Source organism: Arthrobacter sp. zg-Y750 (genome assembly GCF_020907365.1).
Classification (GTDB): domain Bacteria; phylum Actinomycetota; class Actinomycetes; order Actinomycetales; family Micrococcaceae; genus Arthrobacter_B.
This window is the reverse complement of record NZ_JAJJOC010000006.1, coordinates 112,203-221,382: the sequence shown is the minus strand read 5'-3', so window position 1 is coordinate 221,382 and position 109,180 is coordinate 112,203. Positions and strand designations below refer to the sequence as shown.

115 protein-coding genes, 1 tRNA gene, 1 pseudogene and 1 riboswitch (2 of these 118 only partly in view) are annotated in these 109,180 nt (G+C 67.0%); of the genes and pseudogenes, 59 read left to right on the top strand and 58 right to left on the bottom strand.

Going from position 1 to position 109,180, the window contains the following annotated elements; all coding sequences use genetic code 11:
- Positions 1-519 carry the 5' portion of an SDR family oxidoreductase gene (locus tag LOC57_RS04050; protein WP_229958282.1) on the bottom strand. Its footprint begins 219 nt before the window's first position, so the window shows 519 of its 738 coding nt (coding positions 1-519); it begins with the start codon at positions 517-519; its stop codon lies off the left edge, out of view.
- A gap of 114 nt (positions 520-633) precedes the next feature.
- Between LOC57_RS04050 and LOC57_RS04045 the strand changes: the two genes are divergently transcribed.
- Together LOC57_RS04045 and LOC57_RS04040 are read left to right on the top strand one after the other, a co-directional pair.
- Positions 634-1,590: an AraC family transcriptional regulator gene (locus LOC57_RS04045; RefSeq protein WP_229958280.1), complete on the top strand. Its 957-nt coding sequence runs from the start codon at positions 634-636 to the stop codon at positions 1,588-1,590.
- Positions 1,591-1,670: 80 nt separating this feature from the next.
- Positions 1,671-2,627, top strand: coding sequence for a hypothetical protein (locus LOC57_RS04040; RefSeq protein WP_229958278.1), 957 nt, complete (start codon positions 1,671-1,673; stop codon positions 2,625-2,627).
- A gap of 22 nt (positions 2,628-2,649) precedes the next feature.
- Here the strand turns inward: LOC57_RS04040 and LOC57_RS04035 are convergent, their stop codons facing one another.
- Together LOC57_RS04035 and LOC57_RS04030 are read right to left on the bottom strand one after the other, a co-directional pair.
- The gene (locus LOC57_RS04035; RefSeq protein ID WP_229958270.1) at positions 2,650-4,047 is read right to left on the bottom strand and encodes an LssY C-terminal domain-containing protein; all 1,398 of its coding nucleotides are present in this window, start codon (positions 4,045-4,047) and stop codon (positions 2,650-2,652) included.
- 74 nt (positions 4,048-4,121) lie between these two features.
- Positions 4,122-4,670: a GNAT family N-acetyltransferase gene (locus LOC57_RS04030; protein WP_227911990.1), complete on the bottom strand. Its 549-nt coding sequence runs from the start codon at positions 4,668-4,670 to the stop codon at positions 4,122-4,124.
- 187 nt (positions 4,671-4,857) lie between these two features.
- A riboswitch (guanidine-III (ykkC-III) riboswitch) is annotated at positions 4,858-4,924 on the top strand.
- 10 nt (positions 4,925-4,934) lie between these two features.
- Between LOC57_RS04030 and LOC57_RS04025 the strand changes: the two genes are divergently transcribed.
- From LOC57_RS04025 to LOC57_RS04015, 3 genes are read left to right on the top strand one after another with little or no spacing between them, the layout of a single operon-like run.
- A complete protein-coding gene (locus tag LOC57_RS04025) occupies positions 4,935-5,249 on the top strand; it encodes a DMT family transporter (protein ID WP_227911989.1) in 315 nt (104 codons plus the stop codon).
- Between the two features lie 48 nt (positions 5,250-5,297).
- Positions 5,298-5,984: an ABC transporter ATP-binding protein gene (locus tag LOC57_RS04020; RefSeq protein ID WP_227911988.1), complete on the top strand. Its 687-nt coding sequence runs from the start codon at positions 5,298-5,300 to the stop codon at positions 5,982-5,984.
- 3 nt (positions 5,985-5,987) lie between these two features.
- A complete protein-coding gene (locus LOC57_RS04015; RefSeq protein WP_229958268.1) occupies positions 5,988-7,595 on the top strand; it encodes a DUF6297 family protein in 1,608 nt (535 codons plus the stop codon).
- Positions 7,596-7,627: 32 nt separating this feature from the next.
- Here LOC57_RS04015 and LOC57_RS04010 read toward each other — a convergent pair whose 3' ends face one another.
- Positions 7,628-7,879: a hypothetical protein gene (locus LOC57_RS04010; protein WP_227911986.1), complete on the bottom strand. Its 252-nt coding sequence runs from the start codon at positions 7,877-7,879 to the stop codon at positions 7,628-7,630.
- A gap of 133 nt (positions 7,880-8,012) precedes the next feature.
- Between LOC57_RS04010 and LOC57_RS04005 the strand changes: the two genes are divergently transcribed.
- Positions 8,013-8,564, top strand: a complete 552-nt coding sequence (locus tag LOC57_RS04005; protein WP_229958266.1) for a dihydrofolate reductase family protein — start codon at positions 8,013-8,015, stop codon at positions 8,562-8,564.
- On the opposite strand, the gene LOC57_RS04000 is transcribed toward LOC57_RS04005, so the two are convergent.
- The 8 genes from LOC57_RS04000 to LOC57_RS03965 all read right to left on the bottom strand — a co-directional run bounded on the left by LOC57_RS04000 (position 8,549) and on the right by LOC57_RS03965 (position 18,439).
- The gene (locus tag LOC57_RS04000; RefSeq protein WP_229958264.1) at positions 8,549-9,415 is read right to left on the bottom strand and encodes an HpcH/HpaI aldolase/citrate lyase family protein; all 867 of its coding nucleotides are present in this window, start codon (positions 9,413-9,415) and stop codon (positions 8,549-8,551) included. The genes LOC57_RS04005 and LOC57_RS04000 overlap by 16 nt on opposite strands.
- Positions 9,412-10,605 carry a CaiB/BaiF CoA transferase family protein gene (locus LOC57_RS03995; protein ID WP_229958261.1) on the bottom strand — a complete coding sequence of 398 codons (1,194 nt, stop codon included), beginning with the start codon at positions 10,603-10,605 and terminating at the stop codon, positions 9,412-9,414. Before LOC57_RS03995 ends, LOC57_RS04000 begins: the two co-directional genes overlap by 4 nt.
- Positions 10,602-12,563, bottom strand: a complete 1,962-nt coding sequence (locus LOC57_RS03990) for an SUMF1/EgtB/PvdO family nonheme iron enzyme (protein WP_229958259.1) — start codon at positions 12,561-12,563, stop codon at positions 10,602-10,604. The genes LOC57_RS03995 and LOC57_RS03990 overlap by 4 nt, the downstream gene beginning before the upstream one ends.
- Positions 12,560-14,035: an ADP-ribosylglycohydrolase family protein gene (locus LOC57_RS03985; protein WP_229958249.1), complete on the bottom strand. Its 1,476-nt coding sequence runs from the start codon at positions 14,033-14,035 to the stop codon at positions 12,560-12,562. Before LOC57_RS03985 ends, LOC57_RS03990 begins: the two co-directional genes overlap by 4 nt.
- Positions 14,032-15,195 (bottom strand): ADP-ribosylglycohydrolase family protein, encoded by a 1,164-nt coding sequence (locus LOC57_RS03980; protein ID WP_229958247.1) that lies wholly within the window; start codon positions 15,193-15,195, stop codon positions 14,032-14,034. Before LOC57_RS03980 ends, LOC57_RS03985 begins: the two co-directional genes overlap by 4 nt.
- 111 nt (positions 15,196-15,306) lie before the next feature.
- Positions 15,307-16,602: an ABC transporter substrate-binding protein gene (locus LOC57_RS03975; protein WP_229958245.1), complete on the bottom strand. Its 1,296-nt coding sequence runs from the start codon at positions 16,600-16,602 to the stop codon at positions 15,307-15,309.
- A 47-nt stretch (positions 16,603-16,649) separates the two neighbouring features.
- Positions 16,650-17,489, bottom strand: coding sequence for a carbohydrate ABC transporter permease (locus LOC57_RS03970; RefSeq protein WP_227911978.1), 840 nt, complete (start codon positions 17,487-17,489; stop codon positions 16,650-16,652).
- A complete protein-coding gene (locus LOC57_RS03965; RefSeq protein ID WP_229958243.1) occupies positions 17,486-18,439 on the bottom strand; it encodes a carbohydrate ABC transporter permease in 954 nt (317 codons plus the stop codon). The genes LOC57_RS03970 and LOC57_RS03965 overlap by 4 nt, the downstream gene beginning before the upstream one ends.
- 237 nt (positions 18,440-18,676) lie before the next feature.
- Between LOC57_RS03965 and LOC57_RS03960 the strand changes: the two genes are divergently transcribed.
- Complete coding sequence (locus LOC57_RS03960; RefSeq protein WP_227911976.1) at positions 18,677-19,018, top strand: YciI family protein; 342 nt, start codon at positions 18,677-18,679, stop codon at positions 19,016-19,018.
- A gap of 41 nt (positions 19,019-19,059) precedes the next feature.
- Here the strand turns inward: LOC57_RS03960 and LOC57_RS03955 are convergent, their stop codons facing one another.
- Positions 19,060-19,359, bottom strand: a complete 300-nt coding sequence (locus LOC57_RS03955; protein ID WP_229958240.1) for a hypothetical protein — start codon at positions 19,357-19,359, stop codon at positions 19,060-19,062.
- Positions 19,360-19,551: 192 nt separating this feature from the next.
- Here LOC57_RS03955 and LOC57_RS03950 point away from each other — a divergent pair, with 192 nt between their 5' ends.
- Positions 19,552-20,700 (top strand): baeRF2 domain-containing protein, encoded by a 1,149-nt coding sequence (locus LOC57_RS03950; protein WP_229958238.1) that lies wholly within the window; start codon positions 19,552-19,554, stop codon positions 20,698-20,700.
- Between the two features lie 89 nt (positions 20,701-20,789).
- Here LOC57_RS03950 and LOC57_RS03945 read toward each other — a convergent pair whose 3' ends face one another.
- The gene (locus tag LOC57_RS03945) at positions 20,790-21,596 is read right to left on the bottom strand and encodes an Ltp family lipoprotein (RefSeq protein ID WP_227911973.1); all 807 of its coding nucleotides are present in this window, start codon (positions 21,594-21,596) and stop codon (positions 20,790-20,792) included.
- A gap of 402 nt (positions 21,597-21,998) precedes the next feature.
- Entirely contained in the window at positions 21,999-22,877 is an 879-nt protein-coding gene (locus LOC57_RS03940) for an SIS domain-containing protein (protein ID WP_229958236.1), read from the bottom strand.
- Between the two features lie 133 nt (positions 22,878-23,010).
- On the opposite strand from LOC57_RS03940, the gene LOC57_RS03935 reads away from it, so the two are divergent.
- The 7 genes from LOC57_RS03935 (at position 23,011) to LOC57_RS03905 (ending at position 31,307) form a co-directional block, all read left to right on the top strand.
- Complete coding sequence (locus tag LOC57_RS03935; RefSeq protein WP_229958234.1) at positions 23,011-23,808, top strand: DeoR/GlpR family DNA-binding transcription regulator; 798 nt, start codon at positions 23,011-23,013, stop codon at positions 23,806-23,808.
- Positions 23,809-23,945: 137 nt separating this feature from the next.
- Positions 23,946-25,229 carry a Gfo/Idh/MocA family protein gene (locus LOC57_RS03930; protein ID WP_229958232.1) on the top strand — a complete coding sequence of 428 codons (1,284 nt, stop codon included), beginning with the start codon at positions 23,946-23,948 and terminating at the stop codon, positions 25,227-25,229.
- Positions 25,226-26,572, top strand: a complete 1,347-nt coding sequence (locus LOC57_RS03925; RefSeq protein WP_229958230.1) for an ABC transporter substrate-binding protein — start codon at positions 25,226-25,228, stop codon at positions 26,570-26,572. Before LOC57_RS03930 ends, LOC57_RS03925 begins: the two co-directional genes overlap by 4 nt.
- A 4-nt stretch (positions 26,573-26,576) precedes the next feature.
- Positions 26,577-27,512 (top strand): carbohydrate ABC transporter permease, encoded by a 936-nt coding sequence (locus LOC57_RS03920; protein WP_229958228.1) that lies wholly within the window; start codon positions 26,577-26,579, stop codon positions 27,510-27,512.
- A complete protein-coding gene (locus LOC57_RS03915; RefSeq protein ID WP_229958226.1) occupies positions 27,505-28,452 on the top strand; it encodes a carbohydrate ABC transporter permease in 948 nt (315 codons plus the stop codon). Before LOC57_RS03920 ends, LOC57_RS03915 begins: the two co-directional genes overlap by 8 nt.
- Before the next feature lie 78 nt (positions 28,453-28,530).
- The gene (locus LOC57_RS03910) at positions 28,531-30,075 is read left to right on the top strand and encodes a DUF4832 domain-containing protein (protein ID WP_229958224.1); all 1,545 of its coding nucleotides are present in this window, start codon (positions 28,531-28,533) and stop codon (positions 30,073-30,075) included.
- A 221-nt stretch (positions 30,076-30,296) separates the two neighbouring features.
- Positions 30,297-31,307 carry a lantibiotic dehydratase C-terminal domain-containing protein gene (locus tag LOC57_RS03905; RefSeq protein ID WP_229958222.1) on the top strand — a complete coding sequence of 337 codons (1,011 nt, stop codon included), beginning with the start codon at positions 30,297-30,299 and terminating at the stop codon, positions 31,305-31,307.
- 41 nt (positions 31,308-31,348) lie between these two features.
- On the opposite strand, the gene LOC57_RS03900 is transcribed toward LOC57_RS03905, so the two are convergent.
- Together LOC57_RS03900 and LOC57_RS03895 are read right to left on the bottom strand one after the other, a co-directional pair.
- Positions 31,349-32,035, bottom strand: a complete 687-nt coding sequence (locus tag LOC57_RS03900; protein WP_227911964.1) for an MBL fold metallo-hydrolase — start codon at positions 32,033-32,035, stop codon at positions 31,349-31,351.
- 95 nt (positions 32,036-32,130) lie between these two features.
- Complete coding sequence (locus tag LOC57_RS03895) at positions 32,131-32,439, bottom strand: ArsR/SmtB family transcription factor (protein WP_227911963.1); 309 nt, start codon at positions 32,437-32,439, stop codon at positions 32,131-32,133.
- Between the two features lie 71 nt (positions 32,440-32,510).
- Between LOC57_RS03895 and LOC57_RS03890 the strand changes: the two genes are divergently transcribed.
- Complete coding sequence (locus LOC57_RS03890; protein ID WP_227911962.1) at positions 32,511-32,885, top strand: VOC family protein; 375 nt, start codon at positions 32,511-32,513, stop codon at positions 32,883-32,885.
- Here the strand turns inward: LOC57_RS03890 and LOC57_RS03885 are convergent.
- On the bottom strand, positions 32,853-34,490 hold the full coding sequence (locus LOC57_RS03885; protein ID WP_229958220.1) for an alpha-amylase family glycosyl hydrolase: 1,638 nt from the start codon (positions 34,488-34,490) through the stop codon (positions 32,853-32,855). The genes LOC57_RS03890 and LOC57_RS03885 overlap by 33 nt on opposite strands.
- The gene (locus LOC57_RS03880) at positions 34,487-35,068 is read right to left on the bottom strand and encodes a TetR/AcrR family transcriptional regulator (RefSeq protein ID WP_229958218.1); all 582 of its coding nucleotides are present in this window, start codon (positions 35,066-35,068) and stop codon (positions 34,487-34,489) included. Before LOC57_RS03880 ends, LOC57_RS03885 begins: the two co-directional genes overlap by 4 nt.
- Positions 35,069-35,152: 84 nt before the next feature.
- Here LOC57_RS03880 and LOC57_RS03875 point away from each other — a divergent pair, with 84 nt between their 5' ends.
- Positions 35,153-35,899, top strand: a complete 747-nt coding sequence (locus LOC57_RS03875; protein ID WP_229958216.1) for an SDR family NAD(P)-dependent oxidoreductase — start codon at positions 35,153-35,155, stop codon at positions 35,897-35,899.
- A 332-nt stretch (positions 35,900-36,231) separates the two neighbouring features.
- On the opposite strand, the gene LOC57_RS03870 is transcribed toward LOC57_RS03875, so the two are convergent.
- A complete protein-coding gene (locus LOC57_RS03870) occupies positions 36,232-36,795 on the bottom strand; it encodes a TetR/AcrR family transcriptional regulator (RefSeq protein ID WP_229958214.1) in 564 nt (187 codons plus the stop codon).
- An 87-nt stretch (positions 36,796-36,882) separates the two neighbouring features.
- On the opposite strand from LOC57_RS03870, the gene LOC57_RS03865 reads away from it, so the two are divergent.
- Positions 36,883-37,962, top strand: a complete 1,080-nt coding sequence (locus tag LOC57_RS03865; RefSeq protein ID WP_229958211.1) for a hypothetical protein — start codon at positions 36,883-36,885, stop codon at positions 37,960-37,962.
- Between the two features lie 96 nt (positions 37,963-38,058).
- Here the strand turns inward: LOC57_RS03865 and LOC57_RS03860 are convergent, their stop codons facing one another.
- The gene (locus tag LOC57_RS03860) at positions 38,059-38,928 is read right to left on the bottom strand and encodes a helix-turn-helix transcriptional regulator (protein ID WP_229958209.1); all 870 of its coding nucleotides are present in this window, start codon (positions 38,926-38,928) and stop codon (positions 38,059-38,061) included.
- A 101-nt stretch (positions 38,929-39,029) separates the two neighbouring features.
- On the opposite strand from LOC57_RS03860, the gene LOC57_RS03855 reads away from it, so the two are divergent.
- Entirely contained in the window at positions 39,030-39,737 is a 708-nt protein-coding gene (locus tag LOC57_RS03855; protein ID WP_229958207.1) for an SDR family NAD(P)-dependent oxidoreductase, read from the top strand.
- A 10-nt stretch (positions 39,738-39,747) separates the two neighbouring features.
- On the opposite strand, the gene LOC57_RS03850 is transcribed toward LOC57_RS03855, so the two are convergent.
- The 5 genes from LOC57_RS03850 to LOC57_RS03830 form a co-directional block, all read right to left on the bottom strand.
- Positions 39,748-40,464: an NADPH-dependent F420 reductase gene (locus LOC57_RS03850; protein WP_229958205.1), complete on the bottom strand. Its 717-nt coding sequence runs from the start codon at positions 40,462-40,464 to the stop codon at positions 39,748-39,750.
- 138 nt (positions 40,465-40,602) lie between these two features.
- A complete protein-coding gene (locus LOC57_RS03845) occupies positions 40,603-41,643 on the bottom strand; it encodes an FAD-dependent monooxygenase (RefSeq protein WP_229958203.1) in 1,041 nt (346 codons plus the stop codon).
- A gap of 26 nt (positions 41,644-41,669) precedes the next feature.
- Entirely contained in the window at positions 41,670-42,290 is a 621-nt protein-coding gene (locus LOC57_RS03840; RefSeq protein ID WP_229958201.1) for an MOSC domain-containing protein, read from the bottom strand.
- Positions 42,291-42,347: 57 nt separating this feature from the next.
- The gene (locus LOC57_RS03835) at positions 42,348-42,794 is read right to left on the bottom strand and encodes an SRPBCC family protein (RefSeq protein WP_229958199.1); all 447 of its coding nucleotides are present in this window, start codon (positions 42,792-42,794) and stop codon (positions 42,348-42,350) included.
- 22 nt (positions 42,795-42,816) lie between these two features.
- On the bottom strand, positions 42,817-43,344 hold the full coding sequence (locus tag LOC57_RS03830) for a MarR family winged helix-turn-helix transcriptional regulator (protein ID WP_229958197.1): 528 nt from the start codon (positions 43,342-43,344) through the stop codon (positions 42,817-42,819).
- A gap of 135 nt (positions 43,345-43,479) precedes the next feature.
- On the opposite strand from LOC57_RS03830, the gene LOC57_RS03825 reads away from it, so the two are divergent.
- Positions 43,480-44,625, top strand: a complete 1,146-nt coding sequence (locus LOC57_RS03825) for an FAD-dependent oxidoreductase (protein ID WP_229958195.1) — start codon at positions 43,480-43,482, stop codon at positions 44,623-44,625.
- A gap of 38 nt (positions 44,626-44,663) precedes the next feature.
- Here the strand turns inward: LOC57_RS03825 and LOC57_RS03820 are convergent, their stop codons facing one another.
- Positions 44,664-45,518 (bottom strand): aldo/keto reductase, encoded by an 855-nt coding sequence (locus tag LOC57_RS03820; RefSeq protein ID WP_229958193.1) that lies wholly within the window; start codon positions 45,516-45,518, stop codon positions 44,664-44,666.
- Between the two features lie 246 nt (positions 45,519-45,764).
- Positions 45,765-46,433: a GntR family transcriptional regulator gene (locus tag LOC57_RS03815; protein WP_229958185.1), complete on the bottom strand. Its 669-nt coding sequence runs from the start codon at positions 46,431-46,433 to the stop codon at positions 45,765-45,767.
- Positions 46,434-46,518: 85 nt separating this feature from the next.
- Here LOC57_RS03815 and LOC57_RS03810 point away from each other — a divergent pair, with 85 nt between their 5' ends.
- Both LOC57_RS03810 and LOC57_RS03805 read left to right on the top strand, forming a co-directional pair.
- A complete protein-coding gene (locus LOC57_RS03810; RefSeq protein ID WP_229958184.1) occupies positions 46,519-47,061 on the top strand; it encodes a YbhB/YbcL family Raf kinase inhibitor-like protein in 543 nt (180 codons plus the stop codon).
- Between the two features lie 2 nt (positions 47,062-47,063).
- Positions 47,064-47,906, top strand: coding sequence for an SDR family NAD(P)-dependent oxidoreductase (locus LOC57_RS03805; RefSeq protein ID WP_331460630.1), 843 nt, complete (start codon positions 47,064-47,066; stop codon positions 47,904-47,906).
- A 54-nt stretch (positions 47,907-47,960) separates the two neighbouring features.
- Here the strand turns inward: LOC57_RS03805 and LOC57_RS03800 are convergent, their stop codons facing one another.
- From LOC57_RS03800 to LOC57_RS03790, 4 genes are all read right to left on the bottom strand, one after another.
- Positions 47,961-49,043, bottom strand: coding sequence for an alkene reductase (locus tag LOC57_RS03800; RefSeq protein WP_269440249.1), 1,083 nt, complete (start codon positions 49,041-49,043; stop codon positions 47,961-47,963).
- Between the two features lie 485 nt (positions 49,044-49,528).
- Positions 49,529-50,662 carry a hypothetical protein gene (locus LOC57_RS03795; RefSeq protein WP_229958182.1) on the bottom strand — a complete coding sequence of 378 codons (1,134 nt, stop codon included), beginning with the start codon at positions 50,660-50,662 and terminating at the stop codon, positions 49,529-49,531.
- Positions 50,655-51,206: a DUF4365 domain-containing protein gene (locus LOC57_RS16580; protein ID WP_442860703.1), complete on the bottom strand. Its 552-nt coding sequence runs from the start codon at positions 51,204-51,206 to the stop codon at positions 50,655-50,657. The genes LOC57_RS03795 and LOC57_RS16580 overlap by 8 nt, the downstream gene beginning before the upstream one ends.
- Before the next feature lie 97 nt (positions 51,207-51,303).
- Positions 51,304-52,329: a hypothetical protein gene (locus tag LOC57_RS03790; RefSeq protein WP_229958180.1), complete on the bottom strand. Its 1,026-nt coding sequence runs from the start codon at positions 52,327-52,329 to the stop codon at positions 51,304-51,306.
- A 417-nt stretch (positions 52,330-52,746) separates the two neighbouring features.
- On the opposite strand from LOC57_RS03790, the gene LOC57_RS03785 reads away from it, so the two are divergent.
- The 9 genes from LOC57_RS03785 to LOC57_RS03745 all read left to right on the top strand — a co-directional run bounded on the left by LOC57_RS03785 (position 52,747) and on the right by LOC57_RS03745 (position 61,916).
- A complete protein-coding gene (locus LOC57_RS03785) occupies positions 52,747-54,216 on the top strand; it encodes a fumarylacetoacetate hydrolase family protein (RefSeq protein WP_229958178.1) in 1,470 nt (489 codons plus the stop codon).
- Positions 54,217-54,227: 11 nt separating this feature from the next.
- The gene (locus LOC57_RS03780) at positions 54,228-54,911 is read left to right on the top strand and encodes a GntR family transcriptional regulator (protein WP_229958176.1); all 684 of its coding nucleotides are present in this window, start codon (positions 54,228-54,230) and stop codon (positions 54,909-54,911) included.
- Positions 54,912-54,957: 46 nt separating this feature from the next.
- Entirely contained in the window at positions 54,958-56,472 is a 1,515-nt protein-coding gene (gene hpaE, locus LOC57_RS03775; protein WP_229958173.1) for a 5-carboxymethyl-2-hydroxymuconate semialdehyde dehydrogenase, read from the top strand.
- Between the two features lie 45 nt (positions 56,473-56,517).
- Positions 56,518-57,603: a 3,4-dihydroxyphenylacetate 2,3-dioxygenase gene (hpaD, locus tag LOC57_RS03770; RefSeq protein ID WP_229958171.1), complete on the top strand. Its 1,086-nt coding sequence runs from the start codon at positions 56,518-56,520 to the stop codon at positions 57,601-57,603.
- A gap of 75 nt (positions 57,604-57,678) precedes the next feature.
- On the top strand, positions 57,679-58,464 hold the full coding sequence (hpaH, locus tag LOC57_RS03765; protein WP_229958169.1) for a 2-oxo-hept-4-ene-1,7-dioate hydratase: 786 nt from the start codon (positions 57,679-57,681) through the stop codon (positions 58,462-58,464).
- Positions 58,449-59,252 (top strand): HpcH/HpaI aldolase family protein, encoded by an 804-nt coding sequence (locus LOC57_RS03760; RefSeq protein WP_229958167.1) that lies wholly within the window; start codon positions 58,449-58,451, stop codon positions 59,250-59,252. Before hpaH ends, LOC57_RS03760 begins: the two co-directional genes overlap by 16 nt.
- Positions 59,253-59,864: 612 nt before the next feature.
- Positions 59,865-60,761: an alpha/beta hydrolase family protein gene (locus LOC57_RS03755; RefSeq protein ID WP_229958165.1), complete on the top strand. Its 897-nt coding sequence runs from the start codon at positions 59,865-59,867 to the stop codon at positions 60,759-60,761.
- Positions 60,725-61,267, top strand: a complete 543-nt coding sequence (locus tag LOC57_RS16335; RefSeq protein WP_229958163.1) for a MarR family winged helix-turn-helix transcriptional regulator — start codon at positions 60,725-60,727, stop codon at positions 61,265-61,267. Before LOC57_RS03755 ends, LOC57_RS16335 begins: the two co-directional genes overlap by 37 nt.
- A 67-nt stretch (positions 61,268-61,334) precedes the next feature.
- Positions 61,335-61,916, top strand: a complete 582-nt coding sequence (locus tag LOC57_RS03745; protein ID WP_229958161.1) for a GNAT family N-acetyltransferase — start codon at positions 61,335-61,337, stop codon at positions 61,914-61,916.
- Here LOC57_RS03745 and LOC57_RS03740 read toward each other — a convergent pair.
- The gene (locus tag LOC57_RS03740) at positions 61,893-62,489 is read right to left on the bottom strand and encodes a TetR/AcrR family transcriptional regulator (protein WP_229958158.1); all 597 of its coding nucleotides are present in this window, start codon (positions 62,487-62,489) and stop codon (positions 61,893-61,895) included. The two genes, LOC57_RS03745 and LOC57_RS03740, sit on opposite strands and share 24 nt — an antisense overlap.
- A gap of 94 nt (positions 62,490-62,583) precedes the next feature.
- On the opposite strand from LOC57_RS03740, the gene LOC57_RS03735 reads away from it, so the two are divergent.
- Positions 62,584-63,363, top strand: coding sequence for an SDR family NAD(P)-dependent oxidoreductase (locus tag LOC57_RS03735; RefSeq protein WP_229958156.1), 780 nt, complete (start codon positions 62,584-62,586; stop codon positions 63,361-63,363).
- Here LOC57_RS03735 and LOC57_RS03730 read toward each other — a convergent pair.
- The 4 genes from LOC57_RS03730 to LOC57_RS03715 form a co-directional block, all read right to left on the bottom strand.
- Positions 63,360-64,622, bottom strand: a complete 1,263-nt coding sequence (locus LOC57_RS03730) for a glycosyltransferase 87 family protein (protein WP_229958154.1) — start codon at positions 64,620-64,622, stop codon at positions 63,360-63,362. The two genes, LOC57_RS03735 and LOC57_RS03730, sit on opposite strands and share 4 nt — an antisense overlap.
- 45 nt (positions 64,623-64,667) lie before the next feature.
- Entirely contained in the window at positions 64,668-65,144 is a 477-nt protein-coding gene (locus tag LOC57_RS03725) for a GNAT family N-acetyltransferase (RefSeq protein WP_229958152.1), read from the bottom strand.
- Positions 65,145-65,164: 20 nt separating this feature from the next.
- A complete protein-coding gene (locus LOC57_RS16430) occupies positions 65,165-66,697 on the bottom strand; it encodes a GNAT family N-acetyltransferase (RefSeq protein ID WP_269440248.1) in 1,533 nt (510 codons plus the stop codon).
- Positions 66,698-66,786: 89 nt separating this feature from the next.
- Entirely contained in the window at positions 66,787-67,263 is a 477-nt protein-coding gene (locus LOC57_RS03715; RefSeq protein ID WP_227925664.1) for a MarR family winged helix-turn-helix transcriptional regulator, read from the bottom strand.
- Positions 67,264-67,308: 45 nt separating this feature from the next.
- Between LOC57_RS03715 and LOC57_RS03710 the strand changes: the two genes are divergently transcribed.
- From LOC57_RS03710 to LOC57_RS03700, 3 genes are read left to right on the top strand one after another with little or no spacing between them, the layout of a single operon-like run.
- The gene (locus tag LOC57_RS03710; protein ID WP_229958150.1) at positions 67,309-68,199 is read left to right on the top strand and encodes an EamA family transporter; all 891 of its coding nucleotides are present in this window, start codon (positions 67,309-67,311) and stop codon (positions 68,197-68,199) included.
- 18 nt (positions 68,200-68,217) lie between these two features.
- Complete coding sequence (locus LOC57_RS03705) at positions 68,218-68,556, top strand: PadR family transcriptional regulator (protein ID WP_227911924.1); 339 nt, start codon at positions 68,218-68,220, stop codon at positions 68,554-68,556.
- On the top strand, positions 68,553-69,530 hold the full coding sequence (locus tag LOC57_RS03700) for a hypothetical protein (RefSeq protein WP_229958148.1): 978 nt from the start codon (positions 68,553-68,555) through the stop codon (positions 69,528-69,530). The genes LOC57_RS03705 and LOC57_RS03700 overlap by 4 nt, the downstream gene beginning before the upstream one ends.
- 231 nt (positions 69,531-69,761) lie before the next feature.
- Here LOC57_RS03700 and LOC57_RS03695 read toward each other — a convergent pair whose 3' ends face one another.
- The 3 genes from LOC57_RS03695 to LOC57_RS03685 all read right to left on the bottom strand — a co-directional run bounded on the left by LOC57_RS03695 (position 69,762) and on the right by LOC57_RS03685 (position 72,397).
- On the bottom strand, positions 69,762-70,601 hold the full coding sequence (locus LOC57_RS03695) for an FAD binding domain-containing protein (protein WP_229958146.1): 840 nt from the start codon (positions 70,599-70,601) through the stop codon (positions 69,762-69,764).
- Positions 70,602-70,608: 7 nt separating this feature from the next.
- Positions 70,609-71,778 carry an XdhC family protein gene (locus LOC57_RS03690; RefSeq protein ID WP_229958347.1) on the bottom strand — a complete coding sequence of 390 codons (1,170 nt, stop codon included), beginning with the start codon at positions 71,776-71,778 and terminating at the stop codon, positions 70,609-70,611.
- Positions 71,779-71,854: 76 nt separating this feature from the next.
- On the bottom strand, positions 71,855-72,397 hold the full coding sequence (locus LOC57_RS03685) for a DUF3995 domain-containing protein (protein ID WP_229958144.1): 543 nt from the start codon (positions 72,395-72,397) through the stop codon (positions 71,855-71,857).
- A gap of 141 nt (positions 72,398-72,538) precedes the next feature.
- Between LOC57_RS03685 and LOC57_RS03680 the strand changes: the two genes are divergently transcribed.
- From LOC57_RS03680 to LOC57_RS03645, 8 genes and pseudogenes are all read left to right on the top strand, one after another.
- Positions 72,539-73,078 (top strand): hypothetical protein, encoded by a 540-nt coding sequence (locus LOC57_RS03680; RefSeq protein ID WP_229958142.1) that lies wholly within the window; start codon positions 72,539-72,541, stop codon positions 73,076-73,078.
- A 137-nt stretch (positions 73,079-73,215) separates the two neighbouring features.
- The gene (gene uraD / locus LOC57_RS03675; RefSeq protein WP_283996173.1) at positions 73,216-73,761 is read left to right on the top strand and encodes a 2-oxo-4-hydroxy-4-carboxy-5-ureidoimidazoline decarboxylase; all 546 of its coding nucleotides are present in this window, start codon (positions 73,216-73,218) and stop codon (positions 73,759-73,761) included.
- On the top strand, positions 73,758-73,904 hold the full coding sequence (locus tag LOC57_RS03670; protein WP_227911918.1) for a hypothetical protein: 147 nt from the start codon (positions 73,758-73,760) through the stop codon (positions 73,902-73,904). Before uraD ends, LOC57_RS03670 begins: the two co-directional genes overlap by 4 nt.
- Positions 73,901-74,794 (top strand): bifunctional allantoicase/(S)-ureidoglycine aminohydrolase, encoded by an 894-nt coding sequence (locus LOC57_RS03665; protein ID WP_229958141.1) that lies wholly within the window; start codon positions 73,901-73,903, stop codon positions 74,792-74,794. Before LOC57_RS03670 ends, LOC57_RS03665 begins: the two co-directional genes overlap by 4 nt.
- Positions 74,791-75,648: a hydroxypyruvate isomerase family protein gene (locus tag LOC57_RS03660; protein ID WP_229958139.1), complete on the top strand. Its 858-nt coding sequence runs from the start codon at positions 74,791-74,793 to the stop codon at positions 75,646-75,648. Before LOC57_RS03665 ends, LOC57_RS03660 begins: the two co-directional genes overlap by 4 nt.
- Positions 75,649-75,680: 32 nt before the next feature.
- Positions 75,681-76,074, top strand: a pseudogene (locus LOC57_RS03655) (allantoinase AllB); the annotation flags it as partial.
- A 109-nt stretch (positions 76,075-76,183) separates the two neighbouring features.
- Entirely contained in the window at positions 76,184-76,723 is a 540-nt protein-coding gene (locus tag LOC57_RS03650; RefSeq protein WP_229958137.1) for a hypothetical protein, read from the top strand.
- Between the two features lie 146 nt (positions 76,724-76,869).
- Positions 76,870-77,715 carry an HpcH/HpaI aldolase/citrate lyase family protein gene (locus tag LOC57_RS03645; protein WP_229958128.1) on the top strand — a complete coding sequence of 282 codons (846 nt, stop codon included), beginning with the start codon at positions 76,870-76,872 and terminating at the stop codon, positions 77,713-77,715.
- A gap of 44 nt (positions 77,716-77,759) precedes the next feature.
- Here LOC57_RS03645 and LOC57_RS03640 read toward each other — a convergent pair whose 3' ends face one another.
- From LOC57_RS03640 to LOC57_RS03630, 3 genes are all read right to left on the bottom strand, one after another.
- On the bottom strand, positions 77,760-78,347 hold the full coding sequence (locus tag LOC57_RS03640; protein WP_229958126.1) for a dienelactone hydrolase family protein: 588 nt from the start codon (positions 78,345-78,347) through the stop codon (positions 77,760-77,762).
- An 8-nt stretch (positions 78,348-78,355) separates the two neighbouring features.
- On the bottom strand, positions 78,356-78,829 hold the full coding sequence (gene rraA / locus LOC57_RS03635) for a ribonuclease E activity regulator RraA (protein WP_229958124.1): 474 nt from the start codon (positions 78,827-78,829) through the stop codon (positions 78,356-78,358).
- 67 nt (positions 78,830-78,896) lie between these two features.
- Complete coding sequence (locus tag LOC57_RS03630; RefSeq protein ID WP_229958122.1) at positions 78,897-79,463, bottom strand: TetR/AcrR family transcriptional regulator; 567 nt, start codon at positions 79,461-79,463, stop codon at positions 78,897-78,899.
- Between the two features lie 122 nt (positions 79,464-79,585).
- On the opposite strand from LOC57_RS03630, the gene LOC57_RS03625 reads away from it, so the two are divergent.
- The gene (locus LOC57_RS03625) at positions 79,586-81,109 is read left to right on the top strand and encodes an MFS transporter (protein WP_229958120.1); all 1,524 of its coding nucleotides are present in this window, start codon (positions 79,586-79,588) and stop codon (positions 81,107-81,109) included.
- A 22-nt stretch (positions 81,110-81,131) separates the two neighbouring features.
- On the opposite strand, the gene LOC57_RS03620 is transcribed toward LOC57_RS03625, so the two are convergent.
- Positions 81,132-81,572: a universal stress protein gene (locus tag LOC57_RS03620; protein WP_229958118.1), complete on the bottom strand. Its 441-nt coding sequence runs from the start codon at positions 81,570-81,572 to the stop codon at positions 81,132-81,134.
- Positions 81,573-81,674: 102 nt separating this feature from the next.
- Here LOC57_RS03620 and LOC57_RS03615 point away from each other — a divergent pair, with 102 nt between their 5' ends.
- Positions 81,675-82,907, top strand: coding sequence for a multidrug effflux MFS transporter (locus LOC57_RS03615; protein WP_229958116.1), 1,233 nt, complete (start codon positions 81,675-81,677; stop codon positions 82,905-82,907).
- 99 nt (positions 82,908-83,006) lie between these two features.
- Complete coding sequence (locus LOC57_RS03610; protein ID WP_229958113.1) at positions 83,007-83,915, top strand: SDR family oxidoreductase; 909 nt, start codon at positions 83,007-83,009, stop codon at positions 83,913-83,915.
- Between the two features lie 73 nt (positions 83,916-83,988).
- On the opposite strand, the gene LOC57_RS03605 is transcribed toward LOC57_RS03610, so the two are convergent.
- Positions 83,989-85,125 carry a TIGR04086 family membrane protein gene (locus tag LOC57_RS03605; protein ID WP_229958111.1) on the bottom strand — a complete coding sequence of 379 codons (1,137 nt, stop codon included), beginning with the start codon at positions 85,123-85,125 and terminating at the stop codon, positions 83,989-83,991.
- Positions 85,126-85,789: 664 nt separating this feature from the next.
- Between LOC57_RS03605 and LOC57_RS03600 the strand changes: the two genes are divergently transcribed.
- Together LOC57_RS03600 and LOC57_RS03595 are read left to right on the top strand one after the other, a co-directional pair.
- Complete coding sequence (locus LOC57_RS03600) at positions 85,790-86,290, top strand: DUF456 domain-containing protein (RefSeq protein ID WP_227925646.1); 501 nt, start codon at positions 85,790-85,792, stop codon at positions 86,288-86,290.
- 117 nt (positions 86,291-86,407) lie between these two features.
- Positions 86,408-87,160 (top strand): class I SAM-dependent methyltransferase, encoded by a 753-nt coding sequence (locus LOC57_RS03595; protein WP_229958109.1) that lies wholly within the window; start codon positions 86,408-86,410, stop codon positions 87,158-87,160.
- Between the two features lie 22 nt (positions 87,161-87,182).
- On the opposite strand, the gene LOC57_RS03590 is transcribed toward LOC57_RS03595, so the two are convergent.
- Entirely contained in the window at positions 87,183-88,712 is a 1,530-nt protein-coding gene (locus tag LOC57_RS03590; protein ID WP_229958107.1) for a S10 family peptidase, read from the bottom strand.
- 194 nt (positions 88,713-88,906) lie between these two features.
- Here LOC57_RS03590 and LOC57_RS03585 point away from each other — a divergent pair, with 194 nt between their 5' ends.
- Together LOC57_RS03585 and LOC57_RS03580 are read left to right on the top strand one after the other, a co-directional pair.
- The gene (locus LOC57_RS03585; protein WP_227911904.1) at positions 88,907-89,788 is read left to right on the top strand and encodes a manganese catalase family protein; all 882 of its coding nucleotides are present in this window, start codon (positions 88,907-88,909) and stop codon (positions 89,786-89,788) included.
- A 173-nt stretch (positions 89,789-89,961) separates the two neighbouring features.
- Positions 89,962-91,221, top strand: coding sequence for a cytochrome P450 (locus tag LOC57_RS03580; RefSeq protein WP_227911903.1), 1,260 nt, complete (start codon positions 89,962-89,964; stop codon positions 91,219-91,221).
- Here LOC57_RS03580 and LOC57_RS03575 read toward each other — a convergent pair.
- The 3 genes from LOC57_RS03575 to LOC57_RS03565 form a co-directional block, all read right to left on the bottom strand.
- Positions 91,218-91,580 (bottom strand): hypothetical protein, encoded by a 363-nt coding sequence (locus LOC57_RS03575; protein WP_229958106.1) that lies wholly within the window; start codon positions 91,578-91,580, stop codon positions 91,218-91,220. The two genes, LOC57_RS03580 and LOC57_RS03575, sit on opposite strands and share 4 nt — an antisense overlap.
- A gap of 97 nt (positions 91,581-91,677) precedes the next feature.
- Complete coding sequence (locus LOC57_RS03570; protein WP_227925634.1) at positions 91,678-93,240, bottom strand: DHA2 family efflux MFS transporter permease subunit; 1,563 nt, start codon at positions 93,238-93,240, stop codon at positions 91,678-91,680.
- Between the two features lie 72 nt (positions 93,241-93,312).
- Positions 93,313-93,990, bottom strand: a complete 678-nt coding sequence (locus tag LOC57_RS03565) for a M23 family metallopeptidase (protein WP_229958104.1) — start codon at positions 93,988-93,990, stop codon at positions 93,313-93,315.
- 151 nt (positions 93,991-94,141) lie between these two features.
- Here LOC57_RS03565 and LOC57_RS03560 point away from each other — a divergent pair, with 151 nt between their 5' ends.
- Entirely contained in the window at positions 94,142-95,509 is a 1,368-nt protein-coding gene (locus LOC57_RS03560) for an MFS transporter (RefSeq protein WP_227911899.1), read from the top strand.
- Here LOC57_RS03560 and LOC57_RS03555 read toward each other — a convergent pair.
- The 5 genes from LOC57_RS03555 to LOC57_RS03535 form a co-directional block, all read right to left on the bottom strand.
- Positions 95,506-95,934, bottom strand: coding sequence for an META domain-containing protein (locus LOC57_RS03555; protein WP_227911898.1), 429 nt, complete (start codon positions 95,932-95,934; stop codon positions 95,506-95,508). The two genes, LOC57_RS03560 and LOC57_RS03555, sit on opposite strands and share 4 nt — an antisense overlap.
- Entirely contained in the window at positions 95,925-96,920 is a 996-nt protein-coding gene (gene corA, locus LOC57_RS03550) for a magnesium/cobalt transporter CorA (protein ID WP_229958328.1), read from the bottom strand. Before corA ends, LOC57_RS03555 begins: the two co-directional genes overlap by 10 nt.
- 97 nt (positions 96,921-97,017) lie before the next feature.
- Positions 97,018-98,601, bottom strand: a complete 1,584-nt coding sequence (locus LOC57_RS03545) for an SLC13 family permease (protein ID WP_229958102.1) — start codon at positions 98,599-98,601, stop codon at positions 97,018-97,020.
- A gap of 157 nt (positions 98,602-98,758) precedes the next feature.
- Complete coding sequence (locus LOC57_RS03540) at positions 98,759-100,696, bottom strand: heavy metal translocating P-type ATPase (protein WP_229958100.1); 1,938 nt, start codon at positions 100,694-100,696, stop codon at positions 98,759-98,761.
- Positions 100,697-100,879: 183 nt separating this feature from the next.
- Positions 100,880-101,104 carry a hypothetical protein gene (locus LOC57_RS03535; protein ID WP_227911895.1) on the bottom strand — a complete coding sequence of 75 codons (225 nt, stop codon included), beginning with the start codon at positions 101,102-101,104 and terminating at the stop codon, positions 100,880-100,882.
- A 146-nt stretch (positions 101,105-101,250) separates the two neighbouring features.
- On the opposite strand from LOC57_RS03535, the gene LOC57_RS03530 reads away from it, so the two are divergent.
- The gene (locus tag LOC57_RS03530; RefSeq protein ID WP_229958098.1) at positions 101,251-101,766 is read left to right on the top strand and encodes a mycothiol transferase; all 516 of its coding nucleotides are present in this window, start codon (positions 101,251-101,253) and stop codon (positions 101,764-101,766) included.
- Between the two features lie 20 nt (positions 101,767-101,786).
- On the opposite strand, the gene LOC57_RS03525 is transcribed toward LOC57_RS03530, so the two are convergent.
- Positions 101,787-102,191 (bottom strand): four-helix bundle copper-binding protein, encoded by a 405-nt coding sequence (locus LOC57_RS03525; protein WP_227911893.1) that lies wholly within the window; start codon positions 102,189-102,191, stop codon positions 101,787-101,789.
- Between the two features lie 222 nt (positions 102,192-102,413).
- On the opposite strand from LOC57_RS03525, the gene LOC57_RS03520 reads away from it, so the two are divergent.
- Together LOC57_RS03520 and LOC57_RS03515 are read left to right on the top strand one after the other, a co-directional pair.
- Positions 102,414-102,486: transfer RNA gene (locus LOC57_RS03520), tRNA-Ala, on the top strand.
- 666 nt (positions 102,487-103,152) lie between these two features.
- Complete coding sequence (locus tag LOC57_RS03515) at positions 103,153-103,881, top strand: SDR family NAD(P)-dependent oxidoreductase (protein WP_229958096.1); 729 nt, start codon at positions 103,153-103,155, stop codon at positions 103,879-103,881.
- An 18-nt stretch (positions 103,882-103,899) separates the two neighbouring features.
- On the opposite strand, the gene LOC57_RS03510 is transcribed toward LOC57_RS03515, so the two are convergent.
- Positions 103,900-104,127, bottom strand: a complete 228-nt coding sequence (locus LOC57_RS03510) for a hypothetical protein (RefSeq protein WP_229958093.1) — start codon at positions 104,125-104,127, stop codon at positions 103,900-103,902.
- Positions 104,128-104,177: 50 nt separating this feature from the next.
- On the opposite strand from LOC57_RS03510, the gene LOC57_RS03505 reads away from it, so the two are divergent.
- The 5 genes from LOC57_RS03505 (at position 104,178) to LOC57_RS03485 (ending at position 107,091) form a co-directional block, all read left to right on the top strand.
- On the top strand, positions 104,178-104,318 hold the full coding sequence (locus LOC57_RS03505; protein WP_227911891.1) for a hypothetical protein: 141 nt from the start codon (positions 104,178-104,180) through the stop codon (positions 104,316-104,318).
- A 198-nt stretch (positions 104,319-104,516) separates the two neighbouring features.
- Positions 104,517-104,693 (top strand): hypothetical protein, encoded by a 177-nt coding sequence (locus tag LOC57_RS03500; protein ID WP_227911890.1) that lies wholly within the window; start codon positions 104,517-104,519, stop codon positions 104,691-104,693.
- A 31-nt stretch (positions 104,694-104,724) separates the two neighbouring features.
- A complete protein-coding gene (locus LOC57_RS03495; RefSeq protein ID WP_227925618.1) occupies positions 104,725-105,276 on the top strand; it encodes a GNAT family N-acetyltransferase in 552 nt (183 codons plus the stop codon).
- Between the two features lie 70 nt (positions 105,277-105,346).
- Complete coding sequence (locus LOC57_RS03490; RefSeq protein WP_227911888.1) at positions 105,347-106,219, top strand: ABC transporter ATP-binding protein; 873 nt, start codon at positions 105,347-105,349, stop codon at positions 106,217-106,219.
- On the top strand, positions 106,216-107,091 hold the full coding sequence (locus LOC57_RS03485) for an ABC transporter permease (RefSeq protein WP_229958091.1): 876 nt from the start codon (positions 106,216-106,218) through the stop codon (positions 107,089-107,091). Before LOC57_RS03490 ends, LOC57_RS03485 begins: the two co-directional genes overlap by 4 nt.
- Before the next feature lie 103 nt (positions 107,092-107,194).
- Here LOC57_RS03485 and LOC57_RS03480 read toward each other — a convergent pair whose 3' ends face one another.
- Both LOC57_RS03480 and LOC57_RS03475 read right to left on the bottom strand, forming a co-directional pair.
- A complete protein-coding gene (locus LOC57_RS03480) occupies positions 107,195-107,638 on the bottom strand; it encodes a hypothetical protein (RefSeq protein ID WP_229958089.1) in 444 nt (147 codons plus the stop codon).
- A gap of 39 nt (positions 107,639-107,677) precedes the next feature.
- Positions 107,678-109,180 carry the 3' portion of an HNH endonuclease signature motif containing protein gene (locus tag LOC57_RS03475; protein ID WP_229958088.1) on the bottom strand. Its footprint extends 78 nt past the window's final position, so 1,503 of the gene's 1,581 nt are visible here — the last part of the coding sequence; the start codon falls outside the window, past its right edge; its stop codon occupies positions 107,678-107,680.

The following is a 109,180-nucleotide window of genomic DNA, read 5'->3' as shown; positions in this document are numbered from 1 at the left end:
CGTCTTGGAGGGGGCGTAGCCGGCCGCGATCGGGTCGGTATTGGCCGGATCGGAGACCGCCGTGAGCGATCCCGCCACGCTGGAGACGTTGACGATCCGCGGGGTCCGGGACAGGCGCAGCAGTGGCAGGAACGCCGAGGTTACGTTGATGACGCCGAAGAAGTTGGTGTCGAAAACGGAACGGATCTCATTGACGTCCACCGAGCCGGGCTGCTGGGCGGCAAAGCTGACGCCCGGGGAGGCAACAATGCCGGCGTTGTTAACCAGAGCATCCAGCCGGCCGAAGCGGGTTTTTACCGTGTCCGCGGCGGCTTCCACCGAGTCGCGGTCAGTGACGTCCAGGACCACGGCGAAGGCGTCGCCGCCCTCGGCCCGCAGCTCCGCCGCTGCCCGTTCGCCGGAGTCGGCACTCCGTGCGGCCACCACCACAGTGTGGCCAAGCGCGGACAGCTGCCCGGCGATCTGCCGGCCAATGCCCTTGTTGGCGCCGGTGACGAGGGTAATCATGCTGTCATTCATGGGAACTCCTAAAGAAAACCGTTCCTCCGAACTGGAGGACGCCTCCCAGTCTGCCCGCGAAAATCTGTACGCGGAATAACTTAAAGTCCGCATTTATTGCTCTAGAGTACAAACATGGCGAATGACCGGTTGTCGGAAGTGCTGGACTTCATTGAGGTGCGCGGGATCATCTCGGGCAGTACTGCGGTCCACGGGCGCTGGGAGTCGGAAAGCCTGCTGGAGGAGGACCTGAAGTTCTTCGCCGTGGTGCAGGGGTCCATGCGGGTGTCTACCAACGGCGCAGAAACCCCGCTGCTTTTGGAAGCCGGCGATGTAGCCGTGCTCAACGGCCGCACCTGGCTCCGGTTGGAGGGCTGCACGGGGGACGGCACCGGGGACGGCGCCGGGGACAGCGCTCCGGTCCGGCTGGATCCGCCGGCCAGCGGCACCTTTGTCCGCGTGGGGGAGGGGGAACCCGGCGAGGAGGACATCATCATCGGCGGCCGGATTGCCGTCAATGATGCCGGGCGGGAACTGCTGCTGCAGGCCCTGCCGCCCGTGGCGCACATCCGCTCCGGCTCCGCAGCCGCCCCGCACATGCACGGGCTGATCGAGCGGCTCTTCGCGGAGGTGTCCAACGCGCGGATGGGATCGGAGTTCGCGGTCCGGCAGTACGGGCAGCTGCTGCTGGTGGACGTGCTCCGGGCCTTTCTGGAAGAGGCGGAGCTGCCCAGCGGCTGGCTGAAACTGCTGACCGATGACCGCCTGCGGCCCGCCGTCGCACTGATCCACTCCCGGCCGGACAAACCCTGGTCCCTGGAAGAGCTGGCGCGTGCGGCAGCGATGTCCCGCACCGCCTTCGCTGAACGGTTCCGTGAGGTGGCCGGCACTCCGCCGCGCACCTACCTGAACAACTGGCGGATGCTGGTGGCGCAGCGGGAGCTGCGCTCCGGGGACGTCCGGATCCGGTCCCTGGCCCTGGACCTGGGCTTTTCCTCGGAGAGCTCCTTCAGTACGGCGTTCAAGCGCAGCATCGGGGAGTCCCCGCTGCGTTACCGGACCCGGATGCGCGGGCTCGCGGCGTCGAACTAGGCGCCTGGCGCCGTTAGGCTGTCCGCAGCACTTCCGGGCGCGGTCCGGTGCGGTGCCCAACAGCTTCCGGGGGGAATTCCATGAGTCACAGCGCAGCGCAGCCGGGCCGGCCCAGTCACGACGACGGCGATGCCCGCCCAGGCACGTATGCCGGCCGGCAGCACCCGGTCGCCGCGCTGGTGCTGATCGCACTGGGAATCGGCGTGTTTGCCGGACTGGTGGGATCGGCGCCCTGGGTCGCTACCGGCATGGTGCTGCCGGTGCAGAATCTGTGGGCCTTCCAGACCATGCCCGAGGATATGCCCGTGGCATTGCTGCCGTTGAGCCAGTACATGGCCATCCGGATCGTAGGCCTGATGGTTACTGGCGGACTGGTGGCTGCCTTAGGCCTGCGCTGGTGGGCTCCGGCCCGCCATTGGACAGCGGTCGGCTGGGCGGCCGCGGGACTGCTGCTGGTGCAGGTCGCCGCCGCGGTGCAGTCCTTTTCGGTCCTGGGTGACGGGCTGCTTATGGGCAGCATGGGCGACCTTTACTTCTACGGGCTGCTGGCCGGGGTGGTCGCGGCAATAGCGGCTGCGGTGGTGGTGCTCCTGGCCGTTCGGTCGCGGAGCAAGGCCGTGGCGGCGCTGGGGATCGGCTTGGCGGCGGTGCCGGCGGGGGAGTGGCTGTTTGCCTGGGGCGAGGTGTTCTGGGAGTCCTTCGCCCTGCCTCCGGTGGTCTCGATGCTGGGCCACTGGTTCCCGGCGGTGCTGGCGGGCCTGGCCCTGGCCTGGTGTCCGCCTGACCGGATGGGCCGCGCGGCAGTATGGGTGGTGGATCTGGCACTGCTGTGGACGGTCCCGGTCCTGTTCGACGCCGTCGCCGGGGCACTGGGCACACGCGTTTTCCGGGGTGACCTGGCGCTGATGCAGGAATACGCCGCAGGCTCCTTTACGGCAGCGCTGGATTCGCCCGGAGCCGTGGGGACGGTGGTGCTGGCCGCAGCGCTGGGTGTGGCCGGGGTGCTTGTGCGCATGGTTACCCGCCGCACTGCCTAACCGGTCCGCCCAGCCAATCCGCCTACCCAGTCTGCTGCACACGCCGGTGCAGGTGGCGGCGGCCGTGCATACGGGCGTAGATCCTGGCCCGGCTGCTGGACAGGGCCAGGATCAGCAGGATGTCGAAGGAATACCCGAACAGGTTCGAGCCCAGCGGCACCCCGGGCTGGCTGAACACCGTAACCACCTGCAGGATGATGGCCGCGGAGCTCAGGGACATGGCCGTGACCCGGGCAATGTTGCTGCCGCGCAGGATCAGCACGGCCAGCACCGCTTCCACGCCGGCGAACACAGTCAGCGAGACGCTGGCCGGAGCGTAGGCGCTGCCCATATCCGCGAGCCCCTGGCTGTCTTCGCCCAGCAGTTGGGTCACCCAGGGCCCATTGGCAAACCGGGCCAGGAACGGCGAGGCCACCGTGAAAGCCGCGACTCCGCGCAGGAACACCAGGACGGCGCCGAAGACCACCGGAGCAGGCCGGTGAAGTGGCAGCCGGGAGAGGGCGCCGGAACCGGTCCGGTTGATCGCCGCCAGCTCCTTCTGTTCTCCGGCCTCCTCCGGTATGCGGGCCAGGTCTACCACCGGCAGGTCGCCGTCGGTGGCGATCGAATCACCGCCGCCGTTGCGCGAGTGGTAGCCCGAGGAGAAGTTCTTGATGACCTGCACCGAGATCTCCGGGGAGTTCTCTTCCATGGTGGAGACGAGGTAGTCCCGTTCGGCGTCGATGTTTTCGCCGACCCGGTGGGTGACTTGCAGCGTGAACAGGGACAGGCCGACGGCGCGGTCGAAGGACGCTGCCGCCAGCCAGTCGGAGGCAATGCCTCCTGGCAGCATCCAGCCCTCCGGGCAGCGCCAGAACCGCACGTGGTGGCGTTGCCGCGGGTTGCCGTCCACTTCCTGCTCGTAGGCGAAATCCTGTTCCCGGCCGAACAGCAGCAGCGGACTCACCGGCGCATACGGGTAGCTGCGGTGCAGCAGGGTCGAGGAGACAATCCGCCAACTGCTGGACAGCGTCACCGGGTCCGCCAGATGCCAGCCGGCCCGGCCCAGCGCTCCGCGGAGCTGTTCCTCGGTGCCCAGGAACGCAAGGTTGACGGCGTCCCCGAACAAACCGGCATTGGTGCGGGTCCGTCCCATGAAGTAGTCCGGGATGAAGATCTTTGTCAGGATCCGGTCCACCCGCGGCAGCACCAGGTAGGCCAGCGCCGCCCAGAACACGATAAGGAACCCGATGTGCCCCAGCCCCAGCTCCAGCGATCTTTGGAACAGCAGGACGGCGAACCAAATCGCGGCGAGGCCGCTGAAGGCGAAAAAGGCTGAGTCCAGTGCGGTAGCCGCAGGCCCCGGCCCCGGCCCCGGGTCAGTGTCCGGGCCTGGGGCGGCGGCATTTCTGCCTGCGCCTGCAGCGTCCGGTTCTGTCATGAATCCACGCTGACCGCCGCCCCGGCTCACGTCAATGCGCGGTGCTTCCTGCAGGGGCCGGACGTGTCAGAGCTTCAGTCCGCGGTGCCTGCACCCGTGGAGATGACATACTTCCGCATCCTCGCGCCGCTGCCACCGCGGCCGCTGCCGCGGCCAGTCGCGCCGCTGCCGGGACCGACGGCGGGACCGGCCGGGATGCCGCCGGCCCATTCGATGGTGCGGGCGGAGGCGGTGTTCTCCTTCCCGCAGATCAGCAGCACTTCGGGCAGGCCCAGCTCCCGCGCCTCGTCGAGCATGGCCCGCAGCGCGGCCACCGCATGGCCCTGCCGCCGGGCGGAGGGGCGGATGCCGTAGCCGATGTTCCCGGCCCGGCGCACCGCGTCGGCGTCGCCGTGACGCAGGGCGATCCCGCCCAGCACCTGCCCGCCGGAGACGATCCACCGGTAGGTGCAGCCGGTGTCCGCCGCCAGCCGCCGGAGCCAGGCCGAGAACCCGGCGGAGGTTTCGACGTCGTCCTCCGGCCGCAGCCCGAACCCGTCCTCGTGGACGCCCGGGCCCCACTCCGCGCGGGCCTGACGCCAGGCGCCCTCCAGTGCGGCAGTGGGGGCGATCAGCTGCGGCATGCGGCCACTCTAGTTGCTGCGGGTGTCGCCCGGTCGAAACGAGAAGGCACAAATTACCGTTTTTCGCCCCGGAAACCGGTAATTTGTGCCTTTTCGATCCCCGTGACGGTAATTTTTGCCTTTTCGTCCGCACCGGCAGCACGCCTCGCCCCGAGTTGCCCCCGGCACCCGTGCGTGCGACCGTGGAAGGGAGGCCGCGACACGGTCTCCCGGACGAGGGGTGCCGTACCCGGTGTGCGACAAGACGGCCCGTGGGAGATTGCCATGTCATGGATTGTTCTAGTTCTGTCCGGTGTCCTGGAGGCAGTGTGGGCCACCGCCCTGGACAAGTCGCAGGGGTTCAGCCGCTTCTGGCCGTCCGCCATCTTCGTCACCGCGCTTGTCGCGAGCATGGCCGGGCTCGCGTACGCCATGCGCGAACTGCCGCTGGGCACGTCGTACGCCGTGTGGGTGGGGATCGGCGCCACTCTGACCGTCATTTACGGCATGGCCACCGGCGCCGAATCCGTGTCCCTGCTGAAGATCCTGTTCCTGGCCATGATTGTGGGCGGCGTGATCGGGTTGAAGTCGCTGCACTAGACATGTCCTTGGCCTGAACGGCCCGCCCGCCCCGCTACATTGGTGGGCATGACTGCTGCCGGGCTCGTGCTCGAGATTTCCCAACTGCTGGTGGGCTACGCCGGCGCTCCCGTCTGCGGGGCGATCACCGCCTCCGCGTCGCCCGGGGAGATCCTCGGCGTCGTCGGTTTCAACGGGGCCGGCAAGTCCACTGCCGCCCGCACGATTGCCGGCAAACAGTTGATGCTCGACGGCGAGGTGCGGGTGCACGGCCTGCCCGCCAATGAGGACGCCATCCCCTTCCGCCGCCAGGTCGCCGCCCTCTTTGACGAGGACGCCTTCTTCCCGTCGCTGTCGCTCCGCGAACACCTGCAGCTGGTGGCCCGCGGCCATTCCGTGCCGGACCCGGACGCCGCCGTCGACGCGGAACTGGACTTCTTCGGGCTGCAGGACCGCGCCGACGCCGTGCCGGATTCCGTCTCCTCCGGCCAGCGCCGCCGGCTGCTGCTCGCCTCGGCCCTGATCCGCCCGTCCTCGCTGCTGATCCTCGATGAACCCGAACAGCGCCTGGACCCGGTGATGCGCGAACGCGTGGGAGTCCGCATCCGGGATTACGCCGACGACGGCGGCACGGTCCTGCTGGTGACCCACGATCCGGCGCTGCTCCTGGCGACGGCGGAGCGCTGCCTGCTCATAGATGACGAGGTGCGCGAGATCGAACCCGCCCGCGCCGCCGCCGAGATCGCCGGTAAATAGCGCATGGCCCGCACCACCGCGCCCGCTTCGCCGCAGTTCAATCCGGCCCGCTACACCCGTACCGTGTCGCGGAGCCACCGCCGCGGCAGCACCCGCCTCCGGGACGTGCTGCTGGAGGCTTACACCACGCTCCTGGGGGTGGGCACCATCCTGGCGCTGGCCGGGGGACTGGTCCTCGCGCTGCGGAACGAGGTGGCGCGTGCCCTGGGGTCCGGTGCCGGCGGCCGCCGCACCATCGTTGCCGCTGAATGGACCGGCCTGCCCGACGGCGCGGCCGTCACCGTCCTGCTGTTCGCTGCCCTGGCGGCGGTGCTCACCGGGGCCCGGAAGCTGGGGCCGGTGGCGGTGACTTCCGCCGAGGGGTACTGGTGGCTGGGCCTGCCCGTGGACCGCCGGCCGTTCCTCACCGGGAGGCTGCTGCGCCGTGGCGGCATGGTGTGGGCGGCCGGTGCGGTGCTGTATCTGCCGGTCGGGGTGATTACCGACCTGCAGGCGGCATTCGCCGGCCAGCTCGCCGGGGCAGCCGTCTTCGGCTTGGCCGCGGTATGCGCGTTGCTGCTGGCGGCCGTGGGGCAGTCGGCCGTGGGGCAGTCGGCCGGGAACGGCCAGGTAGGAGGGCCGGCTGGCGGAAATCGCCCGACGGCAGGAAACGGCATCCCGGCCGGACCGTTCGGTACGGCCGGTGCATTGGTGCTGCTGGCATTGCTGAGTTTCCTTCCCCGGCTGGCTGCCGCCGGCGAGTGGTGGCCCGCCCCCGCGGCGCTGGTCGCCGTCGTCGGACTGGGGCTGTGGGTCCAGACGCGGTTGGAGCGGATCCCGGGACGTGAACTGATCCGCGGCGGGGGAGTGTCCGGCCACGCCGGGGCGGCGCTGTATTTGATGGACACCAATGAGCTGGGGCGGGCGTTCGCCGCCGCCCCCGGCGCCCGGACCTCCCGCCGCGCCCGACGCTGGTACGCCAAGGGCGCCCGCACACCGTTCGGCGCCCTGCTGCGTGCCGATGCCACCGCGTTCCTGCGCACCCCAGGACTATGGGGCCGTCCGGTGCTGCTGCTCCTGCTGTGCGTCGCTGTCCTGCTGGCAGCCGGACAGCAACCGGCTCTGATGCAGCTGGCCGTCATCCTGCTCACCATCGGCGCGGCCGTCCCGGCCATGGGTGCCCTGGCCCGGCAAACCGCCATCACCCCCGGCCTGGACGCCCTGCTGCCGCTGTCCCCGGCACTGGTGCGGTTGAGCCGGATGACGCTGCCCGCCGCTGCCATGGCCCTGTGGTCCGCCGGGTTCTGTACCGTCCTGGTGTTGCTGGGGGCGGGCAGCCCGGCGCTGATCGGGCTCGGCGCACTCGCCGGAACCGGGCTCGGCGCCGCCGCGGTGCGGGGTGCCTACCGGCCGCTGCCGGACTGGACGGTTCCGCCGTCGGACACCGTGTTCGGCCCGGTCCCGACGGCGCAAACCGGGTCCCTCGCCCGCGGCCTGGACACCATTTTGCTGGCAGCGGTGCCGTTGCTGCTGGGCCTGTTCCTGGGCTACGTTCCGGGTGCCCTGCTGCTGGGCCAGGCTGTGTTTTCCGCCGGCTGCGTCCTGCTGGTGATGTTCTCGAACCCTCGTTAGGACCCCGAACAGGACCCAGCACGTAAAGCGGCTTACGGTGCGCCCGGGAACTCGTCATTGCCGGCGTCCTCGATCCAGTCGATGCCGGCGTCGGAGAAGTAGAAGCCGTCGTCGTCGCTGGTGCCCACCCACCAGTCCTCCCCAACCACAGTGCCGCCCGCACCGATAATCTCCTCCTGGATTTCCAGCGGCACCGCTTCACCGTTGTGGTTCACCAGCCACCGCTGGGCCGCGGCCGGCAGCTGCGGCCACCAATGCTCCATATCAGGGTTCGAATCAGCCATGCCAGCACTGTGCCACCGCAGCAGTTGACCGGTCCAGACCCGGCGGGCCGCGGCCGGTAAACAGGCCTGTAATTCGCCGGCCGGGACCTGCGGCACCCTTGTATCCGCCGAGCCGGGCGGGTTTGCTGGGCCGATGGGATCCCTGATGTATTCGATCAACTGCTCTCTGGACGGTTACAGCGCCGACGCCAATGGTGACTTCTCCTGGATGGCGCCCTCCGAGGAAATGGTCCTCTCCCACACCGAAGACATGGAAGACGCAGCCGCCGTCCTGTACGGACGGCGGATGTACGAAAGCATGGCCGTGTGGGAAACGGATCCGGCCGCCGTGGCGGGCTCACCCGGGGCCGAACGGTTCACTGCAGCATGGCAGGCGACGCCGAAAATCGTGTTTTCCTCCGCCCTCACCGAGCCTTGGACGGACCGGACTGAACTGGAACCGGCGCTGACCCCGGAGGCGGTGGAGCGGGCGAAGGCGGCCGGGAATGCCACCATCGGCGGGCCGTCGCTGGCCAAGAGCGCCCTGCAGATGGGACTGGTCGACGCCGTCTCGCTGGTGGTTTATCCGGTGATTGTTGGCGGCGGCACCCGGGTGCTGCCGGACGGCCTGCGCCTGAACCTGCGCCTGCTGGGGGAGCAACGCTTCGCGAACGGAGCGGTGCGGCTCAACTACGCGGTGGAATGACCGCCCAGGGCAAGCACCCGCTCGGCAGCGCGCAGCATGGCGACATCGATAAAGGTCCCGTCCGCCAGCACAAAGGCGCCGGTGCCGTCCCGGGCTGCTGCCTGCACACGCTCCACAATGCCCTGCGCCCGGGCCAGCTCCGCTGCATCCGGGGTGAAGACCCGGCGGATCACCTCAATCTGGCGCGGATGCACCGCGGTCCGCCCGGCGAAACCGAGCGCCCGGCCCGCACGGCAGCTGGCGGCCAGCCCGTCCACGTCCCGGACATGGGCGTAAACCGCCATCAACGGAGCGGGCAGGCCCGCCGCGGCAGCAGCGTTAATGATGCGGCTGCGCGCCCAGGCCAGGCCCGCCTCGCCGGCCGGCCCGGCAGGAATCCCCAGCTCGGCCCGCAGATCCGCTTCACCGGCGGCGATCGAGGCAGCACCGGAACCGGCAATTTCAAACGCCCGCTCAATGGACAGCGCCGATTCGAGCAGGGCATGCACCTGCCGCCCCGGCAGGACGGTGCGGAGGGCGGCAACGTCCGCGCCCGACTGCGTTTTCGGCAGCCGCACCCCGAACTCCGGGGGCAGTGCTGCAACGGCGGCGAGGTCGGCGTCGTGGGCCCGGGACCCGCGCGCGTTCACCCGGACCTGGACCGCCGGAGCATCCCCGCCGCCCGCTTCCCGGCACTCTTCCCAGCACGCCGCGAAGTCGGTCAGCGCCGCGCGGGCAGCGTCCTTGCGGGAGGCGGCGACGGCGTCTTCCAGGTCCACGATGACCGCATCCGCCCCGGCCTGCAACGCTTTGGCGAACCGCTCCGGCCGGTCCGCCGGCGCATATAAGGCCACCATGACCGGCCGGCTCATCCGATGCTCCCGTCCGCCCGCAGCGCGGCGAGTTCCGCGGCCGTGTACCCCAGCCCGGTCAGCACGTTGTCCGTGTCCGCGCCGTGCGCCCGCCCGGTGAACGCAATGGTTGCCGCATCCCGCGACATCCGGAACAGCGGCCCCTGCATGGCCAGGTCGCCGAGCTCGGGGTCCTTGATCCGGTGGATGGTGCCCAGTGCGTTGAACTGCGGATCGGCAACAATGTCTGCGGCATCGTAGACCGGCGCCACGGCGGCTTCGGCGGCGTCGAACGCGGCGATGACCTCCGCACGGGAGTGCCGGGCAATCCAGGCGCCGACGACGTCGTCCAGCAGGTCCGCGTGCCCGGCCCGTCCCGCGCCGCTGGCGAACCACGGCTCGTCGGCGAGTTCGGGCCGGCCGACCAGGGCGACGACCCGCTCCGCAATGGACTGCGCACTCGTGGACACCGCCACCCAGGACCCGTCCTTGGTGCGGTACGTGTTGCGCGGTGCGTTGTTGACGGACCGGTTTCCGATGCGCGGCTGCACGGTGCCCAGCTGGTCCCAGCGGGTGATCTGCGGGCCGAGCATCGCCAGGATCGGTTCGATGATCGCGACGTCGAGCTCCTGGCCCCGGCCGTCCGGGTCCCGGTCCCGGGCGTGCAGGGCCACCATGACCGCGTACGCGGTGGCCAGGGACGCGACGCCGTCCGCCAGGCCGAAGGGCGGCAGCGTGGGCGGCCCGTCCGGCTCCCCGGTGGAGGACGCGAACCCGCTCATCGCCTCGGCGAGCGTACCGAATCCGGGGCGGTTCCGGTACGGCCCGATCTGCCCGAATCCGGTGACCCGCGCCAGGACCAGCCCGGGGTTCTGTGCGGACAGCGCGGCATAGTCCAGCCCCCAGCGTTCCAGCGTCCCGGGGCGGAAGTTTTCAATCACGACGTCGGCGGTGCGGGCCAGGCGCAGGAACGCGCCGCGTCCACCCGCCGTGTGCAGGTCGATGGCCACTGTGTGTTTGTTCCGGCCCAGCGTTTTCCACCAGAGGTTCTGCCCGTCCTTGGCTGGTCCGTGGCCGCGTGCCGGGTCCGGGCGGCGGGGATGCTCCACCTTCACGACGTCGGCGCCCATGTCGCCCAGATGCATGGCGGCCATCGGGCCGGCAAAAAGGGTGGAAACGTCCACGACCCGCAGGCCCTCCAGCGGACTCATTGGGGGCCTCCACCGTCGTCGGACTGGTCCCGGCAGATCCGGAACCCGATGGATGCGGAGGCGTCCAGCCCCAGTCCGGGCAGGAGCAGCTTGGCCGTGAACTCCGGCGGCTGCACCCCGCCGTCGAAATACCAGTTCGAGCCCCTGCTGCGGTGGGCGCTGCCGCCCTTGAGCATCACGAAGCGGGTGCGGCCGTCGGAGTGCTCGGACTCGGTCCAGTTCCACACTTCCGGGGTCCTGCGCCGGAAACCCGGATCGGCGGCCGCGAGCTGCCACTCATCCTCACTGGGCAGCCGGCCTCCGGCCCAGGCCGCGTACTCCCGGGCCCGGGCCAGCGTCACCTTGGTGGCGGGACGCTCCGGATCACGGGCTTCGGCGTGCTCGCCGACGGCGTCGAGGAAGCGGGCGTATTCCGCTTCGCTCACCTCCTCGGCGGCAACATGCACCGGCCGTGGGAGCGTCACGAACCGGTCCAGCGTGCGCTGGTCATGGAGCCGCGGGGACAGCGGCTTCCACTCGTCTACGTAGGGCGCTCCGCCGTACATCCCGGTTTCCCGCATCCGGTAACGCACGGTCAGCGTGTACTCACCGGCCGGCACAGTGACGGCCGAAACGGCGGCGGCCGAAAAGGCAGCCGGTGCCGCCGGTCCCGGCCAGGGCGGGGCGCTGAGCCGCCGGGCGCGGCGGTGCCGGAAGGAGGAATTCCGGACGGCAGGCTCACCGGCGAGGGCGGTTTGAACGGCAGCGATCTCCCCGGGAACCACGGCGCCGGCGCTGACCTGGACCGCTGCGGCTATGCCGTTGGCCGGCACGGTGATCACCTCGGAAGTGTCGCCCGGGTGCAGCGGATCCCACCCCGTTCCGGCCAGCTGATGCTTGGCATCGGTGTCCGAGGTGTTGGCCAGGAGCAGCAGTTTGATGCCGTCGAGGTCGAAGCTGGAGCCCACCACCGGCCCCTCGGTCACGGTGAGCGGTGTCCATTCGCCGTCCACGAGCCAGCGGTGGAAACCGCGCTGGACGGGAACCATGCGGCGCAGCGTGGCCGAATCCCGGTCATTCCAGCCCACCCAGGCGCCGAACACCACTTCCCACACCAGGACGCCGACGCCGTTGAGCCAGGCGGCGCGGAGCTCTTCGGCGTGGTCCCGGTGCCAGCGGCGGATGTGGTGCTGCATGTGCCGGCGTTCAAACCACCGTGCCCGCAGCACGCCGGGAACCTCGGAATCCGCGAACCACTGCGCCCAGGACAGAGTGTGGTCGGCAATGCGGTCGGTGGAGAGTTTCGATTCGCCCTCCAGGCCGATCCCGGGACGGGCCGCATCCAGGGCCGCGACGAGCGAGCGGTCGGCCTTTTTCAGGGTGTCGAGGAAAACGCTGTCCGCCCCGAGCCGGCGGACGGCGGCGGTGAGCTCGGCCGCGTCGTCGCCGCTGCGGCGCGTGCCGATGTCCCAGGGCATGTAGCTCAGGAACACGGCAACACCGGCGCGGCGCAGCGCGGCCGAAACATCCGCGAGGCCGGGCACGTTGTAGTAATCCCACTGGTTCCGGTCATCGATGCCGATCACCGGATACGCATGCCACAGCACAATGCCGTCCAGCCCGCCGAAACGCTCGCGGGCATCGGCGAGGAACCGTTCGGGCGTAAACCGCTGTGCCTCGAAGTCAAAGAACAACTCGTCCCACAACCAGACCTGCGCCACGGTGAAGCAGCGGCTGGCCCAGGCGGCGGCGCCGTCGTTGTACCGGGTGGGTTCGCCGTGCCGCTTCCGTGCCCCGTCCCGCCAGGCCGTGAGCTGCAGGCGCCACTGCACCAGATCACCGGCGTCCGCCGGCGCGGCGAAAATCTTGGCGTCGTCCAGCGAGATCGCCACATCCCCGGTGCTCAGGTCCCCCTTGAGCGGCACCCGGGTGGGCAGGTCGACGTCGCGCGGATGCAGGGGATCGAACCCGCCACTCATGCGTTAGTCCTTTCGATGAGACCCGTTGCGTCCGGTACCCCGGTCCGGGACAGCCGGAGTGTGCGCTCGGCCAGGTTCCGGATGGACCGTTCCGCGCCGCCGGGAAGCGAGGTGGCGATGCGGTCCTGCAGCGGATCCGTCCACTCCGCACCAATTGCGCCGGCGCCCAGCAGCCCGCCGGCCACGGAGCCAACGGTTGCGCCGTCCGAGTCGGTGTCCCACCCGCCCGCGACGGCGAAGGCAATGGCCGCGCTGTAGTCGCCGCCGTGTGCCTGCAGGGCGCAGGCAATCAGTGCAGCGTTGTTGAGGCAGTGGACCCAGTGCATCCCGGCGAACCCGGCGTGCAATACGTCCAGGGCGGCAGCGTCCGTGATGGTTCCGCGGGCGAGTGTACGCCCGGTGTTCCGCCCCAGGCGCACTGCGGCGGCCAGCCGCGACGACGGCGGCACCACCGTGTCGGCGGCGTCCAGCACGGCGTCGGCGCTGGTTTCGGTGAGGGACGCGGAGCACAGCGCGGCGGCCCACATTTCTCCGTAGATGCCGTTGCGGGTGTGGCTGAGCCGGGCATCGGCCCAGGCTGAAGCAGCAGCGGCGCGGACGTCTCCGGGATGGACCCAGCCGTGCACGTCAGCGCGGATAAGTGCACCGATCCATTCGCGGAACGGATTGTGGTGGGTTGCCGTCTCCGGCGCCGGCCGGGCGTCGAGGATGTTCCGGTACGCGGCGCGCTCGGCGGTGAACACCCGTCCGGCGGGCAGCGCCGCCAGCCATGCCTGCGCGAACTGGTCAGTGGCCAGGGCGCGGCCCGAGGTTTCCATCAGCTCCAGGGCGAGGATGGGAAAGTTCAGGTCATCATCCTCGGGCATCCCCTGGATGTTCTCCAGCAGCGAGGTGGGGGCGGACCGCCGGTTCCACGGCCAGCGCTGCACGATGTCTGCGGGCAGCCCGGCCGCGGTGAAATACGTGCGGATAGGCCAGTTCCCGGTGGCCCGGGCAATCTCTTCAATGCCCTCTCGGGGGATCTTCTCCACGGGTTTGCCCAGCAAACATCCGGCCGCCCGGCCGAGCCAGGCCCCGTGCACCCGCTCGAACGCCGGGGATGTTTTCGCCGCCGGTCCCTTCACAGCCAGCCCCTTCGCCGCCGGTCCCTTCGCCGCCGCGGCCCCCCGCGCGGCCGGCGGCAGCAGGGCGGCCGGCGGCAGCAGGGCGGAAATCTCCAGCCAGTCATCCGGCTCGGCGTCGCTGCGCACCTGCAGGACCTGCAGCTCATCGAGCACCCGCCGGGCCATGGCGCGCACCTCCGGGCCCGGGTCCGCAACCGCGGCCCCGGACGGCTCCAGCCTGGTGGGTCCGCCGGCGGCGGCCCACCGCCGCTCGATCGGAACGAGGTCCTCCTCGGGAACGCCCTGCTCGCGGAGGGCGGCGAACTCGGCCGGAACCAGGTCCTCCGGCTGCGCCCAGGTCAGCCTCACCGTGCCTCCTCCCGGCTGAGCAGCGACTGAAGCGCCGCGGTTCGCCGGGCGGCGCGGTCCAGATCGGCCCGCGCCACCTCCCGCACCGTCTCCGTCATGGCGGTGACCACGGCGTCCAGATCGAGGCGGCTGGCCGCCGTCACGTCCGCCACCCAGTCCGCCGGGACGGCGTCGATCCCGTGCAGGCCGCCGCAGACGGCTCCGGCCATCGTCGCGATCGAGTCGGCGTCGCGCCCGTAGTTCACGGCGTCGAGCACCGCGGCCCGCAGGTCCCCGCCGCGGGCAAGCGCGAACCCCAGGGCGGCGGGCAGTTCTTCGATCGATTTGGTGCGCGAGGGCAGCCGCGCGTCCATGGCAGGGGCCCGGTACTGCTCGCCCACCGTGTCATAGGGTGCGACGGCGGCGCGCACCACCCGTGCGACGTCGCACGGATCCCCGCCGTCGGCAGTGAAGGCATCCACGGCGTCGAACACGGCCCGGATCGCCGCAGCGGTGCCGTCGTGCGCGACCCCCAGCACCGCTGCGCGCACGTCCTCCATCGCCGCGCCGGGTGCCGCGGCGGCTGCCACCGCCGCTGCAAACACACCGGCCGCCTCCCGCCCGTAGGAGGACTGGTGCGCACCCGCAATGTCGATGGCTTCGGCGTAAGCGCCGCGCGGATCACCGATGTGCACCAGCCCCACCGGTGCCATGTACATGGCGGCACCGCAGTTCACGATGTTGCCCACCCCCGCCTCCCGCGGGTCGGCATGGCCGTAATGCAGCTTCGCCACGAGCCATTTCTCGGCCAGGAAAACGCGCTGCAGGATCAGCGCATGGTCTTCCAGTTCCGGAACCCAGCGACGCTCGCCGATCATCAGCGGTACCAGGTCGGCGGCAACGTCGTAGGCATCGAGGTGGCGGCGCCGCTTGGCGTACACCTCCACGAGTGCGTGCGTCATAAGCGTGTCATCCGTGACGTGGCCGTCGCCCTTGTGGAAAGGGGCAATGGGCCGCGCGGTCCTCCAATCGGCCAGGAACGGACCCACGATGCCCTCGACCCGGCCGCCGTGGCGCTCCTGAATCTGCTCCGGCGTCCAGCCCTCCGTGGCGCCGCCCAGTGCGTCCCCCACGGCTGCGCCGGCAAGCACCCCTGCCACCCGATCCTGCAACACGTACATTCCCACTCCTTGAGTACCTCTTAAAGCGACGACGGTTTAAAGGGCCGGGGGCTGAAAGCGGCGGGTCGGGGGCAAACCGGCCGGCTGCCCTGTCCCTCCCCGCGTCCGGGATCAGCCGGCGACGTCGTTCCACCCGTCGGAGAGCCGGGCGGCCAGTTCGTCGCTGGTGATCTTGTCGGCCAGATACTGCTGGTAGGCCGGCGTGGCAATGGTGTCCTTCCACTCGGTGTACTTCTCCACCTTCAGGAAAGGCGGTCCTTCCAGGCCTTCACCGGAGGCCAGCACCTGGGTCCACGCCGGGTCATCCGCCGCGAGCGTCTCGACGCCGTCGCGGGCCGCGCCGGAGGAGGGGATGAGCGCGTCGGCGTAGGCGATCGAGGCCAGGTTGTCGCCGTTCATCAGGAAGTTGAGGAAGTCGGCCGACTCCTCCACATGCTCGGAATCCACGTTCACCGAATAGGTTTGCGGGTTCGCGGCCTGCACGGCGCCGGCGGAACCCTCCAGCGGCGGCAGCGCCACCCAGTTCAAGCCCTCCGGGGCGTCGTTGGCGATGTTCGTCGCCTGGAAGGAGCCCTGCACCGTCATCGCCACCTTGCCGCCGTAGAACGAGGCGAGCACATCCGAACCCGACTGGGTCAGCGAGGTGGGTTCAATGGACTTATCCGTGTAGGCCATCTCGTGGATGCGTTCAGGCACCGCCAGTTCGGAATCCTCCACCTGGATCGAGGCATCGGTGCCTTCTCCGTCGAAGAACCCGCCGTCGAAGCCGAGCGAGAGGCTCATCATCGCCGCTGTGGGCGAGGCGAGGCCCCACCCCAGTCCGTAGGTGCTGTCCGTTGTGGTGGCCTTGGCAATTTCCTGCAGCTCTTCCCATGTCATGGTTTCGCCGCTGGGAATTTCGACCCCGGCCGCCTCCAACAGGTCGGCATTGGCGAAGACCATGTAGGACTGGAGGGTGGAAGGGTAGGCGATGATCTGCCCGTCCTGCGTGACGGAATCCCAGATGCCTTCGGAAATGTCCGCCTTCAGGTCCGGGTCAATATAGTCGCTCAGATCCGCGAGGTAGCCGTCGGCGGCGAAGGACACAATGGAGCTGGCCTCGTAGTGGATTATGTCCGGGGCGGTGCCGCCGGAGAACTGGGTGATGAGCTTGTCGAAGGTCCCGTCCCAGCCGGCCTGGACAATCTCGACCTGGACATCTTCGTTCTCGGCATTCCACTCATCCACGATGGACTTCACCGCGGCCTGAGTGGCGGGCTGGTCGGAGAGCGACTGGAACTGGAGGGTGACGGCATCGCCTTCGGCGCCGTCGGACCCGCTTGATGTGCTGCCCTGCTGGCAGCCGCTCAGGGCAAGCACGGCTACGCCCGCGAAAGCGACGGCGCCGATGCCTCGGATTCTCTTCATGATGCTTGCCTTCCTTCTGGTGGATGATGCGGGTTTGCGGCGGGCCATCAGCCCTTGACCGCGCCGGCCAGCATTCCGCCGGTCAGTTTCTTCTGCAGGATGGTGAAGATGATGAGCGAGGGGATGGTCGCGAGGATTGCTCCGGCGGCCAGCGGCCCCAGCTGGGTCTGCCCTTCGGCGCCCAGGAAGGAGCGCAAAGCGATGGGCAGGGTGTAGAGCTCCGGGCTTTGCAGCAGGACCAGGGCGAGGAAGAACTCATTCCACGCCGAGACGAACGTGAACATCGCCGTCGCCACGAGTCCCGGTGCGAGCAGGGGGAGGACGATCCTCCGCAGGATGGTGAAGCGGGACGCGCCGTCCATTTCACCGGCCTCCTCGAGATCCGCCGGTATGGCGGCGACGTAGCCCTGCAGCATCCACAGTGTGAACGGCAGGGTGAAGGTGACGTAGACGAGGATCAGGCCGAACAGGGTGTCATTGAGGTTGATGGAACGCAGCACCAGGAACAGCGGGATGATGATGAGGATGGACGGGAAGACCTGGCTGGTCAGGATCCACACCGTGCCCGCCGCGCGCAGCCGGCCCTTGAGGCGGGCGAGGGCGTAGGCCATCGGCATGGAGAGCAGCACGGTGATCACCATTGTGGCAAGGGATACCAGCAGCGAGTTCCCGGCCGCAGGCAGCAGGTTCTGCCGTGCCAGGGCGGAGGCGTAGTTGCTGAAATCCCATTCGGCCGGCAGCAGGTTAATGGCCAGCGAGTTCAGTTCGCCCGATGACTTGAACGATGCCGAGAGCAGCCACAGCAGCGGGAAGCCGAGGAAAACGAGGAAGCCCGCCAGCGCGGCGTACATCAGCGCCGTTCCGTACCAGGGGCGCCGGGTGATCATGGCCGTGCTCCCTTCGCCTGGCGGAACTGGTTGATGAGGTAGAGCGAGAGAATCAGCAGGATCGCGATCACGAGCACGTCTCCCATCGCCGAGGCATAGCCGATTTCACGGTTCCGGAACGCCTCCAGATAGGTGAACAGCGGCGGGATCATGGTGCGGCCGCCGGGGCCGCCTTCGGTGAGGACGTAGATCAGGCCGAAGGAGTTGAACTGCCAGATGAAGTCCAGGGCGGTGACGGCCAGGACAATGGGGCGCAGGGCCGGGAGGGTGACGTGCCAGAACCGGCGGAACACCCCGGCGCCGTCCACGGCCGCCGCTTCCTGCTGTTCGGTGGAAATGGACTGCATGCCGGCCAGCAGCAGCACAGTTGTCTGCGGGATGCCCGCCCACACGCCCACCACAATGACAGCGGGCAGTGCGGTGGAGAAGTCTCCCAGCCAGTTGGCCCCGGGAATACCCACCGTTTGAAGGGCGCCGTTCAGGGGACCGGAGTTGGGGTTGTAGATCATCCGCCACACAATGGCGGTGACCACCGGCGGCATGGCCCAGGGGATCAGGGCCAGCACCCTGGTCAGGCCCTTCAGCCGCAGGTCGCTGTTGAGCAGCAGTGCCAGGCCCATGGCGGAGACCAGGGTGAGCAGCGCGACGGCGCCGGCCCAGACTATGCCGATGCCGAACGATCCCCAGAAACGGTGGTCACCGAACAGCTCAATGAAGTTCCCGAACCCGATGAAGTTGATCTCTGCGTTGCGCTTCAGGGTGGTGTCGGTGAAGCCGAGGGCCACGCCGCTAACGAGCGGGATGACGGAGAAGATGATGATTGGAAGCAGGGCGGGAATCACCAGGGCCACCGCTTCGCGCCGCTGGGCGCGGGCACGGTGGCCAACCCGCTTCCCGGCCCGTGGCGGCGGCGGTGTTTCGCGGGTGGTCCTGGTGGCGGTGGTGCTCATTCGGCTGCCCCATTGGAAGGGCGCGCCTGCGCGGCAGCCTGTGTGATGGTGACCCGGACCAACGCTCTCCTTTGAGTGTTGTAAACGTTTACAGCCAGTGTCCGCGACTGTGCCACCGGCTCACGGGGGTGTCAATAGTTTCGTTCCTCCCGGCGGGCAGGGCACGGAACGCTCGCGCCCTGCGTCCTCCTGGGAAACAATGGGCCGCATTTCCGCCTTACTGAAGGAGCCGGTTCGATGCCCAAGTACCTGATTTCATTTCCCAGCAGCGCCATGGTTGTTCCCACGGGGGACCTGTCGGCGGTGTCGGATGCCGCCCATGCGGTGGTCCGGGAGGCCAAAGACGCCGGAGTGTGGGTGTTCGGCGGCGGTATTGATGAAAGTGTTCCCCCGGTGATGGTCGACGGCGCCGGGACCGTCATCGAGGGCACCTATCCGCAGACGCGGCAGATCGAAGGCGGCTACGCCGTGCTGGAGGTGCCCTCGCGCGAGGCAGCGCTGGACTGGGCGGCGAAGATTGCGCAGGGATGCCGGTGCGCGCAGGAGGTACGCCTGTTCATGGATGATCCCGAAAGCTGACCGTGCCGCTGAAGCCGCGTGCGTCGTCGTCGGCAGCGGCGTTAGTTTGGCCCGCCGGCATCAAGCTCACTGAGCATGTTTTCCAGGCGCAGGCGTTTGCGGTTCAACCGCGCCAACGACGCCAGGCCCAGCGCCAGCATCCGCATCTGGGCGCCCACACCGGGCAGCCCCTGTTCGCGGAGGGTTGCGCTGACTTCGACGCGGTCCTCCACGGAGGACTCTTTCACCAGTGCGCGGGCCCTGGTGAATTTCTCGGAGTTCAAAGGGTGGTCTTGGATGCGGCGGTTCATCGAGTCCAGCTGGCGCTGGAGGGAGGCCCGTTGGGCGTTTTCGTTCGCCATGGCCCCACCCAACCACATCCGGGGCCGCGCTTCCCTAGCCTGCCGAACAGGTTTGGTCCGGGCGAAAGGACGGGGTGGGGCGGAAGCGTGCCTTCGGCCCCCGCAGCCCTTTAGCTGCCGGTTGAACCGGTGTTAGCTAGAGGCACGGGTTGATTCGATGTGCGGCCGCCTCTGTGCGGGAAGGAGATCGACATGACGGAGCACCTCCACAAATTTGCGGATCTCTATCGGAAGCAGGGGCCGTGGTGTGTTGCCTATGTCGATGCCGGGGCCGGGGGAGCGCAGGGCGCCGAAGCCGCCGCAGCCCGGTCCGGTGACGTCCGGGCGGGGCTGGGGGAGCAGGGGGCGACGCCGGAGGATCAGGAGGCCATGGAAGGTGCGGTGGATCCCGCCCGCGGGCTGCCCGCGCCAATCTCGCGTTTTGTCCTTGTCAGGGACGGTGCGGTGGAACTGAACGAGCTGCTGCCCGGCCCGCTGGTGGCCCCCATGCAGGTTGCTGTGGGACCCGTTCCGGACCTGCTGCCGCTGTTCAAGCACCGTCCCGAGGAGTTCCCGTACATCGTTGTGGAAGCAACGCGGGAGGACGCCGAGATCCGGTTGGAATACGCGGACCGTCCCGGACCCGGGACAGTGGAGGGTGTCGAGGGGTCCAGCGACGACATCAGCAAGCTTCCCGCCGGTGAGGGCTGGGCGCAGGACAAGCAGCAGCGCAGGACCGAGCAAACCTGGCGCCGGAACGCTGATGAAGTTGCCGGATCAATCGACCGGATTGTGGACAGCAGCGGCGCCCGGTTGATTGTGCTGGCCGGCGACGTCCGCGCCCGGGGGTTGGTGCGGGACCAGCTGGCCGAGGGCCACAAACCGCTGGTCAGCATGATTGATTCCGAGCTTCGCCCTGAGGATCCGCACCAGCAGCAGTTCGAGGATGCGGTCCAGGAACGCCTTGCCCTGCAGTGGGCGGCCGAACAGGAACAGATCATGGACCGGCTTGCCCTGCAGGAAGGGCAGGCCAATCCCGAGTCGGCCACCGGCATGGGAGCTGTGGTGCAGGCACTCCAGCAGGCCCAGGTGGACACGCTGATCCTGAATGACAGTGCGCTGGCCGACCGCCACCTGCTGGCGCTGGGCGCCGAGCCGTGGCTGGCCACCGCCGAGGAACAGGCGCTGGGCGCGGAAGTCTTGGGGCAGGTTCCTGCCTCATCGGCGCTGCTGCGCGCGGCGGCCCTGACGGACGCGAATCTCCTTCTGGTGCCCGACGGCGTCCTGCCCGGCGGCTCCGACCTCGCCGCACTGCTGCGCTGGCCTGTGGGCCCCGAAGCTCCGGGAGCCAACGCGACCTAGGCGCCGGCCTTCGGGCAAGAAGATAGCCGGAAGCAAGGAGCGCTTCCGGCTATCTCAACAGCGCCGGATGTTCCCGGCGGGTCAGGCTGCTACAGGTTCTGCATTGCGTAGTCGGCCTCTTCGGGCGTGAACTTTTCGCCGTACTCGCTCACCAGCTGCTCACGGACTGCGTCGGGCGACATTGCCATCTCGTCCTGGTACATCCGTGCCTTCTCCAGTGCGTTGGCGTTGTAGTCCGCCTTCACATTGTCGATGGCGTACTGGGCTGCCTCCGGGGAGAACTTTTCGCCGTACTCGGAGGTCAGCTGGGTGTAAAGCGCAGCCTTGCTCATGAACATTATGTTGGAGTACATCTCCGCCTTCGTCAGTGCCGATTTGAACTCGGACGGGACAGACTCTGCCTTAGCGGGTGCGGGTGCGGGTGCGGGGGCTGCGGCCGGGGCGGGGGCGTCCGGAGCGGCGGTCTTCGCCTCGGGTGCGACGGGCGCCTGGGCCGGAACGACACTCTCGTTGCTCTGTTTGGACGCTGCCTGCGAGTCTTCGACGGCCGATCCAATGGCCAGCAGGCCAGTGGAGACCATGACGATCGAAACAATCGCGCCGACAACCCAGAGGGCGACGGTGACAATCCAGGCGGTCTTCTTGTTCTGCTTGTAGCCCTCGAGCGGGCGGCCCTGCTTGTCCTTCTGGTTCCCGGTCAGGGTGATGATCAGGTCTACCAGCGTCCAGATGCCGAAACCGCCGGCCGTCAGGAACTTCAAGACGCCGGTGCCGATCTTGCCCAGGTAAAAGCGGTCGATGCCCAAGTTGCCAAGCAGCAGTGCAAGCACCCATGTTACGACAAAGGATTTCTGGGGGGTCGTAACGGGCATATATTCGGTTGTGGTGGTGCTCATTAAGGGTATTGCCTTTCCGGTGCTGCGGTAATTCATGCTTTGGTAGTTGAATCTGCAGGGACTTGCACCATCTGGGTTCACCGTCAGGTGAAACCAGCGCAGGTGTGCCCTTGCAGATAAGCCGTGCAATCCGATCAAATAGACGTAAGGAGCCGGAGAAATGGCTCCGCCTTTTGGGTACGCCGAATCGGTGGGGGATCGTCGGGCGCAGTAAGCCAAATTAATGAATGTGGCAAGCCAAATTGGCACGGGCGAATGGTCGCGCAGTTATCCTAGCCCACAATTTCCCGTCCGGATGTTTTTCCCGCCCGGGTTTCCTTTCACGGAGATGCCGGGTTCCGCAATATCCCGGATTGTTCGCAGAATTTCCTTTACAGGTTGGGCAGCACGCCGCCCGGAGCGTCAGGAAAGGACAACGGACCGGGTGAGGGAACGCGGGCGGTCCGGATCCAGGCCCCGCGACACGGCCAGGCCGACGGCGAAGCGCTGGGCCACCACGAGGGCCGCCTGCGGATCCAGGTCATGGTGTACGAACCGCGCGCCCGTCGCGGCGACGTCGTCGGCCATCCCGGCGGGCGGCTCGCCCAGGCTCCACACCAGCCGGCCGGGTTCTGCGATCGCAATGGGACCGTGCCGGTAGTCCATGGCCGGATAGGACTCGGACCAGTACTGGGCGGCCTCCCGCGTCTTCAGGGCCGCCTCGAACGCGAGGCCGACGGCAAATCCGCGGCCGATGAACGTGCACTGGTTGGCTGCGAGCAGCTTGTCCACGGGGATGTCCAGCGCCACCTGAGCATCTGCGATGAGCGGTTCAACGTCCTCGCCGAGGTGGACGCGCAGCAGTGTCAGCACCGACGTCGCGAACCGGGTCTGCACCACGGACTGCTCGTCCGCAAACGGCATGGCGATGACATCATCCGCTGCTTCAGCTCCGGGGGATTCGGCCACGGCCGTGATGAGTGTGGTGGGGACCGGCCCGAGCGTCTTGAGGAGGTCAACGATCTCGGTGGTGGTGCCGGAGCGGGAGATGGCAATAATCCGGTCATAGTCCCGGCCCGCCGGGTATTCACTGCCCGCCCAGGCGTCGGTCACCCCGTGGCCGGCACGCTCCCGCAGCACCGCGTAGGACATGGCCATGAACCAGCTGGTGCCGCATCCAACCACCGCTACCCGCTCGCCGCGGCGGGGCAGCCGGCCGGCAATCTCGGGGACCATCTGGGCGGCAAGCCGCCAGGTCTCGGGCTGGGAGGCTATTTCTGCTTCTACGAAGGAGGAAGGCATGGGCTTCTTTCGGTCTGCTCTGCACCAATAAAAGACTGGTTTTGATCGATATGTGGATAGTTGAGCAGAATCAATCACGATTAGCAAGGCTGGCTGTGAGAATATGAACGGATAACGAAAGGTTGGCCCGAGCATGACCCAGCAGCAGCGCCTGAATGTTGTCCTTGACCTAGTGAGCGAACGGGGAAGTGTGTCGATCGCCGAGGTGAGCGATGTGCTGGGGGTATCCACAGCCACCGTGCGGCGCGACCTCAACACCCTGGCCGAACAGCGCCTGGTCACCCGCACCCACGGCGGCGCTTCCGCCCTCGGTTCCGGTTACGAACTGCCGCTGCAGTACAAGATCGCCCGCCAGGCCGACGCGAAGGTGGCCATTGCCCGGGCCGTGGCAGACCTCATCCAGCCTGGGCAGTCGGTGGGCCTCAACGGCGGCACCACCACCAGCGAAGTAGCCCGGATGCTGGGCCGCAGCGAGCGGCTGCACCCCGAAGGCGACTCGCCCGGCGTCACCATCGTGACCAATGCGCTGAACATCGCCTACGAAATGTCGGTGCGCGAGCACATCAAAATCGTGGTGACCGGCGGGGTGCCGCGCCGCCAGTCCTATGAACTGATCGGCCCCCTGGTTGCCAACTCGCTGAAGGACTTCAGCATGGACTTAGCCGTCCTGGGGGTGGATGGGCTCAGCGCAGCCTTCGGCGCCACCACCCTGCATGAAGGGGAAGCGGAAGCCAGCCGGGAAATCGCGGCGGTTGCCCGCCGGGTGGTGATCGCCGCCGACTCCACCAAGCTGGGCCGCAGCACCTTCGCCCGCATCTGCCCGCTGGCCGGCATCGACACCCTGGTCACGGACCAGCCCGTTGCACCGGACTTCGCCGCCGAACTGGCCAACGCCGGGGTAGAGGTCATCGTCGCCGACGCCGGCAAGTAGCCGGCCGCCCAAAGGCGCACCCGCCGGCGCCCGCCGCGGGGCGTGCACAGTGCACGGTTGCGCCCGCGTTCCTGCCAGAAGATGATCAATTTGAGATAGTTCGTGACAAATCCGTGCATCTAATGCAGGATGACGTCATGCACATCGACCGGGACACCCAGCGCACCAGCGAAACTGCGCCCGCCGAAACCTCACCGCGGGTAGCCGTCATTGGTTTCGGCGCCCGCGCCGCCATTGCCGAACACGTGGCTTCCGCCCGTCCCGGGGCCCGAGTCGTCGCCGTCGTGGAACCGGACGACGCCGGCCGCGGCCGTGCCCGGCGCGCCTATCCCGACGCCGAACTCCACCTCGACGTTGACTCCCTGATTGCCGGCGGCGGCATCGACGCCGCGCTCGTGACCACGCCGGACCACACGCACGAAGAGATCGCCCTGAAGCTGCTGGCCGCCGGGATCGCCGCCTATCTGGAGAAACCCCTGGCGATCACGCTCGAGGGCGCGGACCGGGTCCTGACCGCGGCCGCCGAAACCGGCACCCTGCTCTATGTAGGCCACAACTTCCGGCACTCCGGCGTGGTCCGGGCCATGCGCGGGGTCATCAGCCGCGGCGAAATCGGCGAGGTCAAGGCCGTATGGGTGCGCCACTTTGTCGGCAACGGCGGGGACTACTACTACAAGGACTGGCACGCCGACCGGTCCAAGACGGGCACCCTGCTGCTGCAGAAGGCCAGCCACGACCTTGACGTGATCCACTACCTTGCCTCGGGCTACACCCGGCGGGTGGTGGGCATGGGGGAGCTGATGGTCTACGGCGGCATCACCGACCGCCGCAGCCGCCACGGCGAAACCATGCCCGACTGGTTCTCCTACGAGAACTGGCCGCCGGAGAAGCAGACGGGGCTGAACCCGGTAGTGGACGTGGAGGACGTGTCCATGATGCTGATGACGCTGGATAACGGCGTGATGGCCAGTTACCAGCAGTGCCATTTCACGCCCGACTACTGGCGCAACTACACGGTGATCGGCACCGAGGGCAGGCTGGAGAACCACGGCGACACCGCCGGCGGCGTGATCAAGGTCTGGAACCGGCGCCACGAATGGCAGGGCGCCGGCGACGTCGAATATCCCATCGACGGCGCCGCCAGCGGACACGAAGACGCGGACCTGCTCACGATGACCGAATTCTTCGACACCCTGCTGGACGGCACCCCCACCCTGGTCAGCCCGGTTGCAGCCCGCGAAGCGGTTGCCGCCGGTTACCTGGCAGCCGAATCCCTGCGCAGCGGTTCGCAGCCGCTGGACGTTCCCGCTCTGCCGGAGCACATCGTCGGGCACTTCTCCCGGCCATCATCCCCGGCGGATCCGCCGCCCCCCGCCTTTACCCACTCCTCGCAATCCACCCTTGGAAGGACTTTCCGATGAGAAACATGTTCCCTTCTGCCGTCCGGCGTACCTTTGCCGGGCACGTCCCCGGCCGTCCGCCCGCCCGGCGCGCCTCCGCCGGCGTCGCGCTCGGCGTCGGACTTGCCCTGGCCGCCAGCGGATGCGGCTCCAACGCGGCCTCTGATGAACCCGCGGAGTATGCGGCCCCGGACAAGGACCTGAGCGCGTCCATCACCTACGGGGTGTGGGACAAGAACCAGGTGGACGCGATCGAGGAAAACATCGACGCGTTCAACGAGGAGTACCCCAACATCGAGGTGACCGTGAACGTCACCCCCTACGCGGAGTACTGGACCAAGCTTCAGACCCAGGCCTCCAGCGACACCCTCCCGGACCTTTTCTGGATCAACGGCCCGAATATCGGCCTGTACGCCTCCAACGGCAAGCTGGAGCCGATCACCGGCGCAGTGGAAGCCGGCGACATTGATCCGGCCAACTATCCGGAGGCGCTGGTGGACCTCTACACCATCGACGACGTGCAGTACGGGGTGCCCAAGGACATGGACACCATTGGCATCTGGGCCAACAAGGCACTCTTCGAGAAGGCCGGCGTCGAGCTGCCCAGCGGCGACTGGACCTGGGACGAGTTCCAGAAAACGGCAACGGACATTTCAACGGCGCTGGCGGCTGACGGCGAGTACGGCGGCGCCGGGGGAATGGACGGGCAGACCACGTACTACAACACCATCCTCCAAGCCGGCGGCACCGTGATTGAGGACGGAAAATCGGGGTACGGCTCACCGGAAACGCAGGCCGGGCTCCAGTTCTGGACCGACCTGATCGCCAGCGGCGGCTCCCCGAACATCCAGCAGCTCACCGACACCACCGCAGACCAGTGGTTCACCTCCGGCAAGCTCGCCATGTACTGGGGCGGCAGCTGGTTCCGCTCGGCGCTGACCGACACGGAACTGGAAGAAAACGTTGTGGTCCTGCCGCTGCCGCAGGGCGAGAAGCAGGCCACCGTGATCCACGGCCTGGCCAACGTAGTATCCGCGGGGTCCAAGGAGAAGCAGGCGGCCCAGGCGCTGCAGGCCTTCCTGGCCAGCAAGGACGCGCAGCAGCAGCAAGGTGATGCGGGTGCGGTCATTCCCGCTTTCGAAGGGACACAGAGCGCATTTACGGGCTCCATGCCCAACGCGAACCTGCAGATCTTCCTGGATGCCCTCGATTACGCGCAGCCGCTGCCGGTGAGCAAGAACTCGGCGGCGTGGAACGCACTGGAGACCGATCTGCTGCCGCAGGCCTTCTCCGGGGCTCAGCCCGTGGAGAAGATCTCGGCGGATCTTGCCAGCCAGATGGACGCGGCCCTGGCCGAGGAATAATCCCATGACAACAGTTGAACGCGGCTCCGGTCCGCCCCCGCTGTCCCCGGCGGTCCGCCGTCGGCGCTTCGGCGGGGACGGACCGTGGCCGTGGCTCTTCATTGCACCCCTGGTGCTCGGAATCTGTGTCTTCTACCTCTGGCCGATTGTGCAGACCGTGGGCACCTCGTTCACCGAAACGGGACCGTTCGGCGGATCCGCTTTCTCCGGCGTCGAGAATTACGTCGAGTTGTTCACGGACCCGCAGCTGTACCGCTCCCTGGGCAACACGCTGCTCTACACCGGCATCGTGATGCTGGGCATTCCCATTGCGGTGTACCTGGCCAGCCTGCTCAACCTGCCGGGCCTGCGCTTCGCAGCGGTGTACCGGGTGCTGTTTTTCCTGCCCTACGTTGCCATGCCCACTGCGGTGGCGATGGTGTGGCGGATGATCTTCAACGGCGACTTCGGGCTGGTGAACTACGGCTTGGGGTTCCTGGGCATCGACGGACCCTACTGGATCAGCACCCCGTTTTTCGCGATGGTGGCGGTAGCGGTGGTGGGCCTGTGGTCCTCGCTAGGGTTCAGCCTGATTGTGCTCGCGGCCGGGCTGAAGAACATTCCGCCGGAACTGTATGAAGCGGCCGAGCTCGACGGCGCGAGCCGCTGGGGACAGTTCCGGAACATCACCGTTCCGCTGCTCTCACCCAGCGTTTTCTTCGTCACCATCGTGACGGTCATATCCAGTTTCCAGCTCTTTGACCTGCTCTACGCCATCTTGGGCAGCAGCAACCCGGTCCTGCCCAAAAGCATGTCCCTTGTGTACTTCTTCTACCGGGAAGGCTTCGTCAACAACGACAAGGGCTTCGCCGCGGCCATCGCCATGGTGATCCTGCTGATCATCGGCGTCGTCACCCTGCTGCAGTTCCGATTCCAGAAGAAGTGGGTGCAAAGTGACTGACCGACTACTGCCGGCGCGCACGCCCTCCGCTGTTGTGCCCGTGGCCTCCGGCGCGGATGTTCGTACCGGCGACGGGCAGCGGCCGGCCCGGACCGTGAAGGCACAGGCACGGCGGCGCGCACGACGGCGGGGCGGGTCCCACGTTGTGGCGCACCTCGTCCTCGGGGTGGGTGCGCTGGTGATGGCCTTCCCGTTCCTGTGGCAGATTGTGATGTCACTTTCCACCAACGCGGAGGTCCAAAGCGTCACGCCGGTCTTCTGGCCGGCGGAACTGCAGTGGTCCAACTACGCCGAAGTCTTCGAGCGGTTGCCGTTCCTGGACCAGCTGCAGAACTCCGTGCTGATCACCGTGATCCGCACCATGGCACAGATCCTCTTCTGCACCCTGGCCGGCTACGCCTTTGCCCGGATGCGGTTCCGCGGCCGGTCGGTCCTCCTTGCCCTGGTGCTGTCCATCCTGATGGTGCCCTCGCAGGTGTACCTGCTGTCCCAGTACCAGATTGTGCAGGGCCTGGGGCTGCTGGACAGTGTGGGCGGCCTGGTCCTGCCGGGGCTGTTCAGCGCCTTCGGGACCTACCTGATGCGCACCGCGTTCCTGTCCATGCCCGCGGAACTGGAGGAGGCCGCCCGCCTGGACGGCGCCAACCCGTTCCAAATCTTCTGGCGGGTGATGCTGCCGCTGGCCCGGCCCACCATCAGTGTCCTGGCCATCACCACGGTGCTTTGGTCCTGGAACGAACTGCTATGGCCGCTGGTGGTCACCACGTTCAGCGACCGGATGCCCCTGTCCGCCGGGCTCGCGACCCTGATCGGTGACCGGACCACCGACTATCCGGTGGTGATGGCGGCAAGCCTGCTCGCCATGGCGCCGGTGCTGCTGATGTTCATTTTGCTGCAGCGGCGCGTGATTGACGGCCTGGCCTCGAGCGGCCTCAAGTAACCCTTCCTCCAGCAACTCCCTCAAGTTTCCCTCCCAAGTAACCCCCCCCCTGGAATAACCCTAGGTACCTGGAGAATCATGAAACGATCCTTAGCAGTCCTTTTAGTTGCCGGTCTTGTCACCGCAGCGGGCCCGACGGCGGCCGCGGTCGCCGTCGGAATCCCGGGGGAGGGACCGCCCGGCGTTTCCGTCTCCGTTCCCGGCGACGCGGCCAGCACCGTTGCCTATGAACCCAGCGACTCGGTGATTGCGAATCCGCAGCGCGGTTTCTACCACCACACCGCGACGCACTTCAATACGGCCAAACCGGAGCAGAACACCCCGCTCACAGAAGCCGACCTGGCGGGCCTGCGGTCCAAGGGCATCACCCAGATCCTGCGGGTTGTATACCTGGAGGACTTCGCAGCCAATCCGGTGCTTGATGAGCGGGTCCTGTCACAGCTTCAGGCGGACTATGACACCGCACGTACTGCCGGGATCTCGGTGATTACCCGGTTTGCTTATGTGGGGGATGACGGCGGCGCCACCCCACCCTACGGCGATGCACCCCTGGACATCGTCCTGGCGCACATCAAGCAGCTGGGGCCGGTGCTGCGCGCAAATGCAGACGTGATTCCTGTGGTGCAGAACGGCTTCATCGGACGGTGGGGCGAGGGGTACTACACGGACCACTTCGTGGCCGATCCGGCGAACCCGGGCGTGGTGACCGAGCAGGACTGGGCTAACCGCTCCGCCGTTACCCAGGCGCTGCTCGACGAGCTGCCTGCGGACCGCGGGGTCCAGGTGCGCACCATGGCCACGAAACAGCATCTGCTGAACGTTCCGCCGGCCGCGTCGAGCGCGGTAACGGCCGAGCAGGCCTTCACTGATACACCCATCGCCCGGATAGGGCACCACAACGACTGCTTCCTCTCGGATTACGACGACGGAGGAACCTACCTGTCGGACCCGCGGACCCTGGATTACGAGTATCTCGCCGCGGACAGCGTTTACGTTCCGGTCGGCGGGGAGACGTGCAAGGTGGTCCCCTCCCGCTCCGAGTGGGAGACAGCCTCGGTGGAACTCGCCAGGTACCACTACAGCTACCTCAACACCGACTACAACCGGCTCGTGCTGGATTCCTGGGGCGAGCCGGCGCTGGCCGAAACCGCCAAGCGGCTTGGTTATCGCTTCGTGATGGAGTCTTCCACCGTTACACCGGCGGAAGATTCGGTTGAGGTTTCCGTCGATATACGCAATGACGGCTGGGCGGCTCCCTATCTCCCGCGGACAGCCATGCTGCAGCTGACCGGCAGCGACGGTACGTCCGTGTCGGTGCCGTTTACGCCCAATGCCGATGCCCGCCACTGGCTTGCCGGTACCACCACCACACTCTCGACTACCCTCAGCCTGTCTGATCCGGCGATCGCAGCCCTTGCCGAAGGCAGCTATTCCCTTTCGCTTGCGCTGCCGTCGTCGGACGCCCGAACAGCCGGTGATCCCCGGTTCGCTGTGCAGGCTGCGAACCTCGGCACCTGGAATGAAACCGACGGCACAAATGCGCTGAACCAGGCCGTCGTCGTCGGGCCCCGCGCCGCGGCACCCTCCGCCGCGCCCGCTTTCGCCGGGGCCGCTGTGCCCTGATCAGCGGTGCCGTTCTGCCGGGGCGCCCGGTGCAACGTACCTGACGGGGCTCTCTGCGGGCCGTCGGATAGAAGGCAGGCCTTCCGCTTTGTGCGGAGGGCCTGCCTTTCCCGTTGCGGCGGTATCCCATCACTACGCGGGACAAACCTTGCCGCCCTGAAACACACTCTGGTGATGGGTGTAACCGCACCACCATTGGCACGAACAATCTTGGGGTTTAAATGAGCCAAACCGCGCAAGCACAGTTTTTTCCCGGAGTGCCGGGAGCCCGGCCCGTCCAGCAGCAATCCGGCAGCACCGCCGTGTGGTCCATCCTGGAAATAGCGGCGGATCCGCAGCAGGGGACCCGGCAGCAGAGTGCAGAGCCGGAGTATGCGGGGGATGGAATTATCCGCCATATCGTCATTCCGCTTAGTGCCAAGGCCCAGAGCTGGGGCGGGTACCGGTTCGGTTTTTCGCGGAGCAAGGAACCGGACCATCCGGCGGTGCAGCTGCATCTGCTTGCCGCTCACGAAACCGTCGAACGGGTCTGGAAGTTTGCGCACGCGCTCGCGGAGGGCAGCACAGCCAAACTCGGAGCAGTGAAGCTCACCCGATCGTCGGATGTCGTGTATCCGCCCCGGCCCGGGGAACGGGTACCCGAGCTCATGGAGGCAACGTTTTCGCGGTTCGGCGGTGCGCAGGGCCTGAAACTGGCATCCGATGTTGCCGAAGTGTCCATGGACCTGGCCCTGTGGGCGGTTAACCGCTTTCCCCGGCCCAGCATGCGCTCCATGCTGGCGGCCCTGCTCCTCTTTGACACCGCCCATGCCATGATGCGCGGCCCCCGGTCCGCTGTATGGCCGGACCGCAGAACCACCAGCTGGGACTTTTACTGGAACACGCATTTGCAGGCGTGCACCGCGTCCTTCAGCGGACGGACGGAACAGGGCCGCAAGGTCATGTTGGCGCAGATGGCACCGAGGATTACGCCGGCACACCGGGTGATGGGAGCCCTGGCCTCCGAGCCGTCAGTGGATCTCTGGCGCAAACGCTGGGCGCAGACCATTGATCTGTACTTGTACCGGGTGGACAAGCAGCGGATTAGCCGCAGTGCGCAACGGCTGGCCCTGGCATCTAGCGGAGTCCTCCAAAACCGGCTCGGCATCCCCCTGCGCGAAGAGGCGGCGCTCGGTATCTACGCCCGTGCGTGGAGCAAGGAGAAGGAAGCCCAGCTTCACGGCCAGGGCTAACCAGGACAACCGCCCGGCCCCGGCGGGCCGGGCGTGCGGTTTCAGAGCCGGCCGGCTGGCGGATGCGGACCGGGGCCGCCGATCAGGCGGGCCAGTGCATCGGCCGGATCCTCGAGTTCGGCGCCGTGCGCAAACAGGATGCGGGCGGGGCCCAGGTCCGCGATGCGTTCCAGTGATTCCTCGGCGCGGGCGGCATCTGCGGTGAAGACCTCAGGCCCGCGGACGACGTCGCCCTGATCCGAGGCCGCTGCGTCACCGATGAACAGCGTTCCCGTGGGTTCGTGGAAGAGGCTCACATGGCCCTCGGTATGGCCCGGGGTGGCCAGGACATTGAAGTCCTGGATGGCGGTCCCTTCGCTGATGGGAGTGATTGCGTGCGGTGCCCGGATATCCGGCGCGTCTGCACCGCCCGCGTAAATGGCGGCCAGCGGAGCCCGTGCCGCAACCGCGGAGAGTGAGCCGATATGATCCGGGTGCAGATGGGTCAGGACAATGTCCCGGACGTCGTCGAAGGTCCCGCCCAGAGCCCGGACCGCCGCTGCGATGCCCGCTTCGGTGTCGGCAATTCCGGTATCAATGATGACAATGCCCGCTGGCTGGGCCACGGCGTAGCAGCGCACGTTCATGGCCAGCGGTTCGGGACCTGCAATCCCGGCGGGAACCACGGTCTCGCGCACCGTTTCTTCGACATCCAGGCGGGCGTTTCCGCCGTTGGCAGGTTCGCTCATGGCCACTCTCCTTAGCTGGAATTCGGCCCTTCCAGCGTATTCCGGAGGGACGGCCACGGATACCGCCTAACGCTTTTTCATTCAGTGCGCAGCGGTCAGGATGCAGCGCTCAGGACCCTAAGCATTTCAACGAACCCGGGGAAGCGTCCTTCCAGTTCGGCGGCACGCAACGACATCAGGCAGCGCGTCCCTTCGGGATCGTTTTGAACAATGCCCGCCTCGCGGAGGATCTTCACATGGTGGCTCAGCGTCGACTGGCTCACTCCGAAATCGAACTCACTGCCCTGGTGCACCTGTCCGTCCAGAAGCTCCTTCACGACGGCTAGCCGCACGGGACTTGCTAGAGCATGCATTACCTGGTGAACCGGGATGTCCTTCAGGGACGGGTGAACGACGACGCGCATACAGGGATGCTAGCATTCATCGATTATCGACGAACAACGATATAACTCTTCCGTTGACCTGGAGGTCACCCTTGAGCACTTCCGAACTTAGCCTCTCCGGCATCACGATCAACGCTGCAAACCCCCAGGCCCTTGCCTCCTTCTGGGCAGCGGCCGTCGGCGGGGAACCGGCCGGCAATGACTCCGACATGTTCCTTTCATCCGATGCCGGGAACGGACTGCGGTTCCACTTCCACCGCAGCACCACCACAACGGCCGACGAGCAGAAGATGCATCTGGACTTCCGCGTCGAATGGGGGAAACGGGAGGCCGAGGCCGAACGCCTCATCGGCCTCGGGGCAACACTGCGTTGGGAAGTGCTGGATGAACATCCAGGCATGCGCCTTTCCGTGCTTGCGGACCCGGAGAATAACCTATTCTGCGTCGTAGAAGTCCAGTCCGCTTAGGGGCGGGCGCCGGCGGATCCAGACGGCGGTGTCGGGTGGGAGGAATTCTTCCGGGGTCAGGGGTGATGATGACAGCAGGACGTTTCCGTCCGGCAGCGGGCAGGGTCCATCGCCCATCGCCACGGCCAGCAGGATCTGATCGCCGCGTTCGCAGAGCAGCAACCCATCCTCCCGGACATGCCAGCTGCAGGCGTCGTCGGGCGCGAAAATCCCCTCGGCGAGCAGCTCGGTGCGCAGTCGAAGTGCCCCGGTAACCAGATGCAGGGTCGAATGGGGATCGCCGCGGTGCGCTTCCACGGACCGTGATCCCCAGAACGCCGGCTGCGGCAGCCAAGGCTCAGCTGCACCCGGAGGGGAAAAGCCGTAGGCATTTTCGGGAGCTGTCGTCCAGGGCAGCGGAACGCGGGCCCCGTCACGGGACACCCCGCCGCGCGCCCACATGGGATCCACCCGGGCGTGAACCGGCACGTCGACGTCGGGAAGGCTGAGTTCCTGGCCTTGGTAGATGTAGGCGCCCCCGGGCAGTCCGAGGATGGCAACCAAGCCGGCGCGCGCCCGAAGAAATCCGCGGTCACCGCCGCCGAAACGTGTCACGGAGCGGCTGATGTCGTGGTTCTCCAGCGCCCAGGTGGGCGGCGCCCCGTGTTCTTTGCGGGCGGCTTCGAGTTCGGTGCCGACGGCGGCCCACGCGGCGGCGTCCCAGCCCAGCTTGACGAAGGCAAACGCGAAGGCCTGGTGCATTTCGTCAGGGCGGGTGTACCGGGCGGCGCGGTCCGGTGCCAGGTTCACCTCGCCGACAAGCACCCGCCCCGGGGAGTAGGAGTCGGCAACGCGGCGCCAGCGCCGGTAGACCTCGTGCACTTCCTCCTGATCGGAGACTTTCGGGTTGGAACGCAGGCCGTCGACGACGGGGTCCGCGGTTGGCGCGTCCGGCAAACCGTCGGCTTTGAACAGCGCGTGGGCGACGTCGATCCGCAGGCCGTCCACCCCCTTGCCGAACCAGAAGCGAAGCACGCCCTCGAAGTAGTTGCCCACCGCCGGGTTGCGCCAGTTCCAGTCCGGCTGTTCCGGGGAAAAGAGGTGCAGGTACCACTCCCGGTCCGTCTCGGAGCCCGGATTCACCCGGCTCCAGGCGGTGCCGCCGAAAACGCTTTGCCAGTTGTTCGGCGGGGCGCCGTCGTCGCTCCCGGCCGCGAAGTGGAACATCGCCCGTTCCGGTGAGCCGGGCCCAGCGGCGACGGCGGCTTGGAATAGCGGATGCTCCGATGAGCAGTGGTTGGGCACCACATCGAGGAAGATCCGCAGCCCCAGCGCGTGGGCCGATTCGAGCAGCTGGTCGAATTGGTCCATGGTGCCGAAGAGCGGATCGACGGCGCAGTAGTCGCTGACGTCGTACCCCTGGTCCACCTGCGGGGAGGGCTGGAACGGGGTCATCCAGATGCCGTCCACGCCCAGCGAGGCAATGTACGGCAGGCGGTCCAGCAGACCCGCAAAGTCGCCCACCCCGTCGCCGTCGCCGTCGGCGAAGGACCGCGGGTACACCTGGTAGATCACGGCATCCTGCCACCAGCCGTCCCGCTGGGCGTGCAGCGCGGACCCGCTCATTTGGTGCCTCCGGTATGCGGGTTTTCAAACCCGCGGGCCTGCAGCATGCGCTCGACGGCGGTGACGACGGCCTGCCGGCGGGCGGCAACTTCATCACCTCTTTCGTTGAGGTCGGTAAGCCCTTTCGGCGAGAGCTGCCAGGCCTGCGCGATGGCGTAAATGAAAACCAGAAGGTCAACGGGTGAAAGTGGGCGGGCGGTCGCGGCAGCGACGGCGAGGGTTTTGTCGCGGTAGATGCCGCTCGGCTCGGCGGTGGCCTCCGGCCGCTCGAGCTGGGCCCACATGCTCAGGCGGAGGACTTCCGGGAAGCGCTGATGGTGGTCGAATACGTCTCCGGCCCAGCCGGCCAGGTCCTCGGGGCGCGGGGGGACGTTCGCGGCCATGCGCCGCAGCGCTTCCGCGAGGGTGGCGTCAAACAGGCCGCTTTTGCTGCCGTAGTACGCGTAGATCATCCGGACGTTGCTCTGTGCCTGGGAAGCGATCCGCTCCACACGCCCGCCGGCGAAACCGTGGGCGGCAAACTCCACGGTTGCTGCAGCGAGTATCCGCTCCCGCGTGGCTTCAGCGTCACGTGCCATCTGTTTCCCCTTCGATAGGTATTGACCGGCCGGTGCCCGCACACTAGCTTATCGGTAAGTATCCATTTACTTACAGGAGATGACATGACCCGCATAGCCCTCGTGACCGGAGCCAACCGCGGACTCGGACGTGCGACCGCACTTGCCCTGGCCCGGAACAAGATCAAAGTGGTCGCCGCCGCGCGGGGCGATGCACGCGACGTCGTGGACGAAATCGTCGACGCCGGCGGCGAAGCCATGGCGGTGCGGATGGATGTTGCGGACCCCGCCTCCATCGAGGCGGCCCGCGTCGCGGTGCTTACCGGCATCGGACAGGAATGGGATTCAACCACCATCGATGTGCTGGTCAATAACGCCGGGGTGGGACTGTTCGCACCACTGGGGGCTATTACGGCGGAGGAATTCGACACCACCTTTGCCGTCAACGTCCGGGGGCCGCTATTCGTCACGCAGGTCTTCCTGCCGCACCTGGCGGACGGGGCAAGCATTGTGAACGTGTCGAGTTCGCTCAGCCGGCATGTCAGCCCGGCGACCTCCGTTTATGCGGCGTCGAAGAAGGCGCTCGAAGCGCTTACCCGGAGCCTCGCCGCCGAACTGGGACCGCGCGGCATCCGGGTCAACACGATCGCACCGGGGCCGACCGCGACGGACTTCAACGGCGGAGCCATGCGCGACAGTGAGGCCATGCGCCAGGCGCTGTCCGGGCAGACCGCCCTGGGGCGGGTGGGCGAGCCGGAGGACATTGCCGATTCGATCGCTGCCCTGGTGTCGCCTGAGTTCCGCTGGGCAACGGGAGAGCGCATCGAGGTATCCGGCGGTGTGCTGATGTGAGGAATGGGTGCAGTACGGCAGAAGCGTGGCAGCTGCTTAGAGATATTCCCCCGGCGTTGTAATCCAGGCCGACACCGCGGAAGCGAGGACGATCGCCAGCACAACGGTGCAGAACAAGGCGAACGGCAGCCATTGCCGCCAGGGGGAGCCTGGGTGATGCCGCCCCTTGGCATGCTTCGGCGGGGATTCAGTCCTCAACGAGTGGGTACGCCGGCCGAGTCGACGGGAAAACTCTCAATGACTTTGCCGGTCGCGGTATGACCCTAGCAAAGCGGTGCACGATTGGTGGGGGTAATGAAGGCTTGCCCGGCGGTCCGTCTTGTGGAGCCGGTTTATTCCGTCAGAAAGCGGGCAATCACTGCTGCCGAAGCGTGAAGCTGGTCTGCGAATGAGCCAGATGGTCCGTTTCTGAGGGTACGCACGTACGCGGCGTGGAAGATCCCGGCGGAGAAGACTCCGATGCTGTGGGCATCTGCCGGAGGGGTGCCGCGAAGGACGAGGCCTGCCGCCAGAGCGGCGGCCATGTCGGCCAGTTTTGTCCGCTCGCGTTCCTGAAGCTCGAGGCTGTCGTCGATGAGGTCCTGGCGGAGCGCCTGGGCTGCCGGGTCGGCAAGGAGGTAATCGCCGACCTGTGCGAGGGCTCCCATGACGGCGTCCCGTGCCGTCACTTCCGGGGCGTACTCCTCGACCAGCCGGGTAATCCGAGGGATATTCGTGCGTGAGGCGGCAAAGAGCACCTCGCGTTTGTCCGAGAAGTGACGGAAAAAGGACCTGCGGGCCAGGCCGGCCTTCTCGGCGATGTCGGTGACCGTGACTGAGGCGTAGCCGTGCTGCCGGAACAGCTCGACGGCGGCCGTGACAAGCCGCTCTTGCGGGTCGGGGTTCCAGCGAGGCATAGGTCCAGTCTATCCATGACGACACTGGGTGCCGTAGGGTGGCCTGACGGCACCCAGTGTCGTCATTGATGGGCGATGGAGGACGACATGGATGACAAGCCAATAGACGAGATCTGGATTTTGGGGGCGACAGGCAAGGTGGGCAGGGCCCTCGCCGGGCGGCTCACTGCAGCACGCATCCCCGGAGTGGTTCTGGTGGGTAGGTCGGCGGAGCGGCTCGCATCGATCGCCGAGACACTCGACGGCCCTATCCGGACGCGGCGGCTTGCGGGCTTCGCCGAGATGCTGGCCGCAGTGCAACGGGAGCGCCCGCTCGTGGTGGTCAACCTCCTCGGTTCCTATGCCGGGACCGCGGTCCCGCTGGCGAAGGCGTGCATGCCGAACGGCAACTACGTCGACCTGTCGATCGACAACGACACCCTCTCGGGCCTCATTGGTCTTCATGACGAGGCCCGCGCCGCGAACAGCTCGGTTATCGGCGGTGCCGGTTTCGGGGTGCTCGCCACAGAGGCCCTGGTCGTGCGGCTCTGCGCAGGCATGCCCTATCCTTCGCGGGTGCAGATCGATGCGCTGAGCTCCTCCGCGTCCGAAGACGGGGTCATGGGGGAGGCGCTCGCCGTAACAGCTGTCGACGTGATGGCCCTGGGCGGACGGGCCTACCGCGAGGGGCGCCTCACCCCGGTGCCGCTCGGCTCGAACCTCCGAAATCATGCGCTTCCGGACGGGACCACCGTGAAGTCCGCTGCGGTCCCCTCAGGCGAGCTCTTTGCCGCCCGTCAGGCCAGTAATGCGCCAACCATAGACTTCACTTCCGCGCTGGCACCGACGTCGCCGTTGATCCGCCCCGCCCTCCCGCTATTGTCCCGGCTGCTTCAGATTCCGTCGATGAGGCGCATGATGATCACCTCAATGGCGGCAAGCAAGACTCGAAGGGCGCCGCGCCCCCGCCCGCACTCGTGGGGCCACGCCGTCATTGACTGGGCCGACGGCACCCGCCGCGAGAGCTGGCTGCGCGCCGACGACGCCATGGACTACACCGCCGACGTGCTCACCGCTGTCGTCCGGGCCCTTTATGCCGGAACGGCACCCCGCGGCGCCTGCACGCCTGCCGCCGCCCTCGGCCCCGGCCTGGCCACGGACGCGGGAGCAACCTTCCTTGACGGCTGAGGACCACCGCATCGTGCGGGCACTGGCACTCCGGCAGTTACCCCATGCCGGCGGACAGCGTGATCTGCTGGGGCCCGCCCGGCGTCGGGAAGCCCGTCAGCTATCTGCGCCCTGCTCCCGCGGGGCGGACATCTGCTGCGTGCCCAGCACCACGGCCAGGGCCAGGCGGTCGGCATCGGTGCTGCCGGGTTCGGCCGTGTAGACCATCACGTGCAGTCCGTCGCCGGCAACGGTGAGGGTGTCGCAGTCCAAGGCGAGGTCGCCGACGTCGGGGTGCCGGATGATTTTGTGCCGCGGCTGATCCCCGCCCAGGCCGATATTTCCGGCGTCCCATAGCCGGGCAAAGCGCTCGCTGTCTCGGGCTATGGTCCGTGCCAGCTGCCCGGGGCGCGGGTCGGCGGGGTAGCGGGCGGCGGCCATCCGCAGGTCCGACGTCAACCGTGCCTCCAGATCGGCGAGTTCGCCCGGGGTCGAGACGGCCCGGGAGCCGGGGCCGACGAAAAACCGCCACAGGGTGTTGCGTTCAATGCCCCGCCAGGAGGAGGTGTCGCCCATCAATGCGTTGTACGGCTGATTGGCGGTGAGCAGGGTCCAGGTGGCATCGAATACGGCAACGGGGTTGTTGCCGAGCCGGTCCAGCAGCCGCTGAATGCTCGGCGGGATCCGGGTGGGGATCAGTTCCGTTCCCGGAACAGCATGTCCGGCCAGCCGGAAGATCAGTTCGCGTTCCGTATCCGTCAGCCGCAGTGCCCGGGCGAGGGCTTCGACCACCTGCGCCGAGGGTGAGGTTGCCCGGCCCTGTTCCAGGCGGACCAGATAGTCCACGCTGATCCCGGCCAGCTCCGCCAGTTCCTCCCGGCGCAGCCCGGCCACGCGGCGTCGTGAGCCAACCGGCACGCCAACTGTTTCGGCGGTGAGGCGGTTCCGCCAGCGGAACACCGCCCGGCCCAGATCCAACGTTTCCATCAGGACAGTCTGCCGTGCCCGGACAGGCTTGTCATGGGACTGGCGTTCCTAGGAAAACCAGGAGCCTACCTATCGGCTCGGACAGGGATCAGGATGGCGGTATGACAACCACACTGATTACCGGTGCCAACAAGGGCCTCGGCAAGGAAACCGCCCGCCGGCTGCTCGCCGCCGGGCACACCGTCTACATCGCCGCACGGGACGAGGAGCGCGGGCGGAAGGCCGCCGCGGAACTCGGCGCCCGCTTTGTGCAGCTCGACGTCACCGACCAGGCTTCGGTGGACGCCGCCGCCAAGCAGGTGGAGTTCGACGGCGGGCTGGACGTGCTCATTAACAATGCGGGCGTGGAGGGCAGGCAGCCGGACAACTCCATCCTGGGAGCCGCCGAAACCACTGCCGACGCCATGCTGGAGATTTTCGATACGAACGTTTTCGGCCTGGTGCGGGTCAGCCACGCCTTCCTGCCGCTGCTGCAGCGTTCCAGCACCCCGGCTATCGTGAATGTCTCCAGCGGACTGGGTTCCCTTGCCATGCTCAGCGATCCGGACAGCTATACCCACTTCTATCCCGGCATCGCCTATCCGGCGTCCAAAGCTGTGGTCAACGCCGTCACCATCCAGTTCGCCAAGGCTTTTCCCGGCATCCGCGTCAACGCGGTGGACCCGGGCTACACGGATACGGACCTGAACGGCCATACCGGCACCCAGACGGTGGCAGAGGGTGCCGGCATCATCGTGTCCATGGCCCAGGCGGGACCGCAGGGACCGTCCGGTACCTTCACCTCGAAGGACGGCCCGGTGGAGTGGTGACGAAAGCAGCTTAGAAGACGCGGTCGGCCACGTTCACGCGGGTGGCCGACTCCAGTGCGGACCGGGCCTTCTCCGTGGGGGTTGTGCCGGGGGCCGAGCTCATCAGCTGGTCCTCGGGTGTGCTGGGATCCGCGAGGTAGAGGCGGGTATAGCCCGCGGAGTCCGGCTCAAACCGCCAGCTTTCGGCGAGGGTGCCGGCGTCCACGGCGTCGTAGCCCAACGCGTCAATGAGTGCCGCCGCCTCTGCCTTGGCCGCACCGTCGTCGGAGGCGATGGGCAGGGCGGAGCGGTCCGCGGCGCCGCTGGGGCGGGCAAGAAGCGGAATGTGGTGCGCCAGGATGTTATTGAACGCCTTGACGTACTGCGCTCCGGGAAGCCAGCTCTGCACCAGTTCACTGGTGGTGACGGTGCTGTCATCGAGTGCAGCGATGCGTCCGTCCCGGGACGGGTAGTAATTGCTGGTGTCCAGGACGATTTTCCCGTCCAGCAAGCCGGCCGGAAGCTCGGAAACCGCTTTGAGCGGAATGGACAGTACGACGGCGTCGCCGAGTTTCGCAGCGTCTTCCACCGTTCCGGCCGTGGCCAACGGCCCAAGCTCCGCGACCAGGTCTGAGAGCGTCTCTGGTCCCCGCGAGTTGGCGATAACAACGTTCATGCCCGCGGCAACCGCCAGCCGGGCGACGGCCGATCCGATGTTTCCGCTTCCGATGATTCCCAGTGTTGCCATTACATATTCCTTCGATAGTGTTCAGCTGGACAGACCGCGGTGTCCTGCGTCTGTCCCTAGGGGAGCCAACAGCCCCGGCTGTGCTGGAATTCCCTTGGGAGTTGAGGCCCCTGCGGGTGCTTCCGCCCGGTGGAAGTGCTAGGCGAAGCGTGCCCCGGCGGACATTGCGAGGTTTCGGGCTCCGGTGAAATGCTCGGCCGTTCCGACCCGGTTCAGCAGCCGCGCCGCGCGGACCATAAGGTTTCCCCGCCGACGGCGGCCTGCGTCGTAGCGCTGCAGACCGGCGGCAACGTCGGGAGCCGAGGTGAGTGCATCGATCAGGGCAACCGCGTCCAGAAGTGCCTCGCAGGCGCCGCGGCCAAGGTTCGGGGCCATGCCGTGCGCCGCGTCGCCCAGCAGTGCCATGTTGCCGAAAATGTAGGACGGGAGCGGCGGGACGTCGAACAGTTCCCGGTAATCTATCGGGCTTCCGTCCAGTTTCCCCAGGACCCGGACGACGTCCGGATGCCACCCGCGGTAGAGGCTGCGCAGCAGGTCTGCCCCCTGGACGCCGATAGCGTCCGGGGAGCCCAGCGCGGGAAGGTCTGTGGAACGGAGGCAGGCAAACCAGTTGGTGCTACCGGCATCGAGCGGGGTAATGCCGAACAGGCGGCCGGGCCCCCACGTCTCGCTGACTCCACCGGCCGGGCCGGGGACAACGCCGCGAAAGGCCACTGTTCCCAGCGCCCGGGGCGATATTCCGTTGCAGGCGGTGCGCAGGCGGCTGAAGATTCCGTCGGCGGCCACAACAACATCGGCAGGGGGCAGGGCTGAGGGCCCTGCGACCGGTGAATTCCATTCGATAACCCCGGCGGGCAAATCCGCGGCCAGCGCGTCGAGCAGGACGGTGCGTGGGACCAGGCGGGCTGTCCGGCTGCGGCGCATGGCTGCGATCTGGCTGCCGTCGGGTTTCAGGATCCGCGCGCCGTGCTCTTCCACCGAACCGCTGCGGACTGCGTCCCCGGCTCCCAACGCGTCGAGGGCTCGCATCGCCTCGGGCCACATGGCCAGTGCCGTTCCGCTGGCGGGCAGGTTTGCGCCGCGTTCGAGCACCTGGACCGACCATCCTGCCCGGAGCAGCCCGCGCGCAACGGCGGTTCCTGCGATACCCGCTCCGACGACCAGTGCTGAACCGCGCATGGCCTCTCCTCCTCGATGGTCCGGTTTTAGACGCACTTGAGCCGGCGTTGCGGACCGGCAGGAACCTCGGCGCGGATCCCGTCGTCGATGCTCACCAGCCCGCCGGTCAGTACGATGCCCATGATTCCCGTCTTGCGCACCACTTTTCCTTCGCTGTCGCGGGGCAGCACCGCTTTAAGCAGCCCGGTCTGGAAGCGGTCAATCTGCCGGCAGGGATTCCGCAGGCCGGTTACCTGGACGACGGCGTCGGGTCCTATGCGCAGGAGTGTTCCCGCGGGCAGGTTAAGGAGATCGATGCCGCGGGTGGTGATGTTTTCCCCGAGGTCGCCGGGACGCACCTCGAAGCCGTCCTGCGCCAGTTCATCGAACAGTTCCGCCTGGATCAGGTGCACTTGCCGCAGGTTGGGTTCCGTGGGATGGAACCGCTTTCTAAACACATGCTGCACCGTGGTACCGGAATGCGCGTCTCCGTCAATGCCCAGCCCTTCCACCAGCAGCACCGATTCCACCCGGTCCTTGCTGAAGTTGTGCTTGCTGCTTCGGCTGACGGAGGGCACCCTCGAATCCGTTGTTGAGGCGCTGCCCGCAGCTTCACTCTCTTGGCTGACAGGTTTGTTCGCGGCCGCTGGAGTGCTGCTGGACGTCATGTGATGGATCATTCCATGATTCGGCACGGTGCCTCCATATTCTGCAGAGGGTATGGACTAGAAATCCGCGGCCAGATGCCGATTGCGTCCCTCAATGAGCTTCTTCAGGTAGCGCGCCAGCACCAGTTTCTCCACTGCCCGCCCGACGACGCCGAACGGTGCCTCGAACTCGATCCGGTCAACGATGGTGGTGCCGGCGGCATCCTCGCTGAAATCGTGGACGTGCCGGAACCGCCAGAACGGGCCTCGGATCTGCTCATCGACGAAGCGGTCCGGCGGCTCCATCTCCGTGACCCGGCTCGTCATCCGCAACGGAACTCCGAAGTGCCAGGCCCGCCAGGTGACTTCCTCGCCCTTGGAGATGAGGCCGGACGTTACGCCCCCGACCGCCTCTTCGCGGGACCGCGCCATCGAATCCTTGTGGACGTCAATACTCCGGGCCCGGTCGAACAGCTCCTGGATCGGCAGAGCTGTCCGAGTGGTGCACTCAAAGTAAACGGTCATGGTTCGAGTATGCAGCCCTGGGCTAACTCGATTCCATCTCACCCGCAGTAGCGCGGACGTAGCTCTCGAGCACGGATTGCAGCTCGCCGGCCGCACGGTTCACGACGTCGATCTCGTCAGGCGCGAACGCCGCAAGGGCGCCGTCGAGCTCCTGGGCCAAGGGCTGGAAGAAGGCGTCGGCGGCGTCGTTGATCGACTTTGTGGAGCGCAGCGTCACGACGCGTCGGTCGGTGTGCTCCCGTGTCCGGCTGATGAAGCCCGCCTCCTCCAGGCGTGCCAGCAGGATCGACGTCGCGCCCGGGGACAGCCCGATGCGCGCCGCAAGACTGGCGGGGGTGAGCGGCCGGTCCTGGTCTTCGTGTTCAATGATCTGCACAACCGCCGCGGCGTCGGTGGAATGCATGTGGTTACTGCGTGCGAACAGGCGGACGAGTTCGTTCTGCGCCGCGGTGAAGGCCAGGAGGCTGGCGATGATCTGTTTCCGCTGGGTCGGGGCTCCGGCAACATCTGCCATCGCTGCACACTCACTTCCTGGATCGTTGATGCCCATAGTTTATTCGCAATATAGTTTTGCGTCAGGACTAAACTCTCTTTGCAAACAAATAGTTTTGTTGCATAATCATTTTGCAACAGCACAAGTTGAGGGGCCCGGCAGGTCTCCTCGTCACTACGAAGGAGATCGATCATGAAGCCCATAGTCATCATTGGAGCCGGCCTCGCAGGATTGACGCTCGCGCGCGTCCTGCACCTCAACGGCATCCCGGCGGCCGTGTACGAGGGGGAACCGTCGATAAACGCACGTACGCAGGGCGGCCAGCTCGACATTCACGACTTCAACGGCCAGGCTGCCCTCGAGCAGTGCCAGCTCATGGACGAATTCCGTTCAATCATCAACATGGGCGCCGAGGCCATGCGGTTCCTCGACTCTGCCGGGGAACTCGTCGGTGAGATCCCCGACCATGGCGAACTGACCAACCCCGAGGTACTGCGCGGCGAGCTGCGCCGCATCCTTGTGGAGTCGCTGCCGGACGGTGCCATCCAGTGGGGCCACAAAGTCGCATCGATCCACGGCAGCGGCACCAGCCACACCGTCGTCTTCGCCAACGGCTCATCGAGCGACGCGGATATCCTGATCGGCGCGGACGGCGCCTGGTCACGGGTCCGGTCCTACCTCAACGGCGCAGCCCCGGAATATCTCGGCACCCTTTGGGCGGAGACGTTCCTGCACGACGTCGAAGACCGCCACCCGGGCAGCGCGCAACTCGTGGGCCGGGGCGCGATGCTTGCGATGCAGCCCGGCCGGGGTATCTTCGGGCACCGTGAAGCGAACGACATCATCCACAGTTATGCCGTGCTCAAAAAGCCGCTGTCCTGGGCCGAAACGCTCGACCTCACGGATCGTGGCCGGGCACTGCAGATGATTGCCGACCAGCTCGGTGAAGGATGGTCGCCCGAACTGCGGCAACTGCTGACTGCCGGCGATACGGACCCCGTCATCCGTCCGATCTGGGGCCTCCCGCTCGGCCACACCTGGGACCGGATACCTGGAGTGATGCTCGTCGGCGACGCCGCGCATCTGACACCGCCGGACGGCGACGGCGCGAACTGGGCCCTGTACGACGGCGCGGAGCTGGGCAGGCTGATTGCAGCCTCACCGGATGACGTCGATGCCGCGTTCGATGCGTTCGCCGAGGAGATGCTGCCGCGCAGCGCCGCCTCATCCGAGGAGGGCTACCAGTCCTTCGAGAGCACCTTCGGCTACAACGCACCCGCCACCCTGCGGAACATGATGGCGGGCGCCAAAACCTACGGCCGCGAGTACCACGACTAGCCGGAGCAGCTGGCGGCGGCCATTTCAGAGCTGTCATACTATTTGCCGCTGAAGACCGGGAACCGGCTGGACCTGCCGTAGTCGCTGATGCGCAGGCGCCACAGGGCGCTGATGTCCTCGTCGGAAATGGTGAAGTCCACCTGGGCGTTCTCCCGCATATGGTCCGGATTGGCCGTCTTCGGCAACGGGACCGTGCCCATCTGCAGGGCGTAGCGGATGCACAGCTGCGGAACGGTCACCGAGTAGCGGGCTGCCATGTCGGCGACGTCGGTGTTCTCCAGGATCTCTCCGTGCGCAATGGGGGAGTAGGCCTCAATGAGGACGCCCTGCCCGGTGCAGTAGGAGAGGAGGTCATCCGGGGTGTTGCCCACATGGAACAGCACCTGGTTCACCTGCGGGGCCACCGTGCAGACCTCGATGATGTTCTCCAGGTCCGACTGTTCGAAGTTGGAGACGCCGATGGAGCGGAGCTTGCCCGCCTGCTGGGCTTCCTCCAGTGCCCGCCAGGCCTGCCGGTTGCCCTCGGCGTAGGTGCCGCCGCGCCAGTCGTTCCAGGGCTGGGGAGCATGGATCAGCATCAGGTCCAGATAGTCCAGGCCCATGGTGGCCAGGGACCCGTCGATGGCGGCCACGGCGCCGTCGTAGTCCTTGATCTCGGCGGCCAGCTTGCTGGAGACAAACAGCTCACCGCGGGGAACCCCGCCCGTGCGCACGCCCTCGCCTACCCCGTGCTCGTTGCCGTAGGCCTGCGCGGTGTCAATGTTCCGGTAGCCGATCTCGACGGCGTCCCGGACCGCTTGCGCCGCGGCGTCGTCGTCAATAAACCAGGTGCCCAGACCCAGCTTCGGAATGGGCTGGCCGTTGGCCAAGGTGTACGTGTCATCCAGGACCATGGTTCCTGCTCCTCACCGATCAGCGGAACACGCTCTTGCCTGCCATGGTCCCGCAGTCTGCGGGGAAGGGGACGCGCATTGAGGCGGGACGCGGCTCATCTGAGCGTATTCCGGCACGGGCCGGATGGACCCGGCCGGCGGCAAGTTTTTCCGGCTGCTGGCGGGCGTCGCGGCGGAGTGCTTGCCTGGGAAGGGGCGGGCCGGGCCTAAGGAGCGCACCATGACGGCACAGGATCCCCCTCCCCGTCAGCGTGGCGTCGAGAGCGCGGTAGCGGTACCGGTCAGGTGCCGGGTGAGCAGGTCGGCTGCCTTGTCCGCCTCCCGCGCCAGTGCTGCCCCTTCAAGCGCGCGGTGCTCGCCGGCTCCGTCGCGCTGCGGTGAAATTGCGGCCGACCAGCGCCGGGCGAGCTCAGTGGCGGTCCACATGCGTTCGAATGATTCCAGTAACACCTCGTTGCAACAGGCGTCCAGCAGTGTGCGGTGGAAATCGTGGTGCGCAGCCGCCCAGGCATCCGAGAAATAAGCGTCACCCTCGTGCTCATACGGTGGTGTGCCGGAGAGCCGATGATGGGCCGCCCGTACCCGGGCCTCCCAATCCAGATCGCCTCGCTCGATAGACATGCGCAGCATCGCGGGCTCGAAAATTGCTCTGGCCTGCGCCAGTTGCTGCCACCGGTCATCGCCGACTGTGGGGACCGCGAAACCGCGGTTCGGCAGCCGCTCGGCCAGACCCTCGCCCACAAGCCGCAATAGCGACTCCCGGGCGACGGCGAGGCTCACGCCGTGCTGGTCGGCCAACTCCTGGGGGCGGAGTGGCTGCCCGGGCCGAACGGCTCCGTGCAGCACCGATGCCCGTAGGAGCGAGTAGACGCGTTCGGAGGGCGCTTGGCGCTTGGCGTCGGCGGTGGGTGTCATCTCCCCATCATAGAGCTTCTTGCACATAATCGATTATTAACGCAATAATCGATAACCAAGCACGCCGACCACGGACAGGAACACCATGACCGAAAACAATCCATACTCCCGACTGCCGGAAGTTCCGACCTTTCCACTCTCCAGCGAGAACCTCAGCGACGGGCAGCCGCTGGCTCCCGCGCAGTGGTCGGGCATGTCCGGAGTGCCGGGCGGCCTCGATGCATCTCCGCAGCTTTCCTGGTCGGGCGCACCGGCAGAAACCAAGAGCTACGCGGTCACTGTCTATGACCCGGACGCGCCCACTGGGTCCGGGTTCTGGCACTGGGCAGTGGCCAACATCCCTGCCGGTTCGACAAGCATTCCGGAAGGAGCCGGCGACGACGACGGATCGCGCCTGCCTGAAGTCGCCGTGCAGCTTCCCAATGATGCGCGCGCAGCTCGGTTCATCGGGGCCGCCCCGCCCGCCGGCCACGGACGGCACCGCTACTTCATCACGGTAACGGCCCTCGACGTCGCCGAAATCGACGTCCCGGCCGAAGCCACTCCGGCAACCCTGGGCTTTCTGATGGCTGGGCACACTGTGGGCCGGGCCTGGCTTGTGGGAACCGCCGAGACTCCAGCGGTCTGATCATGATGCCGATAAACGGAGTACACCTGCCTCGGAATGACCGAGGAGGTACGCCCACAATCCTTATCACTGGCGCCACAGACGGACTCGGCAAGGCGCTGGCGTTCGAACTCTCCGGCCACAGCGGGATTCGGTTGGTCCTTCACGGTCGAAGCCCGGAGCGGCTGGACAAGCTGGAAAAGGAGCTGACCGGCGGTCCGGCGGACATCATCACCGTGCAGGGCGATTTCGCGGAGCTGGCACAGGTGGCCCGGCTCGCCGACAGGATCCGCGGCCTGACCGATGACATATCCGTTCTGATAAACAATGCCGGTGTCAGCGCCGGCCACGCCCGTCAGCTCAGCGCGGACGGCCACGAACTGTGTTTCGCGGTCAACCACCTTGCACCCTTCCTGCTGACAAAGCGCCTGCTGCCCCTATTGCGGGCGGGTGCGCCGGCCCGGGTGGTCAACGTGGCGTCTCTCAGTCAGACCTCTCTCGACTTTGACGACCTAACGATGGCTCACGGATACACCCGCCAGCGCGCGTACTCAGCGTCGAAACTCGCCTTGGTTATGGCGGGAATGGAACTGGCAGAACGTTACGACCCCGGAGTCCTCACCGTTAACAGCGTCCATCCCGGCACCTACATGCCGACAAAGATGCTTGATTCACCGGACCTCAGCATCGACAGCCTGGACACCGGTGTGCGGTCCACACTGCGGCTGGCCTTTGCCCCCGAGCTCGCGCACATCACAGGACGGTTTTTTGACCGCGGGACCGAAACGCACTCCCACCCCGATGCGTACCGGTCAGAGCTCCGCACGGAGCTATGGGACATCAGCAACCAACTTACGGCTGACTGACACGACGACGGCGGGCCCTCCACACTCGGGAGGGCCCGCCGTCGTTTGTTCGAGCTAGGAGGCGGCCGGTGCCAGCACCGGGTAGTCCGTGTAGCCGGCGGCGCCGTCGGTGTAGACGGTGGCCTGGTCGATCTCGTTCAGCGGGTGGTCCTCCTGCCAGCGGCGGGCCAGGTCCGGGTTGGCGATGACCGGGCGGCCGACGACGGCGGCGTCGGCCAGGTTCTCCTCCAGCAGCATGATGGCGTCCTCGCGGCTGGTGACCGTGCCGAAGCCGGTGTTCATCAGCACCGGGCCGCCGAAGCGGTGGCGCAGGTCCTGAATCATTGCGTCGGCCGGGTCGGCGTGCAGGATGGACAGGTAGGCCGGCTTCAGATCGGCGATGCCGTCCACCAGGGCGGTGTAGGTGGCGGTCACATCGGCACGGTCGGTTTCCAGCACGCCCTGGATGTTGTGCTCCGGGGAGATGCGGATGCCGGTGTGCTCGGCGCCGACGGCCTCGGCCACGGCGCGGAAGGCCTCGATGACCAGGCGGGCCCGGTTCTCCGGGGAGCCGCCGTAGTTGTCGGTGCGGGTGTTGGAGACGGGGGAGAGGAATTCCTGCAGCAGGTAGCCGTTGGCACCGTGCAGCTCGACGCCGTCGAACCCTGCCTTCATCGCGTTCTGCGCGGCGGAGACGAAGTCCTGCACGACGCCGGGGAGTTCGGCTTCGGTGAGGGCGTGCGGCACCGGGAAGGGCTGCTTGCCGTCGTAGGTGTGGGCCATGCCTTCGACCGCGATGGCGCTGGGGGCGACGACGGGGCGTCCGCCGTTAATGTTCTCGTGTGCAACGCGTCCGGAGTGCATCAGCTGGGCGACGATCCGGCCGCCGGCCTCGTGGACGGCATCGGTGACGCGCTTCCAGCCGGCGACGTGCTCCTCGGTGACCAGACCGGGCATCAGGGCGTTGCCCTGGCCGGTGAAGGAGGGGTAGATGCCGTCAGTGGTGATCAGGCCCATGGAGGCGCGCTGGCGGTAGTGCTCGACCATGATGTCGGTGGGCACGCCGTTGCGGTCGGCGCGTACGCGGGACATCGGTGCCATGACGAGGCGGTTGGGCAGTTCCATGGTGCCGACGGTGAGGGGGGTGAAGAGTTTCAAGTGGGGGTTCCTTCTGTTGCGTGCTCAGGGCGGATGCCAGGTGTCGGGTTGGCGTCTATCTAGCGATAACCGAACGAAAGGCCCCTTATATTCCGCGACATGGGCGAGGTCACACCGAATAGCCCCTACTTGTCACTGTCCGAAAGGAGGCCCTTTTCAGACACCGGCTGCATCGCCTGTGGGTGGTGTAAACCCCATGGGCACCAATGGGCTTGTTCAGAAAATCTGAGTGGTGCCTGTTCTACTAATGCGACACCCAAAGGGCAATAATGGGCGAGCTACGGGGGTCACACAGTGCTACGAGTAATTCCGTAGAGTTGGAATTAGATCTCTTTGGTAGTTTTCACCAGACGTCGACGGCCCGGCCGGATATCCTCAGTACAAAGGAATGTAGCTTCGCTCGGCTTCGGTGATTACTAACACGAGGGTACAGCTGGCCCAGGGAAGGGCATGCCGCCCCTGGGCCCTGTATGAAGCGACTCATATCACTGCGTATAGAGATACGTTTCCTCAATGGGTAGAAGCCTGGTGGGTTCGTCGATGAGAAGGGGTTTTCCGGCTTGACGCCGAATGCGTCCCGCAGCCAGTATCGTTCGAGCGGACCTCATCCACTCCAATGCTTCAGCTACCGCCGGCTCCCGAATTCGGGCATGGACCTCCACTCGCCTGCCGCTGCGAATGGTTTGGATAGAAACTTCCCCGAAGGCGTCACCCGGAAGGAACCTGACCTGGACGATCGGCCCAGTTACGGTCTCTTCCAAATGAATGCGAGTGGTCTTAAGGTGCCTTGCAGCCATCTCGAGAATCTCGACGGAATCATGTGAAATCTCGATGGTCTCGCGGAGCAGTGAAGATGGCGCTTTGACTCCTCCTGCCCAATTGAAGGTCGCAGAGAACGTATTCACGAACTCGCTAGAAACGACGTCGCTCAGAGCGCTAACAAATTCTAGGCTTACCCCCGCGGCGACCACATCGTTCACCTGTTGTGCCCGTGGTTCTACGCCCGGTTGGATCAGCCCGCGATCGACAGCACTCAGTGCTTCTGCAAATGTTCTCATCACTCGGCGTTCGGCTGGTTCAAATGCCGTGCGATATACCGACATGCCGTCGAAAGTGGGTGCTCGCGTCTCCTCTTCTTCCGGTCGAGGAAGCGGCATCAGAATAGGGATGATGTAGGACCCTTGAATGGTATGGCCAAGCCGCGCTTGTTTTGTCAGACGGTCTCCTATTAAGGAGTAACCGCCAGCAATGTGGGAGCGAGGTCTCTGCGACGTGGTTGCGCTTGCCCGAAGCATTCCCTTTGCTGAGGCTATGAGGCGGACCCCTGCATCAAGCGGGATGGAGCCCTCAATGACCACATCCTTAGCGGCACGCAACATAGCACTGTCGACGAACTGACTGCGTATCTCTCTTGCAACTTCGAGTGGCTGTCGGCCTAGAGCGGCAGCGGCCCGCTCGAGGACACTTCGCCATTCAAGGGAGTCCGGTTCCATTTCGTCCGCCACGCCTATCGACACGTCCCCCAAACGCCAGAAGGATCCAATCCGACCGGAGGACTCCTTCATAGCGCCATGTACGCGCAGGAAGTGGTGAATATCTTCAGCCAACGGGCTAAGCACTGGTTCCACCTCCAAGGGGTGTGAAAGCCGCAAGCACATCGTTGTGCCATTCAGCGAAGGTCTCTACCGTCAAACGTTGACTCTTGGGGATGGACAACGACTGGGTAAAAGGCTGATTGTCCACTCGGAGCCAGTAAGCGGCTGTCTTCTGCATCTGGGTACCAAGGGCGCTGTGAGATAGCCACAACTCTTTGTCCGGGGGAACAATCACGAGAACAAAGTAGACAGGTAGCTTGGACCGCTCCCACTGGCGTATCCAACCGGGGTCCGTACGCCATGAAGCTGTCCTACCTGAGAGCTGAAGCTGGCTGGTGCATTTCACTTGGAGACCCACGGATGCTTCAGCGAATTTGAGTTCTCCATCCACGGCTAGAACGTCCTCGTCAGGTGACGTTTCAGTGAACGCCAATCCGGCGTGGGCGCAGAGGGCCCGAACGTAGCTAACGCCATAGCGGGCCTTCTGGCCTTTATCCAGTAGGACACTGTATGGGCGAAAAGGGGGGAGTACTCCGCCTGGAGCAGGTGATGTGGGATTAGGCGTCATTTGAACGCCGCCCGACTGATCGTTTCGGAGTGATCACTGATTTCCTGCGTGTGTTGGTCTGGGTGAGAGTGATATCAATTCGCGCTAGATGTTGTGATCAAGGGGCGGTCTTGAGATATCCGTATGCATTCAAGATCTGTGCCGTGGTGGAACCATCGATGATCATGTATTTTGCCCTATAGTGCCGCGCCACCGCCTCCATCAGGTTGCGAACCTGCGCGTCGATTTCCCTGTGATGTTGAATGATGCCTATGTCTATAGGTTGCTGATAAAGGCGAAGACCTTGGTCGCCGTTTTTGCCCATCCCGCTGATCGTTAGCTTGCCAGGAAGGCCTGGACCTTTGAACGCAAATCCCGCTCGTATGTTTTTCCCGGATATAGTGAGGCGGTTCGTGTATAGGTCCGATGACTCGCCGCCCCAATCCTTCCCGACGTAGGGTTCGGAAATAATCTCCGCGAAGTGATTCTTGACCGTTTCTTCTGGCATGCTCTTCACTTCTTTAAGCATGCCGGGAGTGGGCGGGTCACATTCGGAGATGAGGCTGAATTGGTCGATCTCTCGAGGCCAAACCTCGCGGTGATCTGTGTAGTCGAACATGGGTGCGCCCTCAGAGGCAGGCCGGGCAACCATGTGCCCTATAAACCAGGGGGCGATTCGAACCTTTCTGATACTCCCCGTTTGCAGCACTTCAGCGATGCCCAGCATTGTGACACGGCGGTTACCAGATAGGAAATCTAGTCCCGTATCACCGACACAGCCTTCTGTGGCAAATTCTCCTTCGAGCTCAATATTCGTATTGACTCGGAAGGAAGCACGGAATCCCTTTCGTCGGTCATTGATCTTTCGAAAGTAGAACTGCTGACTGACCGTGATCAGTCTGGTGTCGCCCACGGTCGGTTCATCCATAAGCCAGATAGCAAGTTCGTCGGGGGAATTTCCGTACAGTTCGGCGACGATCCGTTCAGAGTGGGCATTGGCGGCACCCTTCCTCTCCATATCTGTCGGAAAGCTGTTCGCCCAAGCGTCCATGGCCTGCGCGTCCAAAACGGACAACCTCTGCCTCAACATTCTGGTGTGAACAAAGAATGCTTGGACGTGATATACGGTGTCTTCAGTCTTCATTTTTCGCCTATTCGCATGGATTCTAAGGGACACTATAATCGCATATGGGAACTCTGGAGCTCTGTACTGGTCCGCAGTTCCTGTAGGGCGGCTGTTTCCCTGGGGCCGCATGGCATGGCGCGGGTGCAACGAATCCAGAGAATCTTCGATGTTTATGCTCGTGTGAGACAGAGAGGATTCAGCTGGCTCCTCCAAATTGAAGGCCTTTTGGATGCCACACATATCAATTGGAGTAAGCGTTTGGGTCTAGGAAAGTATCCAATGCGCGACCAGCTTTCATAGAGCCGTGTTCTAGGCGTGAAGAGGTTTCAGCCTTTCGGAAGTGAGTACCTAGGTGGAATAGACCAACCCCTTGACGTGACCCGCGCCACATGTAACCCTGATCATATACGATTTCGTACTTGATCTAGGAGAGACATGGGCAACGACGCCACCACGGACACGCTGAAGCAGGCCGGCAAGGTCATCGCCGTCCACATCAACTACCCCTCACGGGCAGCAGAACGCGGACGCACCCCGGAACAGCCCTCCTACTTCCTCAAGCCAAGCTCCTCCCTGGCCCTGACCGGCGGCAGCGTCGAGCGCCCGGCTGGCTGCGAACTGCTCGGCTTCGAAGGCGAAATCGCCCTCGTCATCGGCAAGACCGCCCGCCGCGTCAGCATCGAAGACGCGTGGAGCTACGTCGGGGGAGTGACCGCCAGTAATGACCTGGGCGTGTACGACCTGCGCTGGGCAGACAAAGGCTCCAACCTCCGCTCCAAGGGCGGCGACGGCTTCACCCCCGTGGGCCCCGCTATCCTCAACGCGGCCGACGTCGACCCCGCCAACCTGCGCATCCGCACCTGGGTCAACGGCGAACTCGCGCAGGATGACACCACCGCGGACCTGCTCTTCCCCTTTAGTCAGCTGGTGGCCGACCTCTCCCAGCTGCTCACCCTGGAACCGGGCGACCTGATCCTCACCGGCACCCCCGCCGGCGCCTCCGTTGCCGTCCCCGGCGACCGCCTCGAAGTCGAAGTGGACGTCCCCGGCACCGACCAGACCACCGGCCGCCTCGCCACCACCGTCACCGACGGCACCACGCCGCTGGCACCCTTCGGCGCGCAGCCGAAGATCGACGACAAGCAGCGCGAGGAAGCCTGGGGCTCCGCCGAAAAGGCCGGCCTCGCGCCCAAGAAGCAGCAAAAAACCCTCACCCCGGAGCTTCGGGCCAAGCTCGAATCCGTCGCCACCGCCACCCTGTCCTCCCAGATGCGCTCCCGCGGCCTGAACAACGTCTCCATCGACGGCCTCACCGGCACCCGCACCGGCCGCAAGGTGGTGGGCACCGCCCGCACCCTGCGCTACGTGCCCAACCGCGAGGACCTCTTTCGCTCCCACGGCGGCGGCTACAACGCGCAGAAACGCGCCATCGACTCCGTGGGCGAGGGCGAAATCCTGGTCATGGAAGCCCGCGGCGAAAAGGGCACCGGCACCCTGGGGGACATCCTCGCCCTGCGCGCCAAGCACAACGGCGCCGCAGCCATCATCACCGACGGCGGCGTGCGCGACTACTCCACCGTGGCCGGCATCGACCTGCCCGTCTACTGCGCCAACCCGCACCCCGCCGTCCTCGGCCGCAAACACGTCCCCTGGGACACCGACATCACCATCGCCTGCGGCGGCGCCACCGTGCAGCCCGGCGACATCATCGTGGCCGACGACGACGGCATCCTGGTCATCCCGCCGGCCATCGCCGAGGAGCTGGTGGAGGCCTGCCTGAAGCAGGAACACCAGGAAGAGTTCATCGCCGAAATGGTCAAGGCCGGGCACGGCGTGGACGGGCTCTACCCGATGAACGCCGCCTGGAAGGAAAAGTACGAGGCCTGGGCAGCGGAACAAGTATGACAAAAGAACCCATGAGCGCCGCCGACACCAGCACCGCCACCGGCTCCAAATCGGAGCAGGCCTATGAACAGCTGAAGGACCGCATCCTCGGCGGCGAACTAACCCCCGGCTACCGCCTGGTGCTCAGCAGCATCGCCACCGAGATGGGCTTCAGCGTGGTCCCGGTGCGCGAGGCCATCCGGCGGCTGGAAGCCGAAGGCCTGGTCCACTTTGAACGCAATGTGGGCGCCACGGTGGCCGGCATCGACCCGGACCTGTACCTGCACACCATGCAGACCCTCAGCATCATCGAGGGCGCTGCCACCGCCCTGGCCGCACCCATCATCGGCGCCGAGGAATTACAAAAAGCCCGGACGCTGAATGAACAAATGCGCGAGGTCCTCAGCAACTTCGACCCGGTCCGCTTCACGCAGCTCAACACCGAGTTCCACGCCCTGCTGTACGCGCCCTGCCCCAACCCGCACATCCTTGACCTGGTCCACCGCGGCTGGAACCGGCTGGACCGGATGCGTTCCTCCGTCTTCCGGTACGTGCCGGACCGGGCGCAGGATTCCGTGGCCGAACACGAGAACCTGCTGAACCTGATCGAAGCAAAAGCCTCCGCGGCCGACGTCGAGCACGCCGCCCGCGCGCACCGCACCAACACGCTCAATGCCTTCCTGGCGCAGGCCCACCAGCCGCCGTCGCCCATCTAAGCTCTCGACCCTAAACCTCCCACCACTGACTCAAAGAGGAACCACGATGACGCACTTCGTCCCCGAGAACCTTCCCTCGCACATCCAGCACTTCATCAACGGCAAGTTCGTGGACTCCGTTCGCGGCGCCAGCTTTGACGTGCTGGATCCGGTCACCAACAAGGCCTACGCCACCGCCGCCGCCGGGCAGAAGGAAGACATCGACGCCGCTGTCGCCGCCGCCCGCGAAGCCTTCGTGAACGGCCCGTGGCCGAAAATGAAGCCGCGCGAACGCGCCCGCATCCTCAACAAGATTGCCGACGCGGTCGAGGCCCAGGAAAACCGCCTGGCCGAAATGGAAACCTTCGACACCGGCCTGCCCATCACCCAGGCTCGGGGCCAGGCCCTGCGCGCGGCGGAGAACTTCCGCTTCTTCGCGGACCTCATCGTCGCCCAGTTCGACGACGCCATGAAGGTCCCCGGCAGCCAGATCAACTACGTGAACCGCAAGCCCATCGGCGTTGCCGGGCTGATCACCCCGTGGAACACCCCGTTTATGCTCGAGTCCTGGAAGCTGGCCCCGGCCCTGGCCACCGGCAACACCGTGGTGCTCAAGCCGGCCGAGTTCACCCCGCTCTCCGCCTCCCTGTGGGCGGACATCTTCACCGAGGCCGGCGTTCCTGCCGGTGTGTTCAACCTGGTCAACGGCCTGGGCGAGGAAGCCGGCGACGCGCTGGTGAAGCACCCGCAGGTCCCGCTGATCTCCTTCACCGGCGAAACCACCACCGGCAAGACGATCTTCCGCAACGCCGCGGAAAACCTGAAGGGCCTGTCCATGGAGCTCGGCGGCAAGAGCCCGTGCGTGATCTTCGCCGACGCGGATCTGGACGCCGCCCTCGACTCCGCCCTGTTCGGTGTCTTCTCGCTCAACGGCGAACGCTGCACCGCCGGTTCCCGCATCCTGGTGGAACGCCCGGTCTACGACCAGTTCTGCGAGCGCTTCGCCGCCCGCGCCAAGACCATCGTCGTCGGCGACCCTCACGACCCGAAGACCCAGGTGGGCGCCCTGGTCCACCCCGAACACTTCAAGAAAGTGGCCTCCTACGTGGAGATCGGCAAGACCGAAGGCCGCCTGCTCGCCGGCGGCGGACGCCCCGAAGGCCTGGAAGAGGGCAACTACATTGCCCCCACCGTCTTCGCCGACGTCGCCCCGGACGCCCGGATCTTCCAGGAGGAAATCTTCGGCCCCGTCGTCGCCATCACCCCCTTCGACACCGAAGCCGAAGCCCTGGAACTGGCCAACAACACCAAGTACGGCCTGGCCGCCTACATCTGGACATCCGACCTCACCCGCGCCCACAACTTCGCGCAGAACACCGAGGCCGGCATGGTCTGGCTCAACAGCCACAACGTCCGCGACCTGCGCACCCCGTTCGGCGGTGTGAAGGCCTCCGGTCTGGGCCACGAGGGCGGCTACCGCTCCATCGACTTCTACACCGACCAGCAGGCCGTGCACATCACCCTGGGCAAGGTCCACACCCCCAAGTTCGGGACCGACGACGCCGCCAAGGTCGACGGCTGACCGTCCCCGACACTTCGCCCGCCTTTTGCAAAGGAGCAAAACCCCATGAGCTTTGAAGTTGCCAACCCCATTCCCACGCCCAGCATCGCCCCGCCGGACATTGTCCGCTGCGCCTACACCGAACTGGTGGTCACGGACCTGGAACGGTCCCGGAAGTTCTACGTGGACGTCCTCGGCCTGCATGTCACAGAAGAGGACGAGGACGCCATCTACCTGCGCTCCCTGGAGGAGTTCATCCACCACAACCTGGTGCTGCGCAAGGGCCCGGTGGCCGCCGTCGCCGCCCTGGCCTACCGCGTCCGCACCCCCCAAGACGTGGACGTAGCCGAGGCGTATTACAAGGAACTGGGCTGCCGCACCGAGCGCCGGGCCGACGGCTTCGTCAAGGGCATCGGCGACTCGGTGCGCGTGGAGGACCCGCTGGGTTTCCCCTACGAGTTCTTCTTTGAGACCGAGCACGTGGAGCGCCTCACCCAGCGCTATGACCTCTACTCCGCCGGCGAACTGGTCCGGCTGGACCACTTCAACCAGGTCACCCCCGATGTGCCCCGCGGCCGCGCCTACCTGGAGGATCTGGGCTTCCGGGTTTCCGAGGACATCAAGGATTCCGACGGCGTCACCTACGCCGCCTGGATGCACCGCAAGCAGACCGTGCATGACACCGCGCTGACCGGCGGCGACGGCCCCCGCATGCACCACCTGGCCTTCGCCACGCACGAAAAGCACAACATCATCCAGATCTGCGACAAGATGGGCGCCCTGCGCATTTCCGACCGGATCGAGCGCGGTCCCGGCCGGCACGGGGTATCGAATGCCTTCTACCTGTACATCCTGGATCCAGACGACCACCGCATCGAGATCTACACGCAGGACTACTACACAGGCGACCCGGACAACCCCACCGTCACCTGGGACGTGCACGACAACCAGCGCCGCGACTGGTGGGGCAACCCCGTGGTCCCGTCCTGGTACACCGAGGCCTCCCTCGTCCTGGACCTGGACGGCAACCCGCAGCCGCTGACCTCCCGCACGGAGACCTCCGAAATGGAAGTCACCATCGGCGCGGACGGCTTCTCCTACACCCGCGAACCGGGCGAGGAAAAGGGCTTCAAGGTAGGCTCCCAGCTCTAACCGGGACGACGACGGCGGGCGCGCGCCGTCGTCGTCCTACCCCGTCTTCAGCGTTACTGAACAGAAAGCAGCACGGTGCTAGATCAATCAACTCTCCAGGCGGTGGCCGACGAACTGGTCGAAGCCAAGCGGACCCGGACCCCGGTGCCGCTGCTGACCGCCCGCTACCCGGATATGACCATCGAGGATTCCTACGCGGTGCAGAACCTGTGGGCGGACCGGCTGCTGGCCGAGGGCCGGCAGCTGGCCGGGCACAAGATCGGCCTCACCTCCAAGGCCATGCAGGCCGCCACCGGCATCACCGAACCGGACTACGGGATCATCCTCGATGACATGGTGCTGGAAAACGGCGCCACCCTGGACTGGGATGCCTACACCCATCCGCGGGTGGAGGTGGAACTCGCGTTTGTGCTGGGCAAGCCGCTGGCCGGTCCGCACTGCACGCTGTTCGACGTCCTGGACGCCACGGACTACGTGGTGCCGGCGCTGGAGATCCTGGATTCGCGGATCGAGATGGAGGGCCGCACCATAGTGGACACCATCTCCGACAACGCGGCGATGGGCGCCATGGTGGTGGGCGGCAACCCGGTGCGGGCCGCCGACGTCGACCTGCGCTGGGTTTCGGCGCTGCTTTACCGCAACCAGGGCATCGAGGAAACCGGCGTGGCAGCCGGGGTGCTGAACCACCCGGCCGCCGGAGTGTATTGGCTGGCGAACAAGCTGGCCGTGCACGGCACCTCGCTGCAGGCCGGGGAAATCATCCTCGCCGGCTCCTTCACCCGGCCCATGTGGGTCTACAAGGGCGACACCGTGTTCGCCGACTACGGACCGTTGGGAACCATCACATGCCGCTTCGACTGAGCCCCGAGGAAACCTTTGCCGCCCGGCTTGCCGGCGGCCGCCAGACCGGCATGTGGGTGTGTTCCGGCAGCCCGCTGGTCGCCGAAATCTGCGCCGGCTCCGGCCTGGACTGGCTGCTGATCGACGCCGAGCACAGCCCCAACGGGCTCGAATCCCTGCTCGCCCAGCTGCAGGCCGTACATGGCTACCCGGTGAGCGCCGTGGTCCGCCCGCCGTCCGGGGATGCGGTGCTGCTCAAGCAGTACCTGGACCTGGGTGCGCAGAACCTGCTGATTCCCATGGTGGATTCCGCCGGGCAGGCCGCCGAACTGGTCCGTGCCGTGCGGTATCCGCCGCAGGGCATCCGCGGGGTGGGCAGCGCGCTGGCCCGCGCCTCGCGCTGGAACCGAGTTGACGGGTACCTGGAAAACGCTGCGGAGTCCGTGACCTTGCTGGTGCAGATCGAGTCCGTGGCCGCCGTCGAAAACGTAGCCGAGATTGCTGCCGTGGATGGGGTGGACGGCCTGTTCCTCGGGCCCGCGGATTTGGCTGCTTCCATGGGGCACCTGGGCCAGCAGGAGCATCCCGACGTGGTCGCCGCCGTCGAACACTGCATCCGCACGGTGAAGGCCGCCGGGAAACCGGTGGGCGTGAACGCGTTCGCCGAGGCCACCGCCCGGCGCTACATTGCCGCCGGTGTGGACTTCATCCTGGTGGGCGCCGACGTCGCCCTCCTGGCCCGGGGCAGTGAGGGGCTGGCTGCGAAGTACCTCCCTGCCGCTGAGGACGGGGCCCGCGCGAGTTACTGAGCGGGCCGGAGGGTTCGCGGGAATCGAGAAGGGACGAATTACCGTTTTTCGGCTGAAAATCGGTAATTTGTGCCTTTTCGTTTGGCTGCCAGCCTCGGGGTGACTCGGTTTTCCCACGCTCTGGTGCGGGTGGGGCCGATGTTTCCCCATGGGCCGCACCAGTAACACTCCGTGGGAATCTGTGCGGCCGGGGCGGAGTTCCGGCCTGGAAAATCGCCCGGTTCGGGATATTGCTGCCGGTTTGGGAATCTGCTGCCCGTTTAAACCGGCAGCAGAAACCCGAACTGGCAGAAAGTTCATGCACAGGTCAGGGGTTCGATTCCCCTAGGCTTCCCTGGCGGCGCTTCTTGGTGGCCGGAGCGGGCCAAACCCCGGGTTCCGGCCTGGAAAATCGACCGGTTCGGGAATCTGCTGCCGGTTTGAAGATCTGCTGCCCGTTTAAACCGGCAGCAGAAACCCAGACCGGCAGGGAATGCACAAACCGGCAGCAAAGCGCCCGGCCCGTACCCCTGCCGGGCCCGTACCGCCAGCCTGCCAGCCACCCCACCCCAGGCCGAGAAGTCCGCCCCGGAAGGGTATCCGAAACCGAGCGTCCCATGTATATTGTTTCGCATGCGAAATAATGACGTGACCTCGATGACTTCCGAACGGATCTCCATCCCGGTTGCCGCCGGCGGAACCATTGCCGGCACCCTGCGCCTGCCCGACGGCGAACCGCGCGCCGCCGTCGTCATCCACCCCGCGACGGCCGTGGCCGAACGGCTGTACACCGGCTTCAGCGAATACCTGGCGGAGAACGGTCTTGCCGTCCTCACTTATGACTACCGGGGGACCGGTGCCTCGGGCAGTCCGAAGGCTAACCGGCGGCTGAGGATGCGCGACTGGATGGACCAGGACGTCCCGGCGGCGGCCGCATGGATGCGCGAGCGGTTCCCGGACCTGCCGCACCTGGCAGTGGGGCACAGCCTCGGCGCGCACGCCATGGCGCTGAACAACGGGCTGGAGGACCTGCACGGATTTGTGGGAGTGGCCTCGCACGCCGGTGTCACCAAGGCCATCGAGGACCGCAAGGAACGGTTCCGGGTGGGCCTGATCCTGAGCTTCCTGGGTCCGCTGACCGGCCGGCTGCTGGGCGCGGTTCCGGGCAAGAAACTCGGCCTGGGCGAGGACATGCCCGGCGGCGCAATGCTGGAGTGGAGCGGCTGGAGCAAAAAACCCAACTACTTCTTTGACGACCCGAGCATGGACGCCGCCCAGCGCACCGCGCAGGTGAAAACCGACGCGCTGGTTATCGGCTTCACCGACGACCCCTGGGCCACACCCCGGCAGATCAACGTCATCTTCAGCCACCTGGTAAACGCCTCGGTGGAGCGGCGCACGTATGCACCGGCCGACGTCGGCGTGCCGGCCGTCGGACACATGGGCTTCTTCCGCCGCGGCATGCGTGAGAAGCTGTGGCCGGAGGTACTCACGTGGTTGACGGACAAAGCAGGGCTCAGCCCGCAGTAGGCCCGGATCAGGGGTCGCGGGCGGCCGGCACTAACGGCGTTCCCGGCAGGAACGACGACGCCGGGACCCGCCCGGGCGCGGTGCGCACCGCCCGCCCGCCGCGCCTGTTTTTCCTGACACTGACCGCCGAACGCCGGCTGCGGCGCTGGATTGCCGGCCGGGGCGGGGAGCGCGGCATCAGCGCCTCCGCGGGCGGGGTGCTGCTGCATCTGGCCTCGCGTCCCGGGGCCAGCACCGGCGAGGTGGCCGCTGCGGTCCAGGCGTCCCCGGCCGGGCTGAGCGGGCTGCTCGCCCGGATGGAGACCTCCGGGCTCATCACCCGCACCCCGGATCCGGCCGACGCCCGGACCATCCGCCTGGACCTGACCCCCGGCGGGCGGGAGGCGCTCGGCGTCGTACAGGAATCCCTTCACGAGCTGAATGCGCGCATCAATGATGGCTTCAGCGCCGAGGAACTGGCCACCGTGGCGCGCTGGCTGCGGCACGTGTCGGAGGCGCTGGACTAACCGGCACCGGCCGTCCTGCCTGCACCGGACCGGCCGTTCCGGGAGTGGCGTTGCCTAGGATGGGCGCATGTCCCAGAACCCCGCGTCCCAGAACCCCGCCGACTGGACCCCCGCCGGCACCGACCGCCTGCTGCTGCGCCGCCTGGCCCCCGAGGACCGTGACGCCGCGCTGCGCATCCACATGGATCCGCGGACCAACCGGCACAACCCCAAACAGCCCAGCCGGGAACGGTCGGAGCAGCTGATCCGGGACTTCCTGGCGCACTGGGACCGCGAAGGTTTTGGCTACTGGTCGGTGGCCGAACGCACGGCGCCGGACACCGTCATCGGCTTCACCGGGCTGCAGCGGGCCGTGGTGGACGGGCAGGGCATCCTGAACCTGTACTACCGCTACGACCCCTCCGCCTGGGGCAAGGGTTATGCCGCCGAAGGGGCGCGCGAGGCCGTGCGGCGCGGCCGGGAGCTGCTGCCCGCCCTGCCGGTCATGGCCCGCACCACGGACGCCAACGTCGGTTCGCAGCGCACCGCACTGGCCGCCGGGCTGCAGCGGATCCGCAGCCTGGACCGGCCGTACGCCGGCGAGCTGGAGGTCTACTTCGCCCTCGGCTGGGAGGCGGGCAGTAGGTCAGTGGGCCGAGTTGCCGGCTAATCCTGCGGCCCAGGCACGTGCGGCGGAGGAGGCAATCCCGTCGGTGCGCTCCGGGCCCATGACATGGCGGAGATTGCCGCCAATCGCCAGGTCGGTCACCCCGTGGGCAATCGACCACAACTCCGCGGCGCGCTGGACCACTTTCTCCGCCGGGACAAAGGGGGCAACCGCTGCCTCGAGCAGAACCTGCACACGTTCGGCCTGTGCCAGGAGTTCCGGGTAGGCATCCTTGACGATGCCCGAACCGAACATCACGGCGAAGCGCGTGGGATCCTCGCGCGCAAAAACCAGGTAGGCCACCGCGATCTGTTCGGCCCGCTCACCGAGACTGGACCCCAGCCGCAGGCCGCCGAAATAGTTTTCCAGTTCAGTGAAGGCTTGCTGTGCGACAGCGGCCAGCATGGCGTCCCGGTCGGCAAAATGCCGGTAGGGGGCACCCGATGACACTCCGGCCCGGCGGGCAGCCTCGGCGACGGTGAACCCCCGGGGGCCTCGTTCCCGGACCAGCTCAATGGTCGCTTCCAGCAGCGCGCTGCGCAGATTTCCGTGGTGGTAACTCGATCGTTCGGCCACAAAACACCCCTTCCATGTATGAGGTTCTCACATTTGCGGTTAGGGTGCATGTAATAAGCACTTACATGGCCGCTTTGTAACCGTTGGAGGAATCATGCAGTTCGAGAACACCACCGCCCTGATCACCGGAGCCAGTTCCGGGATAGGTGCCGAGTTTGCCCGGCAGCTGGCCCGCCGCGGAGCCGATGTTGTGCTGGTGGGCCGCCGTGAAAACGCCCTCACGGCGGTGGCCGCTGAAATCACCGCCGACACCGGTCGAAAGGCCCACGCGGTGCCTTTCGACCTGGACGTGGACCGGGCCGGCGTCCTCCTGAAGGAACGCCTCGACGCCCTGGGCCTCACTGTCGACACCGTGGTCAATTGCGCCGGCGTCGGCCTGACCAAGGCTTTTGTGGAGTCCAGTGAACAGGAAATCCACATGCAGCTGCAGGTGAATGCCGAGGTGCCGCTCGGGATCACCCGGGCGTTCCTGCCGGACCTGCTTGCTGCAGGACGCGGGGCGCTGGTCAATGTCGGAAGCATGACCGGTTACATGCCCGTCCCCGGCATGGGGGTGTATGCCGCCGCCAAGGCATTCCTGATCCGGTTTACGGAGGCACTTGCACATGAGGTCCGCGGCTCCGGTGTGATGGTGATGGTGCTGTCTCCGGGGCCGACCCGCAGCGGGTTCTACGCACGCAGCGGCACCAGCACCGACGGCGCCCGGTTCCAGACCCCCGAACAGGTGGTCCGCACAGCCCTGAAGGCCCTCGATCGCCGCAGGCCTCCGGTCAGCGTCATTGCGGGCAGTTCCAACCGCGTGGTGCGGCGCCTGGTCGATTTCCTGCCGGTCCGCACAGTTCTGCGGCTGGCCGAATCCCGGCCGGCGGCCTAGGCCGGGACAGCGCTCCGGGCCGACGAGCCCTCTGGCACAGCCGGCACGGCCAATAGGTAAACCAGCGCCGCGACCGGCAGCACCACGCCCAGGCTGGTGAACAGCTCCAGCGCCGGCGGGCCGGTGCCGCTGACCACGCCGGTCAGCGTGAAGGTGATGGTGATGGAGGAGAGCATAAACACCGGCACCAGCACCACTGCCAGCCCGACGCCGACCGCCCGGCCCGCCCCGCGCCGCCGTCGGGCGTGCACCCACAGCACCGGCAACAGCAGCGCGATCCAGACCCAGTGGTGGAACCAGGAAATGGGTGAAATCGCGAGCATCACCACGGCGTTCGCGGTGACCGCAGCGACCGCGTCCCCGGCCCGGTCCATCCGGCGGATCACCAGGAAGCCCAGGACGACGACGGCGGCGCAGGCCAGCAGCCACAGCGGGCGCTGCAGGGACTCGGGGACGCCCAGATGCGGGATCAGCGAGTTCAGCGACACGTTGTACATTTCGGACGAGTCGCCCACCCGACTGGGATCGGAGAGCGACTCGAACCAGAACTTCCGGGCCTGCTCCGGGGCCGCCAGCCAGCCGACGGCCACCGTGGCGGCGAAGGTGGCGCCCATGGTGAGGATGGCCCGCCAGTCCTTCCGGGCCAGGAAAATCAGGCCGAACGCCAGCGGGGTGAGCTTGATGCCCGCCGCCAGCCCGATCAGCACGCCGCGCGGCAGCTTCGACGACGCCGGGCGGAGCAGGTCCGCCAGGACCAGCAGCATCAGCAGAGGGTTCAGCTGGCCGAAGCCCATGCCTTCCCGCCACGGCCCGAGGACCCCGATCAGCAGGGTCGCCAGGACAGTGAGGCCCGGCAACCCGCCGAGTGCGGTGACGGCCCGCGCGGGCAATGCGTTGTTCGACAGCAGGTAGCGGGCCGCGAGGAACGCCACCGCCACCAGGCACGCACACGCCGTGGCGGTCAGCAGCACCAGGCCCAGGGTTTCGGGCAGGAACGCGAACGGCACCAGCAGCACGGCCGCGAACGGTGGATAAGTGAACGGCAGGCCGCGGGTATCGGTCTGCACCAGACTCGGGTCATACAGCCGGTGCCCGCCCTGGCCCAGAAGGGCGCGGGCACCTTCGCGGTAGACGGTGAAATCCAGTCCGTGGATTTGCGCGCCGAGGACCACCAGGGCCAGCGCCACGGGCAGCCCGAGCCACAGCCAGAGGGCCTGCGCGCGGGTGCGGGGGCGGAGCTCCGCCGTCGTTAAAGCCATGCCTGCCAGTTTAGGCGGGAACGTCGCTAGCCGGCGGCGGGACCATCAGGGTGCCGCGGGTTGCGGCTGCAGGTCCAGGCGCATAAAGGTGCTGTGGGGGTCCTCGGTGTAGCTGCCAAACGGCGGGCACTCGGTGAAGCCGTGCCGGGCGTAGAGCCGGCGGGCCGGGGCGAAGAAGTCCTCAGTGCCGGTTTCCAACAGCAGGCGAAGGTAGCCGCGTGCGGTCGCTTCCCCGATGATGCCCCGCAGGAGCGTCCCCGCGACGCCGCGGCCCCGGGCAGCCGTGGCCGTGCGCATGCTCTTGATTTCACCCTGCTGCGCATTGAGTTCCCTCAGGGCCCCGCAGCCCAGCAGCACCCCGTCTTCCCGCACCGTCCAGAACGTGACCGCGGGATCGAGCAGGGCCGCCGGATCCAGGGCATGCACGCTTTCCGCAGGCGACGTGGCGTACATATCCGCCAGGTGCTCCTGCATCAGCGCCAGGACATCGGGAGCCGCGGGGTCGCCGCGGCTCAAGTCCATGCCCTGCAGTCCAGGCACAATCACCGCGTGCGCGGGTTCGGCTTCGCGGCCAGGGCCCGCTGCGCGGCGAGGATCGCCGACAGGGTTCCGGCCTTGGCATGGTTCTTGTCCTGATCGGCGGCCGCGCCGGGGGAGCCTGTTGCCGCAGCGGAACCGGACTCGGCGGCGGTCTCCGCCGGGGCCTGCAAGGCCAGGCGCATGAAAATGCTGCCTGGATGCGCCTGGTACTTCCCGAACGGCGGGCAGACCACAAAACCGTGGCGCTGGTACAGGCGCCGGGAGGAGGCGAAGAAGTCCTGGGTGCCGGTTTCCAGCAGCAGGGACGCATACCCGCGGGTCCGCGCATCCGAGATGATCTGCTGCAGGATCACCTGGCCCACGCCCAACCCGCGCGCGTGCGGGGACGTGCGCATGGAGGTGATTTCAGCGCAGAATTCGGTAATGCCGTTTCCGGGAGCCGGGCGGAACTCCTTCATGGCACCGCAGCCGAGCAGTGTGCCGTTCTCGCGCACGGTCCAGAAGGTCACCGACGGGTCCTTCAGGTACGGCGGGGTGAGGCCGACGGCGCCGGCTCCCAAGCCGGGGTACAGCAGGTCGCGGTTCTGCGCCAGCAGGGAGATGACGTCGGGCTTGGCCGGATCGTCGCGGAGCAGGCTTACCTGGCGCGGCTTCTGGTCTCCGGACTGGGTGGGCCGGAGGGTGCGCAGGGTGTCGTGGAGCGAGGGCTGCGGGGCAGCCGGGGCGGCCCGCTGACCCGGGGCGGCAAAGGGAACGGGTGCCGGGGTCTTGATCGGCGGCGTTGGGATGAATTGGGACATTGTTGCTACTTCTTCTTCCAACGAGGGGACGGAGAGGGGAGGGGTTTCCGGCGGAACGGCCGGTGCAGGTGCAGGTGCTGGGGACGATGCCGGGTCAAGCGAAAGTGCCGGGTGGGGCGAAAGTGCCGGGTCGGGGGCAAGGGCTGGCGCCGGTGCAGGTGCCGGTTCGCCCGAGGGAACCGGGGCGGCCGCGGACTGCGGTGCAGGCACGGTTGATGCCTCGGGGGCGGAGTGGACAGCCTCGCCGGGCTCGCGCCGTCGTCGTGCCCAGTTCCGCACCGGCACCACCAGCAGGGCGCCCGCTGCAGCGGCACTGACGCCGTACAGGACCAGGTCCCACCGCGAACCGCCGCGCACCGCATACGTTTCCCGCAGCGCGGCGGCGGCGCTGAAGGAGGCGATATAAAACGCCGGCGCGCCCAGCGCCAGCAGCCCCAGGTGCCAGTTCGCCGTGCCCCGCGCCGAGGGAAGCTTGCCGCGCAGGCCGGCCACGAGCACTGCCAGTGCAGCCAGGCAGCCGAACCCCGCCCACGCCATGACCAGCGGAGCGGAGAGGCTGGTGCCGGCGTCGGCGAGCGTGCGGGAAATGGTATCCAGGGACGTTCCGGGAACTGCGGCCCGGGGGTTCCAGACGAGGATGTGGAACAGTCCGACGGCGGCGTAGGCGCATACAGCGAAGCAGCCGGCGATACCCCACCAGACTGCTGCAGCTGTTGGGCCCCCGCCACGTCTCATGCGCTGAGTCTAACCGCTGCTCCCGGCCGTTCCGCGGCGCCCCTCCAACGTGTCAGGGCGGTGTCACAAACGGCGAAATGCGGCAGCGGTCAGGTGTCCAGCTTGGCCAGCAGGCCCGCCAGCGTCTTCCGTTCGTCCTCATCCAAGGGTGCGAGCAGCCGGTGTTCGGTGGCCACATGGTCCGGCAGGGCGGCGTCGACGGCGGCCCGGCCGGCATCGGTGAGCGCCACCTGCTTGCCGCGCCCGTCGGCGGCGTTGGGGGAGCGGCGCACAAACCCCTGCGCCTCCAGCCGGTTCAGCCGCTGCGCGATGGCGGCGGAGGTAACCATGGAACTGGCGGTGAGCTCGCGGGGGCTGAGCGTGTATGGCGGGCCCGAGCGGCGCAGTGTGGCCAGCACGTCAAAGGACGCCGCATCCAGGCCGTGCGCAGCGAAGGTTTCCGCCAGCTCGCCGTCGAACCGGCGGGCCGTCCGTGACAGCCGGCCCACCACGGCCATCGGCGAGACGTCGAGGTCCGGGCGCTCGGCCGCCCACTGCTGCAACACCCTGCCTACATGATCAGTCATGCCCCGACCCTAGCAATTTGCTAAGCACTTAGCTACATTTGCTAAGTGCTTAGCAAAACATGGACTTTGACGGCGACGACGGCCCTGGCGCCGGTCGTCTGGGGCACCACCTACATTGTGGCCTCGGAGCTGCTGCCGCCGGACCGGCCGCTGCTGGCGGCCCTGCTGCGCTCGCTGCCGGCGGGGCTGCTGCTGCTCCTGCTGGTCCGGCGCTTGCCCCGCGGCGGATGGTGGTGGCGTTCGGCGGTGCTGGGGATGCTGAACATCGGGCTGTTCTTCGCCCTGCTGTTCGTTGCGGCGTACCGGTTGCCCGGGGGAGTGGCCGCCACCGTGGGTGCGGTGCAGCCGCTGCTGGTGGCGCTGTTTGCCTCGCGCTGGATCGGTGAGCGGCTCACGGGGCGGAAAGTGGCGGCCGGCGCGGCCGGGCTGGCCGGCGTCGGGCTGCTGGTGCTGCAGGCGGAAGCCCGGCTGGATCCGCTAGGCGTGGCGGCCGCGCTGGGCGGCGCGGTGGCCATGGCCGCAGGTGTTGTCCTGACCAAGAAGTGGGGCACCCCGGATACGCTGCTGGCCGCCACCTCCTGGCAGCTGGTGGCCGGCGGGTTGTTCCTGCTGCCGGTGGCCCTGCTGGCGGAGGGGCCGCCGCCCGCCCTGACCGGCAGCAACCTGGCCGGGTACGCCTATCTTGGTCTGGTCGGCACCGCGCTGGCGTACTCGCTATGGTTCAGCGGCCTGCACCGGCTGCCCGCTTCCGGGACGGCGCTGCTTGGGCTGCTCAGTCCGGTAGTGGCGGCCGCGGCCGGCTGGCTGCTCGTGGGGCAGTCACTCAGCCCCGGCCAGTGTGTGGGTGCCGCGGTGGTCCTGGCCACCCTGGTGCTGGCCGGCAGGAAATACACAATCCGACACACCAAGGTCGCACCTCCCCGCATAGTCATGTGAAATACATATATTGCTCACATGACTAACCGGGAAATGCGCGAACCCACGTTCCTGATCCTCACAGCCCTGGCCCGCAGCAGGCAGCACGGCTACTCGCTGCTCACCGAAACCAAGAAACTCTCCGGCGGGCGGGTGGCACTGAAGCCGGGCAGCCTCTACACCAGCCTGGACCGGTTGCAGGAGGAAGGCTTGGTGCAGGACGCCGGCGAGGAAGTGGTGGCCGGACGCCTGCGCCGCTACTACGCGCTGACGGATGCCGGGGCCGAAGCCCTGCACGTCGAGGCCGCAAGGATGGACGCCGCGGCGAGCGCCGCCCGGCAAAGCCTGAGCCTGCGGGCCAAGGGGGCAACGGCATGAGCGACGCCCTGGAACGCCGGTACCGCCAGATGCTGCGGGCCTACCCGTCCCGCTGGCGCAGCAGGCACGGCGAGGAACTCGTCGGGGTGATGCTCGACGTCGCTGCCGCCGAGGGAAGGCAAAAGGCCACGCGGTCCGAACTGGCGCATGTTGTGCTGCACGGAGCGGCGGCCCGGGTGAACCAGTATCTGCCCCGACGACACCGGGACCGGCTGGCCGCCGTCGGCTGCATCGGCGGCACCTCGCTGGCGCTGGTGATGCTGGTCCTTGGCGAACTCGGACGCTGGTTCCGGTGGAACAGTTACAACTTGGTGGATCATCCGTTCGGGGCCTTCACTACCCCCGCGGTGATCGTGTTTATCCTCACCCTCACGGCCTTCGGCGCTGTGGCTGCACACCGTCGGACCACCGCGAAGATCCTGCATGGTGCCGCCCTCGCGGCCGCGGTCGGCGTGGGGATTACCCTCGCGGTGACCGAGCCAAGCATTAAAGTCCATCCGCTCGTGTTCTGCTTCTTCGCTGCCGCAAACCTGTTGGCACTGCTGGGCAACCCCGTCCGGACCGCACGGCTGCATGTGTTCATCGGTGCACCGGCCCTGGGCGTCCTCATCACTGCAACCAGCTACCTGCAGGGAGGCGGCGCGCAGCGGACCTTCTGGGGCGGGCCGTACCTGATCAATGACCAGCGGCTGGCGTTCTGGTTCCTGGAACTGCTGGTAATCGCGGCGCTGCTGGCCGCCGTCGGACCACGAATCCGGCCGTGGGCATGCCTGCTCCTCGTCCCGCTGACCTCCCTGCCGCTGTCCGGACTGTTCCTGAGCCTCGGGGGTAACAGTTCCATCGGGCTGATAGGCGTCCAACCGGAATTTTTCTACGGGCTGTGTTCCGTAGCCGGCCTGGTCAGTGCCTGGGCGGCTTGGAAGAGCCCGGTCATCAGCTTTTCCAGGAACAGCACCGGCACCACCACAGCCTGAACCGACCGGTTTGGGAAATCCCTGCCGGTGCGCTGCGGAGGGATTTCCCCAAGCGGCAGGGAACGCGCAAACCGTAGGCATTTCGCGCTCCAAATCCCCGCCGTTTGTGCATTTTCCCGCGGTGCGCAGCGCGGGAAAACGCACAAACTGCGGGGAAATGCCCATCACCTTCGCGCCTGCGGCCCCAGCGAGTCCTCCGTCCGGGCAGGCCCGCGCTGCCGCAGGCTCCGGCTATGGAACCGGTGCCGGCTCCAGTGCCGCGAGCTGGGCGCGGATTTCCTCGCCCAGCCGGTCCGTCATGTAGTGCCGCCACTGCGGCAGGCCGTGCACGTCGTCGTGCCAGAGACTGGCATCAATCGTCTCGTTCAATGCCGCGCGCAGCCCGGGCGCGTCCGGCAGAGTTGCAAAGCGCAGCTGGACCGGGCGCTTGGTGGCGGCGGTGACGGTGAGGATGAACCCGCCGTCCTCATCCAGCCGACCAATCAGCAGCACCCCCGAGCGGCCCAGCCGGGTCAGGGACAGCTGCCGGAACGCGGTCCGGGCGCGCAGCGCGGCGGCGGGCACGCTGATACTGCGCAGCAGTTCGCCCGGTGCCAGCGCGGTGCGGCAGTCTCCCACCACCAGCTCGGCCACGGGAACCCGGCGGGACGTGCCGTCGGGGGAGTGGATCAGGGCCACGCCGTCCAGGGCCGCGGTCAATGCGGTCATGGGCCCGGCGGGCAGCCCGGTGCAGATGTTCCCGCCCACGGTGGAGACATTCCAGACCTTAAAGGAGGCCACAAAGGAATCACAGCACGGCCGCACCAGCTTCAGGGCCTGCCATTGGCGGTCCGCGGGGACGGCATCGGGAAATGCGTATAGTTCGGCGATGGTGCAGGTCGCAGCGATCTCCAGACCGGCGTCGGACACCGTCAGCGGTTCCCAGCCTGCGCCGGTGATGTCCAGCAGCCGCTGCAGGTCTTCGCTTCCGTTGGAATACAGCACCGTGCCCCCGGCGAGCCAGGCATCGCCCGGGCGCCACTGCTGCGGGTCCGCGGTGCGGACCAGCTCGGAAACGGTGGATATGTCCATGATGTCCCTATGAGGTTAATGAGGTGTGCGGGTGGATGGGGCCGCTCACGGCCCGCAGGGGCCGCCCGCTGGCAGCGGTCCCGGATCGGGCGGCCACGATCTCGGCGAAAACGGACACAGCCGTTTCCTCAGGCGTAGCGGCGCCGATGTCCAATCCTAGAGGTGAGTGCAGGGCCTGCAGTTCCGCCGCGCCCAACCCCGCAGCATGCAGGGCCGTCAGGCGCTGGTCGTGGCTGCGGCGCGAGCCCATGGCCCCCACATAGCCCAGATCCAGGCGCAGCGCTTCGACCAGCGCCGGCACGTCGAACTTCGCGTCGTGGCTGAGCACGCACACCACGGTGCGGGCATCGAACCTCCCCGCCGCCGCCTCCCCGCGCAGGTACTGGTCCGGCCACTGCACCTGGACCGAGTGGGCGGCGGGAAAACGCTCCGGGGTGGTGAACACCGGGCGGGCGTCGCAGACGGTGACGTGGTAGCCCAGTAGCCGGCCCTGCCGGGCGAGGGCGGCCGAAAAATCATTGGCGCCGATCAGCACCAGCCGGGGCGGGGCCAGCCGGGACTCCAGGAACAGTGCGGGAGCGCTGCCTTCGCATGTCCCGCTGCCCGGACCGTCCAGTTCGACGACGCCGGTGCGGCCCGCAGCGAGCAGGGGCGACAGCCGGGCGGCGGCACGTTGCAGGACACCATTAGGGAGGGCAGCTTCTGGGCGGACATTGAGCAGCGCGGCCAGCTCCGGGCCGTGCGCGGCGAGCAGTGCGGCCGGGGCGGCGGCAGCGGCGGGGCTGGCAACCAGCAGCGGAAGCTGGCGTGCGCCGTCGCCGTCTCCGGCGGGGAGCGCACGGATCAGGGCGCACGGGGCGCCGGCCACCGCGGGGAACGTCCCCGCAGCCACGGGCTCCACCAGGACGTCCAGCGTTCCGCCGCAGCTGAGCCCGACGGCGAAGGCATCGTCGTCGCTGTAGCCAAAGACCTCCAGCCGCGCGCGTTCGTCCGCAAACACGTCCTCGGCCACTGCTATAACGGAGGCTTCCACGCAGCCGCCCGATAGCGACCCGGTGACCTGCCCGCTGCCGCTGATGAGCATGGAGGTGCCCACCGGCCTCGGCACCGATCCGGAAGCACGCACAATGGTGGCTGCGACGCATGGTTCCCCTGCGGACGCCAGCACCTCGAGCATCTCCAACACTGCGGCCTACCCTCCAAATTGCAGGGAAGCGTACCACGCTGTTCAGGCGGGCGGGATACCCCGGAGGTCAGCCCGAACCGGGTGCGGCGTCGGCATCGCTCCCGGCATCGCTCCCGGCTGCGGGCCCGGTCCGCGGCCCGGTCCGGGTGAGCAGCAGATAGCCGAGCAGCGCAGCACCCCACAGCAGGAACAACGGATCCCAGAGCCAGGCATGGCCGATCATTGCCGCCCTGTCATAGCCGGTTTCCGGGCGCACCAGCCCGCTCAGCACAGCCTGGCTGACGGCCATGTTGGCGCCGCCGTAGAGCACCAGCAGCACCGCACCGGCCCAGCAGGCTGCCCGCCAGTAACCCGCCACGGACAGCTGGCCGTAGGCGAGGGCCACCGGAAGATGTGCAGCGGCAATTTTGATCAGTGCCACCACTGCCAGGATCAGCCCGGTCCGCAGCGGCTCCAAGACGGACTGCTCAACCGCCCAGCGGCCCACCGTGTCCAGCAGCCACTGCCCGCCCACCGCCCAGTACAGACTGAACGCAGCGTGCACCAGACCGGCTGCGCACGCCGTCCAGATGCACCAGAGGCTCAGATCCCGGCGGGTGTCGGCGTCCATCGCCTTCCATTGTGAGAAGCAGACCAGGGCACAGGAACCCGCGCCGGGCAAACGCCGGACGGTGTTGACAGAAAACTACCGGCCGGTAACGTGGGGGGCTCCCGAAGGTGCCGGACAGAGCCCGGCACACAGAGGAGCGACATGAAGAACGCGACGAAAAGAACGGCCGTCCTATTGTCCACCGCCGGCCTGTTGGCCGGCTCCGCGGTCCTGGCACTGCCGGCAACGGCCGCGATGACCGAGTGCGAACCCGGTGATATTCGAACAGTCTTCGAGCCCGGTTCGGTCATTCCCGGCATGGGAGCGCCGCGGGAATCGGCAACCCTCACCAACTCCTCCACAGAAGCCACACCGGTTCCGGCATCCCGGATGGCTGCTGCCGCGTCTTCCGTCAAGGTCCCCGAGTCCGTCTCCCTGACGGACGTCCTCTCCACCCTGAAGTCGGACCATGGCATTGATGCCTTCGAGGAGCAGACTTGGAGTGCGGGCCAGAAGATTGGCGCCATCACGCTGTCCCCGGGCCAGTCGATGGATGTCACTTACGGGTTCAACGAAGTTGCCTTTTCCGGCACGCAGCAGAGCTGTCAGCTGGACGGCCGGTTCGGTTCTGAGACAAGCTTCAACGGCACGGCGCCTACCGGAGAGTACGTCCGGTACGCGGACCCCTATACAAATCCTTGACACCTTCGACGGCGCTCGCCCAGACTGTCCGGAATATCAATTGCGTCTGCCGGAAAGATCGAATCAAGTCGGCGCAGCCGATGGTCAAGGGCGCTCAGCGCCGGCTGCCGACGCAGCCCTAGCGAAAGCTGACACCCGTGTCCTCAGAACCAGCGCCGGACGCCCCGGGTCACGGGGCGTCCGGACCGGACTTCCTCACCGCATTCAACACCGCACGTTTCGCTGAAGCGGAAGCCATGCTGCGCCCCTGCCTGGACATTCCCCGCTGGTGCAACGAGATTGCCGCAGCCCGGCCCTTCGCCACCGCCGGGGAGCTGCTGAGCTTTGCCGAACTGGCGGCCCCGGACTTCACCGAAGCCGAAGTCGACGGCGCCCTGGCGCACCATCCGCGGATCGGCGAGCGCCCGGCCGGCTCCGGGGTTGAAGGCGCCTTTTCCCGCAGCGAGCAGGCCTCCGTCAGCGGCTTGTCCGGCGTCAGGGACCGGCTGGGTGCAGGCAACCGCGCCTATGAGGACCGGTTCGGCCGGGTGTTCCTGATCCGCGCCGCCGGCCGCAGCGCCGAGGAGATCCTGGCCTCGCTCCAGGACCGCCTGCAGCACACGGTAGAAGAAGAACTGCCCGTCATCGCTGCCCAGCTGCGCGATATCGCCATCCTGCGCCTGGACGGACTGCTCCACCCATGACCCGCCACCGCGTCACCGAGGCCGAAGTGCAGGACGGCACCGGGCTGCGCGGCGTCGAACTGGCGGCGCCGGCGTATCCAAAGGCCTCGTCGCCGCCCTCTCCGCCCGCCAGATTCGCTGCTTCCGAAAAGGTCCAGTCATGAGCACCCCGCCCCCGAACACCCCGCCCCCGAACACCCCGCCCCCGAACACCCCGCCCCCGAATACCTCCGCACCGCGCTACTACGCCCCCGGTGGCGGCCTGCCCGCCCAAACCGAACTGCCCACCGGCCGGGCCGTGGTCACTGAGGCCTACACGGTGATTCCCCGCGGGGTGCTGCGCGACATTGTCACCAGCGTCCTGCCCGAATGGACGGACACCCGCACCTGGATCCTGAATCGCCCGGTGGCCGGCGGCACCACCACGTTCGCGCAGTACCTGGTGGAGGTGGGCCCGGGCGGCGGCTCGCGTGCTCCGGAACCGGAAATGGAAGTGGAGTCCTTCGTCTTTGTCCTGGATGGCACGCTCACCGTGCGGCTGCTGGGCACCGACCACCCCCTGTCCCCGGGCGGGTTCGCCTACCTGCCGCCCGAAGCACTCTGGGGCGCCTTCAACGATACGGACGAAACGGCCACGTTCGCCTGGATCCGCAAGGCCTGGCAGCCGCTGGCCGGGCGCACCCCGCAGCCGGTGTTCGGCAACGAGGCGGAGATTGAACCGGTGGGCATGCCGGGCGCGGACAACAAGTGGCGCACCACCTCGCTGATCCCCGTGGACGACGTCGCCTATGACATGCACGTGAACGTGGTGACCTTCGAACCCGGGGCAGTGAGCCCGTTCGCCGGAACCCACGTGATGGAGCACGGGCTGTACGTGCTGGAGGGCAAGGCCGTGTACCGGCTGAACCAGGACTGGGTGGAGGTGGAAGCCGGCGACTACCTGTCCCTGCGCGCCTTCTGCCCGCAGGCCTGTTACGCCGGCGGGCCCGGCAACTTCCGCTACCTCCTCTATCAGGACGTGAACCGCCAGGTCCTGCTGGGCGGCCGGCGATGAGCGGGCCTGTTTCCGATCCGGTCGGAGATGCCCGGGCCGGCGGTGCCCGGACCGGCTATTCGGTCAACTGCTCCATCCTCTTCACTGAGCTGCCGCTGCTGCAACGTCCCGCCGCGGCGCGGGCGGCGGGGTTCGACACCGTGGAATTCTGGTGGCCGTTCGCCGAACCCGTCCCGCCGGAAGCGGACGTGCGCGCCTTCGAGGCAGCCATCCGCGACTCCGGCGTGCAGCTGGGCGCCCTGAATTTCGACGCCGGAACCATGGATGCCGGGGAACGCGGGCTGCTCTCGCTGCCGCACCGCGGGGCGGACTTCCGCGCCAATGTGCAGGTGGTGGCCGGGATCGGCGAACGGCTGGGCTGCTTGCTGTTCAACGCCCTGTACGGCAACCGCAGCCCGGAGTATTCCCCGGCCGAGCAGGACGCCGAAGCGCTGCGGAACCTGCGCGAAGCTGCCGCCGCCGTCGCACCGTTCGGCGGCACCGTGCTGCTGGAACCACTCAGCGGCGCCCCGGACTATCCGCTGAAAACCGCCGCGGACGTCTTCGCGGTGCTCGCGGACCTGCACGGCGCCGGAACGGACAACGCGGCGCTGCTCGCGGACCTGTACCACCTGGCCGTGAACGGCGACGACGTCGCGGCGCTGCTGGCCGGCGGAGCCGCCGCCCGGTTCGGGCACGTGCAGATAGCCGATGCGCCCGGCCGGGGTGCACCGGGTACCGGGCAGCTGCCGCTGACGCAGTGGATCTCCGACCTCCGGGCTGGCGGCTACCGCGGGGAGGTGTCCCTGGAGTACCGGGCACCGCTGCGGAACGCGTTTGCCTGGCTGGAGGATCCCGGCGCCGGTGTGGGCTGACTTGGGGTGCGGATACGGGCACCCGCCCGGATTCACCCAGCACCGCGGAGCTGAAGGACCCGGAGTACGGGGACTTCAGTGCGGCCTGGGGCGGGGTGTCCTCCCTGCAGCTGGGCCTGGCCCTGATCTGGACCGAAGCCCGCACCCGCGCATCGGCCTGGACCAGGTGCTGCACTGGATGGCTGCCGGGCTGCGCTGGCCGGGCTGGTCAACAAGGGCGCCATCCGGGCGGGCAACGATGCCGACTTCGCGGTGTTCGCCGCCGAGGAGTCCTTCACCGTGGACCCGGCGGCCTTACACAGGAACCCGATCACGCCCTACGCCGGAAAGCAGCTCACCGGCGTCGTGCGCCGTACGCTGCTGGCGGGAACCGACGTCGATCCGGCCGTTCCGCGCGGCCGGCTGCTCCGCCGCGGGGACGCATAGGCAGGGTCATATCGGACATCGATGTGTTTCGCAGTTTCTCATGGTGGTGCACTGTAGGATTTGGTTTTTACGCCTCCGAAACGGTGCGACGCTAATCTCGAAAGGCAACATGGAAAACGTTTCCGGTAACCCGCACCAGCCAACAATTCCCCCTGCATATCCGGTCACCCCACCGATCGTGTATTTGCAGCCAGGCCAGCAAGTTGTTTATGTCCAGCAGCCAGTTTATGTCCAGGAGCCAGGGGCTTATCACCACCCCTCTCCGCGTCAAGTACGTCCCATATCCTCAGGGTTGGGGATTGCCGCCGGCGTTCTAGGGATACTCCTCGGATGTTGGAGCATCTTTATGTTTATGGGACTGGTCGCTTACCCGTATATGCCTTCTAACGATTCGACCGGGTTTGTGATCTTTCTTCATTTGACTGCTGCCTTGGCTGTGCTGGCCTTGGGAATCATAATGGTCATCCAGCACCGCGTACGCTCAAGACCGGTTCCCGCACTTCTTATTGGCGCGTGTGTTGGCTTGGTTGTTTCTGATATGTCTCTCGCGGCCATAGCCGGACTGCCTGCGGTAGCCATCTTCGCCATCATCGGTAGCCTTGCAGTCATCGTGGTCTCCGTCTGTGTTCTCTTCCGTGAGGCTGACTAGATACCGGGAAGGTAGGCGGCGAACAGAGGGCCCGGCGCGCCCAATGAGGAGGGACCCTACTGATACCGGCGTCACACAGGTGAGGGTGCCCACAATGACGGCCGTCGCATTTTAGGAACCGTGCGCCCTGAAAGTAGGGTCTACTTATGGCCCCATTTCGAAACAGCCGCGCGGCTGCGCTCCCCGCAAAACTCTCCCGTTCCTGGCTGCTGGCCTCCGCAGCCGACGAAGCGAACTTTGCACCGGCGCTCGCTTCCGAGGCTGATTCCGTGGTCTTCGACATGGAAGACGCCGTCCCCGCGCCCGGCAAGGCCGAAGCCCGTGAACGCGTTGTCGAGGCACTGTCCACCGGCATGACCGCCTGGGTCCGGGTCAACGGCATCGAAACCGATTACTGGGCCGATGACCTGGCCGCCCTGTCCAAGGCTCCGGGCCTGCGCGGCGTCATGCTGGCCATGACCGAAAAGCCCGAGCAGGTCACTCACACCGCCATGCGGCTGCAGGCCGGCACCCCGGTGCTCGCCCTGGTGGAATCCGCGCTCGGCATTGAAAACGCCACCGCCATCGCCAGCGCACCCGGCACCTTCCGGCTCGCCTTCGGCGTCGGCGACTTCCGCCGCGACACCGGCGCCTCGGACGAGCCGATGGCCCTGGCTTATGCCCGCTCCAAGCTCGTGGTCGCCTCCCGCGTGGGCCAGCTGCCCGGCCCCATCGACGGCCCCACCGTCGGCGCCCTGGGCGAGAAGCTGCTGGACGCCTGCAAGGTCACCCAGAGCATGGGGATGACCGGCAAGCTCTGCCTGATGCCCGAGGCCGCGGACTTCATCAACCAGGGACTGTCGCCAAGCGAATCCGAAATCACCTGGGCGCACGAGCTGCTCGAAGCGCACGCGGCCGGCGCCGTGGTGGGCGACGGCTCCTACCTGCCGCGCCTGGCCCGTGCACAGAAGATCTCCTCGCTGGCCGACTCCTACGGGCTGTGGAACGCCTAAGCGGTTTGTAGCCGGCTGACCAGCGGCGGTGTCTCACCAGCTGGTCAGCCGGCCGCGTCCGCCCGGTCCAGCAGCCGCAGCACCATCCGGGTCAGGGCAAAGGCGGCGTCCATGTCATAGTCCGGCTGGCTGATGTCCGCGAACAGATGCGCTGCGCCCGCATACAGGATCAGGTCCGCGTCCGGGCTGGACGCGGCCAGGTTCTCCGCGGCGTCCAGATCGCCCTCCTCCACGAAGTACGGGTCGGCGTCCATGCCGTGGACCTGCACCGGAACGGCCTCTGGCCAGCTGTCGGCGAAGGTGCCCAGCGGTGCGCACGCACTGACCAGCACCGCACCGCGGGCGCCGGGCCGGGTCTGCGCCAGCCGCTGCGCCGGCATCACGCCGAGTGAAAAACCGATGTAGACCATCTCCGGCGGAAACCGGTCGGCAATCCGTACGCCCAACTCTTCGACGGTGTCCATACCGAGCTCGGCGGCGTACTCGATCCCCTCGTCCAGGTTCCCGAAGACCCGCCCGTCATAGAGGTCCGGCACGGTCACGGTGTGCCCGGCCTCGCGCAGCACCTCAGCGAAGGCGTCCATCCCCGCGGTCAGGCCCAGGGCGTGGTGGAAGAGCAGGACGTTTGCCATCGGTTCTCCTAGGGCTCGACGAGGATGCCGTCATCGTCGGCGTAGAGCGTTGCGCCGGGACGGAAGGTGACGCCGCCGAACTCTACGGGCACATCCACCTCGCCGACAGAGTTCTTGGCGCTCTTGCGCGGGTTGGAGCCCAGCGCCTTCACGCCCAGCGGCAGCTTGGCGACGGCGGAGCGGTCGCGGATGGCGCCGTTGATCACGACGCCGGCCCAGCCGTTCTCCACGGCGGCCCCGGCAATCAGATCCCCCATCAGCGCGGTGTTCAGCGAGCCGGCGCCGTCGATCACCAAGACCGCGCCTTCGCCCGGGGAGTTTAGCAGCGACTTGATGATGCCGTTGTCCTCCAGGCAGCGCACGGTCCGGATGGGGCCGGTGAAGGCGGTGTGTCCGCCCAGGTCCTGGAACTGCAGGGACACGGAGGCCAGCTCGTCGCCGCGCTCGTCATAAAGGTCAGCTGTGCTCAGTCGGGTTTCCATGGCACCTACTGTGGCAGAGGCCGTGGCCGCAGCCGCGCTGCCACGCCGCGGCCGGCCAGGTGTGCGGCTAGGCCTTGGCGGGCTGGGCGTGGTCCTTGAGGACATCCACAATCTGGAGCAGGTCACCCACGGAGCTCGAGCGGTTGTCCCGTGTGGACTGGGGCCAGCCGCCGGGCAGTCCTTCGTTGTAATACAGTCCGTCGGCCAGCAGCGTGATGGCCCGGGCGATGGCCGGATCGCCCACTTCCTGCTGCACCATGTCGAACCAGCTGCCGTGGATCTGCTGCAGCAGGTCGGAGGCCGTGGGATCCGAAGCCTGCGCCAGCCGGACCACGCCGATCAGCGCCCGGTCCAGCGGGCTGCCCACATATACGGAGCTGCGGACCAGGTACCGGGCGGGGCCTTCGGGATCCTCCCGCATGGCCTGCAGGTCGACGTCGGCCAGCTCGCGCAGCCGCTCGATCAGCGCCCCGGCCATCGCTTCCTTGTTCTTGAAGTGGTACAGCAGGCCACCCTTGGAGACCTCGGCGCGTGCCACCACGGCGTCCAGGGTGGCACCGCGGGGGCCTTCATTGATCAGCAGTTCCTCGTAGGCATCGAGGATACGGTCCCGGGCGGGACGAGAGTTGGGCATGCTTTTACGCTACGCCATGAGCGGACTCCAATGCGGGCATTTGGAACCATACAGTCTAGACGGTACAGTAACTAGTCGAGGTTTTCCCTCACGAAATCCAAACACTTCAGAAGGAGGATGCCGTGCTGGCGGTTCAGGAAAGGCCCGCAGAAACGCGCGCTGGTAAGCGCGAATGGTGGGGACTTGCTGTCCTGATGCTGCCGGTTCTGTTGATCTCCATCGACAACAACGTGCTCAGCTTCGCCATCCCGTCGCTGTCCCAGGCGCTGGCCCCCAGCGGTGTGCAGCTGCTGTGGATCGTGGACATTTACGCCCTGATCCTCGCCGGACTGCTGGTTCCCATGGGCAGCCTCGGGGACCGGATCGGACGCCGGCGGCTGCTGATGATCGGCAGCGTGGGATTCGGGGTGCTCTCCCTGGTGGCGGCGTTCTCCATTTCGGCCACCATGCTGATCCTGGCCCGCGCCCTGATGGGTGTCTTCGGTGCCATGCTGATGCCCGCCACCCTGTCGCTGATCCGCAACATCTTCACTGTGCCCTCCCAGCGCCGCGTGGCGGTGGCCATCTGGGCGGCCGGTTTCTCCGGCGGCGCAGCCCTGGGCCCGATTGTGGGCGGCGTGCTGCTGGAACACTTCTGGTGGGGCTCGGTCTTCCTGCTCTCCATCCCCGTGCTGCTGCCGCTGCTGATCTTCGGTCCCATCCTGCTGCCCGAATCCAAGGACCCGAGCCCCGGCGCGGTCGATATCCTCGGCGTCGTCCTGGTTATGGGTTCGATGCTTTCGATCACCTACGGCATCAAGACCTTCGCGCACGACGGCGTGGTGCACGGCCTGCCGATCATCCTCGCCGGCCTGGTGCTCGGCACCTTGTTTGTGCGCCGCCAACTGCACCGCGAGAAGCCAATGCTGGATGTGCGGCTGTTCCGCAACCCCATCTTCACCGGCTCCATCAGCGCCAACCTGCTCAGCCTCTTCGCCATGGTGGGCTTCATCTTCTTCCTCTCCCAGCACCTGCAGCTGGTGGTGGGGCAGTCGCCCATCGAAGCCGGCCTGACCATGCTGCCCGGACTGGTGCTGACCATCATCACCGGCCTGGCCGTGGTACCGCTGGTAAAGCACTTGAAGCCCGCCTACGTGGTGGCCGGCGGCCTGCTCTTCAACGCGGCCGGCTACGCCCTGGTGTTCTTCGCCGGAGAATCGGTCACCGTGATGGAACTGGTGGTGGCGTTCCTGTTCCTCGGCGTTGGCGTGGGCGCAGCGGAAACCATCTCCAATGACCTGATCCTGGCCAGCGTGCCGCCGTCCCGGGCCGGCTCCGCGTCGGCGATCTCCGAGACCGCCTACGAAATCGGCTCCGTGCTGGGCACCGCCGTACTGGGCAGCATCCTCACCTCCGCCTACCGCACCCACGTCACCGTGCCGGACGGGCTGAGCCCCGAGCAGGCGGCTTCCGCCGGGGAAACCCTGGGCGGAGCCTTCGACGCGGCGCAGTCCCTTCCGGCGGAGAGTGCCTCGGCCCTGCTGCACTCGGCCCAGGCCGCGTTCGACTCGGGTGTCAGCCTGACCTCGCTGATCGGCGTGCTGGTGATGGTGGCGGCCGCTGCCGGCGCCGTCGTGCTGCTGCGCAAGGCACCCGCCGGGCACTAAAGGCCGGGCCAGCCGGTGCCCGCTAGTCCCGGTGCGGCCGGGCAATCAGGACCGGGCAATAGGCGTGGGACGCGACCGCGGCGCTCACGGAGCCAAGCAGCAGCCCGGCAAAACCGCCCCGGCCGCGGTTGCCCACCACGAGCATTTCCGCTCCCCGGCTGGCTTCCATCAGCACCCGAGCGGGCTGGCCGGCCACCGCTTCCTGGGTGAGGTCCTCCGGAGCTCCGCTGCCCTCGAACGCGGCGTCCACCGCCTCGGACAGTGCCCGCTCCGCTTCCACCCGCGGTGAGAACTCGGAGGTGGGAAACGGCATGGCCAGCATGGCCGGGTACTCCCAGACAGTGACCGCCTGGATCCGGCAGCCGAGCAGCTCGGCGAGCCGGGCCGCCATGCGCAGTGCGGCAATGGACTCCTCCGAGCCGTCCATGCCCACCACAATCCGTTTCCGGTGTGCCTCAGCCATGGGGGCTCCTTCCAATGTTTGCGTCCAGATACCCAGCAGTGTGCGCTTCATGAAGCGGTAATGGCCAGAGCACGGCGGCCCGGGCCAAATAGGATGTGGCATATGCCTGCCCTACCCGGATCCGCCCGGACAACCACCGCCATGACCACCGGGCTCCTATTGGTCCTCGCCCTGCTCTCGGCCACCGGCCCGTTTGCCACCGACCTGTACCTGCCCTCCTTCCCGCAGATGGCGGACCAGCTGGGCGCTTCGGCCACAGGGGTGCAGTTCACCCTCACCGCGTTCCTCATCGGCATGGCCGCCGGGCAGCTGGTCTTTGGGCCGTTCTCGGACCGGTACGGCCGGTTCCGTCCGCTGCTGCTCGGCTCGGTGCTGTTTGTGCTCGCCTCAGTGGTCTGCGCCGTGGCCCCGAACCTGCCGGTGCTCATTGCGGGCCGGCTCTTCCAAGGCCTGTTTGCCTCCGCCGGCGTCGTGATTGCCCGTGCCATCGTGGCGGACCTGACCTCCGGGCCTGCCGCGGCCCGCACCTTCAGCCTGCTCATGACCATCGGCGGCGTTGCACCGGTGCTCGCCCCCACCGTTGGCGGCATCCTGGCCGGCAGCGTCGGCTGGCGCGGAGTGCTCTGGGTGCTGGCGGGCCTGGCCGCTGCCATGCTGGCCGGGGTGGCCGGCGTCGTGCGGGAAACCCGGCCGGCGGAAAAGCGCAGCAGCGGGCCGATCCTGGGCGGCCTGGCCTCGGTACTGCGCCGCCGCCGGTTTGTAGGTTACGCGGTGCTGTTCGCCTCCACCTTCGGCGTGCTGATGGGCTATATTTCCGCGTCCCCGTTCATTTACCAGTCCCTGATGGGCCTTTCTCCGGCCGGATACGGGGTGGCCTTCGGCATTAATGCCCTTGGACTGGTGCTGGCCGGATTCATTTCCGCCCGGCTGGCCCGCACGGTGCCGCCGCGCCGTACTGTCAGCATCGCCGTTCCGGTCCTGCTGGGTGCGTCCGCCGTGCTGCTGCTCCTGGTGCTGCTCGATGTTCCGCCGCTGCTGCTGGCCGTGCCGATCTTCCTGGCCGCCTCTTCGGTGGGCTTCATCATGGGCAACACCACCAGCCTGGCCCTGGCCGAGGCGGGGTTCGCCGCCGGCAGCGGCTCGGCCGTGCTGGGCAGCGGACAGTTCCTGTTCGGTGCATTGGTCTCCCCGCTGACCGGCATTGCAGGCGAAGACACCGCTCTGCCGCTGGCCCTGGTGATGTGCGGCTCCGGGCTGGTGGCCGTGTTGGCGCTGCTGGCCACCCGTTCGCCGTCGTCGGCTCCCGACTTGAGCCGGAGCCGGGGCCGGGCATAGGGTGATAAGCATACTTACGTTAGCGTGAGTGACCGCCTTTTACGGCGGCCCGTATCCGGACCGCCCGAATGGACTGACCTACCGAAAGTGGGAACTTCTATGACAAACGGCAACAAGACGGACCAGTACACCTTCCAGAACCCCGTGGACCGCTACCCGAGCATCGCTCCGCCGGTGCAGGACCAGTCGGAGCCGGGCCTGGACAAGGACATGACTCCGCATGTGGACCACGGCGAGGACACCTACCGCGGCACCGGACGGCTCGAGGGCCGCAAGGCACTCATTACCGGCGGCGATTCCGGCATCGGTGCGGCCGTGGCTATCGCCTTCGCCCGTGAGGGTGCCGACGTCGCCATCTCCTACCTCCCCGAAGAGGAGCCCGACGCCGCGCACATCGCCGAGGTGGTGGAGGCAACCGGCCGCAAGCTCGTGAAGCTGCCCGGCGACCTGAAGGACCCCGCGTACTGCAGCAAGCTGGTGGAAGATGCGGTGTCTGCCCTGGGCGGGCTGGACATCCTGGTCAACAACGCCGGCAAGCAGATTGCCGTGGAGAACCTAGAGGATCTCTCCGACGAGCAGCTGGACCACACCTTCAAGACGAACATCTACTCGTTCTTCCGGGTAACCAAGGCAGCACTGAAGCACCTGCCCGCCGGTTCCAGCATCATCAACACCACCTCGATCCAGGCCTACCAGCCCTCGGCTGACCTGCTGGATTACGCCAGCACCAAGGCCGCGATCAACAACTTCACCAAGGGCCTGGGCCAGCAGCTGGCACCCAAGGGCATCCGCGTGAACGCCGTGGCACCGGGTCCGTTCTGGACCCCGCTGCAGCCTTCGGACGGACAGCAGAAGGACGCCCTGCCGACCTTCGGCCAGGACACTCCGCTGGGCCGCGCGGGCCAGCCGACCGAACTGGCTCCGGCCTACGTCTTCCTGGCCTCCCCGGAATCCAGCTACGTGATCGGCGAGACGCTGAACGTCAACGGCGGCACCCCCGCGCCGTAAGCGTTGGTTTCCGCTTAACCACAGGAAGGGCCCCGCAGCTGCGGGGCCCTTCCTGTGTGTTGTGCGCTGGGTATTAGCGGCTAACCGTCTCTTCGGTGCGGAAGTCGGCGCGGTCAATGCGGCGGTGGAACCGCATTCCGGCCAGGCCGCCCAGGATGGCGCCGATCAGGGTGACCACCAGGCTCGCGGCCACGGCAAGCCAGGTGCCGGCGCTCACGTTCTCCAGGTTCTCCGGCAGCGGGGCCACGGAGTTCAGCTGGCTGATGCTGCGGATGTCGCTGCCGTAGATCAGGCCGAGGATGACGACGACGGCGGCGGCGATCAGTGCCCACAGCCAGACGGCGAGTCCCTGCTTGAGCCCGTTGAAGCGTGCCATCCGGCCGGCCACGTAGCCGCCGGCGTAGTAGGAGAGCAGCAGCACCACAAGCATGATGACGGCGCCGATGATGCCCGCGGACTGGTTGGCGGCGGCTGATTCCAGTGCCGCACCCAAATTCGTTTCAGCGGAGAGGCCGATGGCGGCGCCGATAGCCGCGGCCAGTGCCGAAAGCAGCACCACCATGCCGGTGGCGGTCAGCCAGCCGAAGAAGGCCGAGCCGAACTTCATGCCGCCGAAGCGCTCCTTTTCCCGGGCCAGCAGTGCTTCCCGGTTGGGGAGGGCAGCTTCGCGGACCACGCCGTCACGGTCGGCGTCGTCGTGGCGGGTGCCGTGGGCGTCGCGTACATCCCGGTCTGCGCGGTCGGTGTGCCGGTTGTGGTCCGTCTCCTCCGGGAGGTCCCGGCTGGCCGTTACCGGGGCAACCCGCGTGCGGGTGTCTTCGGCGTGGCGGGAGTCCGTCGCGGGGACCGCGCGCGTGGCGGTGTCCTCGGTGGCGGGGACCGCGCGCGTACGGGTGTTCTCGTCGGCGGTGTGGCCAGCGGTCGGGTGCTCATTCGAAGCGGCCGGTGCAACCCGCGTTTCCTCATATCCGTCCGCGGGCTGGGCCGTGTGGCTGCCCGTGTGGCGGCCGGTACCCTCAACCGGAGTGGTTGCAGGTGCGGAGTCCGTGCGGATCACCCTGGTGCCGGTATCTTCGGTGCCGTGTTCCGGGGCAGTGCGGGCGGCGTCATCGGCAGCGGGCCGGTCTGAGCGGTCCCGCATCGGACCGCCGTCAGCGGCGCCGCGGCCGGCCGCGGAAGCGTTAGAGGTGTTCCCTGGTTCGGTGCTCATTACTGCATCTCCTGTTTTCCGTCCGGTGATTCGGGCTGAAGATGCCACCATATAAGCATCCTTACTAATTTCTCCACCCGGCGTGGCGGGCAGTTTGCGGAATTTCCGGGCACCGGGCCGCCGAATCGCTCCGTTTTGGGGAAAATCTACCGGTTTGGGAATTCCCTGCCACTGCGCAGCGGAGGGATTTCCCAAACCGGCAGCAGAATCCCAAACCGGCGGCGGATTCCCAAACCGGCGGCAGAATCCCAGACTGGCGGCAACACGTCCCGGGCACATGACCTACCCCGGTGAACCCGCCCGCATCCCGTCGCGGCACCCGGTGAACGAACCCGCCCGCATCCCGTCGCGGCAATCTGGCGCCCCCCCCCGCAAGCCGTCAAACCCATTCAGTGTGCAGCAGATGCGGCCTAACCGGTCCCCAAGGAGCATCTGCTGCACTATGAACGTCGCGGCGGCGCGTTCCACGGAGTCAGGGGGCACCGCTCGGCCGAATCACTCCGTTTTCGCTCCGTTTTGGGGAAATTCGACCGGTTTGGGAATTCCCTGCCACTTCAAACCGGCAGCAGAAGCCCAAACTGGCAGCAGAATCCCAAACCGGACGCCAAACCACCCCCGGAACCAAAATGCGCGGGTCGGGAAGAACCGGTGGAAGACTGGTGCCATGGATCCCGACCTTCTGATAACCCTCGTCGCAGCCCTGGTGATCGCCGTAGGGCTGACCGGCATTGTGGTGCCCGTGCTCCCAGGCAGCATCCTGATCATCATTGCCCTGCTGGGCTGGGCCTACGGCGTGCAGAGTCCGGCCGGCTGGTGGACCTTCGGGATCGGCGCGGTGCTGCTGGTCGCCGGCATGCTCGCTAGCACGTTCCTCACCGGGAGGCGGCTGAAGGAACGGAAAATCCCCACCCGCTCCATCGTCGCTGGTGTGGTGCTGGGCGTCGTGGGTATGTTCACCATCCCGGCCGTCGGGCTGTTCGTGGGATTCGCCGTCGGCCTGCTGCTGAGCGAGTGGCTGCGCCAGCGGGACCTGCGCACCGCATGGTCCTCCAGCCTGGCCACGCTGAAGGCCATGGGGATCGGCATCCTGGCCGAACTCGCGCTGGCATTAACCGCCGGCGGTATCTGGGGTGCGGGCGTCTGGGTGCACTTCGCGACCCGCTAGGTCGACGACGGCGACCGGCCGGTACCGGTGCCGCCAGCACCCTTCCCGGGCCGGCAGCACCCTTCCCAGGCGGCAGCACCCTTCCCGCGCCCCAGCACGGACCAGTAGGCTCTGGACATGAATGAGCCCGGGATCAACCGCCGTCTCCGGGCAGTGGAGGACCTCCTCACCTTGATGGACGGCCTGTTTGTCCAGGACGCAGTGCGGTGGACCGAAACGGCCGGGGGAGCATGGTGGAACTCCTTTTACTCCGACCGGAGCCGTCCGGTCCCGTTCTTCGCGGACAAACCGGATGAAAACCTTGCCGCACTGGTCCGGAACACCCTGCGCGGACCAACCCGGGTCTTGGATCTGGGCTCTGGACCGGGACGCAACGCCCTGTTCCTCGCGGAGCAGGGCTGCACTGTCGACGCCGTGGACCTCTCGTCCACCGCGGTCGAGTGGAGGAAGGAACGGGCCCGGGACCGGAATCTCGACGTCGCTTTCACCTGTGGCGACGCATTCACGCTCCCGCCGGAGGCAATCCCCGGACCTTACGGACTGGTCTACGATTCCGGCTGCCTCCACCATCTTCCGCCGCACCGGCGGATCAGCTACCTGCAGCTGCTTGAGCGCACGCTAGCCCCGGGCGGCTACTTCGGCCTGGCCTGTTTCGCCAGCGAGCAGATGGGAACCGAGCTCCCCGATGACCAGCTGTACCGGGACGGACAGTTCGAGGCGGGCATGGCCTTCAGCCCGGCAGATCTCCGCTGGATTTTCGAGGACTTCGAAGAAATCGCGATTCGGCCCATGATTCCCCAGGGCAAAGACTCGCCCTTGTTTGGAGAACCGTTCCTGCTCACCGCACTTTTCCGCAAGCCCGAGGCCTAGAGGCCCGCTGCCCCCGCCCCGACTACTCCGCCGCGGTCACGAATTCCGCCAGGTTCCGCAGCTGATCCACCCGGCACTCGGGCTTCACGTACATCATGTGCCCGGCCTCGTAGTAGTGGTGGCTGAACCGGGCCCGGGCGGCGTCGTCCATCCGCAGGTGCGCCCATACGTATTCCGCGGCGAAATGCGGGGTCGCGCCGTCGTAATAGCCGTAGTCCACATGCACCCGCAGCGCCGGAATGTGCACCAGCAACCGTTCCAGGGTGCCGGTGACATCCACCGGGACGCCCTCGAAACTCTTGTAGCTCCACGGCTGGACCCGGCCGGTAAGGATTTCGTAGGGCAGGTCATTCTCGTAACCCAGTTCGGCGCGCAGATAGTGGTTGACCGCTGCCGAGTAGGGACCGTTGATTGCCGTCATGCTCGGATCGTCCCAGTTGATCCAGTCCTGCTGGTGCGCCGGCGCCGCGGTGAACCGCCCGTCGATTCGGCCCACCGCCAGGTTCTCTTCCCGCAGCAGCTCGGCCGAGAACATGGAGTAGTCCCAGCGCAGGTTGGTGCGGCGGATGAACCCCTCGCTCAGGGTGGTGATTTCCGCGAGCCGGCGGACGACGTCGTCGTACTCCTGCGCGCCCAGCCGGGACCCCTTGTGCAGGGCCAGCACGTAGTCCCCGGACGCGTACTCTTCGGCTTCCCGCACGACGTCGGCCAGCTCCCGGCCCGGATGGCGGCCGTGGTAGTGCGCAATGGCGGCGTACGTGGGCAGGTGCAGCGGATACGGGGTGTCCCGGCCCGGCGCGAAATCCAGGGTCGCCATGTTCAGCACCGTGGAGACCAGGCCCAGGCCGTTGACCGCCAAACCGTAAGCATCAAACAGCTTCCCCGCCACAGCGACGGCGCGCAGGGTGCCGTAGGACTCGCCCACAAGGTACTTGGGGCTCAGCCAGCGGTTGTTGCGGGTGGTCCATAGCCGGATCACCTCCGCCACCAGGTCCCGGTCCTCTTCGAAGCCGTGGAACTCGCCTGCGTCGTTGCCGTCCACTACGCGGGAGAAGCCGGTGTTCACCGGGTCGATCATCACGAGGTCCGCGTGCTCGAGCAGGGTGTCCGGGTTGTCGACCAGGCCGAACGGCGGCGGAGCCAGCGCACCGGCGTCGCCGGAAACCACCATCCGCGGACCGAGCAGGCCCATGTGCAGCCAGACCGAGGCGGACCCGGGCCCGCCGTTGAAAGCGAACACCACCGGACGGCGGTTGGGGCCGGTCTCGGGAGCATCCGCAGTGTAGGCGACCATGAAAATTTCCGCCTTGGGCCGAAAGCCGTCCGACTTGCCGTCCTTGACCTCTTCCTTGCGGAACACCAGCCGGCCGGCGGTGGTGGTGTATTCCCGGCCTGAGGGCAGCGTGTGGCGGCGGACGGCGAAGTCGTCGCTCACGTCGACCTTGGCGCCGGCCGCGGCGGTGCCGGATGCGGAGGAGGCGGAGGAGGCGCCGTCGCCGGAGATGCCGGAAGCCGGCGGGGCAGGGGTTTCGGGATGTTCCGGGGAGACCATGGCAAGCACACTACCTGCCCGGAACCGGTTTACCCGGTCTCTACGGACGGTTTCACTTTTCGGGGCGGGCAGCGTCCGCTTTGCTCTTCCATGCCTCCGGCCATCGGTCTACGTTGGGACCACCGTGACCGGCCGCGGCTCCCGACATGCGGGTTCTGTCTCGCGCGGCGGTCCCCAAGGTGCGGAGGAATTGCATGTTTTTCCATAAACAGGAACTCCAGTTCAAGTCCACCCCGGACAAGCCAGACGCCGTTTATGCCCGGAAGCTACAGGAGGTCCTGGGCGGCCAGTACGGTGAAATCACTGTGGCCATGCAGTACGGCTTCCAGTCGTGGAACTCCCATATACCGGGCAAATACCGGGATCTGCTCTACGGCATCGCCGCAGAGGAAATGGGCCACGTCGAAATGCTTGCCATCATGATTGCCCAGCTGCTGGAAAAGGCTCCGCTGGGAATTACCAATGACGCCGTCCAATCCGATCCGACGGTAGCGGCAGTGATGGGCGGCATGGACGTGCAGCACGCGATTGTTGCCGGTGCGGGTGCCCGCCCGGTGGACAGCAACGGCAACCCGTGGACGGGCGGTTTCGTCACGGCCAGCGGCAACATGCTGGCCGACTTCACCTCCAACGCCAACATCGAGATGCAGGGCCGCCTTGCCGTGGCCCGGCTCTATCACATGACCGATGACCACGGAATCCGGGACCTGCTGTCCTTCCTCCTGGCGCGGGACACCATGCATCAGAACCAGTGGACCACCGCGGCCCTGGAACTTCAGGCGGAGAACATGGAACAGCTTCCGGTCCCCAGCAATTTCCCGCTGAGCAAGGAATACCGGGAGGTGTCCTACCAGTACCTGAACTTCTCCGACGGCCAGCATGCGTCCGAGGGCTCCTGGGCGAAGGGCCCCACCCCCGACGGGCACGGTGAGTTCAGCTACCACGACGGACCCACGACATCGGCCCCCATGCCGCCGCCCACCCACCCCGATGTACGGTTCTACGGCACCACGGAGGTGCCCAACACCGTGGAGAAGGCAGCGGGCAGCGCGCAGGACAAGCTCAAGAAGGAGTAGCGGCCCCGGGGGCGGCATGACCGGCAGAACCGGGCGCGGCAGCACGGCGCCCGGTCCTGCCGTGCCCGGGCACCGCCGGGGAAGCCGGGCAAGCCGCGCACCGGCTGATTCCCGCCGCGGCGGGCCCCTCGGTAGGCTGGGAAACAAAGCACCCTGACTATCGAGGACGTCCTTTGATTCCGAAACTGCCCGCACCGGACAGCTCCCTGGCCTTCCTGCGCGAGGGCTACACGTTCATTTCATCCCGCTGCGACCGCCTGGGCACCGACCTGTTCCGGACCCGGATTGCCGGCCGCCCCGTGTACTGCATGCGCGGTGCCGAAGCGGCGCAGATCTTTTACGACGGCGACCGGTTCAGCCGCAAGGGCGCCCTGCCGCCCACTGTGGTGCACCTGCTCCAGGACAAGGGCAGCGTCCAGACGCTCGACGGCGCCGCGCATCATCACCGCAAGGCTATGTTCACGGCCATGATGGCACCGGAGTCCATTGCCCGGATCGGCTCCATCTTTGAGGACGTGTGGTGCCGCCGCACCGCCGGCTGGTCCGGGAAACCCGTGGTGCTGCACGAGGAATCCCGCTGGATGCTTACCGCCGCCGCGTGCGAATGGGCCGGCATCCCGCAGCCCGACGCCGTGGTGGACCGGCGGGCCGCCGAGTTCGGCCTGATGGTGGACCAGGCCGGGTCCTTCGGCCCGGCCAACTGGTGGGCGCAGCTGCGCCGCCGCAGTACCGAGAGATGGGCGCAGGGAATCGTCAGCGCCATCCGCTCCGGTTCGCTGGAGGTGTCGCCGACGTCGGCCGCCGGCCTGGTAGCCGGGCACCGGGACCCGGAGGGGCAGCTGCTGCCGGTGGACATTGCTGCGGTGGAACTGCTCAACGTGCTGCGCCCGATTGTGGCCGTGGCCCGCTTCATCACCTTCGCCGGCACGGCGCTGGTGGAACACCCGCAGTGGCGGCAGCAGTTCGCCGGCGGCAGCGACGAGGACCGAGCCGACCTGGAGCCGTTTGCGCAGGAGGTCCGGCGCTTTTATCCGTTCTTCCCGGCCATCGCCGGCACTGTGCTGAAGGACTTTTCCTGGAACGGCCACGACTTCCGGCCAGGTTCCTGGGTGATGCTGGATATCTACGGCACCAACCACGATTCCCGGCTGTGGCCGGATCCGGAGGCTTTCCGCCCCGAACGGTTCCGCACCTGGGATGACAACCCCTACCGGCTGGTGCCGCAGGGTGCCGGGCAGGTGTCCACGGCCCACCGCTGCCCGGGGGAGGGGCTGACCCTGGAACTGGTGAAAACCGCCGTGCGGCTGTTGGCCGAAGGCGGGTACGGGGTTCCGGCGCAGGACCTGAGCATCTCGCTGTCCCAGCTGCCCTCAATCCCGCGGTCCGGGCTGCTGCTCACCGCGGCCGGGCCCGCCGGCAGGGGTACGGTCTAGCCGGCCGCCGGCCCGGGCCCGGGTACGGGGTCGGCGCCGGTGCCCGCGCCGGCGCCGGTCCCGGTTGCAGAATGGCTGCTGTTCTTCCCGAAGTAATGCGCCAGGAAGAAACCCATCGCCACGGCTCCGGCGGTCACGGCCGCGCGGTTCCGCTGGTCCAGTCCGCCCCGGCCCAGCAGCGCGGCGCCGCCCACGGCGTTGACGGCACTCCAGGCGGCGTTGGTTACCGGACCGGAGAGGCCTACGCCGGGCGGCGAGGCAAACGGTGATGGAAACTGCCGGCCCTGCACGGCGCTGACGCCGTGCGGTACAGCGTTGGCCAAGAGCACCCCGGCGAAGAACTTGGAAACCATAGTCATGGGGCGAGCGTACCCCGGAGGTTCTGCCGCCGGTTTACGTTTCTGCTGCGGGTTTGAACCGGCAGCAGAAACCGAAAGCGGCAGCAGAAGCGGAATGCTAGGCGACAGTGTTCTCTGCGGGACTCTTCGCGCTGCGGGCCCCGGCAGAGGTGAGGTGCGGAGCCGGCTTGGCGTAGAACAGCGACGCCAGCAGCGCCACGACAATCACAGCGGCCGGCAGGTACAGCGACTGGCCCATGGCCTCGGAATAGCCGGCCTTCAGCGCCTCCGGGAACGCGCCCGCGGCAGGTGCGGTGCCGCCGTCGGCCGCCCCGCCGCCCAGATGCGCGGTCAGGCGGGACTGCATGATCGCAGCAATGGCGCTGCTGCCAATCACCGCACCGAACTGGCGCGTGGTGTTGTAGACGCCGGACCCGGCACCGGCGACGTTGGCCGCCAGGTTACGGGTGGCGGTCAGCGATACGGACGGCCAGATGCAGGCGTTCGCCAGGCCCATCAGCAGCATCGGCAGGACCAGCTGCCAGTAGGGGACATCCGGGCTGAGCAGGGCGCCGAGCCAGATCAGCGACGCCGCCATGGCCGCAAAACCGAACACGGCGATGAACTTGGGATTGCCGCGCTGCACGGTTTTGCCCGCGAGCGGGGCCAGCACACCGGACAGCACCGCCATGGGGGCGAGCAGCAGGGCTGCCTGCGTGGGGCTGAGGCCGCGCACGTTCTGCGCAAAGAGGATCAGCGGCAGGGAGAACGCCGTCACGGCGAAGCCCATACCGGTGATGGAGATGTTGGCCAGGGAGAAGTTGCGGTCCCGGAAGAGCTTCAGGGGCAGCAGCGGCTCGGCTCGGTTCAGGCGCTGCCAGAGGACAAACAGGGCCAGCAGCACAATGCCGGCAATGATCAGCGACCAGACCGAAATGGGACCGGCAATGGTGCCCCAGTTGTAGCTTTCGCCTTCCTGGATGCCGAAGACCAGGGCGAACATGCCCGCGGCGCTGAGGAGGACACCCAGGTAGTCGAAGCGGTGCACTGACGTGGAGAGTTTCGGTACCAGCCGGTAGGCGAGGATGAAGCCCACAATGCCCACGGGGACGTTGATGAAGAAGATCCATTCCCAGCCCAGGCCGTCCACCAGGACGCCGCCGAGGATCGGCCCGACCAGGGTCGCGACGCCGGCCGTGGCGCCCCACAGGCCCAGGGCGGTGCCGCGCTTTTCCGGCGGGAAGATCCGGGTGATCACGGACATGGTCTGCGGCGTCATCAGTGCGGCGCCGAAGCCCTGGAAGACACGGGCCAGGATGAGTCCGTCAACGCTGCCCGCAAAACCGCACCAGAGGCTGGAGAGGGTGAAGACCACCAGGCCGATCAGGTAGACGCGGCGCGGGCCGAAGCGGTCGCCGAGCCGGCCGGTGATCAGCAGCGGCACGGCGTAGGCCAGCAGGTAGGCACTGATCACCCAGATGACCTTGTCCAGGCCGGCGCCCAGGTCCTCCATGATGGCAGGGGTGGCGATGTTAACGATCGTGGAGTCCACCAGGATCATGAAGAATCCGATGACCAGGGACCACAGGGCAGGCCAGGGCCTGACGGTGTCCGGGGAGAGGTTTTTCAAGGTGCGTCGCTGCCGTTCGGAATAGTGGTGTCGGAAAAGGCCGAAGTCCATTCTGGCCCTGCGTGCCCTAGAGGCAAACCCGTGACGGTGCCCGCATATTCCGGCCTCCGGTAATCCGTGCAATCACCGGGCGTTGAAGACCGTGCCGTTGCGCGGCAGCCACGGCCCGGGACCGCCGTCGGGATGCCGGAACGCCAGCGGCAGGCCGCGGCAGGCGGACCAGTCCGTTGAGTCCGTGACCTGGAGGTGGACATGCGGTTCGGTGCTGTTGCCGGAGTTCCCGCATCCACCGATCCGTGCACCTTCGGCGACCAAGGCGCCCGGCACGGCGGCAATCGATCCCCGGCGCAGATGGGCCAGCAGCACATACGGGCCGTCGGGGGCGAGGGCGATGACCACGTGGTTGCCGGCAATGGCATTCGGTCCCTGCCGCACCCGGCCCGCCTGCGTCAGGGCGTAGGCGAGCAGCGCGGGCTGCGAGCGGCGCGCTTCGTGGTCGGGCTCGCCGTCGTGCACGGAGACCACGGTGCCCGACGACGGCGCCAGCACCGGTGTGCCGAACCCGCGGAAATCTTCCGGCGCCTCGGTGGCGAACAGTGCCCGCCAGCCCGGCGGACCGGACCGGCCATGCCCGTCCACGGCCACGAAATCTATGGCGTAGGTAGTTCCGAACAGGTCCGTGCCGTGGCTGGGGACGCGGTTCGCCGGGCTGTTCTGCGTGAGCCAGCGGCCGGTGAACGGCAGGCCCAGGACAGTGGGTGCCGGTTCCGCCGGCGGCGGTGGCGGCAGGGCGGTGGACATGAGGACCTTCCGTGACTCGCCCGGGTCCTGCAGGGCTCTGCCGGTTGCATCCGGGCTGGGCTTAGGATGCGTGCAACCGGATTCCTGCAGCAAGGGTCTCAAATCGGGGTCCGTCGCACCACACTGTCCGTCTCGAACAATGGAGTTTCAGATGAGCGTCAACGCCGCCTCCGCCGCGCCTTCCGCCGGCCGGATGAGCCGGGAGGAACGCAAAGTCCTCGCCGGAACGCTGGTTGGCACCACCATCGAGTGGTACGACTTCTTTATTTACGCCCAGGCCGCGGGTCTGGTGCTGGCAACGCTGTACTTCGGTCCCATCAATGACGGCCCGCTGGGCCAGGTGGTCTCCTTCGCCACCATCGGCATCAGCTTCCTGTTCCGTCCGCTGGGAGCCATTGTCGCAGGGCACCTGGGGGACCGGATCGGCCGGAAAAAGATGCTCGTGTTCACTTTGATCATGATGGGCGCCTCCACCGCCCTGATCGGGGTGGTGCCCACCTACGCGCAGATCGGTATCGCCGGCCCGATCCTGCTGATCCTGCTGCGCATCCTGCAGGGCTTCTCCGCCGGCGGGGAATGGGGCGGAGCTGCCCTGCTGTCCGTGGAGCACGCCCCGGTGGCCAAGCGCGGGCTCTTCGGTGCGTATCCGCAGATTGGCGTACCCATCGGCATGATCCTGGCAACCTTCGTGATGTACGTGCTGAGCACCAGCCTCACCGAGGACCAGTTCGAAAGCTGGGGCTGGCGTATTCCGTTCCTGCTTTCCGTGGTGCTGATTGCCGTGGGCTACGTCATCCGCCGTTCCGTGTCCGAAAGCCCAATCTTCAAGGAAATCCAGGAGCGGAAGAAGGAGTCCTCCGCCCCGCTGCGGCAGCTGTTCCGGCACAACAGCCGGGAGGTCATCCTCAGCGCCCTGATCTTCGTGGCGAACAACGCGGCCGGCTACCTGGTCATCGCGTTCTTCGCCTCCTATGCCAGCGGCAAGCCCAATCCCGACGGCGGCGGCGGGCTTGGCATGGACCGCCCCTCGGTGCTGTTGGCCACCACCCTGGGCTCTTTCGGCTGGCTGATCTTCACCCTGTACGGAGGCATCCTCTCGGACCGGATTGGACGGATACGCACCTTCCAGCTTGGCTACGTCTGGGTGTTCCTGTGGTCGGTGCCGATGTTCCTGCTGATCGACACCACCAACATTGTCCTGTTTGCGGTGGCGATCTTTGTGCTGACCATCGGCCTGGGCTTGTCCTACGGGCCGCAGTCCGCGCTGTATGCGGAGATGTTCCCGGCCCGGGTGCGCTACTCGGGGGTGTCCATCGGATACGCCCTCGGCGCCATCCTGGGCGGTGCCTTCGCGCCCACCATTGCCCAGGCACTGCTGAACGGGACGGGCTGGTCCCCGGCCATCGGCCTCTACATCATGGTGCTGTGCGTCATTTCCTTCGCGGCAGTTTCGATGGTGAAGGAAACCCGGGGCACGGACCTGCATGTGGAGACCGCGGCCAAGCGGCGTCCGCGCTAGGACCCGGGCTTCGGGCGCTCCAGGACGCCTATTTCGGTGCCCGCCTGGTCATAAATCCGCAGGGTGTCGCCGTCCACGTCGGCGGCGGCACCGCCGGAAAGCCAGGTGTCGATGCCGTGGCAGAGCATCATGGTGGAGGCCATGTCCTGCATGGTGACCCGGTTGCCTTTGACGCTCCAGTGGCCCATCAGCCGGTTGCAGCCGTCGGTTCCGCTGACCCGCCCGTTGGGATCGAAGTCCAGCGACGGTGCTTCGGTGTTGGCCGTGTCGCCCCAGGCCCCGGTGACGTCGGCATCCGGGGTGGCACCGCCGTCGTCCGGGGAAGTACTGCCTGCGACGTCCCCGCACGCCGCGAGCGGCAGCAGCGCGGGCAGCAGCAGGACGGACAAGAGGGCCGGAACCGGCAGGCGGCGCGTCACAGCCACTTGTTCCGTTTGAAGGTCAGGTACAGGACGATGCCGGTGACCAGCATCCCCAGCAGTGCCAGCGGGTAGCCGAACTGCCAGGACAGCTCGGGCATGTTGTCGAAGTTCATCCCGTACACGGTGCCCACCAGGGTGGGAGCGAACAGGATGGCGGCCCAGGAGGAAATCCGCTTGACCTGTTCGTTCTGCTCAATGCTGGTTTCGGCCAGCCGGTTCGAGGCCAGCGTGGAGGACAGGGTCAGCGCGTTTTCCAGGATGGCGCGGTACGCGTTGGCCCGGTCGATCAGGCGCAGCACATGGTCCAGGACGTCGCCGAGGTTGTCCCGCAGTTCGGGCGGAACCCCGTACTGGTCTGCGGCATGCCGCAGTTCGCTCACCACGGTCTGCAGCGGGGAGATGGCGCGCTGGAACTGGATGACCTCACGGGACAGTTCGTAGATGCGGCGGGATACTTCGGCGTCGCCGCTGAACAGCTGGTCTTCGATCTCGTCAATGTCGTTTTCCAGCCCTGCAGCGACCGGCGCGTATTCGTCCACCACCTGGTCCAGCACTGCGTACAGCACGGCCTGCGGCCCCAGGGCCAGCAGATCCGGTTCCTGCTCCACCCGTTTGCGTACCCGGGCCAGGTCCGGGGACTCGGCGTGCCGCACGGTGACCACGAAGTTCGGGCCCACAAACAGGTGCAGCTCACCGAATTCCACCCGTTCGACGTCGTCCAGGTAGCGGGCGGGGCGCAGCACCACAAACAGCTGGTCGTTGTACTGCTCCAGCTTCGAACGCTGGTGTCCGGCGAGGGCGTCTTCGACAATGAGCAGGTTCAGGCCGAATTCCTCGGCGACGGCCAGCAGCTCCACCTCGTCCGGGCGGTACAGGCCGATCCAGGCCATGCCGTCGGAGGTTCGGGTCAGCTCGAAGGTCTCATCCAGGTTGTCCGGGTCGTGGACACGCTTGCCGTCCACGTACACCGCGTTGTCGATCAGCGTCATGGACATACCCCTAGCGTCGAATCCTTGATTACCGTCAGCGGAGCGGCACTGCCGGCCGGACCACTGACCATTATCCCCGTTCCCGGCTCCGCCGGGATCAGAACCGCCAGATGAGCGGCACATACAGCACCGCGGCGGCGAGGAAGACGAAGGAGAGCGGCAGCCCGAGGCGCCAGTAGTCGCCGAAACGGTAGCCGCCCGGCTGCATCACCATGAGGTTGGCAGGGGTTGCGATGGGAGTGAGGAAGGCTGCTGCCCCGACCACGCTGAGCCCCATCATGAACGGGAGCACGCTGACCTCGAGCGTTTGGGCGAAAGTCACTGCTACGGGTCCCATCACGAGCACGGTGGCCACGTTGGAGATGAACTGGCTGAGGATGAGCGCGAGAACGCAGATCACCAGGAGGGCGAGGTGCGGGGACATGCTGCCGGTCGAGTTCAGCACCAGCGAAGCGATCGCATCCGCGGCACCCGAGGACACAAACGCGGAGGACAGCGGGATGAGCGCCCCGATCAGGACCACCGTGTTCCACGAAATAGCCCGAAACCCCTGGGGTACGGTCACCACTCCAAGGAGCACCAGGGCAGCCGCGGCGAGGAGCCCCACGATCACCGGCGGGATGAGCCCGGTGGCCAGCAGCGCGATCGTGGCGGCCAGCACCGCGAGGCAGCGGCGCCATCCGCGGCCCAGCGGCACTCCCCGCTGGAGGGTATGCGGAGGTTCGACGGCGATGACATCGGAGGACTGGACGTATCGGTTCAGGGCATCCCAGGGGCCGTGGACCAGCACCGAGTCTCCGGCCCGCAGCGTCAGCGTGCCGGGAGGCGCGGGGGCGTCGGGGCGCACCGCGGTGGTTCCGCCGCGGTGCAGGGCGACGATCACCAGGTCCTCGTCGCGCGTGGTCATGCCGGGACTGACGATGCGCCCGATCAGTGTTGAACGGGGCGCGATGAGAACCTCCACCACGCCCAGCCGTCCCGTGAACAGCCGCTCCGTGTCGAGGTCGGCTGTGTACATCTCCCGCCAGGACCGCACCCGCTCCCGCGGGTCGGTGCCCGCCTTTGCCAGCTGCTCGGGTGCACGCTTCGGCAGGAACCTTCGCCCCAGCAGTACAACGAGGAGGGTTGTCACGGCGACGAGGGGAAGCCCCACCAGCGCGAACTCGAAGTACCCGAACTCGCGTCCTCCGGAGCTGGCGGAGAGCTCGGAGACGATGATGTTCACCGGCGTTCCCGTAAGGGTCAGCAGCGATCCCGCACTGGCAGCGAAGGCCAGCGGGATGAGCATGTGCGAGGGAATGACCCCGGCCCGCGCCGTTGCAACGACGACCACGGGCAGGAGCGCCGCGACGGCACCGTTAATGCTGATGACCGCGGAGAGGAGCGCGGCGGCAGCCATGATCGTGACGAGCAGGCCGGTGCGGCTCAGCGACGAGTGAAGTTCCAGCTGCTGCCCAACCCAGGCGGTGATCCCCGTGGCGTCCAGGGCCTCGCTGAGCACAAACAGCGAGGCGATGAACAGGGTGATCGGGTCGCTGAAACCCTGCAGGGATTCGTTGAGGGGAAGCACTCCGGTGGCCCACAGTGCCACCGGAACGAAGAGCGCGACGACCACGAGGGGCAGCCGGTTGGTCATGAAGCCCGCTACCGCCAGGGCCAGGACCACAAAGGTGGCGAGCATTGGCGGGATCATGCGGCCGGGCTTTCGGTTGTATCCACGTCTCACCCCTGTGTGTGGTCCCCGACGGTTCGTGCACGCGGTGTTCCCCCGCTTCAATAGCCTGCCCCCGGAACCTTTGCAATGCCATAGCGGCGCCTGCTGAGCCGGCTTAGGCGGATCAGCCGGCCCGGGGGACCGGCTTTGGCCGCGCTGCCGCGACGCTGTCCGCCGCGGAGGGCGTTTCGCGGGCGGTACCCGGAAGTTGCCGGCCGCCGTGCAGGGCGCGCAGGGCGTTGAGGATGGCGGCCAGGTCCACCAGCTCCTGGGTCAATGCCCCGGCTACCGCCGGAATGAACCCGAAGGCGGCGGTCAGCATCAGTGCCAGGCTGAGCGCGATCCCCAGCCAGATGCTGCCCAAAGCCACCCGCATGGTCCGGCGGCCAATCTGAACCGCGTCGGCCACCTTTGAAATGTCATCCGCCACCAGCACGACGTCGGCGGACTCGCTCGCGGCGGTGGATCCGCGCGCTCCCATGGCAATGCCGACGTCGGCCACCGCCAGTACCGGAGCGTCATTGACGCCGTCGCCCACCATGATCACCGGCCGCGGCGCGAGCGTCCGCACGGCGTCAACCTTGCCGGCGGGCAGCAAGCCCGCCCGCACATCGGTTATGCCGAGCCCCGCGGCTACGGCCTCCGCGGTCGCCGCACTGTCACCGGTGAGCATGACCGTGCGGCCGATGCCCAGTTCCGCCAGCCGGTGCAGGGTCGCGGCGGCGTTGTCCCGCACGGCATCGCTCATGATCAGGGTGCCGGCAAAGTGTCCGTCCACGCCGATGTAAACCACCATCTGGCCCGGCTGCAGGTCTGCCGGCCGGGTATCCGGGGCGGTTTCGGCCACGAAACGTTCCTTGCCCACCCGGACAGAATGCCCGTCCAGCACGGCCTCCACACCGTTCGTGGCCGTTTCCCGCGCGTCCGCGGCGGAGTGTGGTTCCAGTCCGCGGGCGGCAGCGGCCTGCTGCACGGCGGCAGCCAGCACATGGGAGGAATACTGTTCGGCGGAAGCGGCCAGGCCCAGCACGTCCTCGGCGCTGAAGCCGGGCTGCGGGCGGACCTCCACCAGTTCGGGATGCCCGTGGGTGAGTGTTCCGGTCTTGTCGAACGCCGCGGTGCCGGCCTTGGCGAGCTGTTCCAGTACGGCTCCGCCCTTGACGATGATCCCGGTGCGGGCCGAACGGCTCATACCGCCCAGGAACGCGACCGGGGCTGCGATCAGCAGCGGGCACGGGGTTGCCAGGACCAGCACCTCCGCGAAACGCACGGGATCCCCGCTCAGTGCCCAGGCCAAGGAGGCGATCAGCAGCGACACCACGGTGAAGGGCACCGCAAACCGGTCGGCCAAGCGGACCACCGGCGCCTTCGACTCGGCGGCCTCGGCCACCAGGGCCACGATGCGCTGGTACTGGCTGTCCGCCGTCGTCGCCGTGGCCTGCAGCAGCACGGCGCGGGCACCGTTGACGGAACCGCTCATCACCGGATCCCCGGCGTGCCTGCCCACGGGAAGGGATTCGCCGGTGAGTGAGGATTCGTCGAAGTCCGCGGCAGAGGAGACCAGGATCCCGTCCACGGGAACCACCTCGGCGGGCCGGATCAGCAGCAGGTCGCCTGGCACCACGTCGGTGGCCGGGACATCCACGGCACCGCGCTGGGTGTTTCCGCCCGGAAACCGGTGCGCCTGTTGGGGGGCCCGGGTGAGCAGGGCGTCCAGCTCCCGGCGGGCCCTGCCAGCGGCGTAGTCCTCCAGCGCCTCACCGCCGGTGAGCATCAGCACGATGATCAGCGCGGCCAGGTACTCGCCGACGACAACGGTGCTCAGGATCGCGATGACGGCCAGGATGTCCAACCCGTAGCGTCCGGCGCGGATGTCCCGGATCATGCCCGCTCCGGTTATTGCCGCTACTGCGCAGGCATAGACGCCGCCGGTCCAGTGCGCGGCGGTGCCCGCGCCGGCCGCCTGCAGTACGAGGAACGCCACCCCCACCAGCACGGTGGCGACCACCAGCGGATAACGCCGGATCAGGGTGCGGCTTCGGTTCATGCGAACAGTGACCATGCCTCTGTTGTAAGCCCGCCGGCACCGCGGTTTCCAGCAAGAGAAAGCTAACCTAACCTCCGCGGAGCGGCCGTTGTGTTCGTTGCGTCCGGAGCGGGCCGGGGCGGGCCGGGCGGGCGGGCCGGAGCGGGCCGTTGCCGCGGAAGCGTGCGGGCCGCCGGGGTTCCGGAGCGGGCCGGGGCGCTAGGCGCCGCGGCGCCGGCTGAGCAGCCCGGACATCAGCAACAGCAGGCCGATTGCCAGCGGCCAGAGCAGGTACATGCTCAGCAGGGCGCCGAATGCGGCGATGACCAGACAGGTGAGCATGCTCGCGCAGACCAGGATCATGCCCAGCGTGATCCGGATCAGGCCGCGGTGCGGGGACGGAATGGGCGGAAGCCATGCGGGCCGCTCGTCAGTCCAGCTCATCCGGCAATTTTAGGACCGACGGAGTGCCGGCGCACCGGTTAGGCCGGCTTTTTCTGCTGTCGCACACGAACCCCGGCTCTTCCCGGCGGCGGGGTGGCGTGAAAGGATGGCCGCACCCTGCCGCCGACCTTCGGGAGCCTGCCACCATGGACCAAAGTGATCTGCTGATTGACGCCTTCGGCCGGCTGCCCGGCACCGTACGGCGCACGGTGAAGGACCTGGACGCGAAGGCCCTGAACCACCGCCCCTACCCGGAGGGAAACTCCATTTCCTGGCTGATTTGGCATCTGGCCCGGGTGGAGGACGCCCAAGTGGCCGATGCCGCCGGGCAGGAACAGGCCTGGACGGCGGACGGCTGGGCGAAACGCGTGGGGCTGCCGTTATCGGTGGAAGACACCGGCTACGGACACACTTCCGAGCAGGTGGCACAGGTGCAGGTATCCTCGGCCGAGGTTTTGCTGGGCTACTACGACGACGTGCATTCCCGCACTGCTGCGTTTGTTTCCGGACTGTCCGCGGCGGACCTGGACCAGGTGGTGGACCGGGCCTGGGATCCGCCGGTCACCCTGGGCGTGCGGCTGGTGAGCATCCTGGCGGACTGCCTGGAGCATGCCGGCCAAGCCGCGTATCTGCGCGGCCTGGTGCTCGCGGAAAGTTCCTAGGGCCCTGTCGGAGGACCAACTCAGCCCATCGAGGTCAGCAGTTCCTCGCAGGCGTTGACGCAACGGCGGCATGCCTCCGCGCAGATCCGGCAGTGTTCATGCATGGACGCGTGCTGCATGCATTCCTCGCCGCAGGCGGCGCAGGCGGCCATGCAGGCGCGCAGCAGGGTTGCCGTTGCGGGGCCGGACGCTGCGGTACGGGACAGTACCGCCGAGGTAACCGCGCAGATCTCCGCGCAGTCGAGGTCAATGCGGATACAGGCCACCAGGTCACCCAGCATGTCCTCGCCCAGACACGCGTCTGCGCAGGCGTTGCAGACCTGGGCGCACTCCGCGCAGGCCTGCAGACATTCGGCGAGTTTACGGGGGTCCGAAGTGCGGGGTCCGCCGGGATGGTTCTTGAGCATTTCGGTGATCAGGGCCATGGGATTCTCCTTCGTTCCGCAGTGCGTTGGCAGGTCCCGGCCGCCGGTGCGGATGGACCCATTGCCCCACGGTAACGACGCTGGCAGGACATCCCAAGGGTGCCGGTCGTTTGGCCGCTGCGCGACGGCGTGATTAGAATCGGTGTAGCCTAACGGGGTCGGTTGATCGGCAGAGTTGATCAGGAAAAATGTTGGTCGTTCCGACGCCGTACGGTGCAGTTTGGGGCCTTAGCTCAGTTGGTAGAGCGTTTCGTTCGCAATGAAAAGGTCAGGGGTTCGATTCCCCTAGGCTCCACAGATTCGAAGGGGTCTGTTTCCCGGTTTACCGGGAAGCGGGCCCCTTTTCTGCGCCCCGGGGCCAGGGGTTGCGGGATCGGGATTACGGGTTCGGGGTGGGACGGAGGCAGTGGGGTCCGCCCCGGAAACGAAAAAGCACAATTTACCGATTCTGGGCCAAAAATCGGTAAAATTTTGCCCTTTCGTTCGTATGCCAGCCCGCCCGCGAGCGGAACTTCCCAGGCAGTGTTAACGGTGGGGCCGGTGTTTCCCCATAGGTCACAGCAGCCCCACTCGGTGGGATCCTCCGCGGGGGCCTCCTGACACCGGTTGCCGTGGTCCTTATAGTCGTGAGCGGGAAAGTCGTGAGCGGGATTCACGCGGCAGGGGGGGACGGGGATACCTCGCGCAGTGCCGGCGGCCCTGGCGGGCCAGCGTTGGGCGGGCAACCGGGCAACCGGCAACCGGCAACCGGGCAACCGGCAACCGGCAACCGGCAACCGGCAACCGGCAACCGGCAACCGGCAACCGGCAACCGGCAACCGGCAACCGGCAACCGGCAACCGGGCAACCTGGCAACCCCGGCAACCTGGCAACCCCGGCAACCTGGCAACCGGACAGCCCCAGCAGCAGCCGACGGTCAGTGTTTGCCGAAAACGGTCAGTATTCGCGGAAGGTGCGTTCCATGAGGATCCTCGTAACCGGTTCAGCCGACGGTCTCGGGCGCGCTGCCGCCGATGCGCTGCTTTCCCAGGGGCACGACGTCGTACTGCATGCACGCAACCGGGACCGTGCAGCCAGCCTGGCGCCCCTTGTCAGCCGCGGGGCGGAGATTGTGGTGGGCGATTTTGCCGACCGCGACGCCGTCCGGGAGGTTGCTGCTGAATTGAACAGCGGGGCGCCGCTGGACTCGGTGATCCATAACGCCGGAGTATGGAGGGGCCCGGCCGTGCTGCCGGTGAACACGGTCGCACCGTATCTCCTTACCGCGCTGCTGGAAGGCCCGCAGCGGCACGTGTACCTGAGCAGCGGTTCCCACTTCGCCGGACAACCATCCCTGGCCGGCGCGGACTGGTCCGGCGGCAGGCCCGGGTCCTACGCGGACAGCAAGCTGTTTGTGACCGCTTTCTCGGCTGCGCTCGCACGCCTGCGGCCGGAGGTGCTGAGCAACGCGGTGGACCCCGGCTGGGTGCCGACGCGGATGGGCGGCCCCGGTGCTCCGGATGATTTGGAGCTGGGCCATCAAACCCAGGAATGGCTGGCCGCCAGCGACCAACCTGAAGCCCTCACGAGTGGCGGCTACTGGTATCACCGGCAGCGGCAACAGCCCCACGCTGCAGTCCATGACGAAGCGTTCCAGGATGAGCTCCTGTCCGCCTTGGCTCGGGAAACCGGCACTTCGCTGCAGTCCTAGCCGGCTAGGTCAGTACAACTAGGCCTCTTCCAAAGCCTCCATGCAGGCACCCAGTGCCTGTGCCAGTGCCTTGGCCTGCCCGTCGCTGAGCCCGGAGACCATCCGCCGGTCCACGGTATCCACCACTGCTTCGGCACGTGCCAAGAGATCCGTGCCTTCGGGGGTCAGTACAGCGGGCAGTGATCTTCCGGATTCCGGGCGGAGCACGAGATCCTGGCCGCTGGTGACCCGCCGGGTGGTGGACACAACAGGGCAACCGGTTTTCGCTCCCGGTGTCCGGTGCCTAGGCTGGAACCATGAAGGTTACTGGCATCATGCGCCCCATCGAAACCCGGGAACTGGAAGCGGAGGGAGAGAATTTTCTTGACGCCCGGGAAGCCCTGCAAAAGCAGGTCCCGGAAGGCTGGCAATTGATTATGGTTACCACCCACCCGTAAAAGGTTATTAGGCAGTACCGGACGTCCCTAATACTATCTTTTGAGTGATACTCAGGATTCTGCTAACCCCCGGAAATCCGCGGATTTCCGGGAGCTAGCCCTTGTTTGGTGAATAGTCAATAACTGACCTGGAAATCACCTCCCAAAACGTTCGTTTTATTCGGTGACACAGCCCCGCCGGCATGTCATGATTTGGCCATGCCGACCCGCGAAGAAATCGATGCAGCCCGTACGCCCTCCGGTGGTTTCACCAAGCAGCAGCTTGCCGAGTGGGGAATCTCCTGGCCTCCGCCGCGCGGTTGGCGCCGCAAGCTGGAGGAAGAGGTCGAGGCAGCGGCGGCAGCCGGGAACCAGGACCGCATCGGCGCGCTCTAGCCGTACGGAACCCCCGGCTAGACTCGCGGTCATGACGTTCACCTTCCGCAGGATGACCGCCGGCGACGCCGATGTCCTTACCTCTTTCCTGACCTCCAACACGTTTCCTTTTCATGCGTCCCCCGCGCCCACCGCGGCGCAGGTGCGGGACCGGGTGCAGCAGGGGCACTTCTGGTCGACGGCGGCGCAGGGGTACTGGATCCAGGATGGCAATCAGGACCTCGGGCTGGTGGTCGTTGAGGATCCTGAGGATGAAAACCCGATGTTCGACCTCCGACTGGCTGAGGAACACCGCGGGCAGGGCCGGGGCGCGGGTATTTTGCGGGCGCTTTGTGGGCTCGTGTTTACCGGGCACGCCGGCAGTGTCCGGTTTGAAGGCCAGACGCGGGAAGACAACATTGCCATGCGGAAAACGTTCTTGCGCGCCGGGTTCGTCAAGGAGGCCCATTACCGTCAGGCATGGCCGACGGCGGACGGTTCCCGGGTGGCATCGGTTGCCTATGCGATACTTCGGTCGGATTGGGAAACCAACACCGTAACCGCGCTGGAATTCGACGATTTCCCCTTTTGTGATCCCCAGTAACCGAGGAAACCCTTTGGCAGCTACCACTCCCGCTATTTCTGTACGCGGATTAACGAAACGCTTCGGTAGCGTGGCCGCTGTCGATGATCTGTCCTTCGAAGTGGCCGCCGGAACCGTCTTTGCTTTCCTCGGGGCCAACGGCGCGGGGAAGTCCACCACCATCTCCTGCCTCACCACGGTCCTGCCGTTCGACTCCGGCACGGTGGAAGTGGCCGGAAATGATGTGCTGCGCAGCGGCACCGGAGTCCGTGAAACCATCGGGGTGGTGTTCCAGGACTCCATGCTGGACCCCATCCTGACCGGCCGCGAGAACCTGCAGACCAGGGCGCGCTTCTATTCCCCTGACAAGGCGGCCAACAATGCCCGCATCGAGGAGCTGAGCCGGATGGTCGGATTGGAGGACTTCCTTGACCGCCGCTACAGCACCTATTCGGGCGGGCAGCGCCGGCGGGTGGACATTGCCCGCGCCCTGCTGCACGCGCCGTCGATCATTTTCCTGGACGAACCCACCGCCGGCCTGGATCCGGCCAGCCGTGCTCTGGTCTGGTCCACCATCCACGACCTGCGGGAAAACCACGGCCTCACCGTTTTCCTCACCACGCACTACATGGAGGAAACCGAGGAAGCGGACCGGGTCTGCGTGATCGAGAAGGGCCGGATCATTGCGGACGGAACACCCACCGAGCTGCGGGCAAAGTACAGCCGCAGCATCCTCTCGATCAGTTCCGCCGACCCGGAGGCACTGCGGCTCCTCGCGCGCGGCGCCGGAGTCGACGTCGTGGGTGAGGAGTCGAACGTGCTCCGGCTGGCGGTGGACCGCTCCGACACTGCCCGGGAGCTGCTGGCCGGGCACGGCGAAAACGTACTGGACTTCGAGTTCCGCCACGGCACCATGGACGATGTGTTTCTGGCCCTGACCGGCCGTCGGGGGGAAGCGGAATGAACGTAGTTATGGACATCACCGGACGGAACCTGCGCCTGTACTTCCGGGACCGGCTGAACGTCTTCTTTTCCCTCCTCGGGGCGCTGGTCCTGTTCCTGCTGTACACCCTGTTCTTGGGCAACCAGCAGACCCAGGGGCTGGCCGAGAGCTTTCCGCAAGCCGCCGAAGAGGACATAAAGGGCTTCGTGGACGCCTGGATGTTCGCCGGGATTGTGGGCATCACCGCTATCACCACCGGACTTGCCGCCGTGAACGTGATTGTGGACGACACCGCCACCGGCCGCTTCCGCGACTTCCTGGTGTCGCCCATCAGCCGCGGCCAGCTGGTGCTGGGGTACCTGCTGTCCACGGTGGTGATAGCGCTGATCATGACCACGGTGGTGTTCGCCGTGAGCCTGGCCTACCTGGGCTTAGTGGACGGGGTGGTGCTCGCTGTGGGGCAGGTGGCCCGCTCCTACGGCTATCTGGTTCTCAGTTGTGTTGCGTTCGGGGCGTTGAGCTGCTTTGTGGTGACGTTCGTCCGCACGCCGGGGTCCTTCGCGGCTCTGTCCACGCTGGTGGGCACCATTCTCGGTTTCGCAGCCGGGTCCTACATTCCGGTGGGTGCCTTTCCCGAGGGTGTGCGGAACTTTGTCAGCGCGCTGCCGTTTATGCAGGCGTCCATGGTGGTGCGCCAGGAAATGACCGAAGGGCCCATGGGGGCGGTGACGGACCAGCCGGGGGCGGTCGCGGAGGTAGAGCGTCTCTTCGGCATCACCGCCTATGTGGGGGACTGGGCCGTGCCCACCGGATATGTGCTGTTTGTCCTGGCGGCGATGGTGGTGGTCTTTTCCGTCCTGGCCGCGCTTCGGATCCGGTCCCGCATTCGCTGAGCAGGGTCCGACGCCGGTACAGGTTCGAGGTGCGGCAGGCACGAGGGCACGACGGCGCGGCCGGCACGACGGCGGCCGCTGACGGATCCGTTCGGCGCGTCCGTCAGCGGGCTGCCTCGATCCGCAGGGCCAAGTTTTCCAAGCCTGCACGGATCATCGAGCCATAGCCGTCGTTGCCCAGCACCTCTGCGGAGGCGAGTCCCAGGACAAGGTGGCGGTGTGCCGGTTCAGGCTCGCCGCGGCGGAGATAGCCATCCCCGAGGTTCAGATGCAGTGAGGGTGCAAACCCGCGGGCCGAGGGGATACCGAGCGGCACCAGGTCCTCGTCCTTGACGCCCGCATGCTCGGCCAAGGCGGCCTCGTCCCAGGCGATTTCCGCGGCAAGGTCAATTTCCGTGTCCGCCAGATAATGCGCCAGGACGCAGCGGTGGGCGTGCTCGCCCGGAACCGTACCCTCCCAGCACTCGAGGAGACGGCGTTTGCCCTCGGCCCGGTCCCCGCTCAGGGCTACCCCCACGGCGTCTGTGATTTCTGCCCACGATGTCATCCGGGAAGCCTAACCGACTCCAGTCAGAAACCCGCAGGCTCAGAACGGTGCAGGCTCCGCACTTGGATGGTCAGCGGTGGGGCGTTCGGTTTCCAGGAAAGGATCAGTGCGGTAGGTGCGTCCGGCCGGTGAGGTCCACTCGATCACACCCGGTGTTGGCTGGTGGGCTTTCCAATAGCCCAGGGTCTTGAAGCGGTGATGCCGGCGGCACAGGTGTTCAAGGTTGCCGTGCTCGGTGGGACCGCCTGCCGCCCAGTCGGTGGTGTGGTCGATTTCCGTGACGGCGGTGCTGACCCTGCAACCCGGGAACCGGCAGGTCCCGTCGCGGGCGCGCAGCCAGCGGGCCAGTCCGGCGGGGACTTTCCGGCGCCTGCCCACGCCGAGGATTTCACCGGTCTTCGGATCCTGGGCCAGACCCGTCCACCCCACCGCGTTGCGGGCCAGTCGGCGGGCTTCTTCGGCGCTGATCGGACCGTAGCCGTGGAGCTCAGCCGGCTCCTCGTTGGCGCCGAAGAGGGTTTCAGCGTTGATCAGGACCATGATTTCCGCCCGCGGCAGGACCGTTGAGGCGTCGGGATCGGCATCGGCAGGTCCACTACCCGCTCCGCCGGCTGCTCGACCGCCTGCTCGACCGCCTGCTCCGCCGGCTGCTCGACCGCCTGCTTCGGCGCCCGCTCCGCTTCGTGCACCTGACGGGGCTGAACCGAGACTACCCATGAGCAGCTGGGCCAGGACATCGGCGCGCAGCTGGTCCGTGGAACGGGAGTCTCCTGCGGCCTGTTCGCCTCGGGCTGCAGCGCTCAAGGCCGTGTAGATCTGCTGGGCTTCCGCGGCCCGCAAATGCGCCGACAGCCACGACATGCCGTCCTCGTCCCGGTCCAGGACAACGCGCCGCTTATCGAAGGCAGTCAGATGCCGTTCGGGCACGGTCTCCGGGTATTTGCGTTCCCTTAGCCGCCTGGCCTTGGCACAGAACTGGCTCCTCGTTACGCCTTCTGCCTTGCCCAGCAGTTCGGACTCGAACCCGGGAAGCTCCGACGCCGGAATGTTCTCACACTGGTCGAGCACCACTTGAGCGTGCCCGTAGCTGAAGCGTCCGTCTTCCAATCCGGCCAGGGTGGCGGTATGGACGCCGCAGAGCCTGTCCGCTTCGAACATCATCCCCTGCGCGGTGGTCTGCGGGACGTTCAAAATAGCTGCGCATTCCGAAGCTGCAAGGCTGAACGCGAGCCCGGCTTCTTCCCGGCCCAAATCCTTGCAGAGACCGGACCGGAAGAGTTCCTCCATATGGTGGATCAGGCGGGCCTCCTGTGCCTGCGTCCACCGAACCAGATGGACCACGCGGGCCAAAACATCGCAGGTGGTCTGTTCGTCAAAGGATTCAAGGTTCTGCAGGGCCAGCACCCCGCTGAAGCCGTCCGGAAAGGCGGTGGCAGCATCCGCGCCTGCGGCAGAATCGCCGGACCGGGAGCCGCCGTCGACGGTACCGGCACCCGCCTGGAACACAGCGAGCGTGCACCCCGCACCTGACGCATCCTTGGT

Bases quoted from the DNA above. Each gene is read 5' to 3' on its own strand.
- LOC57_RS04045 (WP_229958280.1), top strand. From the start codon at position 634: ATGGCGAATGACCGGTTGTCGGAAGTGCTGGACTTCATTGAGGTGCGC.
- LOC57_RS04040 (WP_229958278.1), top strand. From the start codon at position 1,671: ATGAGTCACAGCGCAGCGCAGCCGGGCCGGCCCAGTCACGACGACGGC.
- LOC57_RS04035 (WP_229958270.1), bottom strand. From the start codon at position 4,047: ATGACAGAACCGGACGCTGCAGGCGCAGGCAGAAATGCCGCCGCCCCA.
- LOC57_RS04030 (WP_227911990.1), bottom strand. From the start codon at position 4,670: ATGCCGCAGCTGATCGCCCCCACTGCCGCACTGGAGGGCGCCTGGCGT.
- LOC57_RS04025 (WP_227911989.1), top strand. From the start codon at position 4,935: ATGTCATGGATTGTTCTAGTTCTGTCCGGTGTCCTGGAGGCAGTGTGG.
- LOC57_RS04020 (WP_227911988.1), top strand. From the start codon at position 5,298: ATGACTGCTGCCGGGCTCGTGCTCGAGATTTCCCAACTGCTGGTGGGC.
- LOC57_RS04015 (WP_229958268.1), top strand. From the start codon at position 5,988: ATGGCCCGCACCACCGCGCCCGCTTCGCCGCAGTTCAATCCGGCCCGC.
- LOC57_RS04010 (WP_227911986.1), bottom strand. From the start codon at position 7,879: ATGGCTGATTCGAACCCTGATATGGAGCATTGGTGGCCGCAGCTGCCG.
- LOC57_RS04005 (WP_229958266.1), top strand. From the start codon at position 8,013: ATGGGATCCCTGATGTATTCGATCAACTGCTCTCTGGACGGTTACAGC.
- LOC57_RS04000 (WP_229958264.1), bottom strand. From the start codon at position 9,415: ATGAGCCGGCCGGTCATGGTGGCCTTATATGCGCCGGCGGACCGGCCG.
- LOC57_RS03995 (WP_229958261.1), bottom strand. From the start codon at position 10,605: ATGAGTCCGCTGGAGGGCCTGCGGGTCGTGGACGTTTCCACCCTTTTT.
- LOC57_RS03990 (WP_229958259.1), bottom strand. From the start codon at position 12,563: ATGAGTGGCGGGTTCGATCCCCTGCATCCGCGCGACGTCGACCTGCCC.
- LOC57_RS03980 (WP_229958247.1), bottom strand. From the start codon at position 15,195: ATGTACGTGTTGCAGGATCGGGTGGCAGGGGTGCTTGCCGGCGCAGCC.
- LOC57_RS03975 (WP_229958245.1), bottom strand. From the start codon at position 16,602: ATGAAGAGAATCCGAGGCATCGGCGCCGTCGCTTTCGCGGGCGTAGCC.
- LOC57_RS03970 (WP_227911978.1), bottom strand. From the start codon at position 17,489: ATGATCACCCGGCGCCCCTGGTACGGAACGGCGCTGATGTACGCCGCG.
- LOC57_RS03965 (WP_229958243.1), bottom strand. From the start codon at position 18,439: ATGAGCACCACCGCCACCAGGACCACCCGCGAAACACCGCCGCCGCCA.
- LOC57_RS03960 (WP_227911976.1), top strand. From the start codon at position 18,677: ATGCCCAAGTACCTGATTTCATTTCCCAGCAGCGCCATGGTTGTTCCC.
- LOC57_RS03955 (WP_229958240.1), bottom strand. From the start codon at position 19,359: ATGGCGAACGAAAACGCCCAACGGGCCTCCCTCCAGCGCCAGCTGGAC.
- LOC57_RS03950 (WP_229958238.1), top strand. From the start codon at position 19,552: ATGACGGAGCACCTCCACAAATTTGCGGATCTCTATCGGAAGCAGGGG.
- LOC57_RS03945 (WP_227911973.1), bottom strand. From the start codon at position 21,596: ATGAGCACCACCACAACCGAATATATGCCCGTTACGACCCCCCAGAAA.
- LOC57_RS03940 (WP_229958236.1), bottom strand. From the start codon at position 22,877: ATGCCTTCCTCCTTCGTAGAAGCAGAAATAGCCTCCCAGCCCGAGACC.
- LOC57_RS03935 (WP_229958234.1), top strand. From the start codon at position 23,011: ATGACCCAGCAGCAGCGCCTGAATGTTGTCCTTGACCTAGTGAGCGAA.
- LOC57_RS03930 (WP_229958232.1), top strand. From the start codon at position 23,946: ATGCACATCGACCGGGACACCCAGCGCACCAGCGAAACTGCGCCCGCC.
- LOC57_RS03925 (WP_229958230.1), top strand. From the start codon at position 25,226: ATGAGAAACATGTTCCCTTCTGCCGTCCGGCGTACCTTTGCCGGGCAC.
- LOC57_RS03920 (WP_229958228.1), top strand. From the start codon at position 26,577: ATGACAACAGTTGAACGCGGCTCCGGTCCGCCCCCGCTGTCCCCGGCG.
- LOC57_RS03910 (WP_229958224.1), top strand. From the start codon at position 28,531: ATGAAACGATCCTTAGCAGTCCTTTTAGTTGCCGGTCTTGTCACCGCA.
- LOC57_RS03905 (WP_229958222.1), top strand. From the start codon at position 30,297: ATGAGCCAAACCGCGCAAGCACAGTTTTTTCCCGGAGTGCCGGGAGCC.
- LOC57_RS03900 (WP_227911964.1), bottom strand. From the start codon at position 32,035: ATGAGCGAACCTGCCAACGGCGGAAACGCCCGCCTGGATGTCGAAGAA.
- LOC57_RS03895 (WP_227911963.1), bottom strand. From the start codon at position 32,439: ATGCGCGTCGTCGTTCACCCGTCCCTGAAGGACATCCCGGTTCACCAG.
- LOC57_RS03885 (WP_229958220.1), bottom strand. From the start codon at position 34,490: ATGAGCGGGTCCGCGCTGCACGCCCAGCGGGACGGCTGGTGGCAGGAT.
- LOC57_RS03880 (WP_229958218.1), bottom strand. From the start codon at position 35,068: ATGGCACGTGACGCTGAAGCCACGCGGGAGCGGATACTCGCTGCAGCA.
- LOC57_RS03875 (WP_229958216.1), top strand. From the start codon at position 35,153: ATGACCCGCATAGCCCTCGTGACCGGAGCCAACCGCGGACTCGGACGT.
- LOC57_RS03870 (WP_229958214.1), bottom strand. From the start codon at position 36,795: ATGCCTCGCTGGAACCCCGACCCGCAAGAGCGGCTTGTCACGGCCGCC.
- LOC57_RS03865 (WP_229958211.1), top strand. From the start codon at position 36,883: ATGGATGACAAGCCAATAGACGAGATCTGGATTTTGGGGGCGACAGGC.
- LOC57_RS03860 (WP_229958209.1), bottom strand. From the start codon at position 38,928: ATGGAAACGTTGGATCTGGGCCGGGCGGTGTTCCGCTGGCGGAACCGC.
- LOC57_RS03855 (WP_229958207.1), top strand. From the start codon at position 39,030: ATGACAACCACACTGATTACCGGTGCCAACAAGGGCCTCGGCAAGGAA.
- LOC57_RS03850 (WP_229958205.1), bottom strand. From the start codon at position 40,464: ATGGCAACACTGGGAATCATCGGAAGCGGAAACATCGGATCGGCCGTC.
- LOC57_RS03845 (WP_229958203.1), bottom strand. From the start codon at position 41,643: ATGCGCGGTTCAGCACTGGTCGTCGGAGCGGGTATCGCAGGAACCGCC.
- LOC57_RS03840 (WP_229958201.1), bottom strand. From the start codon at position 42,290: ATGACGTCCAGCAGCACTCCAGCGGCCGCGAACAAACCTGTCAGCCAA.
- LOC57_RS03835 (WP_229958199.1), bottom strand. From the start codon at position 42,794: ATGACCGTTTACTTTGAGTGCACCACTCGGACAGCTCTGCCGATCCAG.
- LOC57_RS03830 (WP_229958197.1), bottom strand. From the start codon at position 43,344: ATGGGCATCAACGATCCAGGAAGTGAGTGTGCAGCGATGGCAGATGTT.
- LOC57_RS03825 (WP_229958195.1), top strand. From the start codon at position 43,480: ATGAAGCCCATAGTCATCATTGGAGCCGGCCTCGCAGGATTGACGCTC.
- LOC57_RS03820 (WP_229958193.1), bottom strand. From the start codon at position 45,518: ATGGTCCTGGATGACACGTACACCTTGGCCAACGGCCAGCCCATTCCG.
- LOC57_RS03815 (WP_229958185.1), bottom strand. From the start codon at position 46,433: ATGACACCCACCGCCGACGCCAAGCGCCAAGCGCCCTCCGAACGCGTC.
- LOC57_RS03810 (WP_229958184.1), top strand. From the start codon at position 46,519: ATGACCGAAAACAATCCATACTCCCGACTGCCGGAAGTTCCGACCTTT.
- LOC57_RS03805 (WP_331460630.1), top strand. From the start codon at position 47,064: ATGATGCCGATAAACGGAGTACACCTGCCTCGGAATGACCGAGGAGGT.
- LOC57_RS16580 (WP_442860703.1), bottom strand. From the start codon at position 51,206: ATGACGCCTAATCCCACATCACCTGCTCCAGGCGGAGTACTCCCCCCT.
- LOC57_RS03790 (WP_229958180.1), bottom strand. From the start codon at position 52,329: ATGAAGACTGAAGACACCGTATATCACGTCCAAGCATTCTTTGTTCAC.
- LOC57_RS03785 (WP_229958178.1), top strand. From the start codon at position 52,747: ATGGGCAACGACGCCACCACGGACACGCTGAAGCAGGCCGGCAAGGTC.
- LOC57_RS03780 (WP_229958176.1), top strand. From the start codon at position 54,228: ATGAGCGCCGCCGACACCAGCACCGCCACCGGCTCCAAATCGGAGCAG.
- hpaE (WP_229958173.1), top strand. From the start codon at position 54,958: ATGACGCACTTCGTCCCCGAGAACCTTCCCTCGCACATCCAGCACTTC.
- hpaD (WP_229958171.1), top strand. From the start codon at position 56,518: ATGAGCTTTGAAGTTGCCAACCCCATTCCCACGCCCAGCATCGCCCCG.
- LOC57_RS03760 (WP_229958167.1), top strand. From the start codon at position 58,449: ATGCCGCTTCGACTGAGCCCCGAGGAAACCTTTGCCGCCCGGCTTGCC.
- LOC57_RS03755 (WP_229958165.1), top strand. From the start codon at position 59,865: ATGCGAAATAATGACGTGACCTCGATGACTTCCGAACGGATCTCCATC.
- LOC57_RS03745 (WP_229958161.1), top strand. From the start codon at position 61,335: ATGTCCCAGAACCCCGCGTCCCAGAACCCCGCCGACTGGACCCCCGCC.
- LOC57_RS03735 (WP_229958156.1), top strand. From the start codon at position 62,584: ATGCAGTTCGAGAACACCACCGCCCTGATCACCGGAGCCAGTTCCGGG.
- LOC57_RS03730 (WP_229958154.1), bottom strand. From the start codon at position 64,622: ATGGCTTTAACGACGGCGGAGCTCCGCCCCCGCACCCGCGCGCAGGCC.
- LOC57_RS03725 (WP_229958152.1), bottom strand. From the start codon at position 65,144: ATGGACTTGAGCCGCGGCGACCCCGCGGCTCCCGATGTCCTGGCGCTG.
- LOC57_RS16430 (WP_269440248.1), bottom strand. From the start codon at position 66,697: ATGAGACGTGGCGGGGGCCCAACAGCTGCAGCAGTCTGGTGGGGTATC.
- LOC57_RS03715 (WP_227925664.1), bottom strand. From the start codon at position 67,263: ATGACTGATCATGTAGGCAGGGTGTTGCAGCAGTGGGCGGCCGAGCGC.
- LOC57_RS03705 (WP_227911924.1), top strand. From the start codon at position 68,218: ATGACTAACCGGGAAATGCGCGAACCCACGTTCCTGATCCTCACAGCC.
- LOC57_RS03700 (WP_229958148.1), top strand. From the start codon at position 68,553: ATGAGCGACGCCCTGGAACGCCGGTACCGCCAGATGCTGCGGGCCTAC.
- LOC57_RS03695 (WP_229958146.1), bottom strand. From the start codon at position 70,601: ATGGACATATCCACCGTTTCCGAGCTGGTCCGCACCGCGGACCCGCAG.
- LOC57_RS03690 (WP_229958347.1), bottom strand. From the start codon at position 71,778: ATGCTCGAGGTGCTGGCGTCCGCAGGGGAACCATGCGTCGCAGCCACC.
- LOC57_RS03685 (WP_229958144.1), bottom strand. From the start codon at position 72,397: ATGGACGCCGACACCCGCCGGGATCTGAGCCTCTGGTGCATCTGGACG.
- LOC57_RS03680 (WP_229958142.1), top strand. From the start codon at position 72,539: ATGAAGAACGCGACGAAAAGAACGGCCGTCCTATTGTCCACCGCCGGC.
- LOC57_RS03670 (WP_227911918.1), top strand. From the start codon at position 73,758: ATGACCCGCCACCGCGTCACCGAGGCCGAAGTGCAGGACGGCACCGGG.
- LOC57_RS03665 (WP_229958141.1), top strand. From the start codon at position 73,901: ATGAGCACCCCGCCCCCGAACACCCCGCCCCCGAACACCCCGCCCCCG.
- LOC57_RS03660 (WP_229958139.1), top strand. From the start codon at position 74,791: ATGAGCGGGCCTGTTTCCGATCCGGTCGGAGATGCCCGGGCCGGCGGT.
- LOC57_RS03650 (WP_229958137.1), top strand. From the start codon at position 76,184: ATGGAAAACGTTTCCGGTAACCCGCACCAGCCAACAATTCCCCCTGCA.
- LOC57_RS03645 (WP_229958128.1), top strand. From the start codon at position 76,870: ATGGCCCCATTTCGAAACAGCCGCGCGGCTGCGCTCCCCGCAAAACTC.
- LOC57_RS03640 (WP_229958126.1), bottom strand. From the start codon at position 78,347: ATGGCAAACGTCCTGCTCTTCCACCACGCCCTGGGCCTGACCGCGGGG.
- rraA (WP_229958124.1), bottom strand. From the start codon at position 78,829: ATGGAAACCCGACTGAGCACAGCTGACCTTTATGACGAGCGCGGCGAC.
- LOC57_RS03630 (WP_229958122.1), bottom strand. From the start codon at position 79,463: ATGCCCAACTCTCGTCCCGCCCGGGACCGTATCCTCGATGCCTACGAG.
- LOC57_RS03620 (WP_229958118.1), bottom strand. From the start codon at position 81,572: ATGGCTGAGGCACACCGGAAACGGATTGTGGTGGGCATGGACGGCTCG.
- LOC57_RS03615 (WP_229958116.1), top strand. From the start codon at position 81,675: ATGCCTGCCCTACCCGGATCCGCCCGGACAACCACCGCCATGACCACC.
- LOC57_RS03610 (WP_229958113.1), top strand. From the start codon at position 83,007: ATGACAAACGGCAACAAGACGGACCAGTACACCTTCCAGAACCCCGTG.
- LOC57_RS03605 (WP_229958111.1), bottom strand. From the start codon at position 85,125: ATGAGCACCGAACCAGGGAACACCTCTAACGCTTCCGCGGCCGGCCGC.
- LOC57_RS03600 (WP_227925646.1), top strand. From the start codon at position 85,790: ATGGATCCCGACCTTCTGATAACCCTCGTCGCAGCCCTGGTGATCGCC.
- LOC57_RS03595 (WP_229958109.1), top strand. From the start codon at position 86,408: ATGAATGAGCCCGGGATCAACCGCCGTCTCCGGGCAGTGGAGGACCTC.
- LOC57_RS03590 (WP_229958107.1), bottom strand. From the start codon at position 88,712: ATGGTCTCCCCGGAACATCCCGAAACCCCTGCCCCGCCGGCTTCCGGC.
- LOC57_RS03585 (WP_227911904.1), top strand. From the start codon at position 88,907: ATGTTTTTCCATAAACAGGAACTCCAGTTCAAGTCCACCCCGGACAAG.
- LOC57_RS03575 (WP_229958106.1), bottom strand. From the start codon at position 91,580: ATGACTATGGTTTCCAAGTTCTTCGCCGGGGTGCTCTTGGCCAACGCT.
- LOC57_RS03570 (WP_227925634.1), bottom strand. From the start codon at position 93,240: ATGGACTTCGGCCTTTTCCGACACCACTATTCCGAACGGCAGCGACGC.
- LOC57_RS03565 (WP_229958104.1), bottom strand. From the start codon at position 93,990: ATGTCCACCGCCCTGCCGCCACCGCCGCCGGCGGAACCGGCACCCACT.
- LOC57_RS03560 (WP_227911899.1), top strand. From the start codon at position 94,142: ATGAGCGTCAACGCCGCCTCCGCCGCGCCTTCCGCCGGCCGGATGAGC.
- corA (WP_229958328.1), bottom strand. From the start codon at position 96,920: ATGACGCTGATCGACAACGCGGTGTACGTGGACGGCAAGCGTGTCCAC.
- LOC57_RS03545 (WP_229958102.1), bottom strand. From the start codon at position 98,601: ATGCTCGCCACCTTTGTGGTCCTGGCCCTGGCGGTAGCGGGCTTCATG.
- LOC57_RS03540 (WP_229958100.1), bottom strand. From the start codon at position 100,696: ATGGTCACTGTTCGCATGAACCGAAGCCGCACCCTGATCCGGCGTTAT.
- LOC57_RS03535 (WP_227911895.1), bottom strand. From the start codon at position 101,104: ATGAGCTGGACTGACGAGCGGCCCGCATGGCTTCCGCCCATTCCGTCC.
- LOC57_RS03530 (WP_229958098.1), top strand. From the start codon at position 101,251: ATGGACCAAAGTGATCTGCTGATTGACGCCTTCGGCCGGCTGCCCGGC.
- LOC57_RS03525 (WP_227911893.1), bottom strand. From the start codon at position 102,191: ATGGCCCTGATCACCGAAATGCTCAAGAACCATCCCGGCGGACCCCGC.
- LOC57_RS03515 (WP_229958096.1), top strand. From the start codon at position 103,153: ATGAGGATCCTCGTAACCGGTTCAGCCGACGGTCTCGGGCGCGCTGCC.
- LOC57_RS03505 (WP_227911891.1), top strand. From the start codon at position 104,178: ATGAAGGTTACTGGCATCATGCGCCCCATCGAAACCCGGGAACTGGAA.
- LOC57_RS03500 (WP_227911890.1), top strand. From the start codon at position 104,517: ATGCCGACCCGCGAAGAAATCGATGCAGCCCGTACGCCCTCCGGTGGT.
- LOC57_RS03495 (WP_227925618.1), top strand. From the start codon at position 104,725: ATGACGTTCACCTTCCGCAGGATGACCGCCGGCGACGCCGATGTCCTT.
- LOC57_RS03485 (WP_229958091.1), top strand. From the start codon at position 106,216: ATGAACGTAGTTATGGACATCACCGGACGGAACCTGCGCCTGTACTTC.
- LOC57_RS03480 (WP_229958089.1), bottom strand. From the start codon at position 107,638: ATGACATCGTGGGCAGAAATCACAGACGCCGTGGGGGTAGCCCTGAGC.